105 protein-coding genes and 1 pseudogene are annotated in these 113,741 nt (G+C 69.3%); 75 read left to right on the top strand and 31 right to left on the bottom strand.

The annotated features are described in order from the left end of the window. Nucleotides 1-31: 31 nt before the first annotated feature. Nucleotides 32-1,138 carry a LacI family DNA-binding transcriptional regulator gene (locus ACFYVL_RS14530; RefSeq protein WP_389244436.1) on the bottom strand — a complete coding sequence of 369 codons (1,107 nt, stop codon included), beginning with the start codon at nt 1,136-1,138 and terminating at the stop codon, nt 32-34. A 554-nt stretch (nt 1,139-1,692) separates the two neighbouring features. Here ACFYVL_RS14530 and ACFYVL_RS14525 point away from each other — a divergent pair. From ACFYVL_RS14525 to ACFYVL_RS14505, 5 genes are all read left to right on the top strand, one after another. Then, entirely contained in the window at nt 1,693-3,036 is a 1,344-nt protein-coding gene (locus ACFYVL_RS14525; RefSeq protein WP_389244434.1) for an ABC transporter substrate-binding protein, read from the top strand. A 155-nt stretch (nt 3,037-3,191) separates the two neighbouring features. After that, on the top strand, nt 3,192-4,085 hold the full coding sequence (locus tag ACFYVL_RS14520) for a carbohydrate ABC transporter permease (protein ID WP_389244432.1): 894 nt from the start codon (nt 3,192-3,194) through the stop codon (nt 4,083-4,085). Beyond that, nucleotides 4,082-4,999 carry a carbohydrate ABC transporter permease gene (locus ACFYVL_RS14515; protein WP_389244430.1) on the top strand — a complete coding sequence of 306 codons (918 nt, stop codon included), beginning with the start codon at nt 4,082-4,084 and terminating at the stop codon, nt 4,997-4,999. Before ACFYVL_RS14520 ends, ACFYVL_RS14515 begins: the two co-directional genes overlap by 4 nt. A 141-nt stretch (nt 5,000-5,140) precedes the next feature. After that, on the top strand, nt 5,141-7,201 hold the full coding sequence (locus tag ACFYVL_RS14510) for an endo-beta-N-acetylglucosaminidase (protein WP_389244428.1): 2,061 nt from the start codon (nt 5,141-5,143) through the stop codon (nt 7,199-7,201). A 57-nt stretch (nt 7,202-7,258) separates the two neighbouring features. Next, nucleotides 7,259-10,297, top strand: coding sequence for an alpha-mannosidase (locus tag ACFYVL_RS14505; RefSeq protein ID WP_389244427.1), 3,039 nt, complete (start codon nt 7,259-7,261; stop codon nt 10,295-10,297). Between the two features lie 52 nt (nt 10,298-10,349). Here ACFYVL_RS14505 and ACFYVL_RS14500 read toward each other — a convergent pair whose 3' ends face one another. After that, complete coding sequence (locus ACFYVL_RS14500) at nt 10,350-11,381, bottom strand: dipeptidase (protein WP_389244425.1); 1,032 nt, start codon at nt 11,379-11,381, stop codon at nt 10,350-10,352. A gap of 268 nt (nt 11,382-11,649) precedes the next feature. Between ACFYVL_RS14500 and dnaE the strand changes: the two genes are divergently transcribed. Then, entirely contained in the window at nt 11,650-15,192 is a 3,543-nt protein-coding gene (gene dnaE / locus ACFYVL_RS14495) for a DNA polymerase III subunit alpha (protein WP_389244423.1), read from the top strand. A 93-nt stretch (nt 15,193-15,285) separates the two neighbouring features. On the opposite strand, the gene cpt is transcribed toward dnaE, so the two are convergent. The 3 genes from cpt to ACFYVL_RS14480 form a co-directional block, all read right to left on the bottom strand. Next, complete coding sequence (cpt, locus tag ACFYVL_RS14490) at nt 15,286-15,819, bottom strand: chloramphenicol phosphotransferase CPT (protein ID WP_389244421.1); 534 nt, start codon at nt 15,817-15,819, stop codon at nt 15,286-15,288. 64 nt (nt 15,820-15,883) lie between these two features. Then, entirely contained in the window at nt 15,884-17,143 is a 1,260-nt protein-coding gene (locus ACFYVL_RS14485; RefSeq protein ID WP_389244419.1) for a cytochrome P450, read from the bottom strand. Nucleotides 17,144-17,297: 154 nt separating this feature from the next. Further along, nucleotides 17,298-18,689, bottom strand: coding sequence for a glutamine synthetase family protein (locus tag ACFYVL_RS14480; protein ID WP_389244417.1), 1,392 nt, complete (start codon nt 18,687-18,689; stop codon nt 17,298-17,300). A 237-nt stretch (nt 18,690-18,926) separates the two neighbouring features. Here ACFYVL_RS14480 and ACFYVL_RS14475 point away from each other — a divergent pair, with 237 nt between their 5' ends. The 8 genes and pseudogenes from ACFYVL_RS14475 (at nt 18,927) to ACFYVL_RS14440 (ending at nt 27,574) form a co-directional block, all read left to right on the top strand. Beyond that, complete coding sequence (locus ACFYVL_RS14475; RefSeq protein WP_389244415.1) at nt 18,927-19,115, top strand: ferredoxin; 189 nt, start codon at nt 18,927-18,929, stop codon at nt 19,113-19,115. 149 nt (nt 19,116-19,264) lie between these two features. After that, a pseudogene (locus ACFYVL_RS14470) lies at nt 19,265-20,452 on the top strand (NAD(P)/FAD-dependent oxidoreductase); the annotation flags it as partial. A 308-nt stretch (nt 20,453-20,760) separates the two neighbouring features. Continuing rightward, entirely contained in the window at nt 20,761-21,570 is an 810-nt protein-coding gene (locus ACFYVL_RS14465) for an acetoacetate decarboxylase family protein (protein ID WP_389244413.1), read from the top strand. A 525-nt stretch (nt 21,571-22,095) separates the two neighbouring features. Further along, the gene (locus ACFYVL_RS14460) at nt 22,096-23,562 is read left to right on the top strand and encodes an aldehyde dehydrogenase (protein WP_389244411.1); all 1,467 of its coding nucleotides are present in this window, start codon (nt 22,096-22,098) and stop codon (nt 23,560-23,562) included. Continuing rightward, complete coding sequence (locus ACFYVL_RS14455) at nt 23,555-24,466, top strand: 3,4-dihydroxyphenylacetate 2,3-dioxygenase (RefSeq protein ID WP_389244409.1); 912 nt, start codon at nt 23,555-23,557, stop codon at nt 24,464-24,466. The genes ACFYVL_RS14460 and ACFYVL_RS14455 overlap by 8 nt, the downstream gene beginning before the upstream one ends. A 15-nt stretch (nt 24,467-24,481) precedes the next feature. Beyond that, the gene (locus ACFYVL_RS14450) at nt 24,482-25,330 is read left to right on the top strand and encodes a fumarylacetoacetate hydrolase family protein (protein ID WP_389244407.1); all 849 of its coding nucleotides are present in this window, start codon (nt 24,482-24,484) and stop codon (nt 25,328-25,330) included. Between the two features lie 6 nt (nt 25,331-25,336). Continuing rightward, a complete protein-coding gene (locus tag ACFYVL_RS14445) occupies nt 25,337-26,842 on the top strand; it encodes an APC family permease (RefSeq protein ID WP_389244405.1) in 1,506 nt (501 codons plus the stop codon). A gap of 159 nt (nt 26,843-27,001) precedes the next feature. Next, nucleotides 27,002-27,574, top strand: coding sequence for a MarR family winged helix-turn-helix transcriptional regulator (locus ACFYVL_RS14440; protein ID WP_389244403.1), 573 nt, complete (start codon nt 27,002-27,004; stop codon nt 27,572-27,574). Nucleotides 27,575-27,605: 31 nt separating this feature from the next. On the opposite strand, the gene ACFYVL_RS14435 is transcribed toward ACFYVL_RS14440, so the two are convergent. The 4 genes from ACFYVL_RS14435 to ACFYVL_RS14420 all read right to left on the bottom strand — a co-directional run bounded on the left by ACFYVL_RS14435 (nt 27,606) and on the right by ACFYVL_RS14420 (nt 31,463). Next, on the bottom strand, nt 27,606-28,502 hold the full coding sequence (locus ACFYVL_RS14435) for an NAD(P)-dependent oxidoreductase (protein ID WP_389244401.1): 897 nt from the start codon (nt 28,500-28,502) through the stop codon (nt 27,606-27,608). A 76-nt stretch (nt 28,503-28,578) separates the two neighbouring features. Then, nucleotides 28,579-29,169 carry a TetR/AcrR family transcriptional regulator gene (locus ACFYVL_RS14430; RefSeq protein WP_389244399.1) on the bottom strand — a complete coding sequence of 197 codons (591 nt, stop codon included), beginning with the start codon at nt 29,167-29,169 and terminating at the stop codon, nt 28,579-28,581. Between the two features lie 30 nt (nt 29,170-29,199). Further along, the gene (locus ACFYVL_RS14425; protein ID WP_389244398.1) at nt 29,200-29,979 is read right to left on the bottom strand and encodes a gamma-glutamyl-gamma-aminobutyrate hydrolase family protein; all 780 of its coding nucleotides are present in this window, start codon (nt 29,977-29,979) and stop codon (nt 29,200-29,202) included. Continuing rightward, complete coding sequence (locus ACFYVL_RS14420) at nt 29,976-31,463, bottom strand: aldehyde dehydrogenase (RefSeq protein WP_389244396.1); 1,488 nt, start codon at nt 31,461-31,463, stop codon at nt 29,976-29,978. Before ACFYVL_RS14420 ends, ACFYVL_RS14425 begins: the two co-directional genes overlap by 4 nt. A 317-nt stretch (nt 31,464-31,780) precedes the next feature. Here ACFYVL_RS14420 and ACFYVL_RS14415 point away from each other — a divergent pair, with 317 nt between their 5' ends. Beyond that, complete coding sequence (locus ACFYVL_RS14415) at nt 31,781-33,958, top strand: GTPase-associated protein 1-related protein (protein WP_389244394.1); 2,178 nt, start codon at nt 31,781-31,783, stop codon at nt 33,956-33,958. Nucleotides 33,959-34,180: 222 nt separating this feature from the next. Then, nucleotides 34,181-40,129, top strand: coding sequence for a DUF5979 domain-containing protein (locus tag ACFYVL_RS14410; protein ID WP_389244392.1), 5,949 nt, complete (start codon nt 34,181-34,183; stop codon nt 40,127-40,129). 108 nt (nt 40,130-40,237) lie between these two features. Here ACFYVL_RS14410 and ACFYVL_RS14405 read toward each other — a convergent pair whose 3' ends face one another. Continuing rightward, nucleotides 40,238-40,711, bottom strand: coding sequence for a lamin tail domain-containing protein (locus ACFYVL_RS14405; protein ID WP_389244390.1), 474 nt, complete (start codon nt 40,709-40,711; stop codon nt 40,238-40,240). Between the two features lie 247 nt (nt 40,712-40,958). Here ACFYVL_RS14405 and ACFYVL_RS14400 point away from each other — a divergent pair, with 247 nt between their 5' ends. Next, nucleotides 40,959-42,614 carry a protein kinase gene (locus ACFYVL_RS14400; protein ID WP_389244388.1) on the top strand — a complete coding sequence of 552 codons (1,656 nt, stop codon included), beginning with the start codon at nt 40,959-40,961 and terminating at the stop codon, nt 42,612-42,614. A 51-nt stretch (nt 42,615-42,665) separates the two neighbouring features. Here the strand turns inward: ACFYVL_RS14400 and msrB are convergent, their stop codons facing one another. From msrB to ACFYVL_RS14380, 4 genes are all read right to left on the bottom strand, one after another. Continuing rightward, nucleotides 42,666-43,073 (bottom strand): peptide-methionine (R)-S-oxide reductase MsrB, encoded by a 408-nt coding sequence (gene msrB / locus ACFYVL_RS14395; protein ID WP_389244385.1) that lies wholly within the window; start codon nt 43,071-43,073, stop codon nt 42,666-42,668. Nucleotides 43,074-43,105: 32 nt separating this feature from the next. Next, nucleotides 43,106-44,515 (bottom strand): UDP-N-acetylmuramate--L-alanine ligase, encoded by a 1,410-nt coding sequence (gene murC / locus ACFYVL_RS14390; RefSeq protein ID WP_389244383.1) that lies wholly within the window; start codon nt 44,513-44,515, stop codon nt 43,106-43,108. Between the two features lie 110 nt (nt 44,516-44,625). Continuing rightward, nucleotides 44,626-45,096 (bottom strand): indole-3-glycerol phosphate synthase, encoded by a 471-nt coding sequence (locus tag ACFYVL_RS14385; RefSeq protein ID WP_389244381.1) that lies wholly within the window; start codon nt 45,094-45,096, stop codon nt 44,626-44,628. A gap of 232 nt (nt 45,097-45,328) precedes the next feature. Beyond that, a complete protein-coding gene (locus ACFYVL_RS14380; protein ID WP_389244379.1) occupies nt 45,329-46,093 on the bottom strand; it encodes a pyrimidine reductase family protein in 765 nt (254 codons plus the stop codon). 37 nt (nt 46,094-46,130) lie between these two features. Here ACFYVL_RS14380 and zapE point away from each other — a divergent pair, with 37 nt between their 5' ends. The 4 genes from zapE to ACFYVL_RS14360 all read left to right on the top strand — a co-directional run bounded on the left by zapE (nt 46,131) and on the right by ACFYVL_RS14360 (nt 50,527). Then, the gene (gene zapE, locus ACFYVL_RS14375) at nt 46,131-47,219 is read left to right on the top strand and encodes a cell division protein ZapE (protein ID WP_389244819.1); all 1,089 of its coding nucleotides are present in this window, start codon (nt 46,131-46,133) and stop codon (nt 47,217-47,219) included. Between the two features lie 103 nt (nt 47,220-47,322). After that, entirely contained in the window at nt 47,323-47,748 is a 426-nt protein-coding gene (locus tag ACFYVL_RS14370) for an OsmC family protein (protein ID WP_389244377.1), read from the top strand. 138 nt (nt 47,749-47,886) lie between these two features. Further along, nucleotides 47,887-49,344 carry an alkaline phosphatase PhoX gene (locus ACFYVL_RS14365; RefSeq protein WP_389244375.1) on the top strand — a complete coding sequence of 486 codons (1,458 nt, stop codon included), beginning with the start codon at nt 47,887-47,889 and terminating at the stop codon, nt 49,342-49,344. A gap of 250 nt (nt 49,345-49,594) precedes the next feature. Next, the gene (locus ACFYVL_RS14360; protein ID WP_389244373.1) at nt 49,595-50,527 is read left to right on the top strand and encodes a polyphosphate kinase 2 family protein; all 933 of its coding nucleotides are present in this window, start codon (nt 49,595-49,597) and stop codon (nt 50,525-50,527) included. 625 nt (nt 50,528-51,152) lie between these two features. Here the strand turns inward: ACFYVL_RS14360 and ACFYVL_RS14355 are convergent. Beyond that, complete coding sequence (locus tag ACFYVL_RS14355; protein ID WP_389244371.1) at nt 51,153-52,427, bottom strand: tyrosine-type recombinase/integrase; 1,275 nt, start codon at nt 52,425-52,427, stop codon at nt 51,153-51,155. Between the two features lie 124 nt (nt 52,428-52,551). Here ACFYVL_RS14355 and ACFYVL_RS14350 point away from each other — a divergent pair, with 124 nt between their 5' ends. The 3 genes from ACFYVL_RS14350 to ACFYVL_RS14340 all read left to right on the top strand — a co-directional run bounded on the left by ACFYVL_RS14350 (nt 52,552) and on the right by ACFYVL_RS14340 (nt 55,040). Beyond that, a complete protein-coding gene (locus ACFYVL_RS14350; RefSeq protein ID WP_389244369.1) occupies nt 52,552-52,800 on the top strand; it encodes a DNA-binding protein in 249 nt (82 codons plus the stop codon). A gap of 287 nt (nt 52,801-53,087) precedes the next feature. Beyond that, entirely contained in the window at nt 53,088-54,035 is a 948-nt protein-coding gene (locus ACFYVL_RS14345) for a zinc ribbon domain-containing protein (protein ID WP_389244367.1), read from the top strand. A 120-nt stretch (nt 54,036-54,155) separates the two neighbouring features. After that, nucleotides 54,156-55,040 carry an MBL fold metallo-hydrolase gene (locus tag ACFYVL_RS14340; RefSeq protein WP_389244365.1) on the top strand — a complete coding sequence of 295 codons (885 nt, stop codon included), beginning with the start codon at nt 54,156-54,158 and terminating at the stop codon, nt 55,038-55,040. A gap of 89 nt (nt 55,041-55,129) precedes the next feature. Here the strand turns inward: ACFYVL_RS14340 and ACFYVL_RS14335 are convergent, their stop codons facing one another. Further along, nucleotides 55,130-55,990, bottom strand: coding sequence for a helix-turn-helix domain-containing protein (locus ACFYVL_RS14335; protein WP_389244363.1), 861 nt, complete (start codon nt 55,988-55,990; stop codon nt 55,130-55,132). Nucleotides 55,991-56,355: 365 nt separating this feature from the next. On the opposite strand from ACFYVL_RS14335, the gene fabG reads away from it, so the two are divergent. The 12 genes from fabG (at nt 56,356) to ACFYVL_RS14275 (ending at nt 61,791) form a co-directional block, all read left to right on the top strand. Further along, complete coding sequence (fabG, locus tag ACFYVL_RS14330; protein WP_389244361.1) at nt 56,356-57,060, top strand: 3-oxoacyl-ACP reductase FabG; 705 nt, start codon at nt 56,356-56,358, stop codon at nt 57,058-57,060. Between the two features lie 86 nt (nt 57,061-57,146). Further along, a complete protein-coding gene (locus ACFYVL_RS14325; protein ID WP_389244359.1) occupies nt 57,147-57,479 on the top strand; it encodes a hypothetical protein in 333 nt (110 codons plus the stop codon). Between the two features lie 369 nt (nt 57,480-57,848). Next, on the top strand, nt 57,849-58,823 hold the full coding sequence (locus ACFYVL_RS14320) for a ParB/RepB/Spo0J family partition protein (protein ID WP_389244357.1): 975 nt from the start codon (nt 57,849-57,851) through the stop codon (nt 58,821-58,823). A gap of 98 nt (nt 58,824-58,921) precedes the next feature. Continuing rightward, nucleotides 58,922-59,152 (top strand): hypothetical protein, encoded by a 231-nt coding sequence (locus ACFYVL_RS14315; protein ID WP_389244355.1) that lies wholly within the window; start codon nt 58,922-58,924, stop codon nt 59,150-59,152. A 224-nt stretch (nt 59,153-59,376) separates the two neighbouring features. Beyond that, a complete protein-coding gene (locus ACFYVL_RS14310; protein WP_389244353.1) occupies nt 59,377-59,610 on the top strand; it encodes a hypothetical protein in 234 nt (77 codons plus the stop codon). Between the two features lie 20 nt (nt 59,611-59,630). After that, nucleotides 59,631-59,915: a hypothetical protein gene (locus ACFYVL_RS14305; RefSeq protein ID WP_389244351.1), complete on the top strand. Its 285-nt coding sequence runs from the start codon at nt 59,631-59,633 to the stop codon at nt 59,913-59,915. A 13-nt stretch (nt 59,916-59,928) separates the two neighbouring features. Then, nucleotides 59,929-60,117 (top strand): hypothetical protein, encoded by a 189-nt coding sequence (locus ACFYVL_RS14300; protein ID WP_389244349.1) that lies wholly within the window; start codon nt 59,929-59,931, stop codon nt 60,115-60,117. Nucleotides 60,118-60,326: 209 nt separating this feature from the next. Further along, nucleotides 60,327-60,581, top strand: coding sequence for a hypothetical protein (locus ACFYVL_RS14295; RefSeq protein ID WP_389244347.1), 255 nt, complete (start codon nt 60,327-60,329; stop codon nt 60,579-60,581). After that, a complete protein-coding gene (locus ACFYVL_RS14290) occupies nt 60,578-60,910 on the top strand; it encodes a VRR-NUC domain-containing protein (protein ID WP_389244345.1) in 333 nt (110 codons plus the stop codon). The genes ACFYVL_RS14295 and ACFYVL_RS14290 overlap by 4 nt, the downstream gene beginning before the upstream one ends. A gap of 142 nt (nt 60,911-61,052) precedes the next feature. Continuing rightward, nucleotides 61,053-61,235 (top strand): hypothetical protein, encoded by a 183-nt coding sequence (locus tag ACFYVL_RS14285; RefSeq protein ID WP_389244343.1) that lies wholly within the window; start codon nt 61,053-61,055, stop codon nt 61,233-61,235. Continuing rightward, complete coding sequence (locus tag ACFYVL_RS14280; RefSeq protein ID WP_389244341.1) at nt 61,235-61,504, top strand: hypothetical protein; 270 nt, start codon at nt 61,235-61,237, stop codon at nt 61,502-61,504. Before ACFYVL_RS14285 ends, ACFYVL_RS14280 begins: the two co-directional genes overlap by 1 nt. Then, nucleotides 61,501-61,791, top strand: coding sequence for a hypothetical protein (locus ACFYVL_RS14275; protein ID WP_389244339.1), 291 nt, complete (start codon nt 61,501-61,503; stop codon nt 61,789-61,791). Before ACFYVL_RS14280 ends, ACFYVL_RS14275 begins: the two co-directional genes overlap by 4 nt. Here ACFYVL_RS14275 and ACFYVL_RS14270 read toward each other — a convergent pair. Further along, nucleotides 61,781-63,130 carry a transcriptional regulator gene (locus tag ACFYVL_RS14270; protein WP_389244337.1) on the bottom strand — a complete coding sequence of 450 codons (1,350 nt, stop codon included), beginning with the start codon at nt 63,128-63,130 and terminating at the stop codon, nt 61,781-61,783. The genes ACFYVL_RS14275 and ACFYVL_RS14270 overlap by 11 nt on opposite strands. Nucleotides 63,131-63,391: 261 nt before the next feature. Between ACFYVL_RS14270 and ACFYVL_RS14265 the strand changes: the two genes are divergently transcribed. After that, on the top strand, nt 63,392-64,147 hold the full coding sequence (locus tag ACFYVL_RS14265) for a hypothetical protein (protein WP_389244335.1): 756 nt from the start codon (nt 63,392-63,394) through the stop codon (nt 64,145-64,147). Nucleotides 64,148-64,224: 77 nt separating this feature from the next. Then, nucleotides 64,225-64,941 (top strand): class I SAM-dependent methyltransferase, encoded by a 717-nt coding sequence (locus ACFYVL_RS14260; protein WP_389244333.1) that lies wholly within the window; start codon nt 64,225-64,227, stop codon nt 64,939-64,941. Between the two features lie 9 nt (nt 64,942-64,950). On the opposite strand, the gene ACFYVL_RS14255 is transcribed toward ACFYVL_RS14260, so the two are convergent. From ACFYVL_RS14255 to ACFYVL_RS14240, 4 genes are all read right to left on the bottom strand, one after another. Next, on the bottom strand, nt 64,951-66,198 hold the full coding sequence (locus ACFYVL_RS14255) for an MFS transporter (RefSeq protein WP_389244331.1): 1,248 nt from the start codon (nt 66,196-66,198) through the stop codon (nt 64,951-64,953). Between the two features lie 81 nt (nt 66,199-66,279). After that, nucleotides 66,280-66,528 (bottom strand): hypothetical protein, encoded by a 249-nt coding sequence (locus ACFYVL_RS14250; protein ID WP_389244329.1) that lies wholly within the window; start codon nt 66,526-66,528, stop codon nt 66,280-66,282. 111 nt (nt 66,529-66,639) lie between these two features. Then, the gene (locus ACFYVL_RS14245) at nt 66,640-66,822 is read right to left on the bottom strand and encodes a hypothetical protein (protein WP_389244327.1); all 183 of its coding nucleotides are present in this window, start codon (nt 66,820-66,822) and stop codon (nt 66,640-66,642) included. A gap of 130 nt (nt 66,823-66,952) precedes the next feature. Continuing rightward, the gene (locus ACFYVL_RS14240) at nt 66,953-67,915 is read right to left on the bottom strand and encodes a restriction endonuclease (protein ID WP_389244325.1); all 963 of its coding nucleotides are present in this window, start codon (nt 67,913-67,915) and stop codon (nt 66,953-66,955) included. A 250-nt stretch (nt 67,916-68,165) separates the two neighbouring features. Between ACFYVL_RS14240 and ACFYVL_RS14235 the strand changes: the two genes are divergently transcribed. The 6 genes from ACFYVL_RS14235 (at nt 68,166) to ACFYVL_RS14210 (ending at nt 73,515) form a co-directional block, all read left to right on the top strand. Then, nucleotides 68,166-68,828 carry a ParB N-terminal domain-containing protein gene (locus tag ACFYVL_RS14235; protein WP_389244323.1) on the top strand — a complete coding sequence of 221 codons (663 nt, stop codon included), beginning with the start codon at nt 68,166-68,168 and terminating at the stop codon, nt 68,826-68,828. Then, nucleotides 68,825-70,267: a ParB N-terminal domain-containing protein gene (locus tag ACFYVL_RS14230; protein WP_389244320.1), complete on the top strand. Its 1,443-nt coding sequence runs from the start codon at nt 68,825-68,827 to the stop codon at nt 70,265-70,267. Before ACFYVL_RS14235 ends, ACFYVL_RS14230 begins: the two co-directional genes overlap by 4 nt. Further along, entirely contained in the window at nt 70,264-70,797 is a 534-nt protein-coding gene (locus ACFYVL_RS14225; RefSeq protein ID WP_389244318.1) for a hypothetical protein, read from the top strand. Before ACFYVL_RS14230 ends, ACFYVL_RS14225 begins: the two co-directional genes overlap by 4 nt. A 302-nt stretch (nt 70,798-71,099) precedes the next feature. Further along, nucleotides 71,100-71,318, top strand: a complete 219-nt coding sequence (locus ACFYVL_RS14220) for a hypothetical protein (RefSeq protein WP_389244316.1) — start codon at nt 71,100-71,102, stop codon at nt 71,316-71,318. Nucleotides 71,319-71,438: 120 nt separating this feature from the next. Continuing rightward, nucleotides 71,439-71,990 carry a hypothetical protein gene (locus ACFYVL_RS14215; protein ID WP_389244314.1) on the top strand — a complete coding sequence of 184 codons (552 nt, stop codon included), beginning with the start codon at nt 71,439-71,441 and terminating at the stop codon, nt 71,988-71,990. Next, entirely contained in the window at nt 71,977-73,515 is a 1,539-nt protein-coding gene (locus ACFYVL_RS14210) for a terminase large subunit domain-containing protein (protein WP_389244312.1), read from the top strand. Before ACFYVL_RS14215 ends, ACFYVL_RS14210 begins: the two co-directional genes overlap by 14 nt. An 11-nt stretch (nt 73,516-73,526) precedes the next feature. On the opposite strand, the gene ACFYVL_RS14205 is transcribed toward ACFYVL_RS14210, so the two are convergent. Further along, nucleotides 73,527-73,841, bottom strand: coding sequence for a hypothetical protein (locus ACFYVL_RS14205; protein WP_389244310.1), 315 nt, complete (start codon nt 73,839-73,841; stop codon nt 73,527-73,529). Nucleotides 73,842-74,090: 249 nt separating this feature from the next. Here ACFYVL_RS14205 and ACFYVL_RS14200 point away from each other — a divergent pair, with 249 nt between their 5' ends. Next, a complete protein-coding gene (locus tag ACFYVL_RS14200) occupies nt 74,091-74,492 on the top strand; it encodes a peptidase inhibitor family I36 protein (RefSeq protein ID WP_389244308.1) in 402 nt (133 codons plus the stop codon). A gap of 1,042 nt (nt 74,493-75,534) precedes the next feature. Here ACFYVL_RS14200 and ACFYVL_RS14195 read toward each other — a convergent pair. Both ACFYVL_RS14195 and ACFYVL_RS14190 read right to left on the bottom strand, forming a co-directional pair. Continuing rightward, nucleotides 75,535-75,921 (bottom strand): 6-pyruvoyl tetrahydropterin synthase family protein, encoded by a 387-nt coding sequence (locus ACFYVL_RS14195; protein ID WP_389244817.1) that lies wholly within the window; start codon nt 75,919-75,921, stop codon nt 75,535-75,537. Nucleotides 75,922-75,974: 53 nt separating this feature from the next. Beyond that, a complete protein-coding gene (locus tag ACFYVL_RS14190; RefSeq protein WP_389244306.1) occupies nt 75,975-78,662 on the bottom strand; it encodes an AAA family ATPase in 2,688 nt (895 codons plus the stop codon). 717 nt (nt 78,663-79,379) lie between these two features. Between ACFYVL_RS14190 and ACFYVL_RS14185 the strand changes: the two genes are divergently transcribed. After that, on the top strand, nt 79,380-79,619 hold the full coding sequence (locus tag ACFYVL_RS14185; protein ID WP_389244304.1) for a DUF397 domain-containing protein: 240 nt from the start codon (nt 79,380-79,382) through the stop codon (nt 79,617-79,619). 76 nt (nt 79,620-79,695) lie between these two features. Further along, the gene (locus ACFYVL_RS14180; RefSeq protein ID WP_389244302.1) at nt 79,696-80,607 is read left to right on the top strand and encodes a helix-turn-helix domain-containing protein; all 912 of its coding nucleotides are present in this window, start codon (nt 79,696-79,698) and stop codon (nt 80,605-80,607) included. A gap of 9 nt (nt 80,608-80,616) precedes the next feature. Here the strand turns inward: ACFYVL_RS14180 and ACFYVL_RS14175 are convergent, their stop codons facing one another. Next, complete coding sequence (locus tag ACFYVL_RS14175) at nt 80,617-81,441, bottom strand: SAM-dependent methyltransferase (RefSeq protein WP_389244300.1); 825 nt, start codon at nt 81,439-81,441, stop codon at nt 80,617-80,619. 98 nt (nt 81,442-81,539) lie between these two features. Between ACFYVL_RS14175 and ACFYVL_RS14170 the strand changes: the two genes are divergently transcribed. Then, a complete protein-coding gene (locus ACFYVL_RS14170) occupies nt 81,540-82,058 on the top strand; it encodes a hypothetical protein (protein ID WP_389244298.1) in 519 nt (172 codons plus the stop codon). A gap of 807 nt (nt 82,059-82,865) precedes the next feature. After that, nucleotides 82,866-84,677 carry a hypothetical protein gene (locus ACFYVL_RS14165; RefSeq protein ID WP_389244296.1) on the top strand — a complete coding sequence of 604 codons (1,812 nt, stop codon included), beginning with the start codon at nt 82,866-82,868 and terminating at the stop codon, nt 84,675-84,677. On the opposite strand, the gene ACFYVL_RS14160 is transcribed toward ACFYVL_RS14165, so the two are convergent. Further along, nucleotides 84,649-85,167 (bottom strand): hypothetical protein, encoded by a 519-nt coding sequence (locus tag ACFYVL_RS14160; RefSeq protein WP_389244294.1) that lies wholly within the window; start codon nt 85,165-85,167, stop codon nt 84,649-84,651. The genes ACFYVL_RS14165 and ACFYVL_RS14160 overlap by 29 nt on opposite strands. 223 nt (nt 85,168-85,390) lie before the next feature. Between ACFYVL_RS14160 and ACFYVL_RS14155 the strand changes: the two genes are divergently transcribed. The 14 genes from ACFYVL_RS14155 (at nt 85,391) to ACFYVL_RS14090 (ending at nt 92,531) form a co-directional block, all read left to right on the top strand. After that, complete coding sequence (locus tag ACFYVL_RS14155; protein ID WP_389244293.1) at nt 85,391-86,062, top strand: hypothetical protein; 672 nt, start codon at nt 85,391-85,393, stop codon at nt 86,060-86,062. A 104-nt stretch (nt 86,063-86,166) separates the two neighbouring features. After that, nucleotides 86,167-86,592 carry a head decoration protein gene (locus tag ACFYVL_RS14150; protein ID WP_389244291.1) on the top strand — a complete coding sequence of 142 codons (426 nt, stop codon included), beginning with the start codon at nt 86,167-86,169 and terminating at the stop codon, nt 86,590-86,592. After that, nucleotides 86,589-87,638 carry a major capsid protein gene (locus ACFYVL_RS14145; protein ID WP_389244289.1) on the top strand — a complete coding sequence of 350 codons (1,050 nt, stop codon included), beginning with the start codon at nt 86,589-86,591 and terminating at the stop codon, nt 87,636-87,638. The genes ACFYVL_RS14150 and ACFYVL_RS14145 overlap by 4 nt, the downstream gene beginning before the upstream one ends. Then, the gene (locus tag ACFYVL_RS14140) at nt 87,635-87,847 is read left to right on the top strand and encodes a hypothetical protein (protein ID WP_389244288.1); all 213 of its coding nucleotides are present in this window, start codon (nt 87,635-87,637) and stop codon (nt 87,845-87,847) included. The genes ACFYVL_RS14145 and ACFYVL_RS14140 overlap by 4 nt, the downstream gene beginning before the upstream one ends. Nucleotides 87,848-87,928: 81 nt before the next feature. Beyond that, nucleotides 87,929-88,249, top strand: a complete 321-nt coding sequence (locus ACFYVL_RS14135) for a hypothetical protein (RefSeq protein WP_389244286.1) — start codon at nt 87,929-87,931, stop codon at nt 88,247-88,249. 92 nt (nt 88,250-88,341) lie between these two features. Further along, nucleotides 88,342-88,863, top strand: coding sequence for a VUT family protein (locus ACFYVL_RS14130; protein ID WP_389244284.1), 522 nt, complete (start codon nt 88,342-88,344; stop codon nt 88,861-88,863). Nucleotides 88,864-88,945: 82 nt separating this feature from the next. Next, entirely contained in the window at nt 88,946-89,536 is a 591-nt protein-coding gene (locus ACFYVL_RS14125) for a hypothetical protein (RefSeq protein ID WP_389244282.1), read from the top strand. Between the two features lie 87 nt (nt 89,537-89,623). Next, nucleotides 89,624-89,797: a hypothetical protein gene (locus tag ACFYVL_RS14120; RefSeq protein WP_389244280.1), complete on the top strand. Its 174-nt coding sequence runs from the start codon at nt 89,624-89,626 to the stop codon at nt 89,795-89,797. Between the two features lie 70 nt (nt 89,798-89,867). Next, entirely contained in the window at nt 89,868-90,287 is a 420-nt protein-coding gene (locus ACFYVL_RS14115) for a hypothetical protein (RefSeq protein ID WP_389244278.1), read from the top strand. Between the two features lie 380 nt (nt 90,288-90,667). Next, the gene (locus ACFYVL_RS14110) at nt 90,668-91,039 is read left to right on the top strand and encodes a hypothetical protein (RefSeq protein WP_389244276.1); all 372 of its coding nucleotides are present in this window, start codon (nt 90,668-90,670) and stop codon (nt 91,037-91,039) included. Next, the gene (locus tag ACFYVL_RS14105; protein WP_389244274.1) at nt 91,029-91,448 is read left to right on the top strand and encodes a DUF6093 family protein; all 420 of its coding nucleotides are present in this window, start codon (nt 91,029-91,031) and stop codon (nt 91,446-91,448) included. Before ACFYVL_RS14110 ends, ACFYVL_RS14105 begins: the two co-directional genes overlap by 11 nt. Beyond that, nucleotides 91,445-91,846 carry an HK97 gp10 family phage protein gene (locus ACFYVL_RS14100; RefSeq protein WP_389244272.1) on the top strand — a complete coding sequence of 134 codons (402 nt, stop codon included), beginning with the start codon at nt 91,445-91,447 and terminating at the stop codon, nt 91,844-91,846. Before ACFYVL_RS14105 ends, ACFYVL_RS14100 begins: the two co-directional genes overlap by 4 nt. Beyond that, nucleotides 91,843-92,079, top strand: coding sequence for a hypothetical protein (locus ACFYVL_RS14095; protein ID WP_389244270.1), 237 nt, complete (start codon nt 91,843-91,845; stop codon nt 92,077-92,079). The genes ACFYVL_RS14100 and ACFYVL_RS14095 overlap by 4 nt, the downstream gene beginning before the upstream one ends. Next, nucleotides 92,076-92,531 carry a hypothetical protein gene (locus ACFYVL_RS14090; protein WP_389244268.1) on the top strand — a complete coding sequence of 152 codons (456 nt, stop codon included), beginning with the start codon at nt 92,076-92,078 and terminating at the stop codon, nt 92,529-92,531. Before ACFYVL_RS14095 ends, ACFYVL_RS14090 begins: the two co-directional genes overlap by 4 nt. A gap of 152 nt (nt 92,532-92,683) precedes the next feature. Here the strand turns inward: ACFYVL_RS14090 and ACFYVL_RS14085 are convergent, their stop codons facing one another. Further along, the gene (locus ACFYVL_RS14085) at nt 92,684-93,046 is read right to left on the bottom strand and encodes a peptidoglycan-binding protein (RefSeq protein WP_389244266.1); all 363 of its coding nucleotides are present in this window, start codon (nt 93,044-93,046) and stop codon (nt 92,684-92,686) included. Nucleotides 93,047-93,233: 187 nt separating this feature from the next. Then, nucleotides 93,234-93,650, bottom strand: a complete 417-nt coding sequence (locus tag ACFYVL_RS14080) for a hypothetical protein (protein WP_389244264.1) — start codon at nt 93,648-93,650, stop codon at nt 93,234-93,236. Between the two features lie 391 nt (nt 93,651-94,041). Between ACFYVL_RS14080 and ACFYVL_RS14075 the strand changes: the two genes are divergently transcribed. The 10 genes from ACFYVL_RS14075 (at nt 94,042) to ACFYVL_RS14030 (ending at nt 108,886) form a co-directional block, all read left to right on the top strand. Continuing rightward, nucleotides 94,042-94,542, top strand: a complete 501-nt coding sequence (locus tag ACFYVL_RS14075; RefSeq protein ID WP_389244262.1) for a hypothetical protein — start codon at nt 94,042-94,044, stop codon at nt 94,540-94,542. A gap of 93 nt (nt 94,543-94,635) precedes the next feature. Then, a complete protein-coding gene (locus tag ACFYVL_RS14070) occupies nt 94,636-95,226 on the top strand; it encodes a hypothetical protein (RefSeq protein ID WP_389244260.1) in 591 nt (196 codons plus the stop codon). 32 nt (nt 95,227-95,258) lie between these two features. Then, the gene (locus ACFYVL_RS14065; RefSeq protein ID WP_389244258.1) at nt 95,259-95,579 is read left to right on the top strand and encodes a hypothetical protein; all 321 of its coding nucleotides are present in this window, start codon (nt 95,259-95,261) and stop codon (nt 95,577-95,579) included. A 51-nt stretch (nt 95,580-95,630) separates the two neighbouring features. Next, nucleotides 95,631-100,604: a phage tail tape measure protein gene (locus ACFYVL_RS14060; protein WP_389244256.1), complete on the top strand. Its 4,974-nt coding sequence runs from the start codon at nt 95,631-95,633 to the stop codon at nt 100,602-100,604. Further along, the gene (locus ACFYVL_RS14055) at nt 100,601-101,527 is read left to right on the top strand and encodes a hypothetical protein (protein WP_389244254.1); all 927 of its coding nucleotides are present in this window, start codon (nt 100,601-100,603) and stop codon (nt 101,525-101,527) included. Before ACFYVL_RS14060 ends, ACFYVL_RS14055 begins: the two co-directional genes overlap by 4 nt. After that, a complete protein-coding gene (locus tag ACFYVL_RS14050) occupies nt 101,524-102,456 on the top strand; it encodes a hypothetical protein (RefSeq protein ID WP_389244252.1) in 933 nt (310 codons plus the stop codon). The genes ACFYVL_RS14055 and ACFYVL_RS14050 overlap by 4 nt, the downstream gene beginning before the upstream one ends. Beyond that, nucleotides 102,453-103,538, top strand: a complete 1,086-nt coding sequence (locus ACFYVL_RS14045; protein WP_389244250.1) for a hypothetical protein — start codon at nt 102,453-102,455, stop codon at nt 103,536-103,538. Before ACFYVL_RS14050 ends, ACFYVL_RS14045 begins: the two co-directional genes overlap by 4 nt. 53 nt (nt 103,539-103,591) lie before the next feature. Further along, the gene (locus tag ACFYVL_RS14040; RefSeq protein ID WP_389244248.1) at nt 103,592-104,059 is read left to right on the top strand and encodes an XF1762 family protein; all 468 of its coding nucleotides are present in this window, start codon (nt 103,592-103,594) and stop codon (nt 104,057-104,059) included. A gap of 56 nt (nt 104,060-104,115) precedes the next feature. Then, complete coding sequence (locus tag ACFYVL_RS14035; RefSeq protein WP_389244245.1) at nt 104,116-107,538, top strand: hypothetical protein; 3,423 nt, start codon at nt 104,116-104,118, stop codon at nt 107,536-107,538. Between the two features lie 16 nt (nt 107,539-107,554). Then, nucleotides 107,555-108,886 (top strand): glycoside hydrolase family 6 protein, encoded by a 1,332-nt coding sequence (locus tag ACFYVL_RS14030; protein WP_389244243.1) that lies wholly within the window; start codon nt 107,555-107,557, stop codon nt 108,884-108,886. 753 nt (nt 108,887-109,639) lie between these two features. Here ACFYVL_RS14030 and ACFYVL_RS14025 read toward each other — a convergent pair. After that, nucleotides 109,640-109,795, bottom strand: coding sequence for a hypothetical protein (locus tag ACFYVL_RS14025; RefSeq protein WP_389244241.1), 156 nt, complete (start codon nt 109,793-109,795; stop codon nt 109,640-109,642). A 209-nt stretch (nt 109,796-110,004) separates the two neighbouring features. Here ACFYVL_RS14025 and ACFYVL_RS14020 point away from each other — a divergent pair, with 209 nt between their 5' ends. Together ACFYVL_RS14020 and ACFYVL_RS14015 are read left to right on the top strand one after the other, a co-directional pair. Beyond that, nucleotides 110,005-110,763: an N-acetylmuramoyl-L-alanine amidase gene (locus ACFYVL_RS14020; protein ID WP_389244239.1), complete on the top strand. Its 759-nt coding sequence runs from the start codon at nt 110,005-110,007 to the stop codon at nt 110,761-110,763. A gap of 9 nt (nt 110,764-110,772) precedes the next feature. Beyond that, nucleotides 110,773-111,036 (top strand): hypothetical protein, encoded by a 264-nt coding sequence (locus tag ACFYVL_RS14015; RefSeq protein WP_389244237.1) that lies wholly within the window; start codon nt 110,773-110,775, stop codon nt 111,034-111,036. 245 nt (nt 111,037-111,281) lie between these two features. Here the strand turns inward: ACFYVL_RS14015 and ACFYVL_RS14010 are convergent, their stop codons facing one another. Continuing rightward, entirely contained in the window at nt 111,282-112,181 is a 900-nt protein-coding gene (locus ACFYVL_RS14010; RefSeq protein ID WP_389244235.1) for a phosphotransferase family protein, read from the bottom strand. 32 nt (nt 112,182-112,213) lie between these two features. Continuing rightward, nucleotides 112,214-113,638: a hypothetical protein gene (locus tag ACFYVL_RS14005; RefSeq protein WP_389244233.1), complete on the bottom strand. Its 1,425-nt coding sequence runs from the start codon at nt 113,636-113,638 to the stop codon at nt 112,214-112,216. Between the last annotated feature and the right edge of the window lie 103 nt (nt 113,639-113,741).

Here is a 113,741-nt window from a genome sequence, read left to right as displayed (position 1 = left end):
CCGGCCCGCGCATCCGTCCCGCTGACGGTGCTCAGCCCCGGTGGGGCGCCGTCGGCGGCGGTCCGGTGCTCTCCCTCGGCTCCAGGTGCGGGAGTTCGCCCTGGAGGCTGCGCACCGGAGCCCCGTCCACGACGGCGAGCAGCTCCTGTGCGGCGAGCCTGCCGAAGGCGGGGGTGTCGCGGACCAGGGCGGTCAGCCGGGGGTGGGTGACCCGGCAGAGGGCGGAGTCGTCCCACGCGACGATCGACACGTCCCGCGGCACGGAGAAGCCGCGCTCGGCGGCGACGGACGCGCCCGCCACGGCCATCACGTCGTTGTCGTAGACGATCGCCGTCGGGCGGGTGCGCGGCGGTTCGTCCAGGATGCGGCGGGTGGCCTCGGCGCCCTCCGCGTCGGAGTAGTCGGTGGCCACGGAGCGGACCTCGCGCGCGTCGAGGTCGCGGCGGGCCGCCTCGGCGCGCAGCGAGAGGATGCGCCGCTCGGTGTGGGCGAGCCCGCGCATCCCGGCGACGTGCACGATCCGCCGGTGGCCGAGGGAGTGCAGGTGGTCCAGTACGGAGGCCATGGCCCCCGCGTCGTCGGCCCACACGTTGGAGACGGGCAGTGGGACCTCCGCGTGGTGCTCGTCGGCCTCCAGGCCGCCGATGACGACGGCGGGCAGGCCGAGCGTGGCGAGCAGGGCGGGGCGCGGGTCGGTGACCCTGGGGTCCACGACGAGCACGCCGTCCACCCTGCGCTCCGCCCACCAGCGGCGCAGTACGGCGAGTTCGGTGTCGAGGTCCTCCACCACCTGGAAGAGCAGTGCGACCCGGCTGGCGGACAGCGCCTCCTGGACGCCCGAGACCAGTTGGAGGAAGAACGACTCGACGCCGAGGGTGTGGGCGGGGCGGGCGAGGACGAGTCCGGCGCAGCCCGCCCGTTCGCCGGACAGCGCACGGGCGGCGCTGTTGGCCTGCCAGCCCAGTTCCTCGGCCACCCTGCGCACCCGTGCGCGGGTGTCCGGGGAGACCCCGGGGCGGTCGTTGAGGGCGAAGGAGACCGCGCTCTCGGAGACACCGGCACGGCGCGCGATGTCCTTCATGGTGGGCCTGCGGGCCGGCCGGGGCCGGATGCCGTCACCCGACGCGGCGGTGCTCATGGGGCGGTGGTCCTCTCGTGCGACGGTGCCAGGTCCGGTGCGGGGCCGGGCGGAGCGCCCGCGGGCGGGCGCGGGGCGCGGCGGCCTTCGGCAACGGCGCCGGACGGGACGCCGACGCCGTACGGGCGGGGCCCGGCCGGACATCGGCCACCGTACGGGGAGAGCCGGGCGGACCCGCAACGCGGCCTGCCGAGGGGCGGGTTCACCGGCCGGCCCCGGGGACGGCGCACGTCCCGCGCACCGGTACCGGCCGCACCCGCTTCCCGTACGCCGTCCACTCGGTCCCCCCTTCCGGGCGCGCTTCGCCGAACAGCGGGCCAAACCGCATTAGTGATCACTGGCATTCGCCCGGTGGGCACACGGCTAAACCGCATTAGTCCGACGAAGCTTTACCGCGCCCCACCATCGGTGTCAACTCATCGCTCAACCGCATTAGTCCAGCTCACAGAAGCCCAACAATTCATGTGTGCACGGCTGTTGACGGCAATGACATCGCCGATCCATCGTGTGTTCCGCGATCGGCAGCGAGGCCGGTGCGAAGAGGAGGAACGACCATGCCCCGTGGGCGCCTGTCCCGCATCTCCATCGCCACCGCCATGACGGCAGCCCTGATGTCGTCGGCTGCCTGCGGCATGGGCGGCAGCGGCGATGACAACGATGCCAAGCAGCCGGAGAAGTCGGGCAAGGTGTCCGGGGAGATCACCTTCCGCACGCTCCAGCTCAAGCCGACGTTCACCACCTACGTCCAGGGCGTGATCGACGCGTTCGAGAAGAAGCACCCGGACGTCACGATCAAGTGGGAGGACGTGCCGGGCGAGGGCTACAACGAGAAGCTGGTCGCGGACGCCCAGGCCGGCGCCCTGCCGGACGTGGTCAACCTCAACACCGACTCCTTCCAGCTGCTGGCCGACCGGGGGATGCTCGCGGACGTCGCCAAGCTGGACCCGGCGGTCCGGCAGGAGTACGTGCCGGGCGCCTGGGACCAGTACAAACTCCCCGCCAGGGAGGGCGTGTTCGCCTATCCCTGGTACGTGACGCCGGAGATCCTGACGTACAACAAGGAGCTCTTCGCCAAGGCGGGCCTGGACGTCGACAAGCCGCCGACGACGGTCGAGCAGTTCTTCGACTACGCGGAGCGGATCACCGAGAAGTCGGGCGGCAGATTCTCCGCGTTCATGGCCGACCCGAAGTCCCGGCTGCCCGGCGACTGGCAGAAGATGGGCGTGCCGATCCTCAGCCCCGCCAAGGACGCGTTCGCCTTCAACACCCCGAAGGCGGTCTCCTGGATCAAGCGGATGAAGGAGCTGTACGCCAAGGGCGCCATGCCCAAGGAGTCGCTCACCAAGTCCGACGACATCAACCAGCTGTACGGCGCGGACAAGCTGGTCTTCGGGCCCGGCTCCCCCGGCTTCATCCGGGACGTGAAGCAGAACGCGCCGAAGGTGTACGCCAAGACGCAGGTGCAGAAGGCGGTCACCGGCACCCTCGGCCACATCGGCATCTACACGCAGTCCCTGGGCGTCCGCAAGGACACCAAGTCCCCGGACGCCGCGGCCGAGTTCGCGAAGTGGGTGACGAACGGGCCCAACCAGGTCGCCTTCTCCAAGGAGGTCGCGATCTACCCCTCGAACGCCAAGGGCCTGGCCGACCCGTACTTCTCCGACAAGGGCGACGGCAAGGACCCGGAGACCCTGGCGCGGGCGCTGGGCGCCGAGGAGCTGAAGGAGGCCCAGCTCGACGCGAACACGCCCGTCGAGTGGACCAGCCAGGTCGGCGACGCGGTGGTCCGCGAGATGCAGAAGGCGATCAAGGGCGAGACGGACGCGAGGACGGCCCTCACCAAGGCGCAGGACGAGGCCAACAAGATCCTGGCCCAGCAGACCAAGCCGAAGAAGTAGACGGCGGCGCGGTCATGTCACAGATCACCGGTACGGGGCCGGCCGCGTCCGGCGGGCCCCCGGCCGCCCCCTCCGGGCCGTCCCCGGCCGGTCGCGCGGGCGGCCGGGCTGGCGGGGGTTCCGGAAGGCGGGAGGCCCGTCGGCTCAAGCGGGCGATGGGCATGGAGACGGGGCTGGTGCACCGCCGCTGGTGGACGCCGTACCTCTTCCTGCTGCCGGGGCTGACCCTGGTGGTGCTGTTCAGCCTCTGGCCGTTCGTCAACACGGTCGTGCTGTCGCTGACGGACGCCCAGATCCTGCGCGGCGGCGGCTTCGTCGGCTTCGACAACTACACGCGGGCGCTGGCCGACGACACCTTCTGGCTGGCGCTGGCCAACAGCGTGCTGTACACGGTCGTGGTGGTGCCCTGCCTGGTGTTCCTGCCGCTGGCGCTCGCCGTGCTCGTCCAGAAGAAGGTCCCCGGCATCGGCTTCTTCCGGTCCGCCTTCTACACGCCGGTGATCGCCTCCGCGGTGGTCGTGGGGCTGATGTGGCAGTGGATCCTGCGCAGCGACGGCCTCGTCAACACCGTCTTCCAGAAGCTGAGCCTGATCAGCGAGCCGGTCCCCTTCCTCACCAACTCCACGATGCTGCTGGTCTCCGCCATGATCGTGACGGTCTGGAAGGGCCTCGGCTACTACATGGTCTTCTACCTGGCAGCCCTCGGGAACGTCCCCGCCTCCCTCTACGAGGCGGCGGCGATCGACGGGGCGGGGCCGGTGCGGCGCTTCTTCAGCATCACCGTGCCGGGCGTGAAGCCGATGATGCTGCTGGTCGGCACCCTGTCCGCGATCTCGGCGCTGCGGGTGTTCACCGAGATCTACATCCTGGGCGGGGAGAGCGGCGGTCCCGGCGGCGGCTCGCGGACGCTGCCGTTCCTGATCCGCCAGGTGGGTCTCGGCTTCGCCGGGGAGACCGGGTACGCGGCGGCCATCTCGATCCTGCTGTTCCTGCTCACGCTGGTGTTCAGCCTGCTGGGGCACCGTCTCTCGAAGGGTGACGAGAGTTGAGCACCACAGCCACCGCCTCCGCCGGACGGGGTCCGGGCGCCGGGGACCCGACGGGCACCGGGGCCGGTACCGGCGCCCCGGCACAACGCCCGCGCCGCGGGCCGCGGGCCGGACTGGCCGGCCGCTATCTGACGCTCGTCACGATGCTGGTCGTCATGCTCGGCCCGATCGTCTGGCAGTTCCTGACCTCGCTCAAGGGGCGCGGCGAGAACGTCTACGCGGGCGTGCTCCCCAGCGACCCCACCCTGGACAACTACGCCCGCGTCGCGGAGGCCTTCCCGCTCTTCCAGTACGTCGGCAACACGCTGATCGTGGCGGTGCTCGCGATCACCTCCAACTGCCTGTTCGCGGCGATGGGCGGGTACGCGCTGTCGCGGGCCGGATGGCGGGGGCGCAGGACCGTGTTCACGGTGCTGGTGGCCACGCTGATGTTCCCCTTCGAGTCCGTGATGATCTCCATGTTCCTGACGGTCCGTGAAATGGGCCTGGTGGACACGCTGATCGGGGTCTGGCTGCCGGGTGCGGTCTCCGTGCTCAACCTGATGATCATGCGGGCGGCCTTCCTCGCCGTGCCGAAGGAGGTGGAGGAGGCGGCGGTGCTCGACGGGGCGAACGAGTGGCAGCGGTTCCGCCGGGTGTTCCTGCCCAGTGCGAAGGGGGCGCTGGCGGTTGTCTGCATCACGAGCTTCATGGGTGCCTGGGACGACTTCCTGTGGCCGCTGATCGTCCTCACCAACAGCGAGAACTACACGCTCCAGCTCGGCCTCAAGACGCTCGCCGGATCGACGACGGTGAACGACCAGCGGCTGATCGCGGCCGGGGCGATGGCGGCGCTGCTGCCGATGATGCTGATGTTCTTCGCGTTGCAGCGGTACTTCTTCAGGGGGGTGGGGGAGGGGGCGATCAAGACGTGAGGGGGCTGGGCGGGATCTTCTGGTGCGCCGCGCAGGTGGCGTTGGCCCCGGCCACCCACCGACTCCACGACCGCTCGACCCGCACACCACCGCACACGACCCGTATCCCGTCCCACCCCACCATCTCGGAGAGAAACCCCCATGCACCTCCCCCGTCGCACCCTCCTCACCGCCTCCACCGCCCTCCTCGCCCTTCCCGGCGCCGGTCTCGTGGCCGGGGCCGCGCATGCCGTGCCCGGGGCGGCGAAGGACGAGGGGCGGGACCCCTCTCCCCTCGGCACCCTCCAGCCGTACGCCAGTTACTGGTTCCCCGACTCCTTCCCCGAGGACCGTGAGCCCGACCCGGGGGCCGTCTGGCGCAGCCTCAAGGCGTGGCGGGCGGACGACGACCCGGACCTGCCCTTCAACCGTTCCACCGTCCCCCTCTCCCCCCGCTTCACCCCGCCCCCGGCGAACCCCACCGCCCGGGTCGACCGGGCCCGCGTCTCGGCGCTCGTCTCCTTCGGCCCCACCGCGCGCAACCCCTCCCAGGGCAGTGCGACCGCCGACTACTACGCCCTCTCCCACTGGGCCTACCTCGAAGAACTCGTCTTCTGGGGCGGGTCGTCCGGCGAAGGCATCGTCCTCGCCCCCAACGCCCCCGTGGTGGACGCCGCCCACCGCAACGGCGTCCGCGTGGTCGGCAACGTCTTCCTGCCCCCGGTCGCCTACGGCGGCAGCCTGAAGTGGACGCGTGAGCTGGTCCAGCGGGACGCCCTCGGTAGGTTCCCGCTGGCCGCGAAGCTGATCGAGGTCGCCCGTACCCACGGCTTCGACGGCTGGTTCCTCAACGGCGAGACCGACGCGGGCGGCGACCGGGCGCTCGCCGCCGAGTTCGAGGCGTTCGTGGCGGCGCTGCGAGCCGGTGCCCCCGAGCTGTCCGTCACCTGGTACGACGCCTTCAACTCCGAGGGCCGTGTGGGCTGGCAGGGCGCCCTCAACGACCGGAATTCCGCCTTCTTCCGGCACTCCCGCAGCCTGTTCGTCGACTTCCGCTGGTCCCCGGCCACGCTCGCCGACTCCGCCGCGTACGCGACGCGGATGGGCCGCTCCCCGTACGACCTGATGGCCGGTGTGGACGTCGAGGCGAACGGCTGGAACACCCGCGCGGACTGGGACGCCATCGTCCCCGCCACCCGCGACCACGTCATGGGCGTCGGCCTCTACCGCCCCGAGTGGACCCTGCACTCGCTGCCCGCACAGACCAGGACCCCCGCGCAGTTCCACGACCGGGACGACCGGTTCTGGACGGGCGGGCGCACCGACCCGACCGCCCCGGACGGCCCCGGCAACTGGCGGCCCGCCGCCCAGTACGCCGCCGACCGCTCCACCCTCACTGCGCTCCCCTTCGCCACCACCTTCAACACCGGCCACGGCGTCGGCTGGTACGAGGACGGCCGCCGCACCGGCGACGCCCCGTGGAACCAGCTCGGTCTCCAGGACCTGCTGCCCTCCCGCCGCTGGACGGTGCGCACCACCGGGGCCCGCCCGCAGGTCGGCTTCGACTTCGACGCGGCCTGGCGCGGCGGCAGCAGCCTCCTGGTGTCCGGCGGCTTCGAGCGGACCGCGCCCGTCGAGGTCGATCTCTACCGGACGCGCGTGGAGGCGTCGTCGGCCGTCGTCGAGCTGACCCACCGCACCGACTCCGGGGAGGCCGCCGCCGTCGAGGTGACCGTGACCGGACCCGGCGGCGTACGGCGGCTGCGCACCACGGCCGTACGCACCGTCAACGGCTGGACCACCTCCACCGCCCGCCTTCCGCGCGGCACCGTGCACGCGCTCGGGGTGCGGCTCACGGCGGCGGGCCGGGTCTCCTGGCGGCTGGGCGCGCTGGCGGTACGGGAGCACGCGGCACAGGCACCCGAGCGGCCCCGGGCGCTGCGCGTCACCGGCCGCCGCACCACTCCCGCGACGCCCGCCACCCCGGCCACCGCCGAACTGCGGCTGCGCTGGGAACCGGTGCGCGGGGCCCGCCACTACGAGGTGCACCAGGTTCTGCCCAGCGGCGAACGGCGTTTCCTCGGCGGCACGGCGGGCAGCGCCTACTACGTCCCTTCCCTGCGCCGCACCGAGGGCGGCGAGCGCCGCAGCACGCTCGAAGTCCGGGCGGTCGGTGCCCTGTTCGCCTCCTCCCGGCCCGCCCGCACGGCCCACTCCTGGTAGCGGCGCCGGCCGGCCGCCGGTTCCCCCACCCCTCCACACACCCTCGGAGCGACCCTCATGCACGACGACCGCAGCATCGTGGAACACCGTCTGAGGCGGGTACTCGCGGAACGCGTCCGCCCCGCCGTCCGCTCCCTGTCCGTCCCGCTGACCGTGGAACGCTGGGCGGCGCCCGGCGAGCCGGTGCCGGTCGCCGAGGGGCTGGCCGCCCCGTACGGTCCGGCCGCCGCCGGTGAGGCGTGGGGTCCGGCCTGGGGCACCACCTGGTTCCGGCTCGGCGGGCGGGTGCCCGAGGAGTGGGCGGGCCGGACCGTGGAAGCGGTCCTCGACCTCGGCTTCGACCGCCAGATGCCCGGCTTCCAGTGCGAGGGGCTCGTCTACCGGCCGGACGGCGAGGCGGTCAAGGCGCTCAATCCGCGCAACGACTGGGTGCGGATCGGCGACCGCGTGGCGGGCGGCGAGGAGGTGCTGCTGTACGTGGAGGCGTCGTCGAACCCGATCCTGGTCGACCACGCCCCGACGTACGAGGGCGACCGGCTGACCGCGCGGGACCACCCGCTGTACCGGGTCGAGCGGATGGACCTGACCGTCTTCGAGACCGAGGTCTGGGAGCTGGTGCAGGACCTGGAGGTGCTCGACTCGCTGATGCGCGGCCTCGGCGGGGACGACGCCCGCCGCCACGAGATCCTGCGGGCGCTCGAACGCTCTCTGGACGCGGTCGATCTCGGCGACGTCGCGGGCACCGCCGCGCGGGCCCGTACCGAACTGGCCGACGTGCTGGCCGCGCCCGCCAACCGGTCCGCGCACCGGATCAGCGCCGTCGGGCACGCGCACATCGACTCGGCGTGGCTGTGGCCGCTGCGCGAGACGGTACGCAAGGTGGCCCGCACCTCCTCCAACATGGTCGCCCTGATGGACGACCACCCGGACTTCGTCTTCGCGATGTCGCAGGCACAGCAGCTCGCCTGGATCAAGGAGCACCGGCCGGAGGTGTTCGCGAAGGTCAAGAAGAAGATCGCGGACGGGCAGTTCGTGCCGGTCGGCGGCATGTGGGTGGAGTCGGACACCAACATGGTCGGCGGGGAGGCGATGGCCCGTCAGTTCCTGTACGGGAAGAAGTTCTTCCTGGACGAGTTCGGTGTCGAGACGAACGAGGTGTGGCTGCCGGACTCCTTCGGGTACACGGCCGCGATGCCGCAGCTGGTGAAGCTGTCGGGGTCGAAGTGGTTCCTGACGCAGAAGATCTCCTGGTCGCAGGTGAACAGGTTCCCGCACCACACCTTCTGGTGGGAGGGCATCGACGGCACCCGCGTCTTCACCCACTTCCCGCCCGTCGACACCTACAACTCCGACCTCGGCGGCGAGCAGATGGCGCACGCCGCCCGCAACTACCGCGAGAAGGGCCGGGGTTCACGCTCGCTGGCCCCGTTCGGCTGGGGCGACGGGGGTGGCGGGCCCACCCGCGAGATGCTGGCGCGGGCGCGGCGGCTGCGCGATCTGGAGGGGTCGCCGAGGGTGACGGTGGAGAAGCCGTCGGAGTTCTTCGCCAAGGCGGAGGCCGAGTACCCGGACGCCCCGGTGTGGGCCGGTGAGCTGTACCTGGAGCTGCACCGGGGGACGTACACCTCGCAGGCCAAGACCAAGCAGGGCAACCGGCACAGCGAGTCGCTGCTGCGCGAGGCCGAGCTGTGGGCGGCCACGGCGGCGGTGCGCGTGCCCGGATACGCCTATCCACAGGCCGAGTTGGAGCGGATCTGGAAGACGGTGCTGCTCCACCAGTTCCACGACATCCTGCCCGGCTCGTCCATCGCCTGGGTGCACCGCGAGGCCCGGGAGACGTACGCCCGGGTCCGCGCCGAGCTGGAGTCGATCACGGTGGGCGCGCAGAGGGCGCTCGCGGGCCGGGGAGAGGAGACGCTCGTCTTCAACGCGGCCCCGCACGGCCGCCGTTCGGTCCCCGCGGGCGGCGCCGCCCCCTCCCCCGCCCGTACGACGGCTCCCGTCACCGCCACCGCGCGCGACGACGGCGGTTTCGAGCTCGCCAACGGGCATCTGCGGATCGTCGTCGACGGCCGGGGCCTGGTCGTCTCGGCGTACGACGTCGCGGCCCGCCGGGAGTCCGTGGCCCCGGGCCTGGCCGCCAACCTCCTCCAGATCCACCCGGACTTCCCCAACATGTGGGACGCCTGGGACATCGACGAGTTCTACCGGCACAACGTCACCGACCTCACCGACCTCGATGCGCTCGCACTGACCGCTTCCAGCGACGACTTGGCGACCGTCACCGTCAGCCGGTCGTTCGGCGGCTCCGGCTCCACGGTCACCCAGCGGCTGACCCTGCGCTCGGGCGCCAGGGTCCTCGACATCGAGACGGACGTCGACTGGCGGGAGACGGAGAAGTTCCTGAAGGCGGCCTTCCCGCTGGACGTGAAGGCGGCCCGTTCCGCCGCCGAGACGCAGTTCGGACACGTGGAGCGCGCCACCCACACCAACACCTCGTGGGAGGCGGCCAAGTTCGAGATCTGCGCGCACCGCTGGATCCAGGTCGAGGAGCCGGGCTGGGGCGCCGCCGTGGTCAACGACTCGACGTACGGCCACGACGTCACCCGTGACATGCGCCCCGACGGCGGCCAGACCACCACCGTCCGCCTCTCCCTCCTGCGCGCCCCGCGCTACCCCGACCCGGAGACCGACCAGGGCACCCACCGGCTGCGCTTCGCGCTGGCCCCCGGCGCCACGATCACCGACGCGGTCCGCGAGGGGCACTGGATCAACCTGCCCGAGCGCACGGTCACGGGTGCCTCGGGCGCCCCGGTGGCCCCGCTCCTCACCGTCGACGACGACCGCGTCGTCGTCGAGGCGGTCAAGCTCGCGGAGGACGCCAGCGGGGACGTGGTGGTCCGCCTGTACGAGTCGGCCGGCGGCCGGGCCTCGGGCACCCTGACCCCGGGCTTCCGCACCGCGTCCATCACCGAGACGGACCTGCTGGAGAGGCCGCTGCCCGGCGCCCCGGCGCACGAGCCGGACGGGGCGGGCGGGCTGGCGCTGGAGCTGCGCCCGTTCCAGATCCTCACCCTGCGGCTGGCGCGCGCGTAGCCGGCCACCGTCTCCCGGCCCGCCCGGCTCCCCCCGGGCGGGCCGGGCCCGTTCAGCGCGCCCGCCCCAGCTCCTTGCGGAACAGTTCCAGCACGTTCCCGCCGAGGATCTTGGTGATGGTGTCCTCCGGCAGGCCCCGGCCGACCAGTGCCTCCGTCACCAGCGGCAGGCCGCGCGGTCCGGAGAGACCGGGCAGCGAGAGCCGGAAGCCCTCGGGGATCTCCTCCTCGCAGCAGCGCGGCAGCGTGTCGTGGTCGACCTCCTCGATGAAGTCCGCGCCGATGCCCACGTGGTCCGGGCCCACCACGTCCAGGACGTGCAGGAAGTGGTCGGCGAGCCGGTCCACGGTCTGCTCGGCGCCGGTGGCGCCGACGAACTCGGGGAAGAAGTTCACGCACACCGTGCCGCCGGTGGCGGCGATGCCGCGCAGCTGGTCGTCGGTGAGGTTGCGGTGGTGGTCGCGCAGGGCGCGGGCGGAGGAGTGGGTGGCCATCACCGGGCGGGTGGCCAGTTCCAGGACGTGGGCGACGCCGGAGGCGCTCAGGTGCGAGACGTCGTAGATCATGCCGAGGCTCTCCATGATCCGCAGTGCCTCGACGCCCGCTTCGGTGAGGCGGCTGCCGGTGGCGTCCTCGCCGCTGCCGTCGGCCAGCGGCGTACGGCTCCAGTGGGCGAGGGAGGCGACCCGTACGCCCAGCCGGAAGAGGGTGGGGAAGAGCTCGACGCTCGCGTCGACGCCCGGGGCGCTCTCCAGCGCGAGGACGAGGGCGATCCGGCCGGCGGCGTGCGCGGCGTCGATGTCGTCGCCGTCGAGACACAGCCGTACGGTGTCCTGGTTGCCCTCCGCGAGCGTGTGCGCGCACTCGATCATGCGGAGGGTCTCGCGGAGGGCCCCCTCGGGGCGGTACGCGTCGCCGATGAAGACGGGCAGGACCTGGAGATCGACCCCGCCCTCCGTCAGCTGGGGCAGCCAGCGCTCGCGGAAGAAGCTCGCCCAGCGTTTCGGGGGGCGGGCCGTGACCGCTATGAGGAGGTCGTTGTGGGCGTCTGCGACGACGCTGCGGCGGTGCAGTTCAAGGGACACGGTGATCCAGCGTAGGCGGGCGGCGCGGCCGGGTCGACAGGTATTTCTCACATCGCCCTGACCTCCCGTTCTCTCCGAAAAAACACCTCTGACCTGCGGAAACACCCGGAGTGTCAGTCTTGCGTCCGGCCTTGATCAGGTGGCTCGGAGAGGTAGGGTCGGGGGCCCAAGACACCTCGTACACCTCGCTGGGGCACTCCTGTGTCCCGGTGCGGTCCGCCGTGTCGTACGCCAGCTGCCCCCGCTCCCCGGAAGTAGGCACCTACCCGTGGCCGATCAGCCGTTCACGCACCTGCACGTTCACACCCAGTACTCGCTCCTGGACGGCGCGGCCCGGCTCAAGGACATGTTCAAGGCGTGCGGAGACATGGGGATGTCGCACATCGCCATGACCGACCACGGCAATCTGCACGGCGCGTACGACTTCTTCCACCAGGCGAAGAAGGCGGAGATCACGCCGATCATCGGCATCGAGGCGTATCTCGCGCCGGAGTCGCGGCGGCACAACAAGCCGGTGAAGTGGGGCGCGCCGCACCAGAAGGGCGACGACGTCTCGGGTGCGGGCGCGTACACGCACATGACGATGTGGGCGCGCAACAGCACCGGTCTGCACAACCTGTTCCGTGCCCAGTCGCGGGCCAGCCTGGAGGGCTTCTTCCGCAAGCCGCGCATGGACCGCGAGCTGCTGGCGGAGTACGGGGAGGGCCTGATGGCGACCACCGGCTGCCCGTCGGGCGAGATCTCGACACGGATCCGGCTCGGCCAGATGGACGAGGCGCTGAAGGCGGCCGGCGAGTTCCAGGACATCTTCGGCAAGGAGAACTTCTTCGTCGAGCTGATGGACCACGACATCGACATCGACCGGCGGGCCCGCGCGGGCCTGCTGGAGGTCGCGAAGAAGCTCGACGCGCCGTTCGTCGTCACCAACGACTCGCACTACACGTACGCGCACGAGGCCGCCGCGCACGACACCCTGCTGTGCATCCAGACCGGGTCGAACATCGCCGACCAGGACCGCTTCAAGTTCGACGGCTCCGGCTACCACCTGAAGACGGCCGCCGAGATGTACGCGATCGACTCGTCCGACGCCTGGCTGGAGGGCTGCCGCAACACCCAGCGGATGATCGCCGACCGGGTGGACACCTCCGGCATGTTCGAGCCGAAGAACCTGATGCCGAAGTTCGACGTGCCCGACGGCTACGACGAGGTGTCCTGGTTCCGCGAGGAAGTGCGCATCGGCATGAACCGGCGCTTCAACGGCCAGGTCCCCGAGGACCGCCAGAAGCTCGCCGACTACGAGATGGGCGTCATCGTCGAGATGGGCTTCCCGGGGTACTTCCTCGTGGTCGCCGACTTCATCATGTGGGCCAAGAACAACGGGATCGCGGTGGGCCCCGGCCGTGGTTCGGCGGCCGGTTCGATCGTCGCGTACGCCATGGGCATCACCGACCTCGACCCCGTTCCGCACGGTCTGATCTTCGAGCGGTTCCTCAACCCCGAGCGCGTGTCCATGCCCGATGTCGACATCGACTTCGACGAGCGCAGGCGCGGTGAGGTGATCCGGTACGTCACCGAGAAGTACGGCGCCGACAAGGTCGCCATGATCGGCACGTACGGCACCATCAAGGCGAAGAACGCCATCAAGGACTCCGCCCGCGTCCTGGGCTACCCGTACGCGATGGGCGACCGGATCACCAAGGCGATGCCCGCCGACGTCATGGGCAAGGGCATCGACCTCAACGGCATCACCGACCCCAAGCACCCCCGCTACAGCGAGGCGGGCGAGGTGCGCGGGATGTACGAGAACGAGCCCGACGTCAAGAAGGTCATCGACACGGCGCGCGGCATCGAGGGCCTGGTCCGGCAGATGGGTGTGCACGCGGCCGGCGTCATCATGTCCAGCGAGCCGGTCATCGACCACGCCCCGGTCTTCTCGCCGAAGAACGACGGCGTGGTCGTCACCCAGTGGGACTACCCGAGCTGCGAGTCGCTCGGCCTGCTCAAGATGGACTTCCTGGGCCTGCGCAACCTGACGATCATGCAGGACGCCCAGAAGGCCATCAAGGCGAACAAGGGCATCGACCTGGAGCTCCTCTCGCTCCCCCTCGACGACGGCCCGACGTACGAACTCCTGGCGCGCGGCGACACGTTGGGGGTCTTCCAGTTCGACGGCGGCCCGATGCGTTCGCTGCTGCGCCTGATGAAGCCCGACAACTTCGAGGACATCTCGGCCGTGTCGGCGCTCTACCGCCCCGGCCCGATGGGCATGAACTCGCACACCAACTACGCCCTGCGCAAGAACAAGCAGCAGGAGATCACCCCGATCCACCCGGAGCTGGAGGAGCCGCTCGCCGAGGTCCTCGGCATCACCTACGGCCTGGTGGTGTACCAGGAGCAGGTGCAGAAGGCGGCCCAGGTGCTGGCGGGCTACTCGCTGGGCCAGGCCGACCTCCTCCGCCGGGCGATGGGCAAGAAGAAGAAGGAGGTCCTCGACAAGGAGTTCGTGCCCTTCCAGAAGGGCTGCCGGGAGCGCGGCTACTCCGACGAGGCGATCCAGGCGGTGTGGGACGTGCTGGTCCCGTTCGCCGGCTACGCGTTCAACAAGGCGCACTCGGCGGCGTACGGGCTGGTCTCCTACTGGACCGCCTACCTCAAGGCGAACTACCCCGCCGAGTACATGGCCGGCCTCCTCACGTCCGTCAAGGACGACAAGGACAAGATGGCCCTGTACCTCAACGAGTGCCGCCGCATGGGCATCAAGGTGCTCCCGCCGGACGTGAACGAGTCGGCGGGCAACTTCACCCCGCAGGGCGACGACGTCATCGTCTTCGGCCTCACCGCCGTGCGCAACGTCGGGCAGAACGTCGTCGACTCGATCGTCAAGTGCCGTAAGGCGAAGGGGAAGTACTCCTCCTTCCCCGACTACCTCGACAAGGTCGAGTCCGTCGTCTGCAACAAGCGCACCACGGAATCCCTCATCAAGGCGGGCGCGTTCGACGCGATGGGCCACACCCGCAAGGGTCTGTCCGGCGTCTTCGAGAACATGGTCGACGCGGTCGTCCAGGTGAAGCGCAAGGAGGCCGAGGGACAGTTCGACCTCTTCGGCGACCTGGGCGCGGGCGGCCCCGACGACTCCTCGCCCGGCTTCGGCCTGGACACCCCGATCGGCGACGTCGAGTGGGACAAGTCCTTCCTCCTCGCGCAGGAGCGGGAGATGCTCGGGCTTTACGTGTCCGACCACCCGCTCTTCGGCCTGGAGCACGTCCTGTCCGACAAGGCGGACGCGGCCATCGCCCAGCTCACCAGCGGCGACTTCTCGGACGGCGCGGTGGTCACCATCGGCGGCCTGATCACCGGCCTCCAGCGCAAGATGACCAAGCAGGGCAACGCCTGGGCCATCGCCACCGTGGAGGACCTGGCGGGCTCCATCGAGTGCATGTTCTTCCCCGCCACCTACCAGCTGATCTCGACCCAACTGGTCGAGGACACGGTGGTCTTCGTCAAGGGCCGCCTCGACAAGCGCGAGGACATCCCGCGGCTGGTCGCGATGGAACTCCAGGTCCCCGACATCTCGGACGCGGGCACCAACGCGCCCGTGGTCCTCACCATCCCCACGGTGAAGGTCACCCCGCCGATGGTCGGCAAGCTGGGCGAGATCCTCTCCCACCACCGCGGCGACACCGAGGTCCGCATCAAGCTCCAGGGCCCCCGCAAGACGACGGTGCTGCGCCTGGACCGCCACCGGGTCAAGGCGGACCCGGCGCTCTTCGGCGACCTGAAGGTGCTGCTGGGCCCCTCCTGCCTCCAGTAGCCCCCCGCACCGGGAGGGGCCGCACCACCCCGGCCCCTCCCTCCTCCCCCGCTTCACTCCACCCGGGCGGCGATCACCCGGTCCTCCCCCACGTCACTCCACACCGGCGGCGATCACCCGGGCGCACTCCACCGACTCCGCGTGCGTGGTGTCCACTTCCATGTCGTACCGGATCCCGACGTGCACCGCCTCGGCCTGCCCGGCGGCCATCCCGCCGGTCCGGTCGCCCCGCGCGATCTCCCGCCCGGCGGCGACCTCCGCGTCGCACCGCACCCCGACCCACAGCACCTCGACCCCGTCGAGCGCCTTCACCCAGCGCGCCTGCGATTCGGCGCCCCCGACGAACACCTCGTCGACCACGACCCGGGCCCCGGCCCGCGCCATCTCGGCCACCCCCGCGATCCACGCCTCCTCCAGCCGCCGGAACTCCGCCCCGACGACCACGCTCCCGTCCTCCCCCACCGAGATCCCGTCCGCCGACTCCTGGAGCGAGGCGGGCAGCGCCTCCACGAACGTATCCACACTGAGCGACAACCAGAACCCGGGCAGCACGGCCTGCAGACACCGCGCGATCCCGGACTTCCCGGAACTGGACCCACCATTCAGCACGATCATTTGCGTCTTCACGCGCCCACGGTAGATCTCCTCCCGGAGCCCCGCAGGGAAATTCCGCGCGGCCCGGGAGCCCGGGTCATCGCAGGACGACTTCCACCGGGAGGCGTTTGATTCCGTTCACGAAGTTGCTGCGGACCCGGGGGACCTCGCCGGTCAGGTGGATCGAGGACAGGCGCGGGAGGAGTTCCTCGAAGAGGATCTGGATCTCCAGGCGGGCCAGGGAGTTGCCCAGGCAGAAGTGGGGGCTGCCCTTGCCGAAGGTGACGTGGTCGATGTTGGTGCGGGTGACGTCGAAGTCGTAGGGGTGGGCGAAGACCGTCTCGTCGCGGTTGCCGGAGGCGAACCAGAGGACCACCTTGTCGCCCTCCTTGATGTGCTTGCCGCCCAGTTCGGTGTCGCGGGTGGCCGTGCGGCGGAAGTGGTAGACGGGGGACGCCCAGCGGAGGAACTCCTCGACGGCGCCCGGGATCAGCGTCGGGTCCGCCTGGAGGACGGCGAGCTGGTCGGGGTGCTGGATCAGCGCCAGCATCGTGTGGGAGATGGCGTGGCGGGTGGTCTCGTTGCCGGCCACCACCAGGAGCAGGAAGTAGTTGTCGAAGTCGGTGGGGGTGAGCGGGACGCCGTCCTTGGGGGTCTGGTTGACCAGCAGGCTGACCAGGTCCGTGCCGGTGCCGCCCTTGCGTTCGGCCGCCAGTTTCCTGCCGTACGCGAAGACCTCCAGCGAGGCGGGGCTGCGGAAGGGGAGGTTGCGGTACTGCTCGCTCTCCTCGGAGTGCAGCAGTACGTCCGCGTAGTCGGGGTCCGTGTTGCCGATGATGCGGTTGCCCCAGTCGATGAGCTGCTGGGTGTCGTCGGCGGGCACGTCGAGCATCCGGGCCAGCACGTTGATGGGGAAGTCGGCGGAGACCTCCTGGACGAAGTCGAAGCTGCTCCTGGCGAGTGCCGCGTCGAGGGTGCGGCGGGTGAGGACGCGCAGGAACTCGCCGTAGGCCGCCACCGCCCTCGGGGTGAACGGCTTCTGCAGGAGGCGGCGCATCGCCTGGTGGCGCAGGCCGTCCGTCTCCAGGAGGGAGCGGCGGACGGCTATCTGGTCGTCCTCCAGTTCCTCCAGGTTGGTGAAGCGGGTGGAGGTGTACGTCTCCGGGTCGCGGTCCACCCGCACGATGTCGGCGTGCCGGGTGACCGCCCAGAATCCGCTCTGCGGGGCGGGTTCTGGCTGCCAGTGCACGGGGTCCTCGCGGCGCAGGGTGTCGAGCATCCGCCAGGGGGTCTCGCCGTCGAGGAACTTGTCGGGGTCGGCGAGGTTCACGTCGGCGAGAGGGAGGTGTTCGGGCATGCTGCAACGCTCCAGGTGGCTCGGTCGCTCAGTCGCTCGGTGGCTCGGTCGATCGATGGCTCGGTCGCTCGATGGCTGGGGCTGCTTGGCTGGGGCGCTCGGTGGCTGGGTGGGTGGCCGGCCGGGGCGCACGGCCGCACGGTGTGCCGGGCCCTCAGAGGTGCAGCGCGTACTCGCCGAACTCCCAGTCCGTGACGTGGCTCTGGAAGCGTTCGACCTCGTTGCGCTTGTACGCGAGGAAGGACGCGGTGAACTCCTTGCCGAGGAGTTCCACCAGCGGCCCGTCCGCGACCAGCGCGTCCAGCGCGGTCGGCAGGGTGTCCGGGAGCTGCGGGGCCCGCCGGGGGTCGTAGCCGTATCCGTCCACCGGGGCCGGCGGGCCCTCCTCCGCCCGGATGCCGAGCAGTGCCGCGGCCAGGGTGCTCGCGATCAGCAGGTACGGGTTGGCGCTCGCGTCGCCCAGGCGCAGTTCCAGCCGGGTGGCCGGGCCCCGCTCCGGCGGGACGCGGAGCATGGCGCTGCGGTTGTCGAGGCCCCAGTCGATCAGCCAGGGGGCCAGCGTGTCGGGGCCGAAGCGCTTGTAGGAGTTGATGGTGGGGTTCTGCAGGGCCGCGAGCGCGGGCGCGTGGGTGAGGATGCCCTTGATCGCCCGGCGCGCGTTGTCCGACAGGCCCTCGGGGCCCTTCGTGTCGCCGAAGACGTTGTGGCCGAAGTCGGGTTCGACGGCGGAGAAGTGCAGATGGAAGCCCGAGCCGCCCTCGTCGTTGAAGGGCTTGGCCATGAAGGTGGCCAGCTTGCCCTCCGTACGGGCCAGTTCCTTCACCGCGGCCTTGAAGCGGAACGCGCGGTCGGCGGCGTCCAGGGCCTCGGAGTGGTTGAGGTTGATCTCGAACTGTCCGCTGCTGTACTCGTGGTTGCCCGCCGTGACGCCGAGTCCGAGGTCGCGGAGCTGGCGCAGGGTGCGCAGCAGATGGCGTTCGGGGTCGCCGCGCAGGCCGGCCGTGTAGATGTTGCCGGTGCCCTCGGCGTAGCGGCGCCAGCCGGTGGCCGAAGCGGGGCTGGGGTCGGGTTCGCAGAGGAAGTACTCCAGTTCCGGGCCGACGACCGGAGTGAGGCCGAAGTCGGCCCACGCGGCGAGCACCTTCCGCAGGACTCCGCGCGGCGACTCGGGGGCCGGGGCGCCGGTCGCCGGGTCGCTGACGTCGCCCAGGCAGGAGGCGACGCCCGGCTCCCAGGGCAGTGCCACCAGCGTGCTGAGGTCGGGGCGTACGAGGATGTCGGGGAGTCCCGCGTCCAGGCCGCCCGCCACGTCGATCGTGTCGCCGCGCGGCGTGGTGTGGTAGACGGCGCGGCAGAACGCCAGACCGTGGTGGACGGCGCCGGGCAGCTGCTCGACGAGGACGTCGCGGGCCCGGTCGGTGCCCAGGAAGTCGGGATAGGTCACCCGGACCACATCGATCCGGTGGCCCTGCGCGGCGAGCCGTTCGAGGTGCTGGCCGATCTCGGGGGGCAGTGGGCCGTGCGATCCGGACTGCGAAACGCTCACCGGTGGCTCCTCCATGTCGTTTGACTCCAAAAGATATGCAGGGCCGGAACCCGGCACAAGGGTGCGCGTCAACATTCCCCGCCGCACAACTCCCCACTCCCGCCGGGTGGTTGACCGATCCGCTGGACGGGGATTAACTTGTTTGAACTCAAACGAAATAGCGCGTCGTCACCGCACCACCCCCCTCGCCCCACCTCCCCTCTCCAGCCCCACCACTCCCCCGAGGAGGAACGCCCCATGAAGGTCGTCGTGGACATGGACATCTGCCAGGACCACGGTCAGTGCGTCTTCGCGGCCCCCGAGGTCTTCCGGCTCGACGACAACGGAAAGCTGGTGTACGTCGCGGAGCCCGACGAGTCGCTGCGCGAGGACATCGAGGACGCGGCCGACGTCTGCCCGCTCCAGGCCATCACCATCGAGGACTGAGCCGCGACGTGCGTACCGGTCAGGAGTCGAGCACCGCGGCCGACAGGGGTACGGGGGGTGGCGGGCGTGCCACACGTGGCACGCCCGCCACGGGCCACCCCCGCACGGCGGACCGCCCCCGGGCGGACGGCCGCCCGCCCACCGGCCGCGTCGTCGTCGCCGGGGCGTCCCTCGGCGGTCTGCGTGCCGCCGAACAGCTGCGGCGGGCGGGCTTCACCGGGGAGCTGGTGGTCGTCGGCGCCGAACCCCACATGCCGTACAACCGGCCGCCGTTGTCGAAGGAGGTCCTCGCGGGCAGGGCGTCCTTCGAGTCGGTGGCCTTCCGCCCGAAGGCCGCTGCCGCCGATGTGGTGTGGCGGCTGGGCACCGCGGTCGTGTCGGCGGACCTGGCCGCCCATGTCGTACGACTGGCCGACGGCGAGGAACTGCCGTACGCCTCACTGGTCGTGGCCACCGGGCTGCGCCCGCGTCGGCTCGACGTACCGGGCCCCGGCCCCGGTTCTGCGCAGGGCCGCCACGTCATTCGTACGATCGACGACGCGCGCGGCGTACGGGAGGTCCTGCGGCCGGGGGTCCGGCTGGTGGTCGTCGGCGCCGGGTTCGTCGGCTGCGAGGTCGCGGCGACCGCGCGCGGCGCCGGCGCGGAGGTCACCGTCGTGGAACCGGAACCGCTGCCGCTGCGCCGGGCGCTGGGCGAGCTGCTCGCCCGTGCGGTGCTGCGGCGGCACCGGGCCGAGGGCGTGCGGTTCGTGCTCGGGCGGACGGTGGCCCGCTTCACCGGGCACGCGGGACACGTCGACGGCGTCGTACTGGACGACGGGACCCCGTTGCCCGCGGACCTGGTCGTCGAGGCCGTCGGGTCCTCGCCCAACACCGAGTGGCTGGCGGGCAACGGGCTCGACCTGAGCGACGGGGTGCTGTGCGACGGGCAGTTGCGGGTGGTGGGCGCGCCGGACGTGGTCGCGGTCGGTGACGTGGCGCGCTTCCCCAACCCCCGCTACGACGGGGTGGCACGGCGGGTCGAGCACTGGTCGGTGCCCGGGGACAGCGCCAAGCACGCCGCCCGGGTGCTGGCCGGCGGTGCCGGCGGGCTGGCTCCGTTCGCGCCGCTGCCTTCGTTCTGGAGCGACCAGTACGCGTACCGGATCCAGTCCTTCGGCGCGCCGGGCCTGGGCTGCGGCGACGTCCGGGTGCGGTACGGCGATCCGGGCGGCGACGGCGACCTGCTGACCGGGCACCACGACGCGGACGGCCGGCTGGTCGGCGTGGTGGCGCTGGGCGGGCCCGCCGTGGTCGCCAGGGCGGCGTCGTGCCGGGCGGAGCTGGACGCGGCGCCGCGGGCCGTGGGCGGGGCCGCGGGGCGGGGGCGCTACGGCTGTGCGGATCGTGCGGATCGTGCGGATCGTGGTGACCGTCCCGATCGTGCGGACCGTGCGGACGGCGTGGACCGTGCGGACAGTGCGGGCCGTGCGGACGGCGTGGACCGTCCCGATCGTGCGGACCGTGCCGACCGCCCCGATCGTGCGGACCGTGGCGTCTACGCGGATCGTGCCAACCGCGCGGACCGTGGCGACGGCGCGGACCGTGGCGACCGCGCGGACCGGCCTTCCGGACCCCTTTTCCCTGGAGCACTAGGAGCGCTTTCGTGAGCAGCACTGTTCGGGGCTTCTTCCACCCCAAGACGGCGACCGGAGCGTCGTCGCTGATCCCGGCACCGCCGTGGCAGTACTCGGGCGACCTGCTGACGGTCGAGTACCGGACCGATCCCGCGCGGGTACGCGAACTCCTGCCCGCGCCGCTGGAACTGGCGGACGAGGACCCCGGCGCGGTCGCGCTGATCTGGGCGGACTGGCAGTCCTGCTCGGCCTCGCGCGAGGAACTGCTGGACCCGGTGCGGGCGCAGTACCGGGAGGCGTTCGCGGTCGTCCGGTGCGCGTACCGGGGGCGGACGTACTCGCGGTGCGTGTACATCTGGGTCGACAAGGACTTCGCCCTGGTGCGGGGGCTGCACCAGGGGTACCCGAAGAAGCTGGGATCGATCCACCAGACCCGGCCGCACCCCTACGGTCCCGCGCCGCGGATCGAGGCCGGAGCGCGCTTCGGGGCGACGCTGGCGGCGGCGGACCGGCGGCTCGCGGAAGCCGTCTTCACGCTGCGGGAGGAGTCCGCGACGGGCGGGTTCGTCAACGCGCACCCGATGCTGCACCACCGCTGGTTCCCCTCCGTCGAGAAGGGGAAGGGGCTGGCGCTGGACGAGCTGGTGGAGTCGGGGGCGGCGTCCTCGGAGGCGGGCCCCGCGTGGTCGGCGGACGCGGAGGTGAGGCTCTTCGCGGCGCCGACGGAGGAGCTGGCGCGGCTGGAGGTGCGGGAGCTGATCGGGGGGTATTTCCGGCAGGTGGGGGTGAGTTGGGACGGGGGGAGGCTGTTGGAGTCCAACACCTCGGGAGCGGAATAGATCCCCCTCTCCTGCACCGCCCACCTTGGCCCCGCCCACCTGGACAGCGGGGGCCGCCCGCTCGCTCCCCCGCCCCCTTGGGCGGCGGGGCCGCCCCCGGGGGCGGAACGGGCGGGCAAGGGGGCGGCCCCCGGCGGAGCCGAACCCTCCGGCCCCGCCCGGCCCCGGCCCGCTGCTCCGCACCGGAGTGGCCCGCTGCGCGGAGCCTCACCCCACCCCGCCCCTTCCCGAAACCGGAGCTCCGCCCCGGACCCCGGGTGGCGGGCCCTCCAGGGGTGGGTGGGGGTGTGCGGGAGGAGTGTGCTTGCTCGCGCAGTTCCCCGCGCCCCTGACGGGGTGTTGCTCGCGCCCACGCGGCGGCAGCCGCACAGTGACACAGCCCCGCGCCCCTGACGGGGCACGCCACGCTCGCGCCCACGCGGCGGAAACCGCACAGTGACACAGCCCCGCGCCCCTGGAGGGGGCGCACCGCACAGCGACACAGACCGGCCCCGGCCAGCCCCACCCCACCCCCCAGGAGTCCCCATGTCCCCCATTCCCCCCGTAGATCCCCGGCACTGGATCAATGGCCGGCGACAGCCTTCCCTCTCCGGGGAGACGTTTACCGATCACTCCCCCATCGACGGCACCCCCCTCGCCGAGATCTCCCGCGGCGGACCCGCCGAGGCCGCCGCCGCGGTGGCTGCCGCCAGGGACGCGTTTCCCGGGTGGGCGGGCACCCGGCCCGCCGACCGGGCCCGCGTCCTGCACGCCGTGGCCGACGGCGTCGAGAAGCGGCTCGACGAGCTCGCCCGGGTCGAGACGCACGACAACGGCGCCCTCCTCCGCTCCCACCGCCGCGGCGTGATGCCCCGCGTCGCGCACAACTTCCGCTTCTTCGCCGACTGGCTCACCGGCAGCCTCACCCACCCCGACTTCGACACCGGCTCCCGCCGCAACCACGTCAGCTGGGACCCGGCCGGTCCCTGCGTGCTGATCACCCCGTGGAACGCCCCCCTCATGCTGGCGAGCTGGAAGATCGCCCCCGCGCTGGCCGCCGGGAACACCGTCGTGCTCAAGCCCGCCGAGTGGTCGCCGCTGACCGCGTCCCTCCTCGCCGACATCGCCCACGAGGCCGGGCTGCCCCCCGGGGTGCTGAACGTCGTCCAGGGGTACGGGGCCGAGGCCGGCCAGGCCCTGGTCGAGCACCCCGACGTACGCCGGATCAGCTTCACCGGCTCCGTACCGACGGCCCGCCGCGTCGCCGCCGCGGCTGCCGCCCATCTGACCCCCACCTCCCTCGAACTCGGCGGCAAGTCTCCCCTGCTCGTGTTCCCGGACGCGGACCTCGACCTGGCCGTGGAGCTGGCCGTGGAGCAGTACGACAACGCCGGGCAGGTCTGTCTGGCCGCCACCCGCCTCCTGGTGCACGAGGCCGTCGAGGAGGAGTTCACCCGCCGCTTCCTCGCACGGGCCGGCGCCCTCGTCCAGGGCGATCCGCGCGACCCGGCGACCGACGTCGGGCCCAACATCCACCCCCGTCAGCTGGAGCGGATCGACGGTTTCGTGCGGCGGGCGCTCGCGGCGGGCGGCACCGCCCTCCTCGGCGGCGCCCCGCACCACGAGCTGGGCGGGCTCTACTACCGGCCCACCCTCCTCACCGGTCTGTCCCAGGACGCCGAGGCCGTTCAGGAGGAGATCTTCGGGCCCGTGCTGACGCTCCAGACCTTCGCCGACGACGACGAGGCGGTGGCGCTCGCCAACGGCACCCGCTTCGGCCTCGCGGCCACCGTCGTCACCGGCGACCGGGTGCGCGCGGAGCGCGTCACCGCGCGCCTCGTCGCGGGCACCGTCTGGGTCAACTGCTTCTACGTGCGCGACCTGCGCGCCCCGTTCGGCGGCTCCCGCCGGTCCGGGGTCGGCCGGGAGGGCGGCACCTGGAGCTTCGACTTCTACTGCGACCTCAAGAACACCGTCACCGCTCAGGAAGCAGGGTGGACGCACCATGGGTGAAATCGTCGCCGCGGGACTCCTCTCGCACGTCCCGACCATCGTCCTGCCCGAGGAGACCCGCAAGGAGCTCAACGAGGGCAACGAGACCAGCCTGGTCCCCGGGCTGCGCAGGCTCCGCGAGGAGGTCTTCGAGACCCTCGACCACGACACCGTGGTGGTACTGGACTCGCACTGGGCGACGACCGTCGAGTACGTCGTCGCCGCCCAGGCCCGGCGCGCCGGGCTCTTCACCTCCGAGGAGCTGCCGCGCGGGATGCGCCGGATGCCCTACGACTATCCGGGGGACCCCGAACTCGCCCACCGCATCGCCGGGTTCGCCGACCGGCACGGCACCTGGATCACCCCGGTCGACGACCCGTGCCTGCCGGTCCACTACGCCACCGTCAACCTGTGGAAGTACCTCGGCGAAGGGCTCCCCCGGCAGCGGTGGGTGTCGATCGGGGTCTGCCAGACCGCGGACACCGAGGACAACCTGCGGCTGGGCCGGGCGCTCGCCGACGCGGTCGCCGCCACCGACCGCAGGGTGATCGTGATCGCCTCCGGTGCGCTCTCGCACACCTTCTGGCCGCTGCGCGAGCTGCGCGCCCACGAGTCCAGCGACCCGCGCCACATCTTCAGCGCCGGTGCGCGCGAGGCCGACCGCGAGCGGATCGCCTGGTTCGAGCAGGGGCGGCACGACGAGGTCCTGCGCACCATGCCGGAGTTCTCCCGGTTCAAGCCGGAGGCCCGGTTCGGGCACTACCTGATGCTGGCCGGCGCGCTGGGCGAGGAGAACTGGACCGCCCCGGGCCGCCGCTACAGCGAGTACGAGAACGCTGTGGGGACCGGTCAGGTCCACCTCTGGTTCGACCGCCCGGCCGGCGGCTGGACCGCCCCCCGTACGTCCCTCGCGTCACACCAGTAGCCCAGGAGCCCGCTCATGCCCGAGTACCGCCGCATCCTGCTCGACGGCGCCGTCGTCCAGGTCGTCCGCGAGGACGACGAACTCGTCGCCGCCGACGGCCGCCGGGTCAAGGCCGCCGAGGCACACCACCTGCCCCCGGTGGTCCCGTCCAAGATCGTCGCCGTGCATCTCAACCACCGCAGCAGGGTGGAGGAGTTCCGGATCGCGCTCGCCCCGACACCCACCTACTTCCACAAACCGACCTCGGCGCTCAACGCGCACCGCGGCGCCATCGTCCGCCCCGAGGGCTGCAAGTACCTCAACTACGAGGGCGAGGTGGCCATCGTGATCGGCCGCACCGCCCGCAACGTCTCCCCCGCCGAGGCCGCCGCCCACATCGCCGGCTACACCGTCGGCAACGACTTCGGGCTGCACGACTTCCGCGACACCGACGCCGGTTCGATGCTGCGCGTGAAGGGCTCCGACACCCTCTGCCCGCTCGGCCCCGGTCTGGTCACCGACTGGGACTTCCGCGACAAGTACCTGCGTACGTACGTCAACGGCGTCCTCGTGCAGGACGGTTCCACCGCCGAGATGGAGTGGGACATGCACTACCTGGTCGCCGACATCGCCCGCACCATCACCCTGTACCCGGGCGACGTGCTGCTCTCGGGCACCCCGGCCAACTCCCGTCCCGTGCGGCCGGGCGACGTCGTCGAGGTGGAGGCCGAGGGGCTCGGCACGCTCAGCAACCACATCGTGTCCGGCCCCGTCCCCGTCCGCAGCGACTGCGGCGCGCAGCCCACCGAGTCGGAGGAGGTCGTTTCCACTGCCTTCGGCGGCGACTGGGAGTTCCGCGGCGTCCGCCCGCCGAAGAGGGGCTGATCCGCCATGACACCTCCACGCGAACAGGACCCGGCGAACGGCCCCGGGGCCGCCGCGCCGAGTACTCCGGCGCCTCCCGCGGCCCGGGACGGCGGCGGGCCCCGCGGCCTCAAGCCGGGCGCCCTCGGGGCTCTCGGCATCCTCTTCTTCGTCCTCTCCGCCCAGGCCCCGCTCACCGGCATCGCCGGGGCCGCGCCGATCGCGATAGCCCTCGGCAACGGCCCCGGCACCCCCGCCATGTACGCCGTGGCGGGCGCCGTCGTGCTGCTGTTCTGCGTCGGCTTCGTCGCGATGGGCCGGTACGTGGTGGACGCGGGCGCGTTCTACGCGTACATCGGCAAGGGACTTGGGCACACCGCCGGCATCGGCAGCGCGGGCGTGGCCCTGCTCGCGTACAACGTCGTCCAGGCCGCGATGTACGGCCTGTACGGGGCGACGGTCAGCGGCCTGTTCTCCGCGCACGCCGGGCTGGACGTCCCCTGGTGGGTCTGCGCGCTGGTGACGATGGCCGTCGTGCAGCTGCTCGGGGTGGCGGGCATCGAGGTGGGTGCGCGGATCCTCACGGTGTTCGTGCTGGCCGAGTTCAGCATCCTGCTGGCGTTCGGGGTCGTCACGCTCTTCCAGGGCGGCGGGCCGGAGGGGCTGAATCCGGGGGCGTCCTTCTCGCTGTCCGCGCTGCTCCAGGGAGCCCCCGGGGTGGCGCTCGTGTTCGCGCTCGCCTCGATGCTCGGCTTCGAGGCGACGGCGATCTACGGGGAGGAGGCCCGCGACCCCCGCAGAACGGTGCCGCGCGCCACCTATCTCGCGGTCGCGGTGGTCACCTGCTTCTTCGCCTTCACCACCTGGATGCTGATCTCCTCGTACGGCGCCTCGAAGAGCGCCGCGGCGGCGGGGGCGGCGCTGGCGGGCGGGGACGGGGCGGCGTTCGTCTTCGCGCCGGTGGCCGCCCAGTTCGGGAACTGGGTGAACGACGTCCTGCCGGTGCTCCTCGCCACGTCCCTCTTCGCGGGCATCCTGGCCTTCCACAACTCGGCGAACCGCTACCTCTACTCGCTGAGCCGCGACGGGCTGCTGCCGCGCAGGCTGTCGGTACTCAACAAGCGGCACTCGCCGGGCGCGGCGGGTCTGGTGCAGACGCTGACGGCGGTGGCGCTGATGCTGCCGTTCGTGCTGCTGGACAAGGACCCGGTGCTGACGATGTTCTCCTGGTTCAGCGGTGTCGCGGCGCTCGCGATCACCTTCCTGTACTTCCTCACCTCGCTGGCGGTGATCGTCTTCTTCCGCAGGACCCGGCAGGACACCCGGCTCTGGAACACCTTCCTGGCGCCCCTCCTCGGTGCCCTCGGCATCGCGGGCGCGATCTGGCTGGTGGTCGACAACTTCCCCACCCTGATCGGCGGGAGCGCGGCGACGGCGACGTGGCTGGCGCTGACCGTTCCGGCGGCACTGCTGCTGTGCGCGGGGCTCTCCCGGCTGCCGTACGCCAGGCGGGCGGCGAAGGTGCGTCGCTGACCTGTGCGGACTCTGCGGGAATCGGCACGGCCGGGCCCCTGACCAGGGGTTCCGGCCACCCGTACAATTTGGTACCGAACGAACAACTTGCCACTTGCCGCACACCCGAAGCCCGCACACCCGAAGCCCGCGCATCCGCAACCCGCAGAAGGAGAGCCCGTGCCCGGCCAGCGTTCCATCGTCGAGACCGAGAAGCTGGTCGAGTCCAAGCTCGGCGGCATCCCCATCCAGCACGAGCAGATGGCGGTCATCGCCAACATCCACCGCGCCGCCGCCGCCGTGCGCAGCCACTTCGAGAACTCGGTGCTGCGCAGCGCCGATCTCACCTGGACCGCGTTCGTGGTGCTGTGGGTGGTGTGGATCTGGGGCGAGCAGGAGACCCGGTTCGTGGCGGAGGAGGCGGGCATCTCCAAGGGCACGCTGACCGGGGTCGCCCGCACGCTGGAGGGGCGCGGCCTGGTGCGGCGCACCGACCACCCGTCCGACGGCCGCCGGGTGCTGCTGAGCCTCACCGACGAGGGCGAGCGGCTGATGCGCCGGGTGTTCCCCGAGCTGAACGCCGAAGAGGCCTTCGTGGCGCAGCGGTTGGACATCGACGAGTGCAAGCGGACGGCGGACGCGCTGCGCCGCATCGTGGTCCAGGTGGAGGAGCACGGCGAGGAGCGGCGGCGCGAGCTGCTGAACGGCGAGCAGCCCGCGCCGCGCCGCAGCGGGCGCCGCGCGAAGCCGTGACGCCCCGGCCCGGCGGGCGGGGCGGGGCGGTTCAGTCCCGCGGCTCGCTGTCGGGGCCCTCGAAGCTGGCGAAGTAGCCGGCCGCCATGTCCTCGCCGCCGTGGCCCTGCGCGGAGGCCCTGCGGAAGCGGTCGCGGCCCGCGGCCGTGCCGTCCAGGCGCAGCCCGGCGCGCTCGGCAGCCTCGACGACCAGTCCGGCGTCCTTCGCCGCGTTGTCGACCGAGAAGCTGGGGGTGAAGTCCCCGCTCAGGATCGCGGCCGACTTGCCCTGGAAGTAGCCGCTGTCCATGGGGCTGCCGGAGACCACGTCGACGAGGTGGCGGGGGTCGACGCCGAGTCCCTTCGCCAGCGACAGGGCTTCGCCGACGCCGCTGGTGAGGGCGATCACCCAGGTGTTGAGGACGAGCTTGAGGCGGCTGGCCGCGCCGCTCGCGCCGTCGTCGCCGACCCAGACGGTGCGCGAGCCGATGGTGTCGAAGAGCGGCTGGAGGGTGGGGCGGACCGTTTCGGGGCCGGCGGCGAGGACGACGAGCCTGCCCTGTTCGGCGGGTTGCCGGGTGCCCTGGACGGGGGCGTCCACGAAGGTCAGGCCGGCCTTGGCGGCGAACTCGGCGAGCTGGGCGATCTCCTCGCCGACGGTGCTGACCTGCACCCACACGGTGCCGGGGGCGAACCCCGGCTCAGCCGCGCGGACGGCTTCCAGGACGCGGGGGCCGTCGTTGAGGAGGGTCAGGACGATGTCGGCGCCGTCGACGGCGTCGGCCGGGGTGTCGGCGACCCGCACCCCGTCGGCCGCCAGCGGCTCGGCCTTGGCGCGGGTGCGGTTCCAGGCGCGGACGGTGAAGCCGCCCCGGGCGAGGTTCCTGGCGATGGGGGCACCGAGGATTCCGGTGCCGAGGACCGCGACGACCGGCGGGGTGGTGCTCATGGGGGATCTCCAAGTGGTGTGCGAATCATGGCGGTTGACGCGACGGCCCGGGACCGGGGCGCGGGCGCGCGGGACTTCAGGGCGCGGGCGGCAGGATCTGGTCCACGAGCGCGGTGAGCCGGGCGCGGTCGGTGACCTTGCCGAGCACCCGCAGGCCGTACATCGAGTTGAGCAGGTGCAGTGCGCGCAGGCCGGGTTGCGGCCCCTCGTGGTCCAGCGAGCCGTCCGCGATGCCCTGTTCGACGCAGACGGTCAGCGCGTCCGTCACCCGGGCGAAGGTGTCCCGGACGTACTGGGTGACCCGGGCGTCGCGGCCCGCGAGTTCCATCGCGGAGTTGACCGCGAGGCACCCCCGGTGGGCGGGCGGCTCGGTGCTCTCCTGTGCGACGACGTCCAGCAGCACCGCGCGGATCCGGTCGCGGGCCGGCCCCTCCCCGCGCTCCAGGACCTCCACGAGCCGGCTCGTGCGCTCGGCGTCGTACCGCTTGAGCGCCGCCTGGAAGAGGCCGTACTTGCTGTCGAAGGCGTGGTAGAGGCTGCCGCGTCCGAGTCCGGTGCCGTCGACCAGGTCCTGGGCGGAGGTGGCTTCGTAGCCCTTTTTCCAGAAGGTGACCATGGCCGCTTCCAGCACCTGGTCGGGGTCGAAGCCGCGGGGGCGAGGTGACATGACGGCAGACTAGCCGTTCTGGAACGATTGTTAAACATCCATTGCGCAGGACGCAATGGATGGGTGGGACGCGCTGGTCCGTGCCGCCGCGCGGACCAGCGCGTCGAACAGCCCCTGCTGCGCCGGGTCGGTGGCGGCGGTGTCCTCCGGGTGCCACTGGACCGCGAGGAACCAGCCCCGGGCGGTGGGGAGTTCGAGGGCCTCGGGCGTGCCGTCGGCGGCGTGCGCGGTGACGCGCAGACCGGCGCCGAGCACGTCGACGCGCTGGTGGTGGTAGCAGGAGGCCTCCGCCTTCGGCGCGCCGGTGGCGCGGGCCACGGTGGAGCCGGGGGCGAAGGTCACCGGGTGCACCAGGTGGCGGTGTTCGTGCTCGGGGCCGCCCATGTCCTGCTCCAGGGTGCCGCCGAGGACGACGTTGACGACCTGGAGGCCGCGGCAGACCGCGAGCAGCGGCAGCCCGGCGTCGAGGGCCGCGCGGGCCACGGCCAGGTCGAAGCCGTCCTGCTCGTCGTCCACGTCGTACACGCTGCGGTGGGTGTCGGCGGCGCCGTAGCGGTGGGTGGCGAGGTCGCCGCCGCCGGGGAGCAGCACCCCGGCACAGCGTGCCAGCCGGGCCGCCACCTCGGCCGGGTCGGCGATGCCGCCGGGGGCGTGCGGGTGCAGCATGAACGGCTCGCCGCCCGCCCGCCAGACGGCCTCCACCAGTGCGCGGGCGGTGACCTCGGCGGCGTACCGCAGGGCGGAGGTGGAGGCGGCGAAGCGGTTGGGGACGGCGAGCAGCGGGCGGAGCCGCGCCGGGACCGCCGTCACAGCTGCATCCAGGTCGTCTTCAGCTCCGTGTACTTCTCCAGCGCGTGCGCGGACTTGTCGCGGCCGTTGCCGGACTGCTTCATGCCGCCGAACGGGACGGTGAGGTCGCCCTCCTCGTAGCAGTTGACCCAGACGGTTCCGGCGCGCAGCCGGCGGGAGACCTGGTGGGCGGTGGCCAGGTCGGAGGTCCACAGTCCGGCGGCGAGGCCGTAGTCGGTGTCGTTGGCGAGGGCCACCGCCTCGTCGACGGTGTCGAAGGTGAAGACCGACAGCACGGGTCCGAAGATCTCCTCGCGGGCGAGCCGGGAGTCCCGGTCGACCCGGTCGAAGACGGTCGGCGCGTAGTAACTGCCGCCGCTCTCGCGGTGGATGCGCAGCCCGCCGGCGCGCAGCCGGGCGCCGTCGGCCTCCCCGGCGGCCACATGCCCCGCCACCCGCGCGAGGTGCCCCTCGCCCGCCAGCGGGCCCATCTCGGTGGCCGGGTCGAGCGGGTCGCCGGCCCGGAGCGCGCCGGCCTTCTCGACGACCGCGTCCACCACCCGGTCGGCGACCGAGGAGTGCACGAGCAGCCGTGAGGGAGCGGTGCACATCTCGCCCTGGTTGAAGAAGATGCCCCAGGCGGCCGTGGCGGCGGCGCGGTCCAGGTCGGGGGCGTCGGGCAGGACGATGTTGGGGGACTTGCCGCCGAGTTCCAGCCAGACCCGCTTGAGGTTGGACTCGGCGGCGTAGTGCAGGAAGTGGCGGCCGACGGCGGTGGATCCGGTGAATGCGAGCACGTCGACGTCCCGGTGCAGACCGAGGGCGCGTCCGGCGGTCGGCCCGTCGCCCGCGACGACGTTGAGCACGCCGTCGGGCAGCCCCGCCTCGGTGCCGACGCGGCCGAGCAGCAGCGCGGACAGCGGCGAGAGTTCGGAGGGTTTGAGCACGACGGTGCAGCCGGCGGCCAGGGCGGGTGCGACCTTCCAGCCGGCCAGGGTGAGCGGGAAGTTCCACGGGACGACGGCGCCGACGACGCCCGCGGGCTCCCGGGTGACCAGGGCGAGGGCGTCGGGGGCGGTGTGCGGGGACTCGTCGGCGAGCTTGTCGGCGAGGCCGCCGTAGTAGCGGAAGGTGCTGATCAGGGAGCGCAGTTCGATGCCGTACGCGTCGGAGACGGTCTTGCCCATCTCCAGGCTGAGGGTCAGCGCGAGGTCCGCCCGGTGGGCCTCGACGAGGTCGGCGAGGCGGAGCAGGATCCGGCCGCGCTCGGCCGGGGCGAGCCGGGGCCACGGGCCGCGGTCGAAGGCGCGGCGGGCGGCGGCGACGGCCAGGTCCACCTCGGCGACCCCGGCATCGGCGACCCGCGCCAGTTCGCGTCCGTCGCGCGGTGAGACGACGGCGAACTCCCGTCCCCCGCCCGGCTCCTCGCGGCCGTCGATGTGATGGCAGACCGGGTGCCGCAGGGCACCCGCCCGCCGCAGCCAGTCTTCGTACGAAATGTCCACCGTGGGTACCTCCGGGGTTCGCGGCGTGCCGCGCGACACGGCGCGCACGGGCGGAGCGGTGCCACCGTGTTTCCATTTGAGTCCAAACGATATGCGGAGCGCGGAGGCTCCACAAGGGTCGCGGCACCCCCGTTCACCCCCTCTTACGAGCATGAAAATCCCGCAAACCACAGCACACGACGCCCGGATCTGCTGGTATTGGTCCGTCGCAGGGAATAGTGATCTTGGACAGACGAGAGACGGGGTACGAGCCGAACCGGGCACGGCATCCCTGTCGCCCCACCCACCTGCCTCACACACAAGGGAGCGAACGACCGATGAGCCTGGCCCAGCTTCACTACACCTCGGCCGCCGGGTTCACGGCGGTCGGCCCCGACGTTCCGCCCGAACTGCTCGACGAGGCGGAGGAGGTGCTCGCGGCGTTCCCCGCGGGCGCGTTCTCGCTGAGCCGGCTCGGCGACGGCAGCCGCCTGCTGAGCCGCACCACCACCGACCCGGAGACCGGCGGCGCCTACACCCACGCCGTGCACCTCCCGGCCGGCACCAGACTTCCCGGCGGCGCGCTGCCGGTCACCGCGTGGGACTCCCCGCGCTGGGCGCAGCTGCCGCCCGCCCAGGGCGACCCGCCGCCCGCCCTGGAGCTGTTGACGCCCGCGGCGGGCTTCTTCGACCGTGACGGGCTGGCCGGCTTCGCCGCCTCGTGCGGTGCGCGCCTCGCGGGCGTACTTGCGGACGTGCGCGGACTCTGCGAGGACCCGGGGGCCGAGCAGGTGGTCCTGATCGAGGAGGACCCCGCGGACATCGCGCGCTGGGTGGCGGTGCTCGGTGCCGCGCTCCCCCGCGAGCACGCGCACGGGCTGACCTTCACCACGTACGCGGAGCGGCCGGAGCACGCGCTCCAGCAGATCGTCGGGACCTCGCCGGACGTGGTCTTCCCGGCGGCGGACTTCCGGGTGCACCGGGCCGCGGACTCCGGCGACCGGGAGCCGGGCGACCGGGCGGAGGCCGCCGCGCCGGCGGACCCTTGGGCCCAGGTGGCCGCACAGATCTGGCTGGCCGGGCGCCCGGAGCTGTTCAAGCGCGCGGCGGCCCAGCCCTCGCTGCACGGTGGCGAGTTCGAGGCGGGGCCGCTCGCCGCGACGGCGCTGAGCGCCGGGGTCGCACTCGACTCCCGGGGGCGCACGGAAGCCGCGGCGTGGGCCGAGGAGCACGCCGACGGGCTGAGCGCGGGCGACTGGCCCACCCTGCTGAACGCGCTGTGCGCACCGGTCCCCGGCTCCCGCCCGGACGGCGAACTGGACGCCCTGGAGCGGCTCGCCGTCCGCATCGACGGCAAGGTGCCCGCCGAGGCACTGGCCCCGCTGGCCTCGCTCCTGGCCGCCGAGGACGACAACCCCGCCGCGGTCCCCGAACTGGCCCGCCAGCTCGCCCACGAACTGCTCGCCGACCCGGAGCGGGCGCGCAGCGCCGCCGTCCGCGAGGCGCTGGCCCAGCACTCCGCACTGCACGCCCAACTCCTCGTACACCTGGATGAGTTGGCTCCGGAGAACCCTTTCTCGCTGGTCCGTCTGCTGCACATGGCCGACCTGGTGCCCGGCGAGCCGGAGGGACTGCCGCACCTGCGGATGTGCGCGGCCTACCCGCAGCCGGGGGCCTCGGCCGCGGGCGGCGACCGGGACTCCACGCTGCAGACCGTGCTGCGGGCCGCCGGGGTGTCCCCCATGGTCGAGCCCCTGGTGCTGCGCACCGGCTTCCGGCTGGTCTGGCCGGGCAACGCCCTGCCGACCCCGCAGGAGGCCCGCTGGATCCTCGGCGAGACCGGGTCCGACGCGCACCGCACGGCGGGCACCTACCCGGAGCTGATCCGGGCCGCCCTGGAGGGCCCGGCGGACGACCCGGACGTCACCCCGCTCGCCGCCGACCTGATCCGCTGCTTCCCGCACGAGATCGACGCCCGTCAGCTGGGTGCGCTGCGGCTGCTCGAATTCGCCGAGTCGCTGGCCGAGGGCCGGGCGGGCGCGGGCCCGGTGGCCACCGCCCTGACGCTGCGTTCGGCGGCCCACCCGGTGGAGCCCACCGTCCTCCAGCGGGTCTTCGGCCTGCTCGCGCGGGACCTGCTGGCCGAGCAGCGCCCGCCGGGCGAGCTGAGCGCGCTGGCCCGTTCGGCCGACCCCGACCTGCTGGCGGCGTACGACGCGGCGGCCCGCGGCACCGCGCTCCAGGACAGGATCCGCACCTCCCCCACCTACCTGGCCGACTGCTTCACCGCGTGGACCTCGGACCCGGGGGCGAGCCCGCTGTGGGACGACACCAGGGCCGCGCTGCTGGAGGAGGTGCTGCGGGCCGCGCTCCAGCACATGACCAGCCGTGAGATCGCAGCGGTGAGCGACCACTTGGAGCGGGCGGGCGGCACCCACGCCGCGGACTTCCGGGCCTGGCACCGCCCCGGCGGGAACACCTTCGGGAGGCTGGCCCGGCGCTTCGGGCGGCGCTGAGCCTGCGGTGGCGAGCCGGACGGCCGTCGCCGGGCGGCGGTGGCGAGCCGGGCGGCCGTCGCCGGGCGGCGCTGTGCGGGCGGCGCCGAGTGGGCGACACACCCGGGCCCGTCTTGACCCATTCAGTCAAAAAGCACGCCATTTGCCACTTATAGGCATACGCTGCCGCAGCACGAATGTGACTCTGAGCCGCTATACACCGGAGCGGCCAGGGAGCGTAAGTTGCGACAACGGATCATGCGGAGCGGCGTGGCCTCGGCCCTGCTGCTGTCCTCGCTGGCGAGCATGCTCGCCGCGGCCCCCGGCGCCGCCGCGCGGGCCGCCGAGGCCGAGGTGGGCATCACCAAACGGGTCACCGGGGCGACGATGCCGCTGGAACCCGGCGACACGCTCTCCTACAACCTCACCGCCTCCTGCTCCTCGCTGACGACGGCCTGTGTGAACCCGGTGGTCGAGGACGTGCTGCCGGCCGGCTTCGACATCACCACGCTCCCCAAGTCGACCGACACCCGGACCGTCAGCTACGACGCCGCCACCCGGAAGCTGACCATCCAGTTCTCCGAGTCGCTGCCGAGCCCGCCCTCCCCCGCCGGATCAAGCGGGCTGCCCGCCGGGGTCAGCCGCCAGGTGGCGATCGGGATGCGGGTCCCCGCCGAGACCATGCTGACCGACGGCGCCAAGGTCCCCAACACCGCGACCATCGACGCCGACAACGCGGACCCCGAGTCCTCCACCGCCGAGGTGACGGTCCGCATTCCGCGCGTGGTCCGCCCCGTCACCGCCAAGAAGTGGTCGCACACCTCCACCGTGGCGCAGTCCGGGGAGAACTCCACGATCACCCTCGGGGTGCGCAACGGCTCCTCCACCTCGGCCGAGGTCACCGCGCTGACCGTCGGCGACACCACGGCGGCCACCTACGAGCACTTCGACGTGACCGGTGTCGGACCGGTCTCCCGGTTCCCCGCGGGCGCCGACCGGGTGCGGGTGCTGGTCTGCACGAAGCCGGCCGGCACGCCGTGCGCCGCCGGTGAGTTCGTCGCAGGACCGCTCGGACCGGGGCCCGCCGTGGCACTGCCGCCCGGAATCGCACCGGAGCGGATCACCGGGGTCAAGTTCGAGTTCACCGCCGCCTCCGGGGCGAAGCTGCCGTACGACGCGACCGGCGGGCAGGTCGCCCTGGACGTCGTCCTGCGCGACACCCGGCGCTCCGACGGGAAGCCGATCGCCCCGAGCAGCCGTCAGCAGGTGCGCAACTGCGCCTCGGTGAGCGCCAAGGACGCCGTCGCGGGCACCGTCAACGGCCCCGAGTCCTGCGCCACCCACGACATCCTGCCGAACATCGCGAGCGTGCAGGGCACCAAGTCCTTCTTCTCCGACACCGATGGCAACTTCCGGGCCGACGGCACCGCGATCATCGGCGCGAACTCGCCCGTCTCCATGGTCGTCGGCGCCCGCAACACGGCGTCCTTCCCCGTCGCGACCCTGACGATCACCGAGCCGTCGACGACGGCGGTCAGCGAGTTCGACAAGTTCGACGCCTCGAAGATGGAGGTGGAGTTCCCCGCCGGAGCCACCTCCGCCACCGTCACCGTGGTCTGCCGGGACGGCTCCAGGCCCGCCCCCGTCCAGCTCACCGCGACGCCGTCCCGGCAGGGCGTGCCGGCCACCGGATGCCCGGCGGGCAGCCCGCCCCGGCAGGTCTCGGTCACCTTCCGCGGGACCGACGCCAAGGGCAGCGGCACCATCGCCCCCAACGGCCTCGGCCGGCTCGGCCTGCACGGCAGGCTGAACGGCAAGGAGAACGCCCAGGACGCCTCGGACGGCATCGCCAACTGCGCGGACGTCTCCGCCACCAACCCGGTGGACGGCTCCGGCGCCGGCTCGGGCACCGCCTGCGAGAGCCTGCGCCCGCAGAACCCGCGCGACGACATCCGCACCTCCAAGTCCGCCGACAAGACGGAGGTGCCGCCGGACACCCCGGTGACCTTCACCCTCGACCTGGCGAACGCGGGCACCACCGCGCTCGACCGTCCCGCGATCACCGACCCGGGCGACCCGACGGCCGCGGGCAACCCGTTCGACGTCGTGCGGCTCACCGGGATGACCATCCGCTACCGCGAGCCCGCCGGGCTGCCCGTGCTGCTGGAGGTGTACGACCCGACGGCCGCCAGGTGGGTCGCGTACGACGCCGCGAACAGCGCGCTGCTGAACCGCGCCAAGGGCGTCCGGGCCCGGCTCGCGGACGGCAGCCTGCCGCCCAACGGCCGCATCCTCGTCGACGTGGTCGTGGAGCGCCGCAGCGGCGTCGCCGACGACGTCTCCTTCCGTAACTGCGCGGTGATCACCTCGGCCGGCCGGCCCGTGGCCGGCAACGTCTGCACCGCCGAGGAGAACGTCACCAAGCCCGCCCGCAGCGGCGGCTCGGTCCGCAAGACCATCTCACCGTCCCTGGTCGCCAGGACCCTGCCGGGCGTCCCCCGCCAGGAGCCGGACGTGCGCATCGAGGCCCGCAACACCGGCAACGTGAACCTCAAGGAGATGATCGTCACCGACGCCGACGCGGACTTCTTCGACGCCGCCGACTTCGTCCGCGTCACCGGGGTCACCTTCCCGCCGGGTGCCGACCGGGTACGCGTCGACGCGTGCACCGCCGGGTGCTCGGGCCCGTCCGCGACCTGGGTCGAGGGCACGGCCACCGGCTCCACCACCCCCGGCCTGCCGTCCGGTGTCGACGCCGCCGACGTGCGGGGCCTGCGGTTCACGTTCTCGCACTCCGGCGGTGGCTACGTGCTGGTGCCCGGTGCCCCGCAGCGGCGCGGCGCCTGCCCCGACATCGTCTGCTTCAAGGTCGCGGCGCGGCAGAACCTGCGCTCGGCCCCCGGCACCCCGATCCCCGACACCCTGGAGGACACCGCGAAGGCGGAGGGGTCGAGCAGGCTCCAGCCGCCGGACGGCACGTTCCCGTTCGGCGACAGCACGGCGACCCTGAAGGTGCAGGAGGGGCGCGGCAAGCTGGACGTCGAGAAGGGCCCCGACTCGCGCATCGGCCCCGGGGAGAGCGCCCCGTTCACCCTGACCGTCCGCAACAGCGGCACCGGCGCGGTCAACTCGCTGGTGCTCGCCGACCCGATGCCTGAGCTGCTGCGCTTCGACGAGACGTACGCGGGCGACAACGGGCTCCCCTTCCGGCTGACGTTCAAGGTCCCCGCCGGTACGCCGGAGCCGCCCGCTCCGGTGTACGAGCCGACCCGCGGCCCCGACGGGCGCATCACCCACGTCCGGTGGCGCTTCCCCAAGTGGGCGATGCTGCCGGGTGCCGAGATCAAGGTGACGTTCCAGGTCAAGCTGGCGCCCGGGGTGCCGGGCGACTCCGTCGTGCAGAACGTGTTCGGCGCCGGGTCCGAGGTCGACAAGGACCTGGAGTGCCTGGCGAACTCCGGCCGGGACGGGGAGCGCGTCGACGACACGGAGAACTTCGGCGAGGGCCGCTACTGCACCTCCCGGGCCGAGATCACCACCCTGCCGGGCACCGCGTTCGAGGCCAGCAAGTGGGTCGCGGGCGACCCCGGCCTCGGCTTCTACAACTCGGTGACCAAGCAGTACGTGGCGCTGGACTCGCCGTCCTGCCCGGTGCTGAAGCAGGGCGGGCGCACGTACACCCAGTATCCGTGCATCGCGCTGGTCAAGCCGGGCGAGCGCTTCCAGTACCTGCTGCGGGCGGTCAACTCCGGTACCGACCCGACCACCGAGGTGCGGCTGCTGGACGTGTTCCCGTACCGCGGCGACACCGGGGTGCTGCTCGGCAACCAGAGCCGCGACACCCGGTGGAACCCGCGCCCCCGGCTGACCGGGGCGCCCGAGCTGACCGGCCCCGGCACCCTGGAGACCAAGTACGCCACCGTCACCAACCCCTGCTCGAACCTGATCAGCACCCCGCGCCGCGACTGCGCGAGGGCCGACTGGCGGGCCGGGCACACCGACGAGGCCACCGGCGTCGAGATGCGGGTCACCTTCGACACCCAGCTCCCGCCGGGCGGCGAGGTGTTCATCACCCTGCCGATGTCCTCGCCCGTCGACCTGGACGATCCCGGTGACCCCGCCATCGCCTGGAACTCCTTCGCGCACTCCGAGACCGTCATCCAGAACGGCAACCGCCACGACCTGCCGGTCACCGAGCCGCCCAAGGTCGGCGTCGGCATGCGGTTCGGCAACCTGCGCGTCGACAAGATCGAGGTGAACGTCCCCGAGGGCATCGTCTTCGGCCCCTACAAGGTCGGCTACCGCTGCACCGTCACCCCCCAGGGCGGCACCGCGCAGGTGGTGCGCGACGGTGTCTTCGAGATCACCCCGTACACCCCGATGGCGCTGGTGGGCGTGCCCGCCGGAGCCCGCTGCGAGGTCTGGGAGATCGACTCGGGCGGCCTGCGCAGCAGCCACCTAGGCCCGGAGAACGCGCAGGTCGAGATCATCACCCCGGCCTCGCCCGACGAGCGCGGCGAGCACGTGGAGATCACCAACACCTATGTGAACGCCTCCCTGAAGGTCCGCAAGAAGACCACGGGGGCTGCCGCCGCCGAGTTCGGCAAGGGGCCGTTCACGGTGCGGGTCGACTGCCTCTTCCGGGGCGGCAGGCTCCCCGGCTTCCCCAGGGACCTCACCTTCCAGGGCGACGGTGAGACCCCCGTCGACGGACTGCCCGCGGGTGCCCGCTGCACCGCCGTCGAGACCGACCGGGGCGGTGCCGACTCGGTGGACATCACCGCCACCGACTCCTCCGAGACCGGCACCGCCGTCATCGACTCCGTCCCGGGCAGGACCGCCGGGCTGACCGTCACCAACGACTTCCCCAACGGGTCGCTGCGGGTGATCAAGCACCTCGCGGGCGCGGGTGTGCACTTCGCGGACCGCACCCTGCGGTTCCGCGTCCGGTGCGACTTCAACGGCCGCAAGGACGCGGTCGTCCGTACGGTGACGGCACGCCCGCCGACCCTCACCGGCCAGGTGGACGACATCCCGGTCGGCGCCGAGTGCACGGTCGACGAGATCGACCAGGGAGGCGCGGACGAGACCCCGCCGCCCGTCGGCCCGATCACCATCACCAAGGACGGCGCGGTGACCACGGCGGCCGTGGACTTCACCAACACCTACTCCGTCGGCAGCCTCACCCTCCGCAAGGAGATCGAGGGTGCGCCGGACACCGCCCCGTACGCCCGGGACTACGTCTTCCGCGTCACCTGCATCCGTGAGGCGGAGAGCCCGGACGGCGATCCCGTGGTGGCCTTCGTGATCCGCAAGCGCTTCACCGTCAGGGCGGGCGAGACGCTGAAGGTGCCCGGCGAACTGCCCCTCGGGGCCCGCTGCTGGGCCGAGGAGATGAGCGACGGCGGCGCCACCCGCACCGACGTCGACCACGGCAGCCACGGCAGTGCGGTCGTCGTGACCAAGGACGCCCCCGAGGTGTCGATCACCGCGAGGAACTCCTACGAGACGGGCACCCTGCGCCTCGCCAAGAAGGTCGTCGGCACCCCCGCCGGGCGGCCCTTCGTCCTGGAGCTCTCCTGCACGCTGCGCACCAAGGACGGCCGGGACCTGCCGGTGGTCGACCGGCGCCGCTACACGTTCACCGGGGCGGGTTCGCGCACGGTCGACGACCTCGGCTTCCCGCTGCCCAAGGGCACCCGCTGCTGGGCGACGGAGGTGGACAACGGCGGAGCCACCAGCGCCGGCGTCGACCACGGCAGCCCGGCGACGGCGGTCACGGTCGGCGGCACGGACTCCCCCGCCGTCACCATCACCGCCACCAACAGCTTCGACCCCAAGCCGGTGCCGAAGCCGGGCCGCTTCACGGTGGCCAAGCAGCTGAAGGGGCAGGGCCCCGGCCCGTTCACCTTCCACGCCCGCTGTGTGAAGCCGGGCACCCGGACTCCGTTCCTCGACCTGCGCTTCACCCTCAACCCCGGGCGCAGCCGCACCTTCACGGTGCCGGCCGGCTCGGTCTGCTCGGCCAGGGAAACCCCGGTGCCGCGCGGGGCCAGGGTGACGGTCCAGGACTCGGACCCGGGCACCGCGGGCGGCGCCACGGACGGTGTGGTGCGGGTGAGGTCCGAGGACAACGCCCTGGTCCGGATCACCAACACCTTCCACGGCAAGCCGCCGAAGCCGGTCAAGTAGGCCCGGCGGCCCCCGGAGAACAGCGGCGCCCGAAGGAGGGCTCCACACTCGGCGGCGCCCCGCACCGGAAGGGATCCGGTGCGGGGCGCCGCTCGTGTTCCCCCGTACTCAGTGGCAGTTCACGCTCTCGGCGCGGGTGCGCTCGCCCCGGCCCTTCCAGGCGCAGGAGTCGACCTGCTTGCCCTTGGCGTTGAGCAGGGCGGCGGTCTCGGTACCGCTGTTGTTCCACACGTAGGCGGCCCGGCCCCGGTAGCGGTGGTCCCAGTACACGTGGGCGGCCGTGTCGCGTCCGCTGCCCGTGCGCAGCGTCACGGTCCTGCCCGCGCCGAGCGAGAGCGCGCGGAAGGTGTACGTCCAGCCGTACTTGTCGCGCACCTTGTAGCCCTTGAGCTGGACCGCGTACCGGTTGGCGTTGTGGATCTGCACCCACTCGGAGTTCCGGCTCGCGTTGGACCCGCTGTCGGAGCCCGCCCCGTTGTACTGGATCCAGCCGAAGTGGACACCCCCCTGGTGCCGCGGCGCGGCCTGCGCCGGAGCCACCGCGCAGGCGAGCAGTCCGACGACCCCCGCCGCGACCGGCACGGCCGCCCTCATCCCGTTCCCACGAAACACATGTCCCCCACTCTTCACGAGATCCACATGATGTGGATCTCCGGAGTGCATGTCATCACAACTCGCGCCGCCGCACGACCGGTTCCCGCAAGTTCGATTCCCCTTCGCACGCGGCGGGCCGAACTCCCGTGCGGCACACGGCCGTTGCCCCGGGCACAATGTCCTTCGATCACCGACCGCGCGGTCGCGCGGAAGGACCGGAGGAACGGGGCACTCGGTGCGTGGAGAGATACTCGAAGGCCGCTACCGGCTGGAGGAGGTGCTCGGGGCGGGCGGCATGGGCCAGGTCTGGCGGGCCGTCGACCACCGGCTGGACCGGGACGTGGCCGTCAAGGTCATCCTGACGAATCCGCTCGCCGAGGAGTCGCTGGCCGCGCGGTTCCACCAGGAGGCGCGCTCCACCGCACGGTTGACGCACCGTCACATCGTGACGATCCACGACTACGGCGAGGCCGAACTCTCCGGCGGCCCGGTCCTCTTCCTGGTCATGGAGCTGGTCCAGGGGCGCTCCCTGGCCACCTTCGTCACCGCCAAGAGGCCGGACGTCGCGTGCGTGGTGGACTGGGGCGCCCAGATCTGCACCGGCCTGGCGGCGGCCCACCGGGGCGGCCTGGTGCACCGGGACATCAAACCGGCGAACGTCATGGTGTACGGCGAGGAGGAGCGCGACCTCAAGATCTGCGACTTCGGGATCGCCCGGGTGATGGGCGAGACCGGGCTCACCCGCACAGGGTCGGCGATCGGCACCCCCGCGTACATGTCGCCCGAGCAGGCGCGCGGCGACCGCACCATCGACGGCCGCAGCGACCTGTACTCGCTGGGCTGTCTGCTGTACGAACTCCTCGCCGGCGTCCCGCCCTTCGAGGGCACCGGATGGGCCGTGGTCACCAAGCACCTCGCCGAGCAGCCGCGCCCGGTGCGCGCCCTGCGCCCCGAGGTGCCGAGCGAGCTGGACGAGCTGATCCTGCGCCTGCTGCACAAGGACCCGGCCCACCGCCCCGGCTCCGCCGCCGAGGTGGCCCAGACCCTCTCCGGGCTGCTGGCCGACCTGGAGCAGTCGCCGCCGGACGCCCGGCGACCGGCGCGCACGGCCCGCTCCACCGAGCCAGGACCGCCCGCATCCGCGCCCACACCCGCATCCGCCCCGGAATCCACGCCCAAACCCGCCCCCGCACCCGTGATGCCCGCACGGATGCCCGCGTTCGCGCCCGCCCCGGCGCCCCGCACCGCTGGCACCGGGCGCCGGGCCGGGGCCGGGACCGGGACCGGGGCCGGACTGGAGCCGCGACAGGGGCGCGCGCCCGCCCGGCCGATGCCTCCCGGCTCCACCCGGACCTCGATGCTCAACGGGCTGATCGCGGGCGGTCTGCTGTTCACCCAGTTCTCGCTGCTGACGAGCTGGTCGCCGTTCTGGGCGCTGCTGGTGTGCGCGGCAGCCTTCCTGACCGTCTCGCTGGCGACCTACGCGGGAGATCCGTCGTCGAACACGGACCCGGCCGACGAGTCGTGCCTGTCCACCCCTCTCACGGCGTTCGTCGGCGCGGTGCTCGTCAGCGTCTTCCTGCTGTTCTGGCCGCCGTCCCCGTGGTGGACGGGAGTGGTGTTCCTCTTCGCGGGCACGGCGGCGCTCGTCGCCGTCGGCCTGGGTGTGCGCAAGGCGGTGATCCGCACGACCGGCCGCATTCCCTGGTGCTGCGACGCGGGTACGGCGGCGGGCCTGTTCAACGGCACGGTCGTCTTCATGCTGCTGGCGGCCGGGGGACGTACGCCGCTGCTGCTGTCGGTCGCGGCCGGACTCGTGGTGTGCGCGGTGCTCGCACCCCTGGTCACCCTGCTGCTGCCGCGTCTCCCGGAGCGGGCGCCCGCCGACTGACCGCTGCCCGTGGCCGGGGCCACGGGCAGCCTGCGTCCGGTGCGGCCGGGGTCAGCCCTCGTCGGGCGTCAGCCGCAGCGAGATCGAGTTGATGCAGTAGCGCTGGTCCGTCGGGGTGGGGTAGCCCTCGCCCTCGAAGACGTGGCCCAGGTGCGAGCCGCAGCGGGCGCAGCGGACCTCGGTGCGGACCATGCCGTGGGAGGTGTCGGAGAGCAGCTCGACGGCGTCCGTGTCCTTGGGGTCGTAGAAGCTCGGCCAGCCGCAGTGCGACGCGAACTTCGTGTCCGAGCGGAACAGCTCGGCGCCGCAGGCGCGGCAGGAGTAGACGCCCTCGGTCTTGGTGTCGGTGTACTCACCGACGAAGGCGGGCTCGGTGCCGGCCTGGCGCAGGACCGCGTACTCGGCGGGGGTGAGCTCCTCGCGCCACTGCTCGTCGGGCTTTTCGATGTCGTACGACATGGTGGGTGTCCCTTCTTGACGCTGCGCGGGATCTACTGCTGCGCGAGGCGGGCCAGGATCTGCGGGCCCAGGTCCGTCACGTCGCCCGCGCCCATGGTGAGAACCAGGTCGCCGGGGCGGGACATTCCCGCGATCACCTCGGGGACGGCGGACTTGTCGGAGACGGCGGTGACCTCCGCGCCCGCCGCCTTCGCCGCGTCGATGATCAGGGCGCTGGTGACGCCCTCGACCGGGTCCTCGCGGGCCGGGTAGATGTCGAGGACGACCGAGGCGTCCGCGAGGGCGAGGGCCTCGCCCATCTCCTTGCCGAGTTCCTGGGTGCGGGAGAAGAGGTGGGGCTGGAAGACGACCAGGAGGCGCGAGGGGGAGCTGTCCGAGGCCGTGGCGGCGCGCATGGCCTCCAGGTCGGCGGTCATCTCGGTCGGGTGGTGGGCGTAGGAGTCGATCACCTGCACGCCCTGCTCCTCGCCCTTGAGCTGGAGGCGGCGCTTGACGCCGGTGTACTTGCCGAGGGCGGAGGCCAGGTTGTGGGCCGGGAGGCCGAGGGCCACGCCCGCCGCGAGGGCGGCGACGGCGTTGTGGGCGTAGTGGGCGCCGGGGACCGAGACCGTGAAGGTGAGGAACTTGCCGTTCATGAGCACGGTGACCTCGCTGGTCAGCCCGCGCGGGGTGATCTTGTGCACGCGTACGTCGGCCTGGGCGGAGTCGCCGTAGGTGACGATGTTGAGCAGCTCGTTGCCGCGCAGGCGCGAGGTGAGTTCGACGGCGCCCTCCTGGTCGGCGTTGATCACCAGGGTGCCGCCGGGGACGACCTTGCCGACGAAGGTCTCGAAGGACTCGTAGATCTCGTCCATCGAGGCGTAGTTGGCGTGGTGGTCCAGCTCCACGTTGAGGACGACGGCGACCTGGGGGTCGTACTTCTGGAAGCTGCGGTCGCTCTCGTCGGCCTCGGCGACGAAGATGTCGCCCTCGCCGTGCAGGGCGTTGGTGCCGGGGCCCGCGAGGTCGCCGCCGATCGCGTACGACGGGTCGAGGTCCATCTCGGAGAGGGCGACGGCCAGCATCGAGGTGGTGGTCGTCTTGCCGTGGGTGCCGGCGACGGCGATGGCGCGGGTGCCGTCCATCAGCGCGGCGAGCGCGTCCGAGCGGTGGACGACCGGAATGTCCAGTTCGGCGGCGCGGAGCAGTTCCGGGTTATCGGCGCGGATCGCGGAGGAGACCACGACTCCGGTGGCGTCGTTGGCCAGGTTGGCGGCGGCGTGGCCGATGTGGACCGTGGCGCCCAGGGCGCGCAGCGAGTCGGCGGTGCCGGACTCCTTGGCGTCGCTGCCCGCCACCTTGGCGCCGCGCTGGGCGAGGATCTTGGCGATGCCCGACATTCCGGCGCCCCCGATGCCGATGAAGTGCGGTCGGTCCAGAGCGGTGGGGATACCGGGTGCCATGCGTCTGTCTCCAGGTGGTGCGGCGAACGGGGGCGGCGGACCCGCTCCCCGGCGAGGGGCGGGCCTGTTCCCCGGCGCGGAAGGGTTCTTCCCCGCCGGGGAGCCTCAGCCTATTCGCTGTGCGAGAAGAGCTTGAGCACCGGTACGCCGACCTTGTGGCGGGCCCGGGACGCCCAGTCGCGGTGGAAGAACTCCTCCACGTAGTGCGGTGCCGTCAGGACGATCACCTCGTCCGCCCCGGTCTCCTCGACCACGGACTTCAGGACGTCCAGCGGGTGGTCCTCGACGACCCGGCCGACCGCCTCGCTGCCCGCCTGGCGCAGTGCCGCCAGCGAGACGGCCAGTCCCTTCTCCGCCGGCAGCCTGGCCTGCTCGCCCTCCGGTTCGTCGCCCTCGTGGACGGCCTCCTCCAGCTCGCCCAGGGCCACGTCGTCGATGGCTCTCAGTAGGACGTCTGCCTGGTCGCCGCGCGGCTGCATCAGCACCACGAACGAGACGGCCTCTTCACCGTGCAGGGTCGTCACGAACTCCACGTCAGCCGCAGTGAGGGGCTTCTCGATCATCAATACGCTCGTGAACACGTCGGGCGCCCTTTCTCCATTCTCTGACCGGTGCGTCGGTACGCCCCGGTCCCTGACCGGAACGCCTGTGCGTCCCGGCCGCTGCGCATCCCTGCGGAAACCATCCTTCCCCGTGCCTGCACGGGGACCGCGAGGTAAGTGTGCCCACCGGAAGCTAAGCGGAACGACAAATTCCGCCTTTGCCGACCCCGAACGTACATATCGAATGATCCACTAACGGGTCAATAATGGGTCAATTCCGACGGTACTGGGTGAACAAGAAACCGGCCTCCTCCAGTACGGAAGCCAGCCGGAAGCGATCCGGAACCGCCAGTCCCGGCCCGTCCGCGATCCGCTGGGCACGCCCCGCGGTGAGCACCGGGGACACCGTGAGGCACAGCTCGTCGAGCGCGCCGTCCGCGATGAACTGGGCCAGCAGCCGCGGGCCGCCCTCGGTGAGCTGGCGGGTCAGCCCCCGCTCGGCCAGCGCGCGCACCGCCTGGTTCATCTCCACCCGGGCCCCGTCCCCGGCGACCAGCACCTCGGCCCCGGCCTCGCGGGCCGCGCGGATGCGGTCCAGCGGGGCCGTGGCACCGGTCAGCACCAGCGTCGGCACGAGCGGCCGGGCAAAAAGCGGAAGCGAGAAATCCAGGTCCAGGCTCGCGCTGACGACGGCGATGGCGGGCGCCGGTCCCTGCCCCGCCGCCGCACGCCGCTCCGCGAAGGCCGCACGGGCGCGGGCCGGGCGGTAGCCCTCCAGCCGTACCGTTTCCGCACCGACCACGACCACGTCCGCGAGCGCCCGCAGGGTGCCGAAGACCCGCATGTCGGTGTCGCTGGAGATCGGCTGGGAACGGCCGTCGTGCTGGGCCGCCCCGTCCAGCGAGGAGACCATGTTGGCGCGCAGCCACACCTCGGCTCCGGCGGGGTACGCGTAGGCCTCGGCCAGCTCGTCGAGCCCCCACTCGGGGCCGTCGGCGTCGGATGTCTCTTCGGTCACAGGGAACAGGCGTCGCATGGAACGCAGTCTGGCACGGCGCTTATGGTGGACCGTTGTGTCGTCCTCCACCGCTGCTCAGGGGCCCGGCCCCATATCCGAAGCGGCTCCGCTGTCCCTGTGCGCCCGCGAGCCGCACGTCCCCGCCGACCGGCTGGTCGCCGAGATGGTGCCGCCGCCGCGTTTCGACGCCGTGCGCTTCGACACGTACATCCCGGACCCGAAACAGCCCAGCCAGCCCGAGGCGGTACGGGTGCTCGGCGAATTCGCCGCGAGCCTCGGCGCACCGGCCGACGCGGGCAGGCGCCGCTGGTTCGCCAGGAAGCCCGAGAAGCGGCCCGCCGGTCCGCGCGGTGTCTACCTCGACGGCGGCTACGGCGTCGGCAAGACCCACCTGCTGGCCTCGCTCTGGCACGCGACGCCCGCCGACGCGTCCCTGAAGGCCTTCGGCACGTTCGTGGAGCTGACCAACCTGGTCGGCGCGCTGGGCTTCCAGCAGACCGTGGCCACCCTCTCCGGGCACCGGCTGCTGTGCATCGACGAGTTCGAACTCGATGACCCGGGCGACACGGTCCTGGTGTCCTCCCTGCTCAGCAGGCTGGTGGAGCACGGTGTCGCGCTGGCGGCGACCTCCAACACGCTGCCCGGCAAGCTGGGCGAGGGCCGGTTCGCCGCGGCCGACTTCCTGCGCGAGATCCAGGGGCTGTCCGCGCACTTCCGGCCGCTGCGCATCGACGGCGAGGACTACCGCCACCGGGGACTGCCCCAGGCTCCGCCCCCGTACGGCGACGAGCAGGTGAAGAAGGCCGCGCACGCCACGCCGGGCGCCAGCCTGGACGACTTCCCCGCGCTGCTGGCCCACCTGGCGAAGGTCCACCCGAGCCGGTACGGGGCGCTCACCGACGACCTGCGGGCGGTCTGCCTGACCGGGGTGACCGCGGTGCCCGACCAGTCGACGGCGCTGCGGCTGGTCGTCCTCGCGGACCGGCTGTACGACCGCGAGGTGCCGGTGCTGGCGTCCGGGCTGCCGTTCGACCGGCTCTTCAGCGAGGAGATGCTGAACGGCGGGTACCGCAAGAAGTACTTCCGCGCCATCTCCCGGCTGACAGCGCTCGCACGGGACGCGCAGGGTCTGGTGGCGCAGTAGGTTTGGGGTCGGCCGACGGCCGGGGCCCCGCCCCGGCCCGCGCCGGGAAAACCGTCCCGGCCCGTCGTCCGCGCCCGACCCGTCTGCTGAAGGGACCGCCGTCATGGCCACCGTCCGTACCGCCCACACCGTCTGGGAAGGCGAGCTCCTCAAGGGCTCCGGCACCGTTTCCTTCGACTCCTCCGGCATCGGCGACCAGGCCGTCTCCTGGCCCTCGCGCGCCGAGGCCGCGAACGGGAAGACCAGCCCGGAGGAGCTGATCGCCGCCGCGCACTCCAGCTGCTTCTCGATGGCGCTGTCGCACGGCCTGACCGGTGCGGGCACCCCGCCCACCCGGCTGGAGACCAAGGCCGACGTCACCTTCCAGCCCGGCGAGGGCATCACCGGCATCCACCTCACCGTGCGCGGCGAGGTCCCCGGCCTGGACGCCGACGGGTTCCGGGCTGCCGCCGAGGACGCGAAGAAGAACTGCCCGGTCAGCCAGGCGCTCGCGGGCACGACGATCACGCTGACGGTCGAATCCGCCTGATTTCCGGCCCAGGGGGGCCGTTCGGGTCCTGCTGGGACGGGGTGACCCGCATGTTTCGTGCGTGACCGGTTCACGTGTCACCGGTTGCGTGCTACACACGTGCGGGTCACATTCCTGTCCGCCAGCAGGGAGTTGCCCATGTCTGCGTACGACACGTCCGACACGTCCTCGACCGGCACGTCCCCCACCGGCACGGCTTCGGCCGGTGCGTCCCCGGAAGGCGCCTCCAGGCGCCAGGTCCTCGCCCGTACGGGTGCGCTGGGCGCGGGGATCGCCTTCACCGGTGCGCTCTCCGAGATCTTCGCGGGTACGGCGCTGGCCGCACCGCGCGGCGGCGGCCACCACCATTCCGGGTACGGGCCGCTGGTGCCCGACCCCAAGGGGCTGCTCGACCTCCCCAGAGGCTTCCGCTACCGGGTCCTCTCCCGCGAGGGCGACCCGCTGCGCTCCGGCGAGGGCCCGGTGCCCAGCAACCACGACGGCATGACCGCCCTGCGGGGCAGGCGCGGCCGGGTCCACCTGGTCCGCAACCACGAGAACCGGATGTCCGCCAAGCTGGGCGTCCCCACCGTCGAGGGCCTCACCTACGACCCCGCCGCCAAGGGCGGCTGCACCGCGCTCACCCTGGACGGCCGCAACAACGTCCTGGAGGAGCGCGTCGGCATCGCCGGCACGGCGGTCAACTGCGCGGGCGGGCCCACCCCCTGGGGCACCTGGCTCACCTGCGAGGAAAACGAGGACAAGGCCGGCAGCAACGGCTACACCAAGGACCACGGGTTCATCTTCGAGGTCGACCCCGCCGACCCGCACCGCACCGGGGCGGTCCCGCTGACCGCGATGGGCCGCTTCCAGCACGAGGCCATCGCGATCGACCCGCGGAACGGGATCGTGTACGAGACGGAGGACGCGTTCGACCGCCCCTTCGGCCTCTTCTACCGCTTCCTGCCGAACAAGCCGCACGGCGGGGTCGGCTCGCTGCGGGCCGGCGGCGAACTGGAGGCCATGCGGGTGCCCGGCGTGCCGGACCTGTCGGCCGTGCACGAGACCGGCCGGAGCTTCGGCGGCGTGGAGTGGGTGCCGGTCCCCGACCCGCTCGCCAAGCAGACGCCCGTCCGGCTCCAGGACTTCGGTCCCAAGGGCATCACCCACGCGCAGAAGCTGGAGGGCTGCTACTGGGGCGACGACTGCGTCTACTTCGTCTCCAGCTTCGCCCGCTCCAAGGAGGGCTCGGCGCGGGACCACTTCGGCCAGGTGTGGAAGTACGAGCCGCGGCGGCGCCGGCTGACGCTCGTCGTCGTCTTCGGCCCGTCCACCGACATCCAGATGCCGGGCGAGTCCCCCGACAACATCTGTCTGGCGCCGAGCGGCGGCCTGATGGTGTGCGAGGACGGCGACGGCGCACAGCACGTGTTCGGGCTGAGCAGGCGCGGCGAGGTGTACGCGATGGCGCGGGGGCGGCAGAACATCGGGACGGCGGAGAAGCCGGAGTGGGGGGAGTTCGCGGGAGTGACGTTCTCGCCGGACGAGTCGACGATGTTCGTGAACTGCTACACGCCGGGGACGACCTTCGCGGTAACGGGGCCCTGGGACGACTGACGGGGCGCGCGGGCGCCTGCGGCGGGCGATGCCCCTCCCCGCCCCTTCCCTGAACCGCTCGCCGCGGGGCTGGGGATCTTTCTGCGGGAGCGTCGTTGGTTGCTCGCGCAGTTCCCCGCGCCCCTGAAGGGGCGCGGGGAACTGTGTGGCCGGGCGCACCGCTCCGCTGCCCCGCTCAGCGGACTCGCGCGCGGGGCGGATTCGGCGCACGATCGGGGGATCGACCCGACCGAGTCCGATGGGGTACACGGTGGCCAAGAAGCCCAAGCACCAGCGCGCCAAGCAGGAGAACGGACAGCAGGGGGAAGGGGGCTCGCCCCAGCACGGGACCGACCCCCGCCGGACCCCCGTCTCCGACGCCCTCCGCCTCACCCCCTCCGCCCCCGTGACCCTCTCCTCGCACCCCGCCGACGCCACCCCCGTCGGCCCGCAGGGCAAAGCGGAAGGGGTGGCGGCGAGTGCGCTCGTCGGGTCCGTGCTCGCGGGGCTCCAGGAGCGGCTGTTCGCGGGCAGCACCGCAGGCGACACCCGGCGCCTGCTCCTCGTCCTCCAGGGCATGGACACCAGCGGCAAGGGCGGCACCGTCAAGCACGTCATCGGACACTTCAACCCCTCCGGCTGCCGCATCCGCGCCTTCAAGGCCCCGACCGAGGAGGAGCGCGCGCACTCCTTCCTCTGGCGCATCACCAAGGCGCTCCCGGAAGCGGGCGAGATCGGCATCTTCGACCGGTCGCACTACGAGGACGTACTGATCGGCCGGGTCCGTTCGCTCGCGCCGCCCGAGGAGATCGCCCGCCGCTACGACCACATCAACAACTTCGAGAGGTCGCTCACCGAGAGCGGCGTCACCATCGTCAAGGTCTTCCTGCACCTCAGCCACGACGAGCAGAAGCGCCGCCTCCTCGAACGCCTCGACAACCCCGACAAGCACTGGAAGTTCAACCCCGGCGACATCGACGAACGCGCCCTGTGGCCCGCCTACCAGCAGGCGTACGAGATCGCCCTCCAGCGCTGCTCCACCCCGGCGGCCCCCTGGTACCTCGTCCCCGCCGACCGCAAGTGGTACCGCAACTGGGCGGTCAGCAATCTCCTGCGCGAGCATCTGGCGGCCCTCGACCCGCAGTACCCGAAGGCCGACTTCGACGTCGAGGAGTGCAGGCGCAGGCTGCTGGAGACCCCGTGAGCTGCATAAATGCTCTAGCGCCTAATGTCATCATCTCGTCCTTGGGAGCACCCCGGGAGCACGCCGCTGGAGCAGCAGCACCCGATCGCGGCGGATCCGGGTGGGCGGGCCGTCACGTCGCTTGCTGAGGGACAAACGCAAAGCCCTCCTCCAGGCGTTGAACGCAGTGCTGGAAGGAGGGCTGCGGGCTGGCTACGCCCGTCTCCCGCCTGTCTGGCGGGAGGAACGGAGGGGAAGCGGCCGAAGGTCAAGCAGGGTGGTGGAGGCGGCGGCAGGGCTCGTGGGCGTGACGTGATGCATCTCTTCGATGGTGCGCACGTCTACATCCGAGAAGGTGACGACTCGGCCCTTTTTACTGTGCGGGAGTCGACTGATGTTCCGACGAAGCCATCGTTCGGGGACACGCAGTTCTTCGGCCGCCTGAGGGTAGGTGTAGATCACGATGCGAGCCTCGCGGGACGTGCTGCGGGCTTGGTGAGAGATGGTGTTGGCGTGTGTGCGCAGTGAGCTGACATGCGCGTTCTCCTGTGAGCGCCCCCGCGCCGGCGTGCAGTCTAGCGAAGGTTTGTGGTGCTGATTGCGCTGGCTTTCTGCCGTGAGCGGGTGGGGCCGGGGCACGGTTCTTTCAGTCGCCTACGGCTGGTACCAGCCGCAGGCCAGTGTCCGCGGGAATGGTGGCGGTCATTGCGGCTTCGAGGACGTCGCTGATTTCTTCGTCGAACTCGCGAACCAGGTGGCCGTACTGGTCAATCGTGGTGGTGATTGATTCGTGGCCGAGTCGGGCTTGGATGGCGGGGAGGGGGATCCTGCCGTGGACGAGCCAGGCGACGTGGGTGTGCCTGAGGTCGTGGATTCGTGGGCGTTTGGCTAGGCCCCTCTCGACAGCTGTGTCGACTGCTGGTTTCCAGACGCGTTGGTAGAAGTTGGGGTGGAGCCAGGGTTTGCCAAGGTTGGTACGGAAGAGGAGGGCTTCGGGAGGTAGCCCAGTCGCAAGTCGGCGGGCCATGTCGGCGAGGTGTGGTGGCAGGCCGATGGTGCGACGGGCCTTCTTCGTCTTGGGCGGTCCGAGGAACTGGGAGCGTCCGCTTCCTGTGGCGGCGCGCTTCCATGAGCGTTGGATGGTTACGGCCGGGACTGCGGTACTGAGGCTGAGATCGCGGGCTTGGAGGGCTGTTGCTTCGCCCCAGCGCATGCCGGTCCCTACGAGCCAGTCGGCGAGGTCTCGTGCGTAGGGATCTTTGATCTCCTGAGCGATGCGTGCGTACTCGTCGCGTTCGAGATAGGTGGCTGGCTCGACGAGACGTGTGTCCGTGCGGGGAAGTTTGGTGCTGGCGCAGCAGTTCTTGGTCCGTAGCGGCGGGTCTGCGTCGATGGCTGCTTGCACGAAGGAGTAGAGCAGTCCGTGTCTGCGGGTGATTGACGTCGGGTGGGCGGGTTTACGCAGCCACTTGTCTGGGTGCTTCGGGTCTTGGAGGCCTCGCTCCTCTTCGCGTATCCAGTCTTGTATGTCCTCTGCGGTGAGGTTGCCGATGGTTGCGGGGGTGGTTTCGCCCGTGGGGAGGCAGTGCCGGAGCAGGGAGAGGTGAAGGCGCACCTCTCTGCGGTAGTCCTCGCGTGTCAGTTCGTCGATTGCTGTGAGGCGGTCGATGCACCGTAGTGCCCAGTCGGTGAAGGGCACGTCGCCTTGGCGGGGTTCGTTGGTGGTGAAGCCCTGGCCGGGTATCCAGCCATGCGGCCACTGTTGGTTGTGGGCGTCGACGAGCTTCTTGAACTGTTCGGCGGCGGGCCTGTTGTCGAACTTCTCGTTGTCCTGTCGTGCGGTTCTGGTTCCGCCAGCTCGCCATCTGACCTGGAAGGTGGTGGAGCCGTCTTTGCGTTGCCGTTCGACGATGTGGGCCATGGTGCTTCTCCATCTGTGCTGGGCTGCCCTTACGTGTCCTGATCTTTCTGTAGCGAAGGAGGCGCTTCCTTGGGAGCCGTAGGCTTCTGGCCAGGTGGCGCGGGGAAGAAGGATGTGCCCGCTTATGTCTGTTTCTTCTGGTGTTCGTCGTTCGGGTTCCGGTTCTCAGGGGATGACCCTGGATGAGGTGCTGGCGCTGCCGGTGAGCGTGAGTGTGTCGGTGGCTGCGCGGGCGTTCGGGATCGGCCCGGACAAGGCGTATGCGTTGATCAAGGCGGGGGCGTTCCCTGCGATGACGGTGCCTGTCGGTGACACGTTGAAGGTGGCGACGGTGACGATCTGGAAGGCCCTGGGGATCACCCAGCACCATTGATCTGTTGGAACCTATTTTCCTCTGAGGTCGCGTGAATGAGCCTCCCCCTGGGCCTTCTGCACGGGTGGGCCCTGCCTGATGGCGGGGCCTCCTCAGTGACTCGCACCACAAGAGCTCGGGCGGTCACTGACATCAACGCGGTTCTGAGCTGCAATTTTCACAACTTACTAACACCTTGGATGCGACTTTCGCAGCTTTACCATAACCGAGGCACGTACTCTGACCTATTGAGGAGCTAAGCGGTTGCTAAGTGGCAGGTGACTGCGCTCCCGACGGAGGGACTGTCGATGGGTGCTCGGCTGACGGGCTACACGAGCACGGGTGGACTCCACCCAGAGGAAGCCAAGGGGCTTCGTATCGCGTCCTCGCTGCTGCTCGGCGAGGAGCCTCCGACGAAGAGCGATGTGGTGCGCACCATCAACGCCAAGGGCTACCGCACGTCCCGGGGTAGCGAGTGGCGCACCTCTGTACTGATGCGCACCCTGCTGCACCCCCGCATGGCGGGCCTCGATGAGGATGGAAACCCCATTGAGGGGCACGACGAATCGGTCCTGACCGTCGACGAGTACAACCAGCTCACCGAGCGGTACGGGGCAACGCCCGAGGATGAGGAGCAGGCGACTCCGCGCCCGGCCTACGACTATCTCGCAACGAACGGTCTGTCACTGTGCGACCAGTGCAGGTATGCCATGGTCGGCGCCCGGGTGACCGGTGACGCCGATCCGAGCTACCGGTGCCCTCCGCCGGCAGAGGGAAGGGCTTCGTGCGGACGCGTCCGCATGACCGCCGACCGCCTGGAGACGGCGGTGGGCGAACAGGTGGCCGCTGAGCTGCTGCGTCCCGGTGTTCGGGAGCAGCTTGCCCAGTTGCAGGAGGACATCAGGGACGAGGTGTCCCGGCTGCGCGCGCACGTCCAGGGCGCGGATCAGAGGTTCGCCGAGTTGGGCGACATGTACGGCCGGGGCCTGTTGGTGAAGGCTGCGTTCCTCGCCGCGCAGCAGGCGACGAAGCAGGACCTCAAGGAGACCCGTGTGCGGCTGCGGCTGCTGGAGCAGGTTGCCGAGCTGGACCTGGGGCAGGTGACGGACGTAGTGGCGTGGTGGAACTCGGCACCCCAGACGTCGCGTCGGGCTCTGGTCGGGCTCGTCGCGGAGGTCGTGTACGTCCTGCCCTCGGGGCACGGCCCGCACGACCCGCACGAGCGGATCAACATTCTCTGGCGCACCGCCAGCTGACCTCGGCCAGGCTACTGCCGCTCCCCCGCTACCTTCTGCTGTACCTGCACTCTCATAGAACTGGATCTTGTTGTGACCGCGCCGTCTCTGCGCCCACTGTCCGCTACGACCTGGGCGTGGGTGCACGAGCGCGTCGCCTGGGGTTACAGCAACTGCGGACTTGTTGCCTCCGAGGGCAAAGCCCTGCTGGTCGATACCCAGTTCACTCTGGAGGAGACCCGTGAACTCCTGGGCGCGATACGTGCCGCCGCTCCGGGAGCCGAAATCACCACGGTGGTCAACTCGCACGCCAACGGCGATCACACCTGGGGCAACCAGTTGCTACCGGCGGCCGAGGTCGTCACGTCTGTGGCGTCCGGCGAGAACCTGTGCCACGAGATGAGCCCGGCGCAGCTCACTGCTCTGTGCCAGTCGCCCCCGACCACGGCGGTCGCCCGCTACGCGGCCGAGCATTTCGGGGCGTTCGACTTCTCCGGCATCACCGTGAAGCCGCCCACCCGCACGTTCACGGGGCGCACGACGGTCCAGGTGGGGCGGGTTGAGGTCGAGCTGTTGGACTTGGGGGCCGGGCACAGTCACGGCGACGTGGCCGTTCATGTCCCCGATGACGGTGTGGTGTTCGCCGGGGATGCTTTGTTCAACGGTGCGCACATGGTGGTGTGGTCGGACTCGCTGCGCGCGTGCGTCAGCGCGTGCGACACCCTCCTGGGGACCGGCGCCCAGGTCTTCGTCCCGGGGCACGGTCGCATCACCGACCGGTCCGGGGTCATCGTCATCCGCGACCAGTTGACCCGTGTGCTGGAGGCGGCCACCGAGTTCGCCGGAGCCGGCGTCGACCTGGCTGAGGCGGCGCACCGTGTGCAGGAAGCTCATGCGGGGTCGTTGGCGCACCCGGAGCGGCTGTTCACTGCGGTGGCCGCTGCGTACAAGGACGCCGGGGTCCAGGGGGTTCCTGCTGGCACGCTGCCCCTGGTGGAGGGCATGGCGGCGCTGGCCAGCCGCTGACCCCTCGTTGAACCGGGTCGTGCACAAGGGGGTTCCTGCCGAGCGGCAGGAACCCCCTTCTCTGTGGCGCCGGTGGGCAGGCCTTGAGGTCAGACTTGCTTGGGTGCGACGTCGGCCACCGGGTACGGCGTCCGCGGGGAGGGAACGTCGGAGTCGGCGGCGCATTGTTCGGCGGGGATGACGAACATGAGGCGCTGTGAGCGGGCGCCCATCGGCTCGTAAGCGCGGAAGACGACCTCGAACTCTTCCTCGCCGTGCCCGGGGAGATAGAGCTTGCGGCGGTGCCCGTCGGGGTGGGTGACGGTCGTCAGGTCCTCGCACAGGCGCCGAGCGGACGCCGTGTCCCGGGCCTTGACGTCGGCCAGCAGAGCTTGGAGGACTTCGTCATCAGGGTGGGCTTCGGCACGCAGACGCAGCTGGGAGGACATGGGCTTGGCCCAGTCCCGTTCCCAGTTGATGAGCTGCAACCGTGCTTCCTGGTAGGTCAGAGCCCAGACCATGACGTTGATGCCGTGCTTCATCCACGGCCAGTCGCGCTCGGCTGCCTCGTTGTACAGCAGGACGTTCCAGTGCCAGTCGGATACGTAGGCGGGCCAGGGCTGAACTCGGACGAGAGCAGCGGTGGACGGGTCCACGTCGGTGCTGGGGACGAGGACCTGCGGGGGGACTTCGCCGGTGGTGAAGACGAAGAGGGTGTGGCGTTCCGCCTCGTCGAGGTCCAGGACGCGGACGACGCCTTCGAGGAGTTCTCGTGTGGGCTTGTTCGCCCGCCCGGATTCCAGCTTCCGGTACCAGCCCTCCGTGATGCCCAGGAGGGTGGCGAGTTCGGCTTGAGTGAGGCCGGGTTTGGTGCGTTCGCCGAAGCGGGCGGTGAACCCGGCGACGAGAGACGGATCCCGCCGCTGACGCCATTTCCGGAGAAAGGGCGTGATCTGACGGGTTGCGGACATGCGGGTTCCACTCCATACGGCAGGTAAAGATCAGCAAAAGACTCAGGGGACCCTAACGGTAATTTCCCGCAAGCCGGACACGTGGCCACGGCGAGGAAGCCCTAACCCTCGGCGTCACCATTGGGACATTTTGGCGAATCGGCGCCATAACCCCTACGCGATGACGGCCACACCGAGAGCGGAGGAACCGGTTCCGCCAGTACCGGAAGTGTACTTACCGAACTCATGATCGAATTTATGGCCGATCTTGCTGTCAGAGTTGATCTGCCGTCAGTGCCACCCCCAAGGGCGGGGCAGAGGCGGGGCACGCACGGCACGACAGGCCAGCGCGGTGCCGAGTCGACCAGATCCGCGAAAGGGACCCCATGGGCCGCAGCGTCTTCATCACCGGTGGCAACCGAGGCATCGGCCTGGCCGTGGCCAGGGCCATGGCAGCCGACGGTGACCATGTCGCGGTGACCTGCCGGACCGGCGAACCACCCGCCGGGGTCCTGGGCTTGTACTGCGACGTCACCCACCCCGAGGACATCGAGGCAGCGTTCAAGCGCGCCGAGGAGGCACACGGGCCTGTCGAGGTCCTGGTGCACTGCGCCGGCATCACCCGGGACGGCCTGCTGATGCGGATGTCCGAACTCGACTTCACCGACGTCATCGATACCAACCTCACCTCCGCCTACCGCGTCGCCAAGCGGGCCAGCCGCGGAATGCTCCGCGCCAAGGGCGGACGGATGATCTTCGTGTCCTCCGCCGTGGGCCTGCTCGGCGAGGCGGGCCAGTCCAACTACGCGGCCTCCAAGGCAGGACTGGTCGGCTTCGCCCGTTCCCTCGCCCGCGAGTACGGGTCGCGCGGCATCACCTCCAACGTCATCGCCCCGGGCCTCACGGCCTCCCGAATGACGCAGGACCTCCCCCAGGAGCGGATCGACGCGATGGTGTCGCAGATCCCGCTCGCACGCATCGCCCAGCCCGAGGAGATCGCGGGCGCGGTCCGCTTCCTCGCCAGCCCGGCCGCCTCGTACATCACCGGCGCGGTACTGCCGGTGGACGGCGGCGCCGGCATGGGGCACTGAGCCCATCACAGCGGATGCCTTGGGGGGGCAGTCCGGATCATCACGCGGGGCCGCTCGGGCGGCTTCGGGACAGGGGCAAGGGCAACGTGACCATCGACGCGCGGCGTGTAGCTGCGCTCGCACAGGCGCCACGGCGGGGGCAGCAGGGCAGCAAGGGCCTCGACCTGGCGGCGGTAACTCAGGTGCTGGGACTGCACGGCAGGCTGGACAACGCGCTGGGGCGGCCGGTCGCCTGGAGCAGGGCGGCTTGCCGCCTGGGCCGCACGGGGACGAATCGGACGGCGCCGCAGGACGGCGCGGGGAGCAGGGAGGCTGCCACGGTGTGCGCGGGCTGCCCCATCTTCCGCGACTGCGCCAACGCCCTGATGGCGGGTGCGCCCGCCGAGGTACGTCAGTGGCGCGAGCGGGCAGAGGGATAGCCAGCTCGGCGACTGAACGGCAGGAGGGGAAAGGGCCTGCGGCGGTACTGGATTCCAGTGCCGCCGCAGGCCCTTCGTGCGTGGTGGGTGATGGCGTCTGGATACGGCCTGCGGGCCGGGGATGCGGCTCCGGGGTGGGCTGCGAATCCCGGCCTGGAGAGGGCTCCGCCTAGGGGCTCGGCCTAGGGGCTCGACCTAGCGGATGGACGTGTTTCCGCAGGTCAGAGGTGTCGATGGCGCGCGCGGCAAGTGAGACCCAGATCACTCCCTCCCCTGCATCGGGAGCTGGACCCCCCTCCTAGTTTTAGTAGAATTAAGACACAAGGTGAGGGCAGGAAGTCACACCGGAAACACCTCTTGGAGTCCGAAATGCTGCGCAAGCTCAAGATGACCCAGATCCACGCCAACCCGAACCAGCCGCGCGAGTACTTCGACGAGGACAAGCTGAACGAGTTGGCGACGGCCATCGAGACCTACGGCCTGATCCAGGCGATCGAGGTCCGCCCCGACAACGAGAAGGGCGGGTACGAGATCGTCTCCGGGGAGCGCCGCTACCGCGCACACCAGATCCTCGGCAAGACGACCATCCGGGCCGAGATCACCTCGGAGAAGAGCGAACTCCAGCGGTTCAAGCGGTCGATGTCGGAGAACGTGAACCGCGAGGACATGACCCCCTTCGAGGAGGCGCACGGTTACCAGCGCATCCTGGACGAGGAGGAGGGCGCGACTGTCGAGTCGGTCGCGGCGGACTTCGGGAAGACGGTCGCGTACGTCAAGCTCCGCCTTCAGCTGCTGGACCTGCGGGTGGAGTTCCAGGAACTCGTGAAGGCGGAGAAGATCGGCACTCAGGCAGCCGTGCAGATCGCACAGCTCACCTTCGCCAACCAGGGCGCGCTGCTGAGCAAGTTCGTGCGCGGCGAGTTCACGTCGGACAACGAGATCGTGCACTTCGCCTTCGCGATGAAGCAGCAGCAGGACCAGCAGGTGCTGATGATCACCGAGGAGATGACGGAGGAGCAGCGCGCTGAGCGCACCGCGACCCGCACCAAGACGCGCAGCACGCTGGACGACATCGAGCGGCTGATAGCAAAGCTGGACGAGATCGCACAGACGGACCCGTTCAAGCTCGCCGAAGCCCTGGAAGGGCAGATCACGGCCCAGCAGCAGAAGTTGGACCGCGTGGCCAAGACGCTGACGAAGGCACGGTTCCAGTTGAAGCAGGCCAAGGCGCACGCGGAGGCCAAGGAGGTCGTGACGGTCAACCCGGAGGCAGAAGCCCCCAAGAAGGTGACCGTGACGGTCCCGCAGGAAAAGGCCCCCGAGAAGGAGCTTGCGGCGGTCTGAGCAGGGATGCGGCGGCCCGCGACAGCGGGCCGCACCTTCTGGCCCGGGGGCGGCCTCACGCCCCCTCCCGCAAGCCCTTGAACATCTGGAGCAACGCCATGAGCGACACGTCCCGCCGACCACTGTGGACCGACCTTCAGCGCGCCGATTTCCACCGCGCCGCCCACTACGAACTGCCTCTCGAACCGATTGCGGCACGTATCCCCGCCGCGGTGGACAAGTCGGGGACCGAGGCCCTGTTCGGGGAGCCCGTGCAGGCAGCGCCAGGGCGGTCGCACACCGCACCGAAGAAGCCGCACGACGCCGACGGCCAAGACGAACTCTTCTGACCGGGAGACGCTGACGCCCATCCGCTCACATCGCCTGACGGCTCGGGCACGGCGAGTGTTCTGCCTGCCGGTCACTTCGGTCCCTCCGCCGGAGGGCATGACAGCGGGCGCGCTGTTGGGGTTCCGCTTTTCGGGAGGGCTGGACACCCTCCTAACTGAGAGTAGAATTTAGATCACAAGGGATGACGCCCCACCTCGCGGGGCCGCACGAAGAAGGAGGGGAGATGTCCACAGCACCGGTCGAATGCTTCGACCTCTACGGTCACGATGCACCCGAGTGCGTCAACTGCGAGGGCTCCGGACAGGAGGCTTACCTCCATGGGCCGCACGAGAGGCACCGCGAGTGCCCCGACTGCATCGGTACGGGGCGCGCCCTCAAGTGCCGGGCCTGCACCGACGGGACTCACCCGTCCGGCGACACCTGCCCGAACTGCAACGGCTACACCTTCCTCCTCTGACCTCAAATAGGTCACAACACATGAAAGGGCAGATCATGAACCTCGGCGACAGCCTCACCCACGCAGCGTTCACGACCGGAAGCGAGTTCGCCCGGGGCGCGACAACCACCGGAACGGTCCGCATCACCATCCGCACACCGGACGGCACCCAGCACTTCCAGCGCCCCGACAGGGGTGGCGCCGAAGACTGGCGCGCCTGCGACCTGGAGAACGACCAGGGTGGCTTTCGATTCGACGAACCCATCTCCACCGAATGGGGAGTTGGGCTGGAATCTCTGGCCGCGGGAACCGGCCACCGATCCTGAAAGAGGCAACGTCATGGACTTCGAAGAGGGTGAGCACGTCACCCCCAGAAAGCGCCCCCTACCCGGCCAGCTCCGCCTGTTCGGTCGCGTCACAGGCTGGGGGACCTGCCCTTTCGAGGGCATCCGGCTCGTCATGGTCCGCTGGCCAGGCGCCCACCTCGACACGGCGCACCGCCCCGACGAACTGGTCCACACGGACTGACCAGGCACCTTCAATAGGTCATAACACTAAAGCGTGCTAGGTTCTTGATCGTCGTCAGGTCCAGGCACGACCAGACAACCCACCACCTTCCGGACGGGCAGCGACCCCCCGCGCCCCGCCCGCCCGGAACGGCTCGTCAGATACGAGCCACCCCTCCGGCCGGGACCCGCCCACCCAGCGGGTCCCGGCCCACCCATGGAGACACCCAGATGCCTACCAACAGCAGCCACCACGACACCGATCTCTACGCCGCGCTCATAGCGGAGCGGTACGGCCGACCACTGGCCGACATCCTGCAAGAAGGAGCACCACGCCCCGTGCAGGAACTCCTCCAGGAACGCCACCGCCGCCCCGCACCCAAGCCCCGACCCATAGCCCACATCCCCGGCCCCGACCCATTGGCAGCCGAACACTGCGCCATCGTCTTCGCCGCGACCGCACCCCGGCGCCGGAAGGCCTCATGAACCACGACATGACCGAGGAACGGTTCCGCCGCCATGTCCGCCAGCTCGCCGAGATGCGCGGCTGGAACCTCGCCTACCACACGCACAACTCCCAGCGCAGCGACGCAGGTTGGCCCGACGAGGTCTATGGCCACCCCAAGGCGATGCGAACCCTGTTCGTGGAACTCAAAACGAACTCAGGCCGCCTACGCCCCGCACAAGCCGACTGGCTCAAGCACCTCGCCGGCTGCGGCTTCGAGGTCGCCCTGTGGCGCCCCCGAGACCTCGGCCTGATCGTCAACACCCTGGCGCCCGGCGGCCCCCGCGCCCAACTCCCCGACCACGTCTGATGAACCGAAAGAACACCATGACCGACACCGACCGCACCCCCCACGGCACACCCCCGAACCCGGGCTCCGTGTGGTGCTCCAGCTGCGACAGCTGGTTCAACACCATCACCAACACCTGCCGCTGCAACAACCGTTGACGGCAATGCCCCCCTTCACCACGCACACCGGGCGCGGCCAGCACCTCAGCACCGACGAGGCGCTGGCCGCGATCGTCGACCTCTCCCACTACCTGTGCGAACACCTCACCGACAGCCAATGGCGCACGGCGGACCGCATCCGCCACCTCGCCGAAACCGCCACCCGCACCACGAACGGAGCCTCCTGATGCACGTACGGTTCGACACCCTGCCCGCCCCCCACCGCAGCCAGGAGTCCTACGACACCGCCCAAGCACTTCGCGAACGCCCCGGAGCCTGGGCACACATCGACACCCACGACACCCTCAACCGGGCCTCCAACCAGTCCCACCGCATCCGCGCCGGGAAGATCGCCGCGTTCCGCCCGGCAGGCACCTTCGAGGCGAAGGCACACAGCACCCGCGAGGGAACCGCCGAAGTGTGGGCCCGCTACACAGGGCCCGTCGAAGAAGCATGACCGCCACGTTCTCCTACGAAAAGAACGTCCTCGGCTACGCCGCCTACCTGAACCACAGCGAGTGGATCGGCGACGTATACCGGTGCAGCGCCGCACAGTTGCCCGCCCCCGAGTGCCAGGGGTGCGGGCTGTGGCACGGATACACGCGCACGATGCACTCCGCCGGGCTCCCGCAGTACAGCCTCCACGGTGCCCCCACCCGCCACGAGGCCACCCGCTCCCTGCACGCCAAACGCCAAGAATGGTCCACAGCGGCAGGCACCTCACGGATGACGGTCAGGCCGTGAGGTCGAGGAAGTCAGCCACAGGCTTCGCCTTCCGGTGAGCCCCCATCTGGGCTCGCAGCGCATCAAGCGTGCTGCTTCCGCGCGCGGAGTCCGCCCCGCCGAGCTGGTACAGGGCCTGCTCGGCGACCTCTACGGCCGCTTCCACATCGCCCAGTCCGAGATGCGCCTCAGCCTGCCGCGCCAGGTAGATACCAGCACCGCGAGCCTCCGTACTCGTGTCGTATGGATCCTCGTGACGCAGCGCGTTCCTGAAGTGCTCCAAAGCCCGCCGCGGCTCGCCAAGCGAGAGCGCACAACTCGCCGCGACTTCGTGGACTTCGCCATGCGTCATCCAGTACATCGAGGGCAAGTCGTGCTCGGCGGGCCCTGACCGGTCGTAGGCGGCGAACGCCGCATCAATCGCCCGGTACGCGGCAGTCACCTCACCCGCCTTGGAGTGAGCGCGGGCCTGCCTCGCGTGCAGCATGGCCAGGACCCGCCCCGACGTGATCTTGTGCCGGTTGTCGAGGGCCCGTTCCACCAGGCCGAGGGCACCGTACGGGTCACCGGCGCTGTAGCGGAGGTTCGCCCAGAACGCGAGCGTGCTCGCACCGACCGTCGCAGACCCACCGCTGGCAGCCGCACGCAGCGACACACCGAATCGCTGTTCTGCGTCCGCGAGGCGACCACTGTCGTACGCACACCACCCGGCCAGCCGGGACGCCTCGGCCGCCGCCGCGAACAGGCGCCGCCCGGTGGCGTTGTCGTAGGTCTTCGTAGTGAGGGTGTCGCGGATCAGCTTCAGCTCGGCACGCGCCGCGTCGTAGGCCGTGGTGGAGCCGACTTCATCGTCCAGGCGGCGCAGAGTATCCAGACGGGTGTCGAAGAGGTCGGCAGCACCCGCTCCGATCCGCCGGCCGTGAGTGGCGGCGACGGCCTCCGGGGTGGCGGCAGCCCAGTGAGCGCCGGTCGCCGCGAGGGTGCCCAAAGATGCGATGACGAAGCCGCGACGGTCCACAGGTCCTCCTGGGTCCTCCAGTGCTTCCACGGTACCCGCGGTGGTCCAGGGCAACTCCCAAAGCGTGTACTCGTCGTGGAAGAGGAGCAGCAGCCAATCGGGCCAGCCCCGCCGTCTCACTTCCTCAAAGTCGATGCTGTGCAGGTCAGCCATCGCGTACTGGGTGTTCATCTCCGGTTCGGTGCCGTTGATCCACCGCGAGAACTTCTCCTTCCGCCAGGCCATCTGCCCGAACCCGAGTGCCTGGTGGCGGTCGGCGACCCGCTTCAGGTACGCCGACGCCGTGGTGTGCTCGCGGGCCAGCAAGGCGTGCAGGGGATGACGGACGAGCACGGGGCTCATGGGCTCACCACCTCCCGACCGGGATGGCCCCAGTGTGCTGCCCGCCCGTCCGCCCGGGAACAGGGCGACCAAGCCGAAGGCAACGGTGGGCAACCCGGCGGCATCCCGCAGCAACCCCAACAAGCTTCCCCACCCAGCAGCTGCGGCGGTGTCCTGAGAGCAAGCCGGTCCGCGGCTGAGCCTGCACCCTCAAAGCGCGGGCCGGCGCCGCTGGAGAAGCCGACCACCCCTGTGCTTCTCCCCCACTCTGGAGGCGTCGTCATGACATCCGCGATCACCCCATGCACCACCAGCAGCAAGCCGTTCTCCGTCGACCTGCCGGAAGAGTTCACCGCGCAGTGGGGCCGTATCGACGGCATCACCGTCGACGGCACCACCCTCACCGTCGACCCCGACACGTACTTCTTCCGCTACGAGAACCCCTCCTGGGTCCTGACCGACTGGAACCTCGTCCGAACCGAACTGCTGGGCACGGCCGAAACCGACGAACAGGCAGTCGAGCAGCGCGCCCTGGAGTTCGTGAAGGCCCACGGCCAGGTCACTCATGACCCGGCGAAGGTGCTGGAGGTCGGCTACCAGGTCGCCGCGCACCTCTTCCGCGACGAGTACCTGAACGTCCCCGGCCTGGACGTCACCGAACGGGAACTGAAGGCACTGCGCGAGGCCACCACGATCATGGCGCTCAACCGGGTCGAACTCGACGGGCACCTGTCCAACGTCGGACCCTGCTGGTTCTTCCCCGTCGCCACCTCGGTCGTCTTCGGGTTCACCGAGGAGGAGGGCAAGAGGGTCGACGAGCTCTACCACGGCGGCTGGTTCAACGAGGTGCGCCGCCGGGAGTCCGTCCTCGCACACGCCGCCCTCGGCGGACGACTCGTCCACGGCTGCCAGGCATCCGCCGACATGGCAGGCGGATGCGTCCTCGCCTACGGCACCGACCTCGAAGGGTTCCGTGCCGGACTCGAATCCGTCCGCCACACGTGGATGGCCAAGGTGGCCGCCATGGGCTGCCGGTGACCCTCACCTTCGTTGCGGGTGCCGGGAAGAGCCCTACCTTCCGGCACCCGCACACCACCGCCCGCAAAGGAGGGACCGTGAAGGACCCGATGCCGCCCGGCGGCCACGTGATCGACGCCTACGTCAACGCCCGCGCCTGGAACCACATCGCCGCCCAAACCGCCCCCGACACCACCGCGTTCGCCCAAGGCACGGTGCCGGGCACGATCGCGTGGACCTGCTGGCCCGGACACGGGCCCGGCGCCGAATGGATCGGCGACCTCGCCCACGCACAGGTCGCCGAGCTGGGCTGCGGCACCGGTGAGCACATCGCGTACGCCGCAGCCCACGGGGCCCGACTCGCCGTCGGCGTCGACGTCGCAGACCAGCGAATCGCGCAAGCCCGCGCCTCCTTCGGCCACCTGCCCGCCACAGACTTCCGCACCGGCGACGCCACCGACGTCCTGCCCACACTGCCCCAACTAGACGTGTGCTTCTCCATCTACGGGGCTCTCTGGTACGCCGACCCCAACCGGCTGCTCCCCGCCATCCACCACCAGCTCCGCCCACACGGCGTGCTCGCCTTCTCCACGAACGCCCCTCGCCCAGGGGAACTCCCGGGCCGCCGCGTCGACAACCTCACCCTCACCAGCGGCGCACGGCTGCCCGTCGTCCACTACTCCTACGACGCCGACGCCTGGCGGCGCCTCCTTGACCAGCACGGTTTCGACCGGATCGACATCCTGCCCGTCGACGGACCACAGAACAGCCCGTACCGCACCCTGGTCCTCCGCACCCGCCGGGCCGACGGCTGAACTCCCAGCTCACTTCCTGGCGAGCTCCGCACGCCCCAACGACTCGCCGGCAACGGGCCGCCACATCCTCGCCGCACCCCAGGCCACCATCCCGACCACAGCAGTCAGGGCCCCGCCCACCGCAAAGGACATCCGCGGGGCCCTCTCCAGCAGAGCGGGCAGCACCAGCATGCTGCTCATGCTCGCCACATGGATCTTGACCGAGTCGACGGAGAAGAGCCGCAGCCGCTCCGGGCCTGGCAGATTGCCGATTTCCGCGTTCAGGCTGATCGAGGTCAGTGGCACGAGGGCGCTGGCAACCGATGCAATGACCGCCACCTCGCCCAGTGTCGAGGAGAACGCGAACGCGGCCAGCAGCACACCTCGCGCCGCCCACACCAAGCAATAGCCACTGGGGAAGCGGCCTGGCAAGGCAACCTGCCCGGTCAGCAAGTTCCCTGCCACCGCCCCAATGCCCATGGCTGACAGCACCACCGCGTACGCCCCGGCCCCGGCATGCAACTGGCTCGTCAACCAGATCGGAATACCGATCGTCAGCACCGTGGAGAAGAACTCCCCCACCCCGCCCACCAGCAGCGCGCCCACGATCCTCGGATACGACCGCAGCACGGTCACCGCACGTGGAGCCACCTCCTCCGGCCCGCCCTTCTGCGCGTCAGGAACCCCAGAGGGTGTCAGCAACGGGGTGGCACCCCGGCCAAGCCAGCCGAAGGCGACGGCAGAGACAGCGAACGTCGCGGCATCGACGAGGAACAGCTTCTCGGCTGGCAGTACGGCCAGCAGCACCGCAGCCGTTCCCGGGCCCAAGAACCAGGTGAGCCTGTTGGAGACGTCCATCAGGCCCGTCACCTGCCGCACCTGGCCCTTGCCGACCATTTCCGGGACCAGAGCGGACAGGCTCGGCCCCGTCACCGCGTCACACGTCCCGATCAGCAAAATCACCACCAGGACACCAGTCAGGCCGATCGACTGCCACAGCCACGGCATCGCGCCGACGATGACGACCTGCACCGCCTCCACACCGGCAAGCGCACGGAACGAGGCGAAGCGTGCCACCAGCTTCCGCCCCAACGTGCCGATCAGCAGGTGCGGCACCGACTCGACCACCACGACCAGGCCCATCGCCACCGCACCGGACCGCTGCCACGCCGTCCACGCCAGAGCGAGAGTGAAGAAGCGGTCACCGAACACGGACAGCGTCTCAGCGAGCCAGAGAATCAAGACCGGCCGCTGCCGAAGCAGCCTCACGTAACTCACCCGGGCGACTGTAGAGGGGCGCCGAACCCCACGAGGCGTGTTCGCCCGCATCTCCTCCGAAGGCGTGAGGCGCCCCCGCGACTACCGGTGTGGTGGTCGCGGGGTGCCCGCCTGACCGGGCCCCCACCCGAAATCGTGCGCGGCACCGCCACGCCACTCGATCAGCGCCGAATCGCCGTCGACCAAGAACTCCGCGTCCTCCAGTCCGGACCGGCGCAGGAGTTCCACCAGCTCACGGTCACTGTAGGCAACGCCGATGATCCGCTCGCCCACCGTGACCCTGCGTCCAACTTCGCCGAGCGGTCTGCGCACGACGGTCTGTGGAGCCATGCATCCACCGTGCGTCCTGCCGGGAGTGTTCGCATCCGGTGTGTGGTGAACACGTAATGCCTGCTCCGCCCCCAGAGGGGCGGAGCAGGCAGTTGCCTCATAGCAAGGGCACTAGATGCGCCGCTGCTCGAACACCGCGAGCAGCGGCGTGAGGAACGTGCAGGCCTCGACGGGTGTGCTGTCCCCTACGACTACGAGCGCGACGCCGGCGACAAGCGCGCCGACATAGACCCAGGGACGGCCAGGGTCATCGTGGTGGTTGCAGAGCTCTGGCTGCAGGCCGTGATCGGCCATAATGGAGGTGCTCCTGTTCGTTGGATGGACCTGAGCAATCGGCTACTCACAGCGACTGGAATCCTCTGGAGTAGCCGTTATAGGCGGCTGGGACTCGGTGCGTACGCCAATACGCAACTGGTCCCAGCCGTCAGTCGTAGGTGGACACGAAGCCTCCTTCGTCAGGGCTGGCCAATCGCCGCGACCTCCGATTTTTCCGCCACACAACCTCGATAAGCAGAGATGAGCAGAGGTCGACGAGGTCTTGGCGCGGTCGTTCCGGTACCAGCACCGCAAGGGCTGGAGTCGGGGTGAAGTGGCGCCGTAGGTCGAGGAGCTCACCCACGGCGCTTCTGACCGAATCCCGTGTGGTGCTATGCCGCACCACGATCAGCCGGTTCCCGGTGACGTCCATGAGATCGATGTGCACTGCACGCGCTTCTCCAGGCAGAAGGATTTGCGAGTGGGTCGTCTTGTGTCCCCCGGCAGCCAGCCAACCTGCGTACTCGCCCGTCAGCTGCGTCTTGAGCAGACTCGGCCGTTCCCGACTGCGATTCACCGCCAGGGTCGTCCGTAGCGGTGGCCAGATGTCCTCTACCGCCTCCTTGGGCTGGAGTGCACGTGCTTCTTCGACCACTTCCGCAGGACGAAGTCGAGCAAAGCTCTGCGGTGTCAGAGGCAGTGACGGCCCTCCGGAGGCCACTTCACCCACCGGGCGCAGGCGGAAGACGATGACCCTGCGGACGTTCCCTGCCACGTCGGGAGCGTCGGTCTCGTACCAAGGATCGATGAAGTCCAGCTCGAACTCTCCCAGGTACCGGTGCACTCCCTTGTGAACCTTGTGGAAGACGTGCAGGGCCCGGCCGTCGTCTCGATGCCGGAGCACGGATCGGTTGCCCTGGGCCATCGTCTGGTCGCCCTGCTGTCCTTCCCCACAGAAGTGGAAGGTGCCGTCGTCTGCCCAGCCAGTGAGATCGCCGCCTTCCGCGGTGAACAACATGATGACGTTGGCGCTCTGCGACGAGGCGATCCCTCCGTAGCGCCGTCCGCCCAAGGTCTTGTGGAGCGCCTGGCGTTCCACCTCTTCGCCAGCGATCAGGTCAAACGTGGGCACCGGGCACCTCCTCTCACCTCAACAGTACGGACAGGAAGGCCACGTGACGCGCTTCTTCCCTCAGACGGGGTTCCCGTATTAATGCTTTCTGTCGCATTTATGAGTTCGTATTTAAACTCAAAGAACTCATTCAACCCATCAGGTCGTTACCCTTTCGTGATTTAGCATCCAAGGCTCCGCCGCCGATCGCCGCAACCCCGCCCCTCCGAACCCCCTAGGCTGACTATCCGGGTGCGGGGCTGGAGTTCCGTTGCCCACGTCCCGTATCCCGGCCTCGCTGGCAGACCTCGCGGTCCCCGTGGCCGATCTGGTCCACTTCCACCGCAACCCGCGCACGGGTGACCTCGGCGCGATCTCCGAGAGCCTGTCGGCGAACGGGCAGTACCGGCCCATCGTCGTCAACAAGGGCACCCTGACCGGCCGGGCGAACGAGGTCCTGGCGGGCAACCACACGCTGAAGGCGGCCCGGCACCTGGGCTGGGAGCAGATCGCCGTCACCTGGCTCGACGTGGACGACGACGCGGCAGCGAAGATCGTCATCGTCGACAACCGCACCAACGACCTCGCCGGGTACGACAGCGTCCTCCTCGCGGAAGTCCTGTCCGAACTCCCGGACCTGGAGGGCACCGGCTACGACCAGGGGCAGCTGGACGACCTCCTCGACACCACTGTCCTCCCCGCCCCGATCGAGCTGCCCACCGACGGCGCGGGAACCGGGGCCGCCGCCACGGTGGACTACCTCCAGTGGGGGTACATGCAGTGGTCTTCCACCCGTGTACGGATCACTCAGGCCGAAGTCGAACTTCTCGATGCCCTCTACCAACGGTTCGTCGCCGACCAGGACTCGGATCTCGGGTTCGGGTGGCACGTCCTCAACGAGGAGCACCACGCCTCTGAGGGGGGTGTGGCATGACCCGCAGTCTCGACGTCCGGTTCGATCCGGCCTACCCGCTGGCGAAGCTCCGCCCGGCCGATTACAACCCGCGGCGCCTCTCCCCCGAGTCGTTCGTCCGCCTCCAGGGTTCGCTGGGCCGCCACGGTGTGGTCAAGCCCGTCATTCTCAACGCCGACGGCACTCTGGTCGCCGGTCACCAGAGAACCAAGGGGCTCAAGGCGATCGGGCAGGAGACGACTCCGGCGATGATCCTGCCGCAGAAGGTCCGCCTCCAGGACGAGATCAAGTTCAACCTCCTGCACAACCGGGTCGAGACCGAGTCGTCTCTCGTGTACGCGGAGCCGGGGCCGATCGGCCAGTGGTGCTGGATTCCCTGGCAGTCCATCGAAGTCGCCGAGTCGAAGAACGTCCCGTTCCAGCAGGCGATCGCGTTCATGACCGCCGCCCACGGGGCGTGGGGGTCGGTGGTCATCGACGACCAGGGGCGTGTGGTCCTGAACGCCGAGTACGCGGCCGTCGCCAAGACCCAGAGGTTCGACGTCCTCGCCTGGACGTGCGCCTCCTCCGACGCCGGAGAATTGGTCCAGGACCTCACCGGCGAATACGGCGTGTACGACTGGAGCGGTCTGGAGGAGCAGGCCCCGGTGTGGAACCAGCACATCGTGCAGCCGAACCGGCTGCGTGAGCACTCGTCGAAGGCGAAGGCCGACCAGGTCCGCTACAAGTCCGAGGTGTGGGAGCGGCTGGTGCTGCCGAGGGTCACCACGTCAACGCGGGTGGTGGACTTCGGTGCCGGCCACGGCGACTACGCCCGGCATCTGCGTGGCAAGGGCTACAAGGTTCAGGACTACGAGCCGTACCGCACTCTGAAGGGCAAGTACTCCCTCGACATCCGCACGATCGTCGGCCAGATCCGCGGCATCGAACGGGAGCTGCGCGAGCGGGGCCTGTACGAGGTCGTTGTTCTGGACTCCGTCATCAACGCCACCACGTCGCTGAATTACCAGCACTGGGTGCTCCTCACCGTGAATGCGCTGTGCGCGGCCGACGGGCAGGTGTGCATCGGTACCCGCAACCTGGAAAGGGAGCTGGCGTACGAGAACTCCGAGCACTCCATCAGCCGCGACTCGACCCGCCTGAACTTTCTCGACAGCGAGAACGTTGACATGCGGTTCGTGAAGGGGAAGTGGCAGCGCATCCGCTACCACACCCCTGAATCGCTGCGCGGTCTGCTGCTCCGCTACTTCGAGGATGTGCAGCTCAGCGACACGTCCCGGGCCACGGTGAAGGCCGTCTGCCGCAAGCCTCGCGCCTTTCCCGTCGAGGAATACGAAGAGGCATTCCACAATGAATTCAATATGCCATACCCCAACGATTACCGACACGACAAACATGAAGGAATTGTCGCAATTCTGATAGAATTGATCAAGGATAGGAATAGCAAATTGGAGGAATGAAAGAAATGAATTCGGGGGCGAACCGGGAACCGGTTCGCATTGAGATAGAAGCGCAGGACACCTACCGCATCATGTGGCTGGCCGGTGTCCGCGAAGTCGACCTCACCCAGCACTGCCTGAAGGCGTTCGCCGAGTGCGACCGCCACGACGTCACCCACCGCCGACGCACCCAGACTCTGCTGCTGCCGACAGACAACCCGCCTGCCGCCTGGTACCTGTGCGCACTGCCCATCCCCTGGGACTGGGGCCGCAATGCGCACCTCGCGTTCGAGCACGCACCCGGCGAAACCTGGCAGGGTGACGCAACCGTCCCTGGGCTGAAGGTCAAGCTGACAAACGCCCGCCCGATCACCGGGTGGGGCGAACAGAGCATCCCCCTGGATGCCCCCCTGAGATCCGGGCGCCGCTACCGGACCTGCCGGAACTGGCAGTTCGCGTGGTGGCTCAAGATGCACCGGCGCATACCCGATGCCGCACCACGTCCGGCAGCAGCCCCACCAGAGAGCCGTGGTGAGCAACTGACCTTCTGAGCTGGCCGCCCACTACCGAACTCCTAGCCCCATCAATCCTCTTGTGAACTCTGTCGACGGCCCGGTAACCTCTCCGGGCCGTCGAACATGCCACGGCGAACAACGGACACGAGCCCCACACGGGCTTCAGGAGGCACACATGAGGGAGCGGGAGAGACCCCGCCCCTGACTCGCAACAAGCGGGCCAGGGGGTGCGGTCATCGACCCGGCTGCTGTCGCCAGATGCGACGGCGCCACCTGAGGGAGAGCTATGCCTTCAGGCGGTTAGCCAGGTCATTCACCCGACCCCTTAGGAATCCGCCTTGTTTGACCGCATCATCGACGTCCTGTCCCAGGGACGCGCTCTGCGCACTCTCGTCGACTTCCTGACGACCGTCGTCCGCCTCATTCCGGCTCTGTTCGCCGTGATCGCCTTCGCTCCCGCGTTCATCGTCTTTCCCTTCGTGGCCGCCGGTCCGCGCCGCCACATCCTCGACCTCGTGGACCGCCTCACGAACTGGACGCAGGACACCCGCTTCTAGCCCTCCGCTGCCTGCCCCGCGCCCCGTCGGCGCGGGGCAGGGCTCACCACGCCCCATCTCGTCTTCACCTGTCTTCGCTACAGGATCATGGAGGGGTGGCGTGGGGCCCGGGAGTTGTTCATGGGCCGCCCCAACCGGGCGATCAGGGCTGCGATCACCCAGCGCCGTGCGGACGCCATCGATCTCAAGCTCGCCGGCGTCGACTGGCTGACGATCGCCCGCAAGCTTGCCGCCGACCCGTCGGTGAACACCGACGGTGTGGCGTACCCGCAGGGGTACGGCATCGACAAGTACAAGCGCGGCCAGGAACCCCCCACAGACAAGCGCCTGATCGAGCTCGCGTGCAAGGACGTCTCCAAGGCCCTGTTGGAGCGCACCACCGTCCTTGACGGGAACAGTGACGAGCTGCGGCAGCTCATGGTGGAGCGCCTGGAGCGGCTGTTCTTCACCGTGTACCGGGCGGCGATCCGCTCCGGCGACTACCAGGCCGTTGACCGTGCGGTACGGATCATCGAGCGCAGCAGCCGCCTCCTGGGCCTCGACCGGCCCGTCCGTACCGAACTGTCCGGCCCCGAGGGCGGTGCGGTGCAGGTCGAGACGGCAGGTCTGGCGGAGCTGGAACGGCTGATCGCGCTCGCCGGAACCGCCGACGGCGGGGATGCCGAAGGCTGACGAGGCTGCGGTCCTCGCCCTGTACCGGTCGCTTCCCGCGCACCAACGCCGTGAGATAGCCGCAGCCTCCACCCCACAGCTCCGTGCCCAGCTCGTCCGCATCGAACGCAAGCTGGCGATGGACCGCTCCCCCGGGTCGATGGCGTCCGTCCTCACGGACGGGCGGGAGATGCAGGCCCCGCACCTGGCGAAGATCGACGCCGCGTTCGAGCGGGTCGCCGCCGGAAAGCCGACGAAGCTCCTGCTGACGATGCCCCCGCGGCACGGCAAGAGCCGCAGGGCCGCCCGGTGGGCGCCGCTCTGGTACCTGCGGCGGCGCCCGGAGCACCGGGTGATGATCGCCTCCTACTCCTCCGACCTGGCCGACGACCACGGCCGGTGGATTCGTGACGCGATCCTCAACTACAGCCCCCAGCTCGGTATCAGCCTGCGCCCCGGCTCCTCCGCCGCGAACCGTTTCGACCTCGCCGGAACCGAGGGCGGGGCCGTCATGGCGGGTGTCGGTGGTGGCCTCACCGGCAAGGGCGCCCACCTGGCGGTGGTGGACGACCCGATCAAGGACGCGGCCGAAGCGTCCTCGCTCACCATGCGCAAACGGCTGTGGGAGTGGTGGCAGGCGGTCCTTCTCACTCGTATCGAGCCGGGCGGATCCGTCATCCTCATCCAGACCCGGTGGGACGAGGACGACCTCGCCGGCCGCGTCCTGGCGGACGAGGGCGACCGGTGGACGGTCATCGACCTGCCCGCCCTGGCGCTCGCCGAGGACGATGCCCTCGGCCGCCCGCTCGGCGAACCGTTGTGGCCCGAGCGGTACGACCTCGCAGCCCTCTCAGAGATCCGACGGTCAGTGGGCGAGCGTGTGTGGTGGTCGCTGTACATGCAGCAGCCGCGCCCGCAGGACGGCGGCGTGTGGGAATGGTCGTGGATCACCGACAACCGGATCAGCGCCGCGCAGTTCCGGGGCATCGACCTGGCGCGGATCGTGGTGGCCGTCGACCCGGCCGGAGGCGAGTCCGCCGTGGGCGACGAGACCGGCATCGTGGCTGTTGCGACCGACCGCGACGGCCACCTGTACGTCCTCGACGACCGCTCCGGAAACCGGGGCGCGGACGCCTGGGGGCGGGAGGCCTGCCTGCTGGCCATCGAGCTGCGGGCGGACGCGATCATCGTCGAGGCGAACTACGGCGGCGACATGTCCAAGCAGATCCTCCAGCAGGCGTGGCAGGAGCTTCACCGGGAGAAGCGCACGGAGAACATGCTGATGCCCGCCGTCCTTCCGGTGACGGCGAAGCACGGCAAGAGGCTGCGGGCGGAGCCGATCGCCCAGTTGTACGAGCAGGGTCGTGTGCACCATGTGGGGGAATGGCCGGTGCTGGAGCAGCAGATGGTTACGTGGGTTGCCGGTATGGACAGCCCGGACCGCATGGACGCGGCCGTGCACGGGATGACGCAGCTCGCAGACCCTCAACATGCCGGGGTTACTGCGTCGGGTTACCGGGACGGTCGGCTGCGCGGGCGCCGCTGAGGCGACGGTCGCTACGCCGATTCCCCGGTCGCGGACTCCACTGAGGAGAACAGGCGGAAGGAGTCGAAGGTACCGGACTGGATGAGCCGCTTGTAGACGAGTGAGCTGAGGGGCCCCACGAGCCAGGGCAGCTTGTCGTGGTTCCCCCGGGGTGCAGCGAGCAGATTCAGCATGTCTGTGGTGAGGGAACTGACGCGGGACAGATCGACGATCACGGTCCCCTCTGCCATCGCACCGGCCTCCAAGGCCATGGCGAACAGGTCGACGTCCTTCGCGGTCTTGAGCTCGCGCCCGAGAACGACAACGAAGCACTCACCCTTTTCCATGATCATTACTGCAGGCTCATCAAATCGCCTATTTATCGCCATGGGATGATTATCCCACCTGTTTCGGATAGGAACACCCACGGGTGAATTGCAGCGAGTGAAGCCGCCAAGATCATGATCGTTACTGGCGCCGCAAACCTGGCCCAGGTTTTGGCTGGGACCAAAACCACGCGCGTTCCGTCAGCAAGTCCCCCCAGACTTCCTAGCGACCTGGTCCGCAGGGGGCTGGGCAAGGCACAAGGGGAATCTATGTCGTTCACACGCCGCACCATGATCACGGCAGCCGCCTTCGGTGCTGCCTTCGGGCTCATGGCACCGGCCGCCCAAGCCGACACCCGTGCGGCCTGGAGCGGCTGTGCCACCGGCGAGATCTGCGTCTACCAGGAACTTAACGGGGGCGGAAAGCCGTGCCACTGGGACGGTGAAGACAACGACTGGGAGAACGGCAACATCACGTGCTCCTGGGCGGGCCCAAACATGCACGCCAAGTCGATCTGGAACCGCGGCACGGGAAGTGTCTCCGCCGTCAAGTTCTACAAGTTCGCCTATTTCAACGACTTCTACGCCTGCGCCGCAAAGGGTTTCAAGGGCAACACGGGCCCGGATGCCGGAGTCCACATTCAGTCTCACAAGTGGGCGACCAGCTGCTGACGTCCGTCGGATACAGGTCAGCGCAGGGCCGGAGCAGTTCGCTTGCTCCGGCCCCGTCACAGCGGCTGGGCCAGCATCAGTGGGTGGTCGAGCGAATCTTCCCTGGCAGGCGGGTTGCCGTGGGCCCCATCGGCGGCACGAGAAGCAGGCCGAAGCTTCTTTGGCTTCGTTGGCGTATCCGCAGCCCTCCTTGGCTATCGCCGACGGGCATCTCTCCTTACGGTCTGAGCCAGTTCTGCTGGAAGTCGTAGCAGACCAGCCCCACGGTCTCCTTCACGGCTCACTCTGCGCCGACGGCGAACGCACCGGCCACGACATCGACACGATGCGTGACCCTGACGGCGATGCAGACGTGCCGGCATGGCGGGACTACTTCGAGTGCTGCTGTGCGACGGGTGGTTCCCGTGCACCGTATAGACCGACAGTTCCAGGTTGTGCACCTGGCTGCCCCAATGGGGATACCGGACCGACTCACGCCGCAACTGCCATAGCGAAGTGTTCCAGCCGCCCGTGGCGGCGACGGTCTGCGCCGGACCTCACCCTCAGCGACGTTCGAACCGCCCGCCCGGAGGAGACACCGCTGCTGCGGGTGTGCCAAGAGCATCGAGGACCAGGCACCCGCCCTAGCAAGTCCATCACCCTGCACACCGTGGAGCGGCTTGCCGGAGACGCGCGCCTCCACGCAGTGCTCGAAGCGGCATGATCTGGCACACGGGTGGGCGCACTCCACTCAAGCCGCAGCTGCTCAGCTTCAGAACCTGCACGAACTCATCGGTGGCACTGAGTTCCAGGCCCTGTGAGCATGACGGGCGGACAGCATGGTCCAAGCGCCCTCGGGGTCGGTTCCGTTGGTTCCGTCAAGCAAATGCGGACGGATGTTGATCCGACCCGAGCGGCTGAACTCATGCACATAGCCTTGCTGCGGCCGGGATTGAGGATGATCATGTTCTCATCACTCACGGGCAGATTCAGGGGCTGTTCCTTCTGGCTGTTGCTGCGCACAATCGGGACACCGAAGCAAAGCGCGGCTAACTGCGGGCCTCTACGGTGCGGTAGGCGGGTGTCGAAGTTCCTGGCGGTAGATGGCCCAGGTTTTGGGGGTTTCGGAGACCCAGACGGCAGTCAGTTCCGGGTACTTCTCGGCCCAGTGGCTGAAGATCCACAGCGCCATGTTCTCGGCGGACGGAGAGATGTCCATGACGTCGTTGAGGTGTCGGTGGTCGACCATGTCGTCCAGCCAGGACTTGAATGCGTCGAGGTCACCGTAGTCCCTGACGAATCCCGCTTCGTTGAGGTCGTCGGGGGAAGCTGACAGTTCCATGATGACGACGTAGTTGTGGCCGTGCATGCGGGAACATTTGTGCCACGAGGGCAGCTTGTCGAGTGTGTGACTGGCCGAGAAGTGGAACTCCTTGGTGATGGTCACCATGCCCGGCATGCCCGGCCTCAGTTCCCCCGTCAGGATTGCGTCACGGCGTGTCATCAGCTCAGTTCTCCCGCCAGGTCGCCGCGGACGATGGCCCGGTTGAGCGGCACACCGTCCAGGAAGGCGCGCCGCATATCGACGTCGTCCAGACTGGCCGCCTTGCGGGCGACCTCCGCGCGGGCCCGACCCAGCAGCCCGTCCGCTTCTTGCCCCATTCGTGCTGCATGAAGGACCTGAGCCGCACGGTAGTGAACCTCTTCGGTGCGCAGAGCGGGCATGTCCCCTGTCCTGTCGAGTAGTTGGACGGCCTGGCGGGCGTGCTCGACAGCTTGCGTCAGCGCCCCCTGGCGCAGCCCGATGCGGCCGAGAAGCGAAAGCCCCGCGATCTCACTGCGGACCATGCCGGTGTCACGGGTTTCGGCAACAGTGTCACCCGCGAGGCGGTAGGCCTCTTCCAGATCCGCCGGGGCACCGGACGAGGTCTCCAGGAGCACCTGGGCGTACAGGTTGCGGACGAGCGGAACCAGGTTGAGCAGCCAGGTACGCTCCGTCTCCTGCCAGGCCTCCTGGATCAGCGTGCGTGCCTCCTGCCAGCGGCCTGGGGACGAGACGAGTGTCTGGGCGAGCAGCGCCGTGTTGTAGGCGTTCCAGCCGCTGTCGCCTCCTCGCTCCGCTTCGAACCGGCGTGCTTCGTCCAGGACCTTCTCGGCGTCCTGCAGTTGGCCGGTGCCCAGATGTACCTGTGCCAGGTAGTTCAGGGCGATGGGGAGCTCGGCGTGCAGGGGTTCCTCGCGCAGACGGTTGACACAGCGCAGCAGCCGCTCGCGCGCCCCGCCCAGCCGGCCGAGATCGAAGAAGGAGATGCCGAGCTGCATCTCGTTGAGATTGCGGGCGTGCTGGAGGACCGGGTCTCCGCTGCCGCCGAGCCGCGGCTCCGCAGCGTACAGCTGCTCCGCCTGAAGGAGACTGTCGACGCCGTCGGCGAGGCGGCGTTTGGAAGCCTGGCGCCCGTACTCGACCTTGGCGACGAACAGAGCCACCGGGTCGTCGAGTTCCTGGGCTCGGTGCACGGCCTCGCGCAGCTTGCCCAGAGCGGGCACGAGCCCCTGTGTCGCCATCAGCGTCTTGCCGCGCAGCAGAGTGGTACGCGCAATCAGCTGCGGCTCGGCGCACCGTACGGCTGCCTCTTCCGCCTCCAGGGCCAGCGCGTCGATGCGCGGGCCGCCGGCGGACGGGTGCTCCCCGCGCCACCGCACCTCGGTCAAGGACAGCAGCAGCTCGATGCACTCGACGAGCCGACGGTCACGTCCGGGGGCATCGGCACGCAGCGCGCGAGCGGCGTGGATGGCCTTCTCGCAGTGCCGTTCCGCTTCCGCGAAGGAGAGCCCTTCCACGGCTGCGGAGCGGGCCAGTTCGTAGTGCGTGCGAGCGGCGCTGGCCAGACAACCGGGCCCGCCCAGATCCAGATGGTAGGACACCTCCAGCTTGCGCCCCAGCTCCATCAAACGCCCATCGGAAGGAGTCAGCGCCACGGCGGTGCGAGCGTGACGCGAGGTACGCTGCTGCGGGGTCTGCTCCTCCTCGTACAGCACCCGCCACAACGCCTGGTGCTGGAACCGGTAGCAGTCCGAGGGCTCCTCCCGGGCCCAGCCCGGAAGGGCACAACCGGTGATGAGTCTGCGCGCGCGGGCGATCTCCCGCAGCCGCTCCATGACCTCCTCGTGCGGGCGCCCCACCACCTCGGCCAACGGCCCGGAAAGGAACTCCGGCCCCTGCACGGCGGCAGTCGCCAGAAGCGTCCGATCCTCCCGGCCCAGACGCCGCATCCTGCTGTCGACCACCCGCGAGACGCTCTCGGGCAGCACTATCCGGCTGCCGTCCTGCGGATGCCACTCCTCCAGACACAGATGCACAAAGATCGGATGCCCGGCGGTCAGCACACTCAGACGGGACGGCAGCTCCGTGGGCGCCTCCGGGTGACGGGTGCGGACGAGTTCGGCCACCGCGGCATCGGGCAGCCCACCCAGCGAGCTACGCCGTACCAGGCCCGCGTGTTCCCAGTGGCGCAGAAGTTCCTCCACACTGTCGGCGGCCTCGTCGAACGCCGGGGCGTCCCCGACGGCCTGGCTGAGCACCAAACCCAGGGGCTCGTGAGGCAGGTGCAGCAGCAGCCGGTCCAGGACGTGCAGGCTCGAAGGGTCCATGTACTGCACATCGTCGAACAGGACAATCAGCGGCGGCCCGCTTCTCACCTGGTCCAGGATCGCCTCGGCGAGCTGCGTGGCGACTCCCTGCCCGAACGGCAACAACGAATCGAAAGGGATCGACCCGGAGTCCAATGCCGCCGCGGTGGCCTTCTGCCCTATGGAGAGCGCCGGACCGAGCCCGGGCACCAGCAAGGACAGCAGCTCCGGGGCAGCACCGGACACCCCCTGCCCCGCCGCCCTGAACCTGCGCCTCCACTTTGTGGGCTGACGGAGCGCCGCGATCCCAAGCAGCACATCGCCCACCGGCCCGTAGTGCAGCCCCGGGCCGATACCCGGCAGACAACGAGTCCTGACCACCTCAACCTCGCGGCCGTCTGCCCCAGAGAACTGCGGGATACGCCGGCTGAACTCGTCCAGCAGCGAGGTCTTCCCCATCCCGGAGAGACCGTCGACGATCAGCGCGCCACCCCGCCCGTCCTGGACGTCGCGCACCATCTCGTGCAGCTGCTCAAGGTGCTTCTCTCGGTTGACGAACACTGTCGGCAAGAAATCCCCCGGGTACTCGCTGCCATGCAAGATGCCTGCTCACAGCAGTGCTGCCGTGAATGCCGTATACACCAGACCGGCATCAGTACAACACATCGCCCCCGGCGAGCACCTCTGCGCACTCACTCGCGCGTACACATTGGCGAGAAGAAGCCCACGAGCCGCAGCACGGCATGCCTGCGTGGCCACGAGGCCCTTACCGGCCCGCGCTCCGCCAGCCAAGTCCAGCTCCGCCGCGAACCCACCGCGCCCCCAGCCACGAGATCACGATGGCCTGGTGAAGGTGACACCCTGTGCTGCCCCGACACAGCATCTTGGCGCGCACGGCACTCCCTGGTGCCGGCGTTGGGGGCCCGCGTGCCCAGGTAGCTCGCCTGCCCAGGTCTGGACAGGAAACCCGGCGGCGCCGCAGGCGCGCTCCTCGCCCACCCTGTCCCCTTGCCATATCTCCTCATGCCCAGACGCTCCTCCAACCAGGGAGACAAGCGAGGCGAGAGGGACTGCGGTGACGCTGAAGGCACCTCCTGCTATTTGACCACCCCTTAGGGGGACAGCGCCGTTCGAATCACTCCGACTAGAGTCTGGAGTCCCCCGCCTAGGCAATTGCACCATGGGATTGCACAGGCCTCTGACCTCGAATCTTCAGAGGAAATCGGGAGAATCTCAGAGTCGCTATCGGAAATCGAACAAACAACTCGGAGGTGGCACGTGAGTGAGTTCCATAACGGGGTGTCGGCGACGCTGATCACCACACCGTGGGTGAAGAGCCAGAAGAGCAACGAGAACGGCCAGTGCGTCGAACTCTCTCAACCGCAGATCGGAAAGGTCGCCGTGCGCAACTCGACGGATCCCGCGGGGCCCGCCCTCGTCTTCACCACTGAGGAGATCGACGCGTTCCTGGACGGCGCACAGAAGGGGGAGTTCGACCACCTGCGTACGACTAACTAGGTTAGTACGTACATGAGTTTGGGCGGACACATCGGTTTCCGACATGCCATCATGAGTAGCATTAGCACTCACAGATGTGGAGACTGGCGTGTCCGCCCTTCCTGATGACCCCGTGCCCTTCGACCGCCCCTTACGGCGAACCGACCTCAACCCGACTGCCGCTGGCGTCGTCTTGGGGAGCGCACTCCGGGAGCTCCGCGAAGAGCGAGATCTCAGCGTGACCCGGGCTGCGAAGTCCATCAGCGTCTCCACGTCCAAGTTGAGCCGCTTGGAACGTGCGGAGAACCCTCCGATCGCACGAGACGTGTCCGCACTGGCGGACCTGTACAGGGTGAGGGCCGAGCAGCGACACTACTTGACTCACCTGGCGAAACGCGCTCTCGAACCCGAATGGTTCGACCGCTATGAGGACTTCGCCGGCTCATGGATGAGGCGGCTCATGGGGTTGGAGTCAGACTCCCTCACCCTGTGGACGAATGAGGTCAACCTTGTCCCCGGCCTCCTTCAGACGGAGGAGTACACCCGGGAACTCATGGGCAACGGGCTGTACGCCTACGCGGGAGACCAATTGGAACACCGGATCGAGCTGCGTATGGAACGGCAACGACGCTTCTTCGATCAGGCCGAACCGCCGCAGGCCAACTTCCTCCTGGATGCATCGATCCTGGACCGGTGTCCCGGAACCAAACAAACCCGCAAGAAGCAGTTGCGGCATCTTCTTACAATGACCGACAGGCCTGGGGTTTCCATCAGGTTCATCCCGTTGGAAACGAACTTGGTCACAGCCGTTGGATCAATGACGTGCCTGCAATTTTCCCCGGGCGGCCCTCTAGACATGGTGTACATCGAGGGCCACGACGGGGCAACCTACAAGACCAAGAAAGAAGATGTCGAACTGCATCTCCAGTTGATGTTTCGCCTCTCCAATGAAGCGGCAGAGTCAACTGATTTGAGCCGGTCACGCATCCAATCCGCCATCAACCATTAGTCAGTTTGGTCAGAACTTCGAAGCAACAGCCGCCGGCACTCTCGCCAGACCTCCGAACTCGATCCACTCGATACTCCTCTGCTTCTGTTGGAGTTCGGACTCGGGGCGCCAGTCCGTGACATCCACAAGTCCCGGCGGCTGCACTTCCAGTCCTTCGAAGTACCCTTTGACGTCCGCGACCTCTCTTACCCTTCCCCAGTTGTCGTGAGTCTGCTCAAACATCAGATTCGTGACCTCGTCGCGCAGATGCTTGTCTTCGCTGACGAGCTGACAAATGACCACGAAGTTATCCGATTGTGCGAGCTTTCGGAGAGTTCTGCGTACGATACCGAGCGGATCCTTCGCATCCGGGATGCAGTGCAGGACCGAGTTGAAGAGCACAGCGACAGGCCTTTCAGGATCAATCAGTCGCCGCATCTCCTCGTGTCCAAAAATATACTCAGTGTCCGCCATGTCTGCGGCAATGATTCCAGTCTTCGTACTGTCGTCGAGAATCGATCGACCGTGTGCTAGAACTACCGGGTCGTTGTCGATGTAAACGACATGAGCATCATCATGGACACTCTGGGCAATCTGGTGAACATTGTTCTGGGTGGGCAGCCCCGACCCGAAGTCTACAAACTGCCGAATCTGGTGCTCTTCGGCGAGAGCACGTACTACTCGCTGCAAGAACCAACGGTTATTGAGTGCGAGTGCTTTTGTGCTCGGAGCCGCTTCCAAGAGTAGCTGGCATGCCTCTTGGTCCGCAGCGAAATTGTTGTGTCCGCCTAAAAGCCAGTCGTACATCCTGGCTGCACTTGGCACTGAAAGATCTACACGCCCGTTGTCCTCCACCCGACAGCCTCTTCCGCTCGCCCTGAGAAAACGAAGCCCCATCGTAGGAGGGCAGACCGTGCAGCACCACCGCTTGGAAGAGTGACGGTGGCGCAAATATGCGCAAGGTGGCGAAGGGTGGCGGACTCACCGCAGGCCAGAGGGCCGTCGTCCGCCAGGTGAGTTCGTTCGTTCGGGCGTCTCACCGGTCGGGTGAGTCAGGGAAGCCTGCCAGAGAGCTGACGGCTGGCCGCGAGCATGCTCACGGCGACAACAGAACGATCAACGCCCATAAGGTCGGCGGCATCTTCTTCGGACATGCCCAGCCGGCACCGAAGTACTACGGCATCCGCGGTCTGACCAGGCATCAGGCTGTACAGAGGTTGGAGAGCATCGTTGCGGAACTCCCCGGCCGTTTCGATGTGATCGGTCTGAAGGTGCAGTTCTGCCCATGCTGCCGCCAGAGGCCGCGGGCTCCGCAGGAGCGACGGCCAGCATCGTGCCAGGTTCCCCAGGGTGAAGTGCACGACGAGGCGGCAGGCAGTTTCGTCGAGCAGTCTGATCCAGGCGTAGCGCAGGTACCTGTCCTCGTGCAGTTCAACGAACGCCGCGAAACAGTCGTCCTGGCGATGCAGTGAGGAAGTGGCTGTGGCAGGCGGGAACCCGAGGCTCTCGGGGCGGTATCCGCTCGCTGAGGCCAGGCAAGCTCTGTTGGCATGTGCCAAAGGAATACGCTCTGTCGTAAGTGGCCGCATTTCAGAGTCCTACAGTCGACGTAATGTTGACTGCGCCCACCACCGTGAGGCGGACGCAGCCAGACCCGGACACCTACTGGATGCGGAACCACCTGACCTGGAGTCGGGCATTCCAGGTGAGGCCGATCACCGTCAGTAGCGCCACCGAGTGTTGCGGGTCGACGGGAATTCCCTGACTACTGGCGAACAACGCTGCGACCGCCGACACCACTGCGCTCAGCCTGATCGACAAGGTGCAGGCAACAAAGCCACGAACACCTTCAGGCTGCAAAACGAAAGTGGTACCTTGCAATTGCCCGGAAGGTAGCCATGCGCGACCTCGGCGAGATCGTTCGAACATTTATCCGCTCCGTTCTGACGAATTCGCACCCTGGGAGTGGATGCACCCCACTCCCAGGGCGGGCCTTCTCGTCGAAGACAGTTCGACGTTATCCCCCGACCACCCCCCGTCGACCCATGAGCCCCCCTCACGCAAAGTCTTATTTTCGTGAGCACCTTTCGGGAGTAAATTCCTCCTTTCCTCGATCGGAGGAAGTCAAATAGGGCGACAATACGGGCACATTCTGACCACCGAGGCGTGTTCCGCGATCGGCACCCCGATCGAGCCGAGCTGCACCAGCCCGCATCCATGGCACTTGAAGTCACCTACTCTGTTGGGGAGCGCGGGGCTCGCGAGAAAGCTCGGCTGCCTTGGGCCTGCACACCTTCCTTACCGATGCCTGGTCGTGGCTGAACTACAAGCCCTCCATGGCGTCCGCCACCGATCGCCGCCCTCACCGGGCTCTTTCCCCCGAGGCGTACGCGTCCTGGGTACCCGACGATGCCGTGCGCCGTCTCGCCGCGTACAGGCTGTTGGCCGCCTACGACTCCAACCAGGCCGGCGAGCTGGCTGCCCTGACCGGTAACGAGTCCGCTTCCGAGCGTCGGGAGTTCGGTGACCCGGCGACGTTCGTGGACACGGCGCTCGCGCACCTGCTGGGCCAGTCGCAGCAGATCATCGTGCCCGGTGCGGAACATGCCGGTGATGAAAGTGCCCCACCTGAAGCGGTCGCGGCGGCCGACGCTCAGCAGCGGCTGAGGGACTGGGCAGAGGTTGAGCTGCTGCCGTTGCGGATGCAGGCGACGGAGCGCAAGGCGGTGCTCCTCGGCGACGGCGTGTACCTGCTGGCGTGGGACCCGACGAAGGGCCGGGTTCGGCTGAAGACCTACGACCCCGGCTTCTACTTCCCCGTCCTCGACGACGACGCCGACCCGGGCGATTACCCGTCCCGTGTGCATCTCGCGTGGGAGATCCCGGAGGATCCTCAGCGCGGGCTGAAGACACGGTTGCGGCGGATCACCTTCGAGCTGGGGCCGATCGAGACCGCTTCTCGGGTGGTGCAGGAGAAGAACGGCCGCACCCGCCGGGAAGCTGTGGAGACCTCCGAGGGCATCATGCTCAACCCGGGCGACACCTACCGGCTGGAGACCAACAGCATCGAGCGGGTCTACCCGTGGTCGGACGGGCAGACCTCGGCGCTCACTTGCTACCTCACCGACGCCGAATGGAATGTGGACGACCTCCGGCGCGGGCAGTCCCTCGATGACCTCCCGCTGGACAAGGCCCGGTTCCGGACTCGGGGGGACGGGCAGGTCCTTCACCGCCTGGACCTGCGACTGGACTTCATCCCCGTCGTCCACCTCAGCAACTCAGTCGCCGATGGTGAGCACTTCGGGCAGTCGTCGCTGGCGAAGGTCATGCAGGCCCTGGACGAGCTGGCGGAGACTGACACGGACTCGGCGCGTGCCTCCGCGACGACTGGCGCGCCGATCATCGGTCTGGCAGGAGCACGCGCCGAGGTCGACCGGGTCACAGGCCGCCCCAAGCCGCTGTCGGTCGAGCCGGGGACCGTCTTCCAGCTCGCGGACGGGGGCCGCATGGACGTCCTGGACACGTCGGGTCAGCTCGCTGAACTCCGTGCCCGTGTGGAGGAGATCCGTGACCGGGCCGCCGTCAACTCCCGCCTGCCAGCTGTAGCGTTGGGGACGGTAGATCCGTCGCGGGTGCCGAGCGGGTACGCCCTCCAGCTGTCACTGGGCCCGCTGACCTCCCTCATCGGGTCGATGCGGCTTGCCCGCGCGCACAAGTACAGCCTGCTGCTGAAGATGGTGCAGCGGATCCACCAGGCCGGGCACTCTGACGGGTGGCCTGCTGGTGCCTGCTTCCCCGCCCGCCTGGTGTTCGGGCCGCACACCCCGACTGACCGCACAGCCGTTCTCGACGAGGCCGTGAAGGGAGTATCGGGTGGTGTGTTCTCGCTGGAGACCGGCATCCGCATGCTTCAGGACGCGGGGTATCCCATCGAGGACGCCAGGGAAGAGGTACGACGCATCCTGGCCCGTCGCGAACCCGGTACCGGACAGGGGTCGTCCAAGGAGGCGGACTCAGCGGGAGTACCAGCAGACACAGACTCGGGGAGCACCAAGGTACGGACTACTTCTCAGGCCCCTTCGACGTCTTAAGGGCTTCCAACCGCTCGTCCAGCGACCTTCGCAAGTCCTCTTCCTCGACTTCGCGCCGTTCTCCGCGCCCCCACTCGGACAGGTACGTGCCATAGCCGCCAGGCACGCCATCGATGCGCGTGGTAATCGCGCAGAATCCTGCCCAGGCTCCGAACTCAGGGCCCAGCAGGATGCCTTCCCGCTGGGCCCGTCCGGCTGCCAGCCGTTCCCCATCCGTACTGAAGAGAACAGTCTCCTGCTCGGACGCCCCATCGCGGATGCACGAGTTGGGCGCGGAGCCGGGGAAGGTGTATTTGGCCTCCTGCATCCCCAGATCGAAAACCGTGAAGGGACTTCGGTCCTTCCACGGCTCCCACACCGCCAGGCTCGAAGCCAGAACTATCACGCCCAGTGCGGCAACCATCGGAATGATCACGCGCCGCTTCCTGCCGTGCTTCTGCTCGATCGGCTTGATGTCGCTGTCTGTTGAAGAGTCCTCGCCCTTGTTCATGAAGATGATCATGTCATTGGTGAGGGGTAGGCGACGCGGTGCAGCGGACCCCAAGAAACCCCCGGACGTGCACCGTTCCGGGAGTCTCCTGATGGGGGAAGTGCCGCTCAGCACTGACTCTCATAACGCTCCCGGGCCCGTGAGGTTACGCCGTAGAAGGCGTCACCTTGGCGTCCGTAGACTCACTCGTGGCGCGGGGCCATCGTGGGAGCAGCACACCTTGATGACCCGCACCATGCCCGCCCCTGACACTGTGCTCGGCTACCGTCGTGATGGGCGCCCAATCTTTCCGGTCCTTGGTGCTTCGGCAGAGGATCCGTCGAACGACGATCACACCGTCACGCTCACCCAGGCGAAGCTGACCATGCTCCTGAGCCGTGAAAAGGATCAGGGGGGCCGGGCTGCGCTGCGCGCCCTCGCCGAGAAGCTTGGCTTCTCCAGCACCACCGATCTGAGCGAGTACGTGACCGGGCAGCGCGAGGCCGAGCAGCAGCAGATGACGGAGGCCCAGAGGCGCGAGCAGCTGCTTACGGAACGGGAGAAGGCTGCCGTCGCCCGCGAGGCACAGGCGCTGTCCCGGGAGAGGGATGCTGCACGCCGTGCTCTGCTGGCCGGCGTGGGTGCGCTGGGCCGTGACCTGGATGACGCGGTGTCTCTGCTGCGGGTGGCGGATGACGCAGACGAGACAGCGGTGGGTGAGGCGGTGCAGGACCTGAAGACCCGCCGCCCGGAGCTCTTCAGCCCGGCCCTGCCCGGTTCCGCAGTCCTTCCGCCGGCTCCTGGTGGCTCTCCTGCCTCGGTGCCGCCTCCTCGCCCCGGTGCAGTCGACCGCAAGCCGGGTGCCGCCGGTGTGGAGATGGCCCGCCGCCGTGGTCTTCTCCCGCCGACCGACTGAACCGCACCACGCTGTAAGGGACCACGCCCTCCTTGTTCGACTTCGTGGACGACGCCACCGCCCGGTGAGTGTGTGCAGCTTCAAGCACCACCAGGAGACGCGGCGTGATCCAGCCGTACACGACCTCCGTGACGGTGACCGCTGACCGGGACTGGCTCGCGTCCCGACACGGCACCGACAGCACGGAGACCATCACCCTTGATCTGGGCAAGCTGACCAAGGGCACCCACTATGTCGAGCCGTCGCCGGGCAACATCCACGGCTTCGTCCGTTCCGGCGTTCCGGTAGGCCGCATCACCGCCTCGGGCCTGTACGGCGCGTACGACCCGGAGGCTACCGACGGACGTCAGGCCCTGGCCGGTCTCGTGTTCGCGGAGGCCGCGTACACGCCGGGAACCACAAAGGTTCCGGCCGCCCTGTTCTGGCACGGCACCGCCAAGGCGCAGAAGATCCCCGGCGGCATCGACCCGTCGAAGATCGTCGCCAATCCGGCGGGCGCGCAGATCCGCTTCCTGGCGGTGAGCGAGTGAGCATCGCCGACCTCCTGAAGAACGTGTCCGTCGCCGACCTGACGGCGTACGCGCGGACCATGCCCACCCCGGACGACTTCCTCCTGACGAAGTCGGTGTTCGCCGAGACCCGCGTCAACGACGTGAAGTGGCGCGTCCGGCAGTCGAAGCGTCGGGTGAACGCCGCGTCCTACCGTGCGTACGACACCAGCGTGCCGTTCGCCAAGCGGCAGGCCGAGACCACTCAGACCGAGGGCACCCTGCCGGCGCTGGGGCAGAAGCTCCTGATCGGCGAGATGGAGCAGCTTCTCCTCGATGCCTCCCGCGGCGCGGATGACGACCGGCTGGTGGAACTCCTCTACGACGACACCGAACGGCACGTGGAGGCCATCCGCTCGCGCCTGGAACTCGCGGCGGGTGACGTCCTCGTCGACGGCCGGTTCTCCCTCCAGGGGGAGAACGGTCTGACCGTCGAAGTCGACTACGGGGTACCGGAGGCGAACATGCCGACCGCGCCGAAGCCGTGGTCGTCCCCGGACGCGGATCCGATCGCGGACGAACTGCGGTGGATCGAGTACCTCGACTCCATCGGCGCTCCGGCCCCCGAGCAGGTCATCACCAGCCGCAAGGCGTACTCCCATCTCGCGTCGAACGGCGCGTACCGGGCGGCGTACTACGGCACCCCCGCGGGAGGTCAGACGCCGACGGCGACGCTGAACCCGCAGCAGGTGAACACCGTGCGCGGCACATATGGTCTGCCGCCGGTCACCCTGTACAAGGCGCAGGTGTGGCAGGACGACGTGTCCAAGCGGGTGCTGCCCGAGGACCGGTGGATCATGCTGCCGCCGGACCGGGCGAAGTGGGGGCAGACCCAGTACGGCACCACCGCCGAGTCCCTGGCCCTCTCGCGGGGGACGAACCCGCAGATCGAGCGCCAGGAAGCTCCCGGCATCGTCGTCACTCGCGATGTCCAGGACGACCCGGTTCAGGTGTGGACGAAGGGCGCCGCCGCGGCGATGCCGGTCCTGTACTCGCCGGACTGCCACATCACCGCGAGGGTCCTGTGAGCGCCGCCGTCCACGCGCTGGGCACCCTGGTCTGCGCCGTTCACATTCTCGATCCGGGCGAGCGGGTGCCGGTGGTGCTGGTTGCTGGCACTGAGGTCACGGATCCGGCGGTCGCCGAGCAGATCACCAACCCGCGCTGCTGGCAGGACGGCGTACCGCCGTCTCCGAAGGCAGCCACGACGTCCGCCCGGAAGGCGAAGTCCGCCTAGGGCCGACCCCTGCACGGCGGGGAGCAACCGACACCGGATGCTCCCCGCCGTCTCCCTCTCCCCCACCACCTCCGGGAAGCTGTGAACGACGACGTACAGAGCTGGCTGCTTGCACAGCTCGGCCCCGACACCGATCTCCCTGACCTCCTACGCCGGTACGAGCGGCTGCGTTCGGCCCGCAGTGTGGCCCTGGAGGTCCTGCACGAACGGATCGCCGCTATTGTCGCGGAACCGCTGAAGGTCACCGTCAACGGGGTCGTCACCATCGACAACTCCGCGAACGTGACGGCGCTGGAACGCCGTGCCGCCCAACTGCACACCGATCCGGCGCCCGACGACCCGGCGACCGGCGGCGACAACGTCGTGGCCACGATTCTCCTGCGGGCGAGGCCGCGCCGGTGACCCTGGATGACCGGCAGTCGAGCAGTGGGCAGCACGCCTACGCCACACCAGCGCCGTCTTTCCCTGTCGGTCGGGCCCTGGCGTGGCTGACGGTGTACGCGACAGCCCTGGTGGGGGCGAACCTTCTCACCGCCTCCTACGGGGTGGTCGACGTCGGCTTCGGGCAGAGCGCGACCGCTGGAACAGTGCTCGCCGGCGTGGCTCTCATGGTCCGTAACACCCTCCAGGACCTGTTGGGCCGACGGGGCGTCGTGTCAGCGATCGTCGTCGGTTCGCTTCTGTCCGCGCTCGTAGCCCCTCCCGCGTTGGCGTTCGCGTCCGCTGTCTCCGTGCTCCTGGCCGAGTGCGCGGACATGTGCGTCTACACCCCGCTCCGTGCGCACGGCTGGGTGCGGGCAGTGCTTCCTGCCACCCTCGTTGGCGCGTTCCTCGACACCGTCGTCTTCCTCACGATCGCCGGTTTCCCCGTCTGGCCTGCCGTGCCGGGGCAGATGACCGGCAAGGGATGGGCGGTCGCCGTGCCGGTGCTCGTCGTGCTGCTGTGCCGTGGTGTCGGACGCCGTACGGCGGCCAGGGTGCGGTGTGCCATCCACCGGTGGGTGGGGCGGCCGTGAGGGCTGGTTCGCGTTGCTGTACTTGAGCACTCCTTCCGGGCCTGCCGTCCGGGCGGCGATGCGCGCGGGGCTCCTGGGGTGGATGAACACCCCCCGGCAGGGCAACCGTCTCCCGCACGGGGTGGTCTGGGCGGCCGACAACGGCCGGTTCGGGAAAGGGTGGCCGGGGCACGAGAGATGGTTGTCCTGGCTGCAACGGCACGCCGATCGGGCCCAGTGGTGCCTGTTCGCCGTCGCCCCTGACGTCCCGATGGACGCGGAAGCCACGCTTGCCGAGTCCCTGCCGTGGCTTCCACGAATTCGGGCGCTGGGATACCCGGCCGCGTTCGCCGCACAGGACGGAGCCGAGGAAGCTCCCCTTCCGTGGGACGACTTCGACGTGCTGTTCGTCGCCGGCAGCACCACCTGGAAGCTGGGCGAAGGCGCGGCCTCGCTCGTCGCCGAAGCGGTGTCGCGCGGCAAGAAGGTACACATGGGGCGGGTGAACTCGGGTCGCCGATTCCAGTACGCCGATGCGCTCGGCTGCTCCTCCGCGGACGGCACATTCATCGCGTTCGCTCCGGAGACGAATCTCGACCGCTGCCTCCGCTGGCCCAGCAATTCCACCCGAAGCGCCGTTCGAAGAACCGTGCAGGACTCGAACTCAGGTGGCACTGCCCTGACATGGCGATGAGATCCGTATCGGAGGAAATCTGTCCGCAACCTGATCGCGTACCGCCTTGCGGCGGCTGCGCCCCCTGCGGACGAAAGCACCCCGCCCATGTCTAAGAAGCCGACGTTCATGACCGCCACCCGCATCGACGTTGGCGGCGCCCTGTTGGCGCTCGCATACGTCCTGACACTCGGATTACTGGGATACATGGTCGTCGACGACCTCAACCACACCGCCGGTGCGGCTGGTGTCGTGCCGTCCTCCGTCGCCCGTGTGGTCTGACGTGGCAGTTCCCTTCGGGCTCCATCGACGCCCCGCTCTCGATGCGCTCCGCCCTGTCGGTCTCACAGACGTGCAGGCCAGCCTGCTGACGCACCTGGCTTTCGGGACCGACCGCCGTGCGTTCGCGAAAACGTACGGGATGAACCGGCAGATCGTCCGCGCCGAACTGCGTCATGCCAGCCGCAGGCTGGGGGCGGTGACCAACTCCCACACGGAGCTCATGCGCCTTGCAGTGATACGCAGGGAGATCCCCCTGCCTCTCCCCTACCTGCAACCCCCTGAACTGGACGACGAAAAGATCCGGGCACTGTGTTCCCTCGCGGCTGGCGGGACGGTGGAACAGCCCATCGGGGTTGAACTCCTCATAGCATTCGGCGCCAAGTCGTATGTCCAGGTCGTCTATCGAGCCACAAGCCTCCTGGAAGCACACGAAGCCCTTGCCCCGCACCAACTCCTTCGAGAGGGCCCGGACGTGGAGCGTTCCCTGTGAGCCGGTTCCGGCGGCAGTCTCCACCGCCGGTGACTGCGATGTGGGATCGGATTCCGCCCGCGAACCCGAACGTGACCGCCCGCACAGTCGGCCCCTTCTTCATCGGAGCCCGCAACGGGCGCCACCAGACCAGCCAGGAGCCGCCAGAGCACCGCACAGCAGGCCTTCGTGAGGTCGGCAGGAACGGACCCTGACCTCTTCAGGGGTCGAGAAGACGCAAGACGCCCTGCCCCGCATCGGTATGCGGGGCAGGGCGTTTCCACAGAACCAAGAGCAGCCAGCAGCTCGGATGAATGGATGCTTCAGACGCTACTGCAGCCAAGACGACGCCCCCTTCCTGCGCCCGTCATCGTGTTCTTGGCACACCTACGCTCCTGATCATGAGCACCTATCAGGACTCGCGCCGGGTGAAGATATCCGCAAGCCAGCGCGACGGAGCCGTCATCGAGATCGACGGCCACAACGTTGCCTCGGCTGTCGAGGCGTACCGGATCACACAGACCGTCGACGAGGGCCCCGAGGTCACGCTGTACGTGCAATCCGGCTGGCATGGGCTGGATTTCGACGGCTTCGCCGAAGTGACCGTCGAACCAGCCGATCTGCGCCATGTGGTGATCGGGTTCCTCGACTCCGTGGATGCCGCCAAGCTCGATGCGGCTGTTCTTGACCGTGATGACCTCGATGGTGCGCCTGGCGAGCTGACACGGGGCGTGCTCGCGCAGCTGCGGGAATGGGCCGAGAGTGCTGCTTGATCAGCAGGGCGTCGCCCGGTTCGCAGAACGTCACCTGATGCCCGACAAGGTCCGCGTTACCCGGGAGGCTGGCGACGATGTTCTCGACCCGGGCACGGGGGTTCTCGTGCCCGCTCAACCTCTTGTGGTGCACGAGGGCCGGGCGGGCCTGTACGGGCACCAGGAACGCATCCGCAGCCGTGGCGGCCAGGACGGTACGTGGGTGAAGGAGGTTCGCCCCGGCTACCGGCTGCTGCTGCCGGTAGCCGCACCGGAACTGTGCGAGGACGACGAGGTGCTGGTGGTGGAGGCGCGGGACAGCCACGCGGTAGGGCGCACCTACCGGGTGTCCGCTCTGCCGGAGGTGTCGTCTGTCCCCGTGCTGCGCACCGTGTGGCTGGAGGAGCACAACCGAAAGGATGCCCCGTGAACGGCGGCTCGTTCGCGGCCCCGGCTGCCCTGGCCGCAGCTCTGGAGCGCGGTGCGCAGCGGTCCGTGGTGGCGGCGGAGACCGTGATGCGGCACCACGCGCAGACTCTCGTTCAGCAGGTTCAGCGCAACGCCTCGGGGCGCCCGGGGCCCCGCGTGGTGACCGGCCGCTACCGCGCCTCGTGGCGATCCGAAGTCCACCGCGCGGCAGCGGTCATCGTGGGCGAGGTCGGCACCCCTGCACCACAAGCACACAGGCTGGAGTTCGGATTCGTCGGCGTCGACAGCATCGGCCGGCATTACGCCCAACGCCCTTTCCCTCACCTCGGCAGTGCAGTGGAACAGGCTGGACCGGTCTTGGTGCGCTCGCTGGGGCAGGCCGTGGAGGTGGCACTGTGAGCGTGGCCGGTGACGTGGAGGAGGCGCTGGCAGAGGTCATGGCCGGGCACGAACGCGGCATGCTCGCCAGGGCGGTCGTCATCGCCGAACTCCTGGACCGCGACGGCGACCGTTCGCTGAGGGTGCTGACCACCCCGGGCGTAGCCGAGTGGGACGCACTTGGGCTGTGCCGGTACGGCGTGCTGTCCATCGAGGGCCCGGCTGCCGTGCAGTTCTCCGAGGACGACGAATGATCGACCTCGCTCCGGTGAACCAGGCGTTCCAGGAAATGCTGGCTCACGGCACGGATCGGCCCTGCGGTCTGGGCGCCCTCCCGACAGTTGGGGGGAAGCCCGCACCCTTGCCCTACACGGTGCTCTACCCGCTCGGCGCCCTGGTCAGCGGCGCTCCGCTCGCCGACCGGGGCGAGGACGCAGACCTGCGCTACCAGGTGACCTGTGTCGGAGCGCGGACAGACCAGGCGGAGTGGATGGCGGACAAGGTGCGCCGCGCCGTCCTGCAACGAGCCCCAACCGGTCGCTGGCAGCACGAGCTTGCACCCGCCGGAGTCGATGTGTGGGCACGGGAACTGGAGACGGATGACGGTACTGACGACGCCGGAGCAGCAGACGGCGTGGTGACCAGCACCCAGCGGTTCCGGCTCTCCGCCACCAGTGTCCCGCAGGTGTCTCCTTCGCACCCGTAAGGTCAATGGCGAGAGCAACATTCCAGCCCGCCTGACCCAATTGGTAGAGGTGCGCGGTACCGGCCCCCGGCGGGGAGAACCGGAAACAACCCGCAGAGTTCCCGGTTCGACCCCGGGGGCGGGCACAAGTCCCGGGCGTCAGAGCAGGTCCGTCAGGTGGCGATCCCCGTACGCAGCGCGTACCAGGTCTTCTCCCCTACGAGCCCGTCAGCTGTGAGCCTCAACTTCTTCTGGAACTTGCGGACCGCTGTGTCGGTAGCCGACCCGAATTCTCCGTCGACGCCTGTGGAGCCGACCGAGTAGCCCCTGTACTTCAGCAGAGCCTGGGCTTCACGAACTGCTGGCCCGGAACTTCCCATGCCGATCACTGCGCGGCCACCGTAGTACTCGCAGTACACACCATGCTGTGTCAACCAATGGCAGTCGCCGGGCTTCGCTGTCGCAGCTGTAGCCGAAAGAGGGACGATGAGCAGACCAAGCCCAAGTGCCGCTGTCAGCAGCTTCTTACCGATCATGTATTCCTCCAACTCAGGTTGCTCAAAAGATGCAGACCCATTCTTCGACCGCTCGCGATGCGCTTGGAAGCAATTGGGACTCTGAGAGAGCGGGTTAGACAAAGAAGGCGATTGAATCACCCAGTTTCCTAGCGCCGCCCTCTCGTCACGTTCTGGACCGATTCCCTTTGCGGGCGTTCGATCGTACTTACGGCCTGCCGTAGGCCCACCCTGAGCAAGTATTAGGCCCCCAGTCCTCAATGCAGACCCTGATCTTCACCTTGTATCCGCGAGTGTGCAGGGCTATACCTGTCGTGTACTTCCTGCCGCACTGAGTGTTGGGCTTGGGCTTGAAGTAAGCTTTCGACCCGTACCCCTTAACTGAGACCGGGTTGACGTAGTACTCGGCGTAGACCTCGTGTCCGTCACACTTGTTGTCCCAGAGGTTTATGTACCACGAGCCATTTTTCACGGTGAAGCAGGTCCCCGCCGGGTTCCCCTTCACCTGGGCACACGCGACGTTGCGCTCCGCTGCTTGCGCCTCAGTAGCCGGGCCCGCCAACGCCAGCCCCGCACCCATGACGGCCGTAGACAATATCGCCGCCCCGAACTTCTTGATGCTCATATCGATCCCCCGATTTTTTGTGAATCTGCTGGACCGAGACAAGGGAATACAGAGGATTGGATATCGCCCGCTCCCGTATCTGGCCATCTCTTTCAGTGCCACACGCTAGAGGCGGCCACGATGTACTGCATCCCGCCGGGGGTTGACTTCGCCTGAAACCTTGGTTGTACAGCGATGGGCATGTACGCCAGAGGTTGTAGAAGGCTCAGCTGGGACTGACCCCCACGACAGTAGGGTGATCACGTGTAGTGATCAGAGGCTCCTGACCTACGACCTCACCGCGGAGGCCCCACGCGGACGCCCACCCAGAATGCGGATGGGCCGGTTCCCCGACAACGTCGAGGGACGGGGCCTCCCATGTCTGCTCGGCCGCCGTCCCGGAATCGGACGGATGACCTTGCAGGTCAAGAAGTACTCGCGTCGCGGTGTCACCCGCGTCCTGTGGCTGAAGGCAGTCGCGAACGAGGGCCACGTGCCCACCCGGCCGGAGCTGACCGCCGGCACGGATCTGACGAACGCAATCGCGGCGATCGACGGCTGGTCGCTGTCGAACCAGGCGATTGAGACCCCTGACCTCGGCAGCACCTTCGAGTCGAAGATCCCCGGCACCGACCAGGCCGACGACTCGTCCCTCGGGTTCTACGAGGACAAGGTGTCCGACGAGATCGAGCAGCTGCTGAAGAAGGACGACACGGGCTGGATCGTCTTCCTCCGCAAGGGCGATGTCGCCGGGTCGAAGTCGATGGACATCTTCCCGGTGCGTATCGGGTCGCGTTCGCCGAACTACTCGACGGACAACGAGGCGGCCAAGTTCACGGTGAACTTCTCGATCACGGAGAAGCCGACGCAGGACGCGGAGATCCCCGCTCTGCCGAAGGCACCGTCGACCTAGCCCACCCTGGCACTGCCCAGCCGGTCACGGCGCGTGCTGCGGCCCGGCCGGGCCCTTCTTCTCCTTTCCGTCTTGTCTGTGTGGAGTCCCTGAATGCCCAACCCTGCCCGTCCCGTTCCGTCCCCTCCCGCTTCCGCTGTCGCTCGTGATTCGCACTGGGCGTCCAAGCTCGCCCGGCTCCGCGCCAGGCAGCTCCCGGAGCACACCTTCCAGCTGTGTGACGACCTCGCGGCGAAGAAGCGCCTGGACCAGGCCAAGCTGGACGTCGCCCGGCTGCGGCTCGCATCTGCCGAAGCCACCCCGGCAGAGCACGGTGCCGAACTTGAGCACGCGGAAGCCGCGCTGCGCGATGCACAGGACGCCTTCGACGCGGTGTCGCTGACGCTGACGTTCAAGGCCCTCCCGCGCCCGGTCCTCGACGGGCTGATCAAGCGGTTCCCGCCGACCGAGGAGCAGGCGGAGGAGGGCGACGCGTGGAACCCGGAGACTTTCCCTGCGGCGCTGACGGCCGCCGCGCACATCGAGCGCGATGAGACCGGCCAGATCGTGGAGGGCCTGTCCGAAGCCGACGCTCAGGACCTCCTGGACTCGTGGTCGGTCGCGGAGTCCAATGCCCTGTTCGCCGCCGCGTGGCAGGCACAGCAGATCACCCGGGCGAGCACAGCAGAGCTGGGAAAAGACTGATCGCCGATGCACAACTCCGGTCGGAGCTGGAGGTGTGCGACCGCTTCCACATTCCGCACAGCCTCTTCCTCGGCGCCGGCGATGGGCGGTGGTCGGAGGCGGACCGGGCGAAGGCGCTGGCGTTCGAGGCGTACCGGCGCAGTGTGTGTGACCAGTGCGGCACGAGGGCGGCGGAGTGGGACGAGGAACAGGGTGGTGACCGGTACGCGTACGTCACTACGACTGTGCGGTGCGTCGGCTGTGAGCTGATCACCGCCGAGCAGGATCAGGTCCCCGAGGGGGCCGACGGGTACGGCGTGCGGATCGGCCTGGTGCCGCGCACGCAGTGGGAGCAGCAGAAACGTTCACTCTGATACTGCCGAGGGGTCGGCGAGAAGGGGCGCGGGGAGTTAGGGCACCGCCCGGTGTCGAACTACACGCTCAGCGTGCAGATGCGCGCCGACGCGTCGAACCTTCTGTCATCTGTACGGCAGGTGTCCCGCGCCCTGCGCGACCTGGGCAGGGACACTACTTCCCTCAACCGCAGGCTCAATCAGATCGGCACCGGCTCCCGCACCGCTGGGGCTGGGTTGCGCACCCTGGGCCGGGACGCCGACGGCGCCCGGTCCGGGCTGCGCAGGGTCGGAGCCGACGGGTACACGTCGATGCGGCGGCTCCGCCACGGGTTGCTGTCTGCCCGGCAGGAGATGCACCACCTGCGGGGCCTCGTCGTCGGCGGGGGCCTCGTCGCAGGGCTCGCAGAGATCGCCCGCGAGGGCAACGAGTACCAGCGTTCCATCAACAAGTGGGGCGCCGTCACCAGCGCCTCGGGCCAGGAAATGGTGCAGGCAGCGGCGAAAGCCCGCCAGCTCGGCGCCGATCTGAACATCCCCGGCACGTCAGCGGCGAAGGCTGCGGACGCCATGCTGGAGCTGGCCAAGGCGGGCCAGACGTCTACGTCGTCGATCGCGAACGCGCAGGCTGCAATGCAGCTGGCGGCGGCCGACAACCTGTCTGCCGCGGATGCCGCCCGCTACCTGGGCGACGTGATGGACCAGTTCGGTCTGTCGTCGAACAACGCAGGGCGGGCTGCCGATGTCCTCGCCGCTGGCGCCAACGCCGCCTCCGGTGGCCTCCAGGACATCTACTACGCGATGTCCTACACGGGTCCGGTCGCCGCCCAGCTCGGGATCTCCCTGGAGGACACGGCCGCGTCGGTGGCGATGCTCGCCCGCTCCGGCATTCTCGGCTCCAAAGCAGGAACGTCACTGCGCGGCATTCTGACGAACCTCGCGAAGCCCACGAAGCTGATGAAGCGAGGGCTTGCGGAGCTCGGTGTCGAGGCCTGGGACGCGCAGGGCAACTTCAAGGGCCTGCGCACGGTGATCGACGGGTTCGAGAAGGCCCAGCACCGGATGTCGCAGAAGGACTTCCTCGGCAACCTCGCCATGGTCGTCGGGAAGCCGGCACTGGCCGGTGCGGCGGCGCTCGCCCACCAGGGCGTCGAGTCGTACGACCAGATGCACACCGCGATCGCACGTACCGGTGCGGCAAGCGAGATCGCCTCGTCGCAGACCAAGGGCTTGTCCGGTGCGGTCACCCAGCTCAAGACGCAGGCGAAGAACACGGGCCAGGTGCTCTACACGGCTGCTGCACCCGGGCTGGAGAAGGTCACCCGCCTGCTGACCGCAGGCATGGGCGCGGCGACGCCGCCGCTCGCGAAGGCCCTCGACTACGTCCACGACCTGTGGACGCTGGCCGGGCCCGGCATGACGAAGGCGGTGGCTTCCGGGGTCCATGAGATCGCCGACGCCTTCGACAGCTTGGGCGGGCCGGTGAAGAACATTGCGTTCGATGTGCTCGGCGCCGGGGTGAACGTGTTCGTCAAGGCAGGCCGGGCGGCCCTCGACATCCTGCGGAACATCGGTTCCGCCGTGTCCCCGGTCGCGGAAGCCATCGGTGGTCTGGGCGACGAGTCCAACGCTGGAGCCTCCGCCCTCGACATGGTGGTCACCGGGTTGAACCTGGTCTCCTCGGCGGCGGCCACCGTGTCCGGTGTCCTCGTACCGGTCGGGCAGACCGTGGCGTGGCTGGTGCGCGGGTTCAGTGCGCTGCCGGGCCCGGTTCAGACCGCGATCATGGCGATGCTCCTCGCCCGCCGTGTCACCCCGATTCTCACGAATCAGGCTCGTGCGGTCGCCGGGCCGCTTACCGGGGCCTACCGGTCGTTCGGCGAGCAGATGCGCGTCCAGGCCTCCCTTGCCGCCGCGAACGGGCAGTCCATAGGCCGGGTGGGGCAGGCGCTGGCCGTCCTCCAGACCCGTATCCCGGTGATCGGGCAGATGTCCGCAGCGTTCAGGGCAGCGAACGGACCGGTCACCGGTCTGGCTCGGGCGATGGGAGTGGGCCTTGGTGGTGCCGCGCGGGGCCTGATGGGGGCGCTCGGTGGCCCGTGGGGTGCTGCGATCGCCGCTGCCGGAGTCGGGCTTTCCCTTCTGGCCTCCGAGCAGCAGAAGGCCGCGCAGGCGGCAGCCGAGCACCAGTCGAGGATCAGCACGCTCGCCCAGGCGCTGCGGGACTCCAACGGTGCGGTCAACGACGCGGTCCGTACGACGGCCGCCCAGTCGCTCATGGACACCAAGGTCATGGACGGCAAGCAGCGCCTCGTTGACGTCATGTCGAAGGCTGGCATCAGCGTCCGGGACCTCACAACCGCCTACCTCGGGCAGGACGGCGGGCTGAAGGCCCTGGAGCAGCGGTTGGAGTCCACGGCCGCGGCGAACGAGAAGTGGATCATCGGTGCGGCGGGCGCGGCCAAGGCGTACACGGAGCCAGGCGTCGCCGCACTGCGCGCGAAGCAGGCGCTCGGCGAGGTCTCGGGCGAGATGTCTCAGGCAGTGAAGGACGCCAGGAGTCTTGCCGAGGCGACCGGATCCGGCGGCAAGTCGGCGGCGGACGCGGTGGGCCCGTTCGGGAAGTTCTCCGAGGCCATGCGCACCCTGTCCGACAGCACCGCTGACGCTGACACCCGTGCTCGTGCCCTGCACGACGCGCTGACCGTCCTGGCGGGCGGATCAGTGAACCTGTCCGCTGCCGAGTCCCGGCTGAACAGGTCGGTGTCGGATGCTGCCGACTCGCTGAAGGGCGGCATTCAGCACGCTGACGGCTACGGCAAGTCGCTGCTGAACATGGACGGTTCGCTGTCGACCGTCACCCGCAACGGGCAGAAGCTGTACGACCTCCTCCAGGGCCTTTCGACGAACTCGGCGGACGCCGCGCTCGCCGCGTACCAGTACGCGGAGGCGAACGGGAAGAGCGTTCCGGAGGCGTTGGAAGCGGCGCGGGCACAGATGGAGACCGCCAGGAACTCGGCCGTCGCCACAGCCCGTGGTTTCGGGGTGGGTGCCGAGGCAGCGGAACGGTTGGCGACTGCGGCGGGCCTGGTACCCGAGCAGGTATCGATCCTCCTCCAGACCGCCGGCATGGACGAGTCGGTGGCGGAGCTCATCGCTGTGCAGCAGTCCTTGAGGGCCACCCCGGACAAGAAGACCGTCACCATTGCCACCCTCAGCAACGATGCCCGCAAGGACCTGGACACGCTCGGCTTCAAGGTGAAGGACCTCAAGGACCGGCGTGTGCAGATCACGGCTCCGACCGACCTTGCCCGCTCCGATCTGGATGCGCTGATCGCGAGGATCAGCCAGACCCCCGGGGCGAAGCACATCGCGGTGACCTCTTCGACGGCGGCGACGATCGCCAGCCTGGAGGCAGTGCGGCAGAAGATCGCCGGAGTGCCGGGTGGGAAGACCGTGACGGTCAACGCCCCCACAGCTGCGGCGCGGGAACAGCTCACGCAGCTCGGCTTCAAGATTTCCGCCATCCCCGGCAGCAAGAACGTCTCCGTCACGGTGCCCACCGGGACCGCGACCGGCGGCGTGGCCACCATCCAAGGGGCGATCGACCGGCTACGGGACAAGACCGTCACGATCTCGATCTACCGGAACGAGTTCTTGACCCGAGGGCGCGGGCCAGGTCCTTGGGCGGACGGGTACGTCCTCCCGAAGGCGGACGGTGGCATCGTCACCTACGCGGACGGTGGTGTGCGCGGGGAGAACCACGTGGCGCAGATCGCCCAGGGCGGCGACTGGCGTGTGTGGGCGGAGGACGAGACGCACGGCGAGGCGTACATCCCGTTCGCGTCGTCGAAGCGGGCACGGTCCAAGGCCATCCTCGATCAGGTCGCCACCCGGTTCGGAGGGACCGTCACCTACAACGCCAACGGTGGGCTGTCCGACTGGTCGTATCAGCCGGTCGGCGGGGCCGGGTTCTCCGTGTCCGACGTGGTGTCGAAGTCGCAGCGCAAGGACAAGAACGGCAACGAGACCTTCGACCTCGGCATGTTCGAGCGGAACCTGCGCAAGTCCGCAAAGTTGGCGGGTGGCTGGCGTATCGACCTGGGGACGGTCGCCCGGCGTGCGGGCACCGAGGTCGCGAAGGCTCTGGAGGACATGGGCGAGGACGGTATCGCCCTGACCCGGAAGATGGCCCGAGGGTCGAACAAGTACGTGCAGGACATGGCGGCGCAGCTCACCAAGCTCGCCGGCACGGCGAAGGTGTCGCTCGGCGACTACACGGGCCAGTTGAACAAGGCAGTCAAGGACTCCAACGCGTTCCAGGCCAACCTGATCACCCTGGCGTCGAAGGGCTACGGGGCGTTCGCTTCCCGGCTCGCCGAGCAGGGCGACAGCAACGCGGAGGCACTCGCCGCACAGGCGGTGAAGGACGGCACGAAGGCGAAGCAGGCCAACGACTCGGCGAAGGCCGCCAGCGGTGTCCTCGACGACGACCAGCTCACCGACCTGCTGAAGATCGTCGGTTCGCTGGCGAAGGGCCGGGGCCTCCACACGGTGGCCGAGCTGACCGCGCTGGACGAGGACCGGGTGATCGAGGTCGCGAACCGGTCGACCGGCCACCTGCGGAAGGCAGGACCGAAAGCGGACCGGTTCCTGTCGGACCTGGTGAAGGCCAACGCGGGAAAGGCGTACGCGGACGGCGGCATGTGGGAGCCCGGCGTGTACTCGTCGCCGTCCCCCAACGGGCTGATCAAGTTCGCGGAGCGATCAACCGGCGGGGAGGCGTACCTGCCTTTGGGACAGGCCAAGCGGGGCCGGTCGACGGCAGTGCTCTCCCAGGTGGCCGACAAGTTCGGGTACGGGCTGACCCCGAAGACCCTGGTCGGTGCCTCCGACGGCCGGACCCGGATCGTCATCGTTAACCAGGCCCCTGCCATCGGCACCCAGACCATTCATGTCACCAAGAGCGCGGCAACACCCAACGACATCGCGTCCGCGGTGGCCTATCAGATGCGGCGGGCTAAGCGCGGGGGTGTCCTGCGATGAGCAGCCTGGGACTGTCCGACTGGCAGTTGGAGTTCGGTGGTGTCGTCCTCGGGCACAACACCCGCATCCCCGTCGCGGAGATCGAGGGTCTGGGGCTGGCGGAGGTACGCGGCGAAGCGGTTCCGCAGCCCGGCGCCGATGGCGTGTGGCCTGCACCGGACTGGTACGGCACACGCACGCTGCGCATCGACTGTGGCATCAAGACCCCGGGTGACCCTGTTGCGGCCGGACGTCTCCTCGGTGACCTCCTGCGGGCAGCGGACACTGCGTCCGTCCGCACGGTCGGCGGGGCGCTGATGGGCCTGCGGATCAAGTGGCCGGGCGCACCGGTGAGGGTCTTGTACGGGCGGATGCGGAAGCTCGACCCGGTGTGGGCGGAAGCCGCCCACGGGTGGATACCGCTGGACGTCGAGTTCCTGGTGACCGATCCCCGGTTCTACAGCGACACGGAGCAGCAGGCGTCGTTGCGGTTGGCGTGGCTGTCCGGCGGCGGGTTCACCGCACCGGTGAAGGCACCGATCCGGGTCACGGACGGGGTGGATGCGGACGACCGGCCGGGCTGGGTGTTCAACGCCGGCGACGCCCCCGCGCACCCGGTGCTCACCGTGCACGGGCCGTGTGCGAGCCCCACCATCCGGCACGTGAGTTCCGGGCAGGTCCTCACCCTGCCGTCCCTGGACCTTGCTGCCGGGCAGTGGGTGGAGATCGATACCCGGCCCGGCCGGATGACGGTGCTCCGCGACAACGGAGGCTCCGCCGCAGGAGCCCTTACCACCGCCTCCCGGATGGACGAGTTCGTGCTGCCGCCGGGCCGCTCCGAGATCCGGTGGGCTGCCACCGACCCGACTTCGTCCGCCCGCCTCACCGTGCGCTGGCGTGACGCCCACATTGCCCTCTACGACAAGGACCCCAAGACCCGATGACACTCGCCCAGGCCCCGCTGCTCGTCAACGGTGCCACTCACTCCGCCCAGACGTTCCGGGCGATGATCAAGGACCTGTCGAGGGGTGCGGAAGGCATCACCGAAGCAGCGGACCTGAAGGTTGCCCCGTTGCCCGCTCCGGGGGCAGGGGTGCAGGTCGCGGACGGCTCTGCGGTTGTCCGGGGAAAGTCGAGTGCCTGGCAGGGCTCGTACACGGCGTACAACATCGGGACGTCGACGGTGCCGATCGCTCCCACGGGTGCCACGCCCCGCTCCGACCTGATCGTGCTGCGGGTCATCGACCCCGAGTACGAGGGCAATCTCGACCCGGCGAAGGATCAGCTGAACGTCTTCCACGTCGTCCCGAACGTCACCACCACCCAGACCACGGTTCCGGCCGGGATAACCGGGGTCGCCCTGGCCCGTGTAGACCTCCCGGCGAACACGAGCACCGTCACCGCGGGCATGATCCGCGACGTGCGGACGGTGGCCAACCCGCGCCGGGAGCGCACCCTGTACACGGCGTACCCCACGAAGCCGTCGAAGGCGTGGAGGGATGACGAGAAGTGGTACGACTGGCCCCCGGAGGCGCGGTGGGTGATCCCGGTCCCGGACTGGGCGACCAAGATGATCTGCACCGTCACGATGGCCGGGCTGCGCCTCGACTTCGACAACGTCTTCGGTTCCGTCGCCCCCGTCTTCGGCACGGTGCAGGGCCAGAGCGTGGTGGTCGACGATGACCAGGGCAAGGGGGTACGGCGCACCACACTGGTCGTGGCGGACACGCTCACGATCCCCGCCGCCTACCGGGGCACCCGGCAGCCCCTGTTCCTGCGGGCCCTCATGGCGAAGAGCCCCAAGGGCGACCTGAGTGTGGATGTCGGCTCCACGCTCGTTGCCGATGTCGAGTTCACCGAGGGCCCGGTATGAGTTACCGGTACCTGACGCAGCACGCCCTCACCGGCCAGTGGCTCTCCCACAACCTTCCCCTGACCGGGGTGGAGTTCGGTCCTGCTCTGAACGGGCCCGGATCGTTCCGGGGCACCCTGTCCCCTCGTCTGCTGGGCAGGTTCCCGGAGCTGACGGAACCCGACACCCTGCTGTACGCCGAGCGGGACGGGCACCTGCGATGGGGCGGCCTGATCTGGCAGGCAGAGCCCGAGGGCGGGGACCTGGAGGTGGAAGCGGCCGGTTGGTCGTCGTACTTCCAGAAGCGCCACGACCTGGACGGGGAGCTTGGCGGGCGCGGCCCCTACGTGAACACGGACCCCTGCAAGATCCTCCGCGATGTCGTCGCCTACGCCCAGTCGGTACCGGACGGGAACCTCGGCGTCTCCGTCGATCCCACGGTGTCGAAGGCGACGGTGGGCACCCCGAAGGAGCCGTGGCACTCCCGTTGGTGGGAGACCCCCGTGCTGGGCGACTACATCGATGACCTGGTGAAGGCGCCGGACTCCCCCGACTACACGTGCACCACGTGGTGGGACACCGACCACAACCCGGTGCGCCGTATCCGGCTCGGCTACCCCCGCCTGGGGGCACGTCGTACGGACATTGCGTTCTCCTCCGGGGTCAACATCATCTCCGCCCCTCCCGTGACGTACAGCGCCGACGAGTACGCCCAGATAGTCATTGCCACCGGCAGCGGGGAGGGCCGCGCCCAGCAGCGGGCGGTGGAGGCGGTGCGCAACAACCGGCTTCGCATGGAGCACCACCTTGAGCTGCCCGAGGTGCGCGGCAAGGACGTCCTTGCCCAGCGGGCCAAGACCGAGCGGGCGTGGCGGCAGGCCCTCGGACATGTCGAGCAGATCACCGTCCGCGACCACCCGTCCGCCCCGGTCGGGTCCTGGCAGATCGGGGACGACGTGCGGGTCACCGTCCGCGACGAGTGGACGGACTGGTCGGGGTGGTGCCGCATCACCGGGTGGACGATCCGCCCGGACACCGATGCCGGCGAGACCGCAACCCTTCAGCTCGAACGCGCGGACAGCTTCCACTACGGCTCCGCCTGACTTCCCGTTTCCCGGAGATTGGTTTCACCAGATTGGCTATCACCGTCGTCCCGATGACCTTCAAGAAGGCGTGTGCATACGTCGACCGTGTCCACCGCCATCACGCCGCACCACAGGGCCACAAGTTTTCCCTCGGTGTCGTCACCGACGATGGTCAGCTCGTCGGGGTCGCCATCGTCGGGCGTCCTGTTGCGCGCGCCTACGACGACGGGTTCACAGTCGAGGTAACTCGCGTTGCCACTGAGGGATGTCCCAACGCGTGCTCGGCTCTTTACGGCGCTGCCTGGCGAACCGCGAAGGCGTCGGGTCATCGGCGGGCGATCACTTACACCCAGGTAGGAGAGAGCGGCGCCAGTCTGCGGGCTGTCGGGTGGCAGCGGGCAGCCGAGCGGCCTGCTCGGGCTGGTTGGAACACTCCCAGCCGTCCTCGGTCCTCTCTGGGCACCGAGCAGGTGGCCCGAACTCTGTGGGAGATCACGGCCAAGAGTGTGCCGTTTCCCGCGGCGCAGCTGGCTCTCTGAGCGGACTTCTCCGCCCGCCTCCCAACCATCCATGACTTCATGAAGGACTCACTTCCTTGCCCACAGATATAGGCGCCCGCCTCGTACGCCTGGAGAAGCTGCTGCGTGCTTCGGTGCGTGCCCCGAAGTTGGCGAACGCGTCCGTCGAGGGCGGCACCATCGACGTGTACGACGACGACGGCTCATTGCGTGTGGTGGTGGGGCAGCAGCCGGACGGCACCAACGGGGTCATCTCGGTGAACGGGCCGCCTCCGCCGCAGCCGAGTGCCCCGCTGGTGGTGTCGCGTCTGGGTGGTGCGGGCGCCACGTGGGATGGCACGTTCGCGGGTGGGGCAAGGCTGCCGATGGACTTTTCCCGTGTCGAGGTGCACGCCTCCCCCACCGACCAGTTCGAACCGGGCCCCGGGACGCTGGTGTCGACGTGGGAGTCCCCTCGGGGCGGTACCTCTCTCATCCCTACTGAGCGTCCGGTGTTCGTGCGGCTCGTTGCCCGCAACACGTCCGGGGCGGGTTCGGTGCCTTCCGAGGTGGTGGGCCCGGTGGAGGCGTCGAAGGTGGTGGCGCAGGACGTCTTGGACGGCATCGTCACCGAGACGAAGATCGCGGCGGACGCGGTGACGGCTGCGAAGGTCGCTGTGGGGGCGATCGACCGTGAGGCGTTGGCTGCGGGTGCGGTCACGGCGGAGAAGATCGGCCAGCAGGCCGTTGAGGCGGGGAAGATCGCGGCGGGGGCCGTGGACCTGAACACCTTGGGTGGTGCGCTCTCGGACAGTGCGGTGCAGCGGTACCTGGACGCGATGGGTGATGCGGGTGCGTGGCAGGTCGTCCAGTCCGGTCCTGGGGCTTTGTGGCGGCACGCGTCGGGGGTGGTGGATGCGCCGACCGGTCAGACCGTGGGGCAGGCTAACGGGCACATAAGGGTGCGTGGCAACACGCTGGTGCCGTACGAGCCGGGCACCTTGTACCGGATCAGTGCTCGGGTGCGGGCGACGGTGCAGCCGGAGGTGGGCCCGGACAACGTGTATGTCGGTGTGCTCGGGGTGGGTGCGGACAGGACGACGTTGGTGAACCGGCTGGGTGCGAACTCGGCGAGCAGTCACTACTACCCCTGTGCGTCGGGGTTGAAGGTTGCGGTCGCGGACGGGTGGGTGACGGTTGTCGGCTATCTCAAGGACCGTGCACCGGCGGGTGCGTCTGGGACTGCGGGGCCGAGTCCTGACGCGAGGGCTCCGGGCATGGTGCATCAGGATGTGCGGTTCATCAGCCCGTACCTGTGGTTGAACTTCGCGTCGGGGTCTACCGCGGATGCGCCTTCGGTGATGCAGGTTGATGTGGTCACGGTGGAGGCGCTGCGTACGGGTGTCGTGGACTCGACGAATTTGGTGTCGGGGGCGGTGACGACGGCTGCTCTGGCCGCTGATGCGGTGACGGCGGGGAAGGTGGCGGCTGGGGCGATCAGCGCGCGGGAGGTCACGGTGAACACGTTGACGTCTGCGCAGATCGCTGTCGGCGGGATCACTGCGGGCTCGCTGGCGGTGGGGTCGGTGACGGCGGGGGCTATTGCTGCGTCCTCTGTGCACGCTGTTCATCTGGTGGCGGGGTCGGTGCAGGCGGGGGCAATCGCTGCGGATTCCGTGTCGGCGGGGAAGATCGCCGCCGATACGGTGACGGGCCGGGAGATCAAGGCTCTGGCTGTTTCGGCAGACAAGCTCGCGGCGAACGCGGTGACGGCGGGGAAGATCGCCGCTGGGGCGATCCAGACGGAGCACCTGGCGGTGGGGTCCATCACCCCGGATCAGCTCGCTGTCGGGCAGGGCACGAATCTGGTTCCGGATGCCGGCTTCGAGGGGGCGTCGACCGCGAACAGTCTTGCGGCGGCTGGGTCGTCGTGGTCGTTCGCTCCGGGGAACCGCACCGGTGTGGGTGTGAAGGTCGATGCGATGGCAGATGCCCCGTCGTACTTCACGCTGCCTTTGACGACGGTCCCGATCCTTGCGGCGTCGCAGCTGTTCCTGGGTGTGGATGTGCTGACGTCACCGGATCTGGTGGCGCAGTCGGTGAAGATCCTCGCCCGGTGGGAGAACAGTGCGGGTGTGGTCTTGGGGTACGGGGTGGCGGAGACCCAGGAGTACGTGGCGGGCGAGTGGCGGCGCATCACCGGGCAGGTAGCGGCCCCGCAGGGGACTACCCGGGTGGTGCTGTGCTTGGAGGCGTCTGCTGCGTCCCGTGGGTGGTGTGTCTTCGACAATGCGGAGGCTCACACCATTTTCGGCGATGCGACGGGTGGGGCGCGGGCTGAGATCGGGCCCAGGGGGATGCGGCTGTTCGATGAGGACGGCGACGAGGTGGTGTCGCTGCTGTCGGGGCAGCCGAACGCGTTGACGTTCCGCGATGGCGCGGAGCGGGTGGCGGCGATCGGGTCGACGGGTGATGCCTCGTTCCAAAACTTGAACGTCGCCGGGTCGATCAGCGTCGGCGGGGATGAGCTGACGTCCCTCTACAACGGGCCGCGCGGGCTCCTCGCGATCGACTGGATGGCTACCCCGGTCCGTACGACGACGGGCACCGAGATGGGTTACGTGGAGTTGGCGTTCGATGCGCAGGAGGGCCGCATGTACCGGGTGGAGTTCACCGGTGGTGTGGAGTGCTCTGCTGCGGGCGGATCGTTGGCGGTCAGGTTGCGGACGGGGTACGCGGACTCGCCGCTGGTGTCGTCCCCGCAGATCCAGGAAGCCCGGTTCCCGCTGGTGCAGACGACGCGCAGGCAGATCGACTTGCGGCTGGTGAGCGGGTGCGGGCCCAACGACTACGTGAGGCCGGGGCGGAACCGGTTGCTGTTGACGTTCCTCAGCGACAGCGGGGCGCCGGCGGGGCAGCAGGTCACGATGTCGGGGGCTGCCGGGCGGATGGGCCAGTTCACTGTTGAGGACGTGGGTGTGCACGTTCCGGAGACCGGGGCGTACAACTCGGGTGGCGCTGTGGTGCCCGCTTCGCCGGTCAGGATGACCCGCACCTACAAGGGTGTGTGGTCGGGGAGTTACGCCAACCGGTCGGGGTTCAACGCCTACCACGGGAAGGCGTTGGCGGCGGGCTTCTTCTCGGCGAACAACGGGATCCAGGCGGCGCTGACCGGGTTCCCTGCCGCGGTGACGTCGGATCTTGCGGGGGCGAAGGTTCTCAAGGCAGAGGTGTACCTGTACGCGAACCACTGGTACTTCCCTTCCGGTGGCGCCACCACGATCAAGGCGCACACTCACGCGTCGCGGCCGATGAAGTTCTCGGCGAACCAGGCGTCGGTATCGGTCACCAACTGGGCGCGTTCCAGCGGCAAGTGGGTGGACATCACGTCACTGTTCGACCCTGCGACGTTCCGGGGTGTGGCGTTGGACCCGAACACCACGAACCGCACCTGGTACGGCAAGTTCGACGGGGTGGAGAACCCCCACGCGCCGCAGCTGCGTGTCACGTTCATCAAGTAACCCAAGGAGATCAACCGTGGCTGCCGTGTACGCAGACCTCGTCATCAACTCGAACTTCACGAACGGAACCACTGGTTGGTGGTCCGGGGATCCGGCGATGATCTCCCTCAACGCCCCCGGTACGGGGGTGGAGGCTGGGGCGACGACGGAGGCGGTGAACCTGTGGGACGCCCCCTTCGGCCAGGACGGCATTGTGCTGAGGAAGGGGTGCTCGTACACGTTGAGTTTCACCGCGAGGGCGAGCCAGCCGGGCACCCTGTTGAGGGCGCAGGCCGGGTTGGGTGCGGATCCGTGGACGGTGGCCGTCGACAAGACGGTTTCCCTGTCGGCGGTCGACAGGCACTTCCACTACTCGTTCGTTTCCGACCTCGACACCACCATGGGGCAGGTGAGTTTCCAGATCGGCCAGGGCACCAGCGTCACCGTGTACCTGACCGAGGTGCGGCTGACGTGCTCGACCCCGAGGGAGGGCTTCTACGTCGACCCGGACTCGAACGCGGCGAAGTGGGTTGCGGCCAACCCGAAGGACCCTCGCGCTCAGAAGATCACCCGTGGTCTGGTGCGGCGTCCGACGGCGAAGTGGTTCGGGGACTGGAACAAGAACGTGAGGGTGGACGTAGACGCCTATGTGGGGGCCGCTGCGGCGGCCGGGCTGCTGCCGATCATCGCCGTCTACAACGTGTTCAACCGGGACAACGGTGGGGAGAGCCACGGCGGTGCCAGCTCCGCGAAGGAGTACCGGGACTGGGTGGACGAGGTGGTGGCCGGCATTGGGGAGCGTCCTGCTCTGGTGGTCGTTGAGCCGGATGCGGTTGCGCAGATCCAGGGGTTGCGGGACGACGCTGCGCGGGCTGAACGGTTGGGTCTGATCAAGTACGCCGCTGAGGCGCTTGGGCGGCTGCCGTACGTGCGGGCGTATCTGGACGGGGGCAACGCCACGTGGATCAAGCCGCAGGAGATGGCGGCCCGGTTGGCGGCGGCTGGGATCGGGGCGGCGAAGGGCTTCGCGGTGGGGGTGTCGAACTTCGACTCCACCGACATCTCCGCGACTTACGGGGCGCAGGTCGCTCAGGCTCTTGCCGGGCTCGGGGTTCCGGGGGTGCGGTTCGTGATCGACACGTCCCGCAACGGGAACGGGGCGATGGACGCTGCGGGTCAGCACGTCGACTACTGCAACCCGGCGGGTCGACGGCTTGGTGTGCCGAGCAGTATCGGGGTAGGCGGGGTCGAGTACCTGCTGTGGATCAAGGTTCCCGGCGACTCGGATGGCATGTGCGGTACCGCCCCGGACGTGACGGCGGGAACGTTTTCACCTTTCCTCGCAGAACGACTGATCGACGGAAACTGATCAGATTCGAAATCAGATTTTCATGACTTGCCAGTTATCCGTCATGTGCATTTTGCGCTGACAGCTACCCGTAATCTGATTCTGCTATCGCATACCCGTAAGGCGTCCACGACTGTCCGCGCGCTTCCTCATGGCGCGGGCTACTCGGCCCCGGGGTGACTCATCTCCGGGTCGTTTCGCGTCGGAGGGAACTTGCTATGTGGTGGCAACGAAAGATGGGAAGGCCTCCCTGTGGTAGCCGTTGGCTTACACGGGTCGGCCATTGGCTCAAGCGGCATCGTACCGATCTCGTGCTCCTAACGATGCAGGGATTCGTCACCCTGATCGTGCAGGTGATCGTGCGAGCCGCCATGTGAGACCACCCCCGGCATGCTGCGCCGGGGGTGGTCGCTCTGGGCCGCTTTCCCGAGGCCCTGCCCCAATACGTGGGGGCAGGGCCTTCTACTGCGGGTGAGAGAAGCATCTCTGTTGGCGGTCAGAGACGTAAGAAGCGATGAGAAGTTGATGCTGAACATCTCATCTCTTACTGCACACATTAGTTGACGCGCACGCGGTCGCGGAGAAGAACGCGTCAAGTTATAAGAGTCAAAGCTGGTATTGATGTCGGTACAGGAAGGCTCCCACGTGCCGTTCATCGTCGAGGTGTGGTCCCCGTACCCGTAGGCTGACGTGCAGGCGTGGGGCTGCTGGAGGACCGCGGTGTCTGTGCCGCCGAGCGCCGAGCCCACCCTGTGGGAGTTGCACCGCGCCGTCTCACAACTTCGCGAGGACCTGCGTGGTGACCTCGCCCAGCTCGCTGCCCGCCTGGACCAGGTGGTGACGCAGGACGTCTACCGGGCCGACCAGCGGGCCACCGAGCAGCGCATCGGACAGGTCGAGGCTGGACTTGCCGCCCTGCGGAGTGAGCACGACCAGACAACAGAGCGCGGGGAGTTGCAGCGGCGCGAGGATCAGGCTGCGGCTGCGGCGACACGTCGTCTGGTGATCAGTTCGTTCGTTGCACCGCTGCTGTTGATGGCGTTGCAGCTGTGGTTGCTGTCGGCGGGTACAGCCCGGTAGCCCGTTCCAGCAGGGTGTATGTACCGAAGTTTGGGCGCGGGGAGAGTTGAGTACTAGCAGTGGCTACACCACTTGCTGCTGACCGTCTGGTCGCAGCACTACGTGCCGAAGGTGTTCGCGTGGTCGAGCGACCTGGTTGGCGCACCCACAACCGGAACGCGAAGGGACCGTGGGGGCCGTCGCACGGGGTGATGATCCACCACACGGTCACCTCCGGCACGAGCAACACGGTCAGCATCTGTGAGAACGGCTACGCGGGTTTGCCGGGGCCGTTGTGCCATGGCGTGATCGCTAAGGACGGCACGGTGTACCTCATCGGTCACGGCCGGGCGAACCATGCGGGCAAGGGCGACAGCGCGGTACTCCAGGCCGTCATCGCGGAGAGGGCACTGCCTCGTGCGGCGAAGGCCGACAAGGACGGCAACCCGCACTTCTACGGCTGGGAGTGCGAGAACCTTGGTGACGGCCGCGACCCGTGGCCGGGCGCCCAGCTCGATGCGATCGAGCGGGTATCGGCGGCTCTATGCCGTGCGCACGGCTGGGGCGCAGAAAGCGTGATCGGCCATCTGGAGTGGCAGCCCGGCAAGGTCGATCCGCGAGGCTTTGCGATGAGCGGCCTGCGTCAGCGCGTCGCCGCGCGGCTGCGGGGCAAGCCGGGCGCTTCGGGTTCTTCCACGTACACGGTGGGCGCCGGCGACACGCTGTCTGGGATCGGTGCCCATCTCGGCGTGAGCTGGCAGGCCATCGCCCGCGAGAACAGCATCACCAAGCCGTACGTCATCCATCCGGGCCAGACCCTCAAGATCCCCGCCAAGTAGGAGGCACCCATGTCCGACGCCAACCAGAGAACCCTTCGTACCTGCCTCCAGACCTTCTTGGGTGTGGCTGCGGGTCTTCCGCTGATCATCGACGCCTCGGGGATCCCGCAGTCCACGGCCGGTGTGGCGGTTGCCATTGCGGTGGCGGCCGGTATCACCCGGGTGATGGCGCTGCCGGTTGTTCACCAGCTGCTCCCTGACTGGCTGTACCGGAACGAGTCGCCCTCCACTGGCGTGAGCACCGAGAACGCCACGCTGGACGCTCACCGGTGACCACCCCGAACTGTTCCGGGGTGGGTTCGGCGGACTGACGGCGGCCCGGCAGGCCTGGGGCCGGTGGCGGGCCCCCACCGCCTCACGTGAGGCGGTGGGGGCCTCTCGTATCCCGCGATGGCCGCCGGATGGGTACCACATCGGAACGTTCCGGGGTGGTCCTCAGGTGCTGATTATCGGACAGAGGTGTCCGAACGTTGGGAACGAGTCTCCCAAATTTGGGAGACTCGCCGCTTTGTCGCAGGTCAGAGGATGTTCCACTGCTGGTCGTGGTCTCCGGCTCGGTCGGCTGCGATCCGGTTGTGGATCTCCGCTGCTTTCGCGGGTTCGTGGGTGGCCTTGCGTGCGTTGGTGGTGATCATGCGGAGTTCCCGGAGGTCGCGGAGGACCGGGTAGCCCGCCCAGTGCCGGATGTCCCAGCCGTAAGCGTCGGCGAAGTCCGCGTAGTGGTCAGTGTGATAGCCGAAGCGGCGGCAGTGGACTTCCACGGTGACAAGGTCCCATTCGGGGTGGCCGATGGTGGCACTATCCCAGTCGCAGAGCACCGCGCCGTCACCGTCGTGGAGAGCGTTGCCGTGCTGGGGGTCGCCCTGGAGGACGGAGCGGGGCATCTCGAAGCGAACGGCTTCAAGTTGGTGGGCGAGGGTGTCGACGCGTTTGTGGAGGTAGTCCACGTCGTCCTGCGGCAGGGTGGTGGTCGCGTACAGAGAGCGGCGGATCGCGTGGCAGACGTCGAGCGGTGGGAGCTCCACGGGTGGGCTACTGAGGCTGTGCAGGGTGCTGAGGGGCTTCGCGAGGGCCTGAGCGGCAACGGGGTGGCCGGGTTGAGGCAGGTACGTCCACAGGGTGGCCGACTGGTCGCCGAGGGGGATCGGCTGGAGGTGGGGTCGGTGCAGTGGGACGGTGGGGAAGCCGAGGTCCATCAGCCACTGCACGAAGCGCACGGTGCGGGTGACGGTTGTTGCTGGCGTTCCCTTCCTGGCGATCTTCACCACGACGGGGTCGTGTGCCAGTCGCAGAACGGCGTTCGTCTGGCCCCGCAAGAGGACGGCCCCGGTGGCGTCGAGGCCTGCTGCCGCGCAGGTGCGGGCGAGCAGGTCTGTCATTTCGCCTTCGGTGTAGCCGCCGTGGATAGGTGGAGTCATGAGGACAGGCTGCGGGACGGCGAGCGAGCCTGTCACTGGCTACCGCGGGGCAGGGCAAGGATCTCTTGGAGTTCGAGGCCTGCGCGGACGGTACGCATCTGTTGGGGGGCCGCGTTCAGTACGTCTTGTGCCCTGGCGCCGAGGATCTGTGTGCGGTGGTCGGCGGGTACATCGAGGTAGGCGCGGCCGGCGAGGGCGAAGGCGTCGCTGAGGTGGTGTTCTCGGGCGAGGCACAGTGCGCGCTCGATGCGCAGGAGTGCCGGGTCGATGCTTCCTTGCTGGGTTGCGTAGAGGGTGAGGGCTCGTTCCTGGACTTCTTCGGCTTCGCGGGTTTGGTTGAGGTAGGTGTGGATGCCGCTGAGGTAGAGCAGGAAGCGGCGTTCGGGGAAGGCCCAGGCGTCGGTGGCCTGGGTGTGGTCTGCGGCGGCGAACGCGTCTTCGGCGAGGTTCATGATGTGCAGGGCGCCCTCGTTGTCGCCGTTGCGGGCGCGGGCGCGGGCTTCGGCAGCTGCGGCGAAGGCCAGGGTGGTCGCGTTGCTTCCGCGGGCCTGGAGGAGGACGCGGGCGTCGGAGGCCAGCCGTACGGCGTCGTCCAGCGGCCCGTAGTAGTAGGGGAGCATGGCTGCCTGCACTCGGACGCGTGCGCGCATGTCGAGGTTGCGGCTGTCGTCTGCGGCGGTGAGTGCGGTCGCGTACCAGTCTCGTGCCTGGCGGAGGCTGCCGAGTTTCATCAGTGCGTCGGCGACGAGGGTCGCGAGGACTGAGGTCATCTCGGAGAGGCGGAGTTGGGTGGCGGCGGGCTGCCGTTCGGAGGCGATGAGCTGCACTTCGCGGAGGTCCTCCAGCAGCGCCAGGATCATCGCGTTCGGCGGACGGCTTATGTACTGGCGGCGGTGGAGGAGGAGGCGTTCGTCGAGGAGGTCGAGCTGGCCGGGGCTGACGCTGCCGGCGGCGAGGGTTCTGTCGACGTTGCGGCGGAAGGCGTCGATCCAGTCGTCCTCGCGGAAGGCGGGCAGAGGGGCTGTTTCGAAGCCCTGCGCGTCCTGGCCCCAGCCTGAGCGGTGTGGGCCAGCGGGGTCTGGGCTGGCGGATTGCCGAGAGTAGCTGTTGCTTGCGGGCCCTGTCCGGCGCACGTAGATATCCGCTGCGGGTGCTGGCGGTTCGACGGGGCAGGTCGTCGGCTGGGTGTCGGACGCTTTGAGGAGGAGGAGTTGGCGGGCGGTGTAGCCGGGGAACATGCGCGCCAGGATTTGTGGTGCGGGCTGGACGGGGAGGGTGGCGATGTTCCCGGATGTCCAGCGACGGTACGTCTGCTCGGAGACGGTTGCCGAGCGGAGGGACAGGTCGCCCTGTTCGTGGGCCATCGTGTTCGCGGTGCGCTCGTAGGCCTGCCTGAACATTCTGTAGGTCATGTCGGCAGCTGTGGTGAGCGACCAGAGCAGTGTTTTCCCTGCCATGGCGAGAGGTTCCTAATTCGTGAGTAGGCGGTTCCAGACGACTCGTGGGTGAGTCGCTGGACTGTTGAGGTGGGTTGGGTTCGTAGTGGCCGCGTGGGCGCCG

This window comes from Streptomyces sp. NPDC004111 (genome assembly GCF_042874215.1).
Classification (GTDB): Bacteria; Actinomycetota; Actinomycetes; order Streptomycetales; family Streptomycetaceae; genus Streptomyces.
This window is presented reverse-complemented; position numbering and strand designations above follow the sequence as displayed.

What these genes read in the sequence shown, in the direction of transcription:
- ACFYVL_RS14435 (WP_389244401.1), bottom strand. Translation starts at nt 28,502, where the DNA reads ATGAGCACCACCCCGCCGGTCGTCGCGGTCCTCGGCACCGGAATCCTC.
- ACFYVL_RS14230 (WP_389244320.1), top strand. Translation starts at nt 68,825, where the DNA reads ATGACCCGCAGTCTCGACGTCCGGTTCGATCCGGCCTACCCGCTGGCG.
- msrB (WP_389244385.1), bottom strand. Translation starts at nt 43,073, where the DNA reads ATGTCGTACGACATCGAAAAGCCCGACGAGCAGTGGCGCGAGGAGCTC.
- ACFYVL_RS14270 (WP_389244337.1), bottom strand. Translation starts at nt 63,130, where the DNA reads ATGAGCCCCGTGCTCGTCCGTCATCCCCTGCACGCCTTGCTGGCCCGC.
- ACFYVL_RS14365 (WP_389244375.1), top strand. Translation starts at nt 47,887, where the DNA reads ATGTCTGCGTACGACACGTCCGACACGTCCTCGACCGGCACGTCCCCC.
- ACFYVL_RS14300 (WP_389244349.1), top strand. Translation starts at nt 59,929, where the DNA reads ATGGACTTCGAAGAGGGTGAGCACGTCACCCCCAGAAAGCGCCCCCTA.
- ACFYVL_RS14170 (WP_389244298.1), top strand. Translation starts at nt 81,540, where the DNA reads ATGCGCAAGGTGGCGAAGGGTGGCGGACTCACCGCAGGCCAGAGGGCC.
- ACFYVL_RS14050 (WP_389244252.1), top strand. Translation starts at nt 101,524, where the DNA reads ATGACACTCGCCCAGGCCCCGCTGCTCGTCAACGGTGCCACTCACTCC.
- ACFYVL_RS14295 (WP_389244347.1), top strand. Translation starts at nt 60,327, where the DNA reads ATGCCTACCAACAGCAGCCACCACGACACCGATCTCTACGCCGCGCTC.
- ACFYVL_RS14010 (WP_389244235.1), bottom strand. Translation starts at nt 112,181, where the DNA reads ATGACTCCACCTATCCACGGCGGCTACACCGAAGGCGAAATGACAGAC.
- ACFYVL_RS14110 (WP_389244276.1), top strand. Translation starts at nt 90,668, where the DNA reads ATGAGCACCTATCAGGACTCGCGCCGGGTGAAGATATCCGCAAGCCAG.
- ACFYVL_RS14075 (WP_389244262.1), top strand. Translation starts at nt 94,042, where the DNA reads ATGACCTTGCAGGTCAAGAAGTACTCGCGTCGCGGTGTCACCCGCGTC.
- ACFYVL_RS14155 (WP_389244293.1), top strand. Translation starts at nt 85,391, where the DNA reads ATGACCCGCACCATGCCCGCCCCTGACACTGTGCTCGGCTACCGTCGT.
- ACFYVL_RS14320 (WP_389244357.1), top strand. Translation starts at nt 57,849, where the DNA reads ATGCTGCGCAAGCTCAAGATGACCCAGATCCACGCCAACCCGAACCAG.
- murC (WP_389244383.1), bottom strand. Translation starts at nt 44,515, where the DNA reads ATGGCACCCGGTATCCCCACCGCTCTGGACCGACCGCACTTCATCGGC.
- ACFYVL_RS14380 (WP_389244379.1), bottom strand. Translation starts at nt 46,093, where the DNA reads ATGCGACGCCTGTTCCCTGTGACCGAAGAGACATCCGACGCCGACGGC.
- ACFYVL_RS14505 (WP_389244427.1), top strand. Translation starts at nt 7,259, where the DNA reads ATGCACGACGACCGCAGCATCGTGGAACACCGTCTGAGGCGGGTACTC.
- ACFYVL_RS14275 (WP_389244339.1), top strand. Translation starts at nt 61,501, where the DNA reads ATGACCGCCACGTTCTCCTACGAAAAGAACGTCCTCGGCTACGCCGCC.
- ACFYVL_RS14350 (WP_389244369.1), top strand. Translation starts at nt 52,552, where the DNA reads ATGTCTGTTTCTTCTGGTGTTCGTCGTTCGGGTTCCGGTTCTCAGGGG.
- ACFYVL_RS14450 (WP_389244407.1), top strand. Translation starts at nt 24,482, where the DNA reads ATGCCCGAGTACCGCCGCATCCTGCTCGACGGCGCCGTCGTCCAGGTC.
- ACFYVL_RS14430 (WP_389244399.1), bottom strand. Translation starts at nt 29,169, where the DNA reads ATGTCACCTCGCCCCCGCGGCTTCGACCCCGACCAGGTGCTGGAAGCG.
- ACFYVL_RS14210 (WP_389244312.1), top strand. Translation starts at nt 71,977, where the DNA reads ATGCCGAAGGCTGACGAGGCTGCGGTCCTCGCCCTGTACCGGTCGCTT.
- ACFYVL_RS14040 (WP_389244248.1), top strand. Translation starts at nt 103,592, where the DNA reads ATGACCTTCAAGAAGGCGTGTGCATACGTCGACCGTGTCCACCGCCAT.
- ACFYVL_RS14250 (WP_389244329.1), bottom strand. Translation starts at nt 66,528, where the DNA reads ATGGCTCCACAGACCGTCGTGCGCAGACCGCTCGGCGAAGTTGGACGC.
- ACFYVL_RS14460 (WP_389244411.1), top strand. Translation starts at nt 22,096, where the DNA reads ATGTCCCCCATTCCCCCCGTAGATCCCCGGCACTGGATCAATGGCCGG.
- ACFYVL_RS14530 (WP_389244436.1), bottom strand. Translation starts at nt 1,138, where the DNA reads ATGAGCACCGCCGCGTCGGGTGACGGCATCCGGCCCCGGCCGGCCCGC.
- ACFYVL_RS14455 (WP_389244409.1), top strand. Translation starts at nt 23,555, where the DNA reads ATGGGTGAAATCGTCGCCGCGGGACTCCTCTCGCACGTCCCGACCATC.
- ACFYVL_RS14305 (WP_389244351.1), top strand. Translation starts at nt 59,631, where the DNA reads ATGAAAGGGCAGATCATGAACCTCGGCGACAGCCTCACCCACGCAGCG.
- ACFYVL_RS14285 (WP_389244343.1), top strand. Translation starts at nt 61,053, where the DNA reads ATGCCCCCCTTCACCACGCACACCGGGCGCGGCCAGCACCTCAGCACC.
- ACFYVL_RS14475 (WP_389244415.1), top strand. Translation starts at nt 18,927, where the DNA reads ATGAAGGTCGTCGTGGACATGGACATCTGCCAGGACCACGGTCAGTGC.
- ACFYVL_RS14200 (WP_389244308.1), top strand. Translation starts at nt 74,091, where the DNA reads ATGTCGTTCACACGCCGCACCATGATCACGGCAGCCGCCTTCGGTGCT.
- ACFYVL_RS14195 (WP_389244817.1), bottom strand. Translation starts at nt 75,921, where the DNA reads ATGGTGACCATCACCAAGGAGTTCCACTTCTCGGCCAGTCACACACTC.
- ACFYVL_RS14445 (WP_389244405.1), top strand. Translation starts at nt 25,337, where the DNA reads ATGACACCTCCACGCGAACAGGACCCGGCGAACGGCCCCGGGGCCGCC.
- ACFYVL_RS14120 (WP_389244280.1), top strand. Translation starts at nt 89,624, where the DNA reads ATGTCTAAGAAGCCGACGTTCATGACCGCCACCCGCATCGACGTTGGC.
- ACFYVL_RS14335 (WP_389244363.1), bottom strand. Translation starts at nt 55,990, where the DNA reads ATGTCCGCAACCCGTCAGATCACGCCCTTTCTCCGGAAATGGCGTCAG.
- ACFYVL_RS14485 (WP_389244419.1), bottom strand. Translation starts at nt 17,143, where the DNA reads ATGCCCGAACACCTCCCTCTCGCCGACGTGAACCTCGCCGACCCCGAC.
- ACFYVL_RS14215 (WP_389244314.1), top strand. Translation starts at nt 71,439, where the DNA reads ATGGGCCGCCCCAACCGGGCGATCAGGGCTGCGATCACCCAGCGCCGT.
- ACFYVL_RS14205 (WP_389244310.1), bottom strand. Translation starts at nt 73,841, where the DNA reads ATGGAAAAGGGTGAGTGCTTCGTTGTCGTTCTCGGGCGCGAGCTCAAG.
- ACFYVL_RS14055 (WP_389244254.1), top strand. Translation starts at nt 100,601, where the DNA reads ATGAGCAGCCTGGGACTGTCCGACTGGCAGTTGGAGTTCGGTGGTGTC.
- ACFYVL_RS14280 (WP_389244341.1), top strand. Translation starts at nt 61,235, where the DNA reads ATGCACGTACGGTTCGACACCCTGCCCGCCCCCCACCGCAGCCAGGAG.
- ACFYVL_RS14355 (WP_389244371.1), bottom strand. Translation starts at nt 52,427, where the DNA reads ATGGCCCACATCGTCGAACGGCAACGCAAAGACGGCTCCACCACCTTC.
- ACFYVL_RS14265 (WP_389244335.1), top strand. Translation starts at nt 63,392, where the DNA reads ATGACATCCGCGATCACCCCATGCACCACCAGCAGCAAGCCGTTCTCC.
- ACFYVL_RS14290 (WP_389244345.1), top strand. Translation starts at nt 60,578, where the DNA reads ATGAACCACGACATGACCGAGGAACGGTTCCGCCGCCATGTCCGCCAG.
- ACFYVL_RS14225 (WP_389244318.1), top strand. Translation starts at nt 70,264, where the DNA reads ATGAAAGAAATGAATTCGGGGGCGAACCGGGAACCGGTTCGCATTGAG.
- ACFYVL_RS14090 (WP_389244268.1), top strand. Translation starts at nt 92,076, where the DNA reads ATGATCGACCTCGCTCCGGTGAACCAGGCGTTCCAGGAAATGCTGGCT.
- ACFYVL_RS14005 (WP_389244233.1), bottom strand. Translation starts at nt 113,638, where the DNA reads ATGGCAGGGAAAACACTGCTCTGGTCGCTCACCACAGCTGCCGACATG.
- ACFYVL_RS14315 (WP_389244355.1), top strand. Translation starts at nt 58,922, where the DNA reads ATGAGCGACACGTCCCGCCGACCACTGTGGACCGACCTTCAGCGCGCC.
- ACFYVL_RS14045 (WP_389244250.1), top strand. Translation starts at nt 102,453, where the DNA reads ATGAGTTACCGGTACCTGACGCAGCACGCCCTCACCGGCCAGTGGCTC.
- ACFYVL_RS14525 (WP_389244434.1), top strand. Translation starts at nt 1,693, where the DNA reads ATGCCCCGTGGGCGCCTGTCCCGCATCTCCATCGCCACCGCCATGACG.
- ACFYVL_RS14345 (WP_389244367.1), top strand. Translation starts at nt 53,088, where the DNA reads ATGGGTGCTCGGCTGACGGGCTACACGAGCACGGGTGGACTCCACCCA.
- ACFYVL_RS14310 (WP_389244353.1), top strand. Translation starts at nt 59,377, where the DNA reads ATGTCCACAGCACCGGTCGAATGCTTCGACCTCTACGGTCACGATGCA.
- ACFYVL_RS14085 (WP_389244266.1), bottom strand. Translation starts at nt 93,046, where the DNA reads ATGATCGGTAAGAAGCTGCTGACAGCGGCACTTGGGCTTGGTCTGCTC.
- ACFYVL_RS14510 (WP_389244428.1), top strand. Translation starts at nt 5,141, where the DNA reads ATGCACCTCCCCCGTCGCACCCTCCTCACCGCCTCCACCGCCCTCCTC.
- ACFYVL_RS14080 (WP_389244264.1), bottom strand. Translation starts at nt 93,650, where the DNA reads ATGAGCATCAAGAAGTTCGGGGCGGCGATATTGTCTACGGCCGTCATG.
- ACFYVL_RS14370 (WP_389244377.1), top strand. Translation starts at nt 47,323, where the DNA reads ATGGCCACCGTCCGTACCGCCCACACCGTCTGGGAAGGCGAGCTCCTC.
- ACFYVL_RS14415 (WP_389244394.1), top strand. Translation starts at nt 31,781, where the DNA reads ATGAGCCTGGCCCAGCTTCACTACACCTCGGCCGCCGGGTTCACGGCG.
- ACFYVL_RS14520 (WP_389244432.1), top strand. Translation starts at nt 3,192, where the DNA reads ATGGGCATGGAGACGGGGCTGGTGCACCGCCGCTGGTGGACGCCGTAC.
- ACFYVL_RS14160 (WP_389244294.1), bottom strand. Translation starts at nt 85,167, where the DNA reads ATGAACAAGGGCGAGGACTCTTCAACAGACAGCGACATCAAGCCGATC.
- fabG (WP_389244361.1), top strand. Translation starts at nt 56,356, where the DNA reads ATGGGCCGCAGCGTCTTCATCACCGGTGGCAACCGAGGCATCGGCCTG.
- ACFYVL_RS14245 (WP_389244327.1), bottom strand. Translation starts at nt 66,822, where the DNA reads ATGGCCGATCACGGCCTGCAGCCAGAGCTCTGCAACCACCACGATGAC.
- ACFYVL_RS14125 (WP_389244282.1), top strand. Translation starts at nt 88,946, where the DNA reads ATGAACACCCCCCGGCAGGGCAACCGTCTCCCGCACGGGGTGGTCTGG.
- ACFYVL_RS14015 (WP_389244237.1), top strand. Translation starts at nt 110,773, where the DNA reads ATGTCCGACGCCAACCAGAGAACCCTTCGTACCTGCCTCCAGACCTTC.
- ACFYVL_RS14070 (WP_389244260.1), top strand. Translation starts at nt 94,636, where the DNA reads ATGCCCAACCCTGCCCGTCCCGTTCCGTCCCCTCCCGCTTCCGCTGTC.